The sequence below is a fragment of the Eisenbergiella tayi genome, assembly GCF_001881565.1.
Lineage (GTDB): Bacteria > Bacillota > Clostridia > Lachnospirales > Lachnospiraceae > Eisenbergiella > Eisenbergiella tayi.
The window spans coordinates 1-115,343 of record NZ_MPDJ01000010.1; the positions used below are offsets into that span (position 1 = coordinate 1).

A 115,343-nucleotide genomic window follows, 5' to 3' on the forward strand; every position below is an offset into this window, starting at 1 on the left:
ATAGGCTTTATTTTTCAGGATTACAATCTGGTGCCTTCTTTGAATGTATGGGAAAATATTGTGCTCCCTATAGGCCTGGACGGGAAAAAAGCGGATCGGGAATTCGTAACCTCAGTTATTGAGAGTATCGGTATAGCGGATAAAATAAAGGCTCTTCCCGGCACCCTGTCAGGCGGGCAGCAGCAGCGTGTTGCCATTGCCAGAGCCCTGGCTTCACGTCCTGCCATTATCCTTGCGGATGAACCTACCGGCAATCTGGATTCCAGAACGGAAATGGAGGTCATATCTCTTTTGAAATCCTGCGTGGCTGATTACTGTCAGACCCTGGTCATGATAACGCATGATGAGACTGTCGCGCAAATGGCCGACCGTATTCTCATCATTGAAGATGGAAGGGTGGTGGCAAATCAATGAATACCATTAATACCACAGCCTGGGCAAATTTGAAAAAGAATAAAGGCCGTAATATTCTTATGGGTATAGCAATACTGCTGACGACTTTTCTTATCTTTACCATTACCACATTAGGCAGCGGAATGATCCGTCTGCAGTTTGAGGCTGCCAATCAGCTTTATCCTGCCTATCATTTTATGTATCGGAGCGTCAGCGAAAAAACAGCTGAGGATTTGTCTCATCATGCGGATATTGCAGACCTGGGTCTTCGGCAGGATACGGCGGAGATAATACTGGAAAATGCCAGATGCCACCTTATTTATCTGGATAAAACCGGGATAGAGCTGGGGAAGCTTGACCTTGAAGACGGCCGTTTTCCTTCATCGGGAGATGATATGGCAATTTCGGAAGGGATGCTGCAGGAACTTGGGCTCAGCGCGAAAATAGGAGACACTGTAACTCTCAGCTTTCAGCCGTTAGAAGCCAGCGGCCTGGGGTATGAACAGCAGAAAACCTTCACTATATGCGGTATCCTTCCCACCCCTGAAGCAGAAGATGATATCGCTTACTATTCTGCTTTGGTTTCCCGGGATTTCGTGGAAGAAACTCTCAGGGAACCCGATCGTTTATACAGAACTATGATCCGGCTGCAGAATCCTGAAGATATGACAACAAATGAAATCCTTTATAAAGCAGAATCCATTGCCCGCACTTTTTCCATACCCGAAGAGAATCTTTCAGAAAATACTGCGTATCTGGTGGCCAATTATATCGACCCTGCCTTTTATACAACGCTTATTGGTATTCTCATTGTGGTAGTGCTGGCAGGAATCATTACCATTTACAGTATTTATTATGTGTCTACCATGTACAAGGTACAGGAGTACGGAAAATTAAAGGCATTGGGGGCTACACAGAGGCAGGTGCAGGCCATTGTATTCCGGGAAGGAATCTTTACGGCAGTATTCGCTGTTCCGCCGGGAATTGTCCTGGGAATGGCTGCTTCTCTGAGCGGTCTGTCCTTCCTGCTGAACAGCTTTGCCCGTGATGGTCTTTTAGGCAATACCCTGAAGGACATATACGGGAACGGGGAGATTGCTCTGTTTCAGCCCTGGATTTATATTTTTGCTATCATTATGGCATTATGTACAACGGCAATATCCCTTCTGCGCCCGGTTCATATTGCAGGCAGGATTTCCCCTGTGGAGGCCATGCGCTATGATGGTCTCGGGGTATCTCCTGGCAAGGCTAAATCCAGAAAGGGTTATGAAGATGTCAGTCTGTTCCGGCTTATGAAAGCAAACCTTTCACGCAATAAAAAACGGACTTTGATAACACTTGTATCCCTGAGTATAACAGGTATTCTTTTTCTTGGGGTTTCCACTATTTTATCCTGTGCCAATCCGGAGGAAATTGCCCATGATGAAATTCTGTATGATCTGGATCTTTCCATTTATTCTGTCAGCGGTGATCGGATGCGGCCTGAATACGACTGGAGAGCTATCCAGCAGCAGAATCCTCTGGATGACAGCCTGATGCTTCGTATTGGAAATATGCCCGGTGTCTCTTCGGTTATCAGCCATCAGAATACCAGCATACTTCTGCAGGATGTATATGATGGGGATTCACTCAGGAGAACCTCCATTTCAGGAATCCCCCGGGTACTGGCCGATACAATGGAAGCTTCTGTCATAGAGGGAAATGTTACCTATGATGAACTGCTTGAGGGGAACAAGATAATCCTGAATAAGAAGGCTTTTATATGGTCGCCGGACTGGAAGGTTGGAAGTATGATAAGGATGATTGTCCAGGACGGGGAAAAAGAAATTCCGATGGAATTCCAGGTGGCGGCAATAGCGGATCCTCCGGTCAGCCTATATCATTATTCGGCCTTCATGCTTCCTTCATCCGTACTGGAAGAAATATGCAGCAATAATCAAACCAATAGTCTCTCCATAGCGGTTGAAAAAGAAAAGCTTAACCCGGTGGAGGAGAGCCTGAGGGCAATAACAGATGAAAATCCTTTCCTGAAACTGCATACCTTTGAGGAAACGAAGAAGGAACAGGAAGAACTGACAGCTTTTTTATCTGCCGTATGTTATATTTTCCTGGCTGTTCTGGGAAGCATCTGTATTATGAATCTGATCAATACCATGGTAAACAGTGTTTATGTACGCAGACGGGAACTGGGCATGATGCAGGCTCTGGGATTGTCGGAAAAACAGCTGTTCACGCTGTTTCAGATGGAAGGCCTTTTTTATACACTTGGAACACTGCTTTTATCCCTGGTTTTTGGCAGTATTGCCGGTTTCCTGTTCTTCCGGTGGGCCAGGGACACGGGCTTCTTAAGTATTGTCAGCTTTCATTATCCCTTTGCACAAACGCTGCTTTTATTCCTCGTCATTATGATCGTACAATTTGGACTGACATGGATACTGGCCCGAAGCTTTCGGAAACAGAGTATTATCGAAAGAATAAAATTTAGTACCTGAATACAAAAAAGGGAGCTACGGCTCCCTTAATTTAACGGCTTTTGCCGCTTTCCGTTTATTTTCATCCTGCATGGCAGCATAGTGCTTTCTGGTGGTATTCACATCCTTATGGCCCAGGACATCGGCCACAAGGTAGATATCCCCTGTTTCCCTGTACAGATTCGTACCGTAAGTGCTGCGCAGCTTATGCGGGGTAATTTTTTTCATGGATGTTACTTTAGAGGCATACTTCTTAACCAGATTCTCAACGCTGCGAACGGTAAGCCTGCGGTTCTGCATGGAGAGGAAAAAAGCATTTTCATGGCCGGAGAGAGGAATAATCCGTTCCCGTTCCTCCAGATAATCCTGCAGGGCCGCGGAAACCTCCTCGCCAAAATATACGATATCCTCATACCCGCCTTTCCTGCGTACTTTCAGGCGCTGGTTGTCAAAATCAACATCCTGGATATCCAGCCCCACACATTCAGACACCCGGATACCGGTCCCCAGCAGAAGAGTGAGAAGCGCCAAATCCCTCACCCTGGTCTTATCATGATAACGCTGCTCGTTCTTGGTTAGCTTGTTTCCTTCCTCCACTTCATCCAGAAGAACCGCTACTTCGTTAGGCTCCATCCTGACGATTTCCTTTTCGTGAAGCTTGGGAAGCGGAACAAGGACTGCAGGATTGTTCTCAATTAGTTCATTCCGGAAGTAGTAATTGTAAAAGCTTCTGAGAGAGGCCAGCTTTCTCTTTTTTCCCCGTTCATCATTGGTGTATTCTACGCCGTCCTTAACATAATAGGAGAGATATTCCATATACTCCTCTATGTCCTCCCTTCCGATTTCATCCAGGATGGAAAGAGGAAAGTCTACAATATCTTTTTTGCGGTATACCCCATTGGTTTCATGGATAAACTCAAAGAAAACCTTTAAATCATAGGCGTAGGCTATCCGTGTCCGGGAGGCGGTCACATCCTCGATCCCGCGGAAAAACTGTTTGCAGAAGGGCGGGAGGCAGGCCAGCAGCTCCCGGAGCTTCAGAATATTTTTTTTATTCAGTTCATCATGGTAATTTTTGTTTTCGGCCATTTTTATTCCTCCCCGGCAAAACCGTTCCATTGAAAAGTATTATTATCTGCGCAGGGTATCCGGCGGCGGCCAGCCTGTCATATTGCCATCCTGTATTGCGGTAAACATCCGTTCCTTTACCCCCGGATTCTCCTGGTTCAGCTTTTTCAAAAGCTGTTTCACATATTCCCTTTTGGTATAGCCGTCGGCAGGGCAGGGGCTTTTAACAACAGGCACCTGGTTTTTAGTGACAAATCCGATAACATCCGCTTCATTCATATACATCAGCGGCCGTATTACCGTCAGATCCATTCTGTCCAGATAGGTTACCGGGCTGAAGGTATGGAAACGGCCTTCATAAATCAGGGACATGAGCATTGTTTCCACCACATCATCCTTATGATGAGCATATGCCACCTTATTGCAGCCTTCCTTTTTAATGGCCTCATTCAGGGCTCCCTTTCTCATTTTAGCACAAAGAGAGCAGGGATTGGATTCTTTTCGCTGTTCAAATATAATATTGGCAATATCCGTTTTTACAATGGTATAAGGGATCTGCAGTTCCTGTGAGCAAATTGCTTCTATACGGCTTAAATCGAGATTGCCGAAGCCCAGATCCACGGTTACCGCATGAATATCAAAATGTTTCGGATAAAAACGCCGCAGTGCGTGAAGCGCGTAGAGCAGTGTCAGAGAATCCTTGCCGCCGGATATCCCAACAGCAATTTTATCCCCTTCTTCAATCATGTGATAATCGTCCACCGCTTTCCGGACATAGCTTAAAACCTGTTGCAGTCTCATATGTAATCCTTTCTTCTATACAAAATTTGCTGCTTTATAAATCCTAAATAGATATTATACAATTATTTTAGAATAATTTCATTAATTTTGCTTAATTTTTTAAGTGCGGTGGTATATAATGTTCTTACTGACCTACATAAATGGAAGCAAAGCATTCCATGGAAGTATAACATTCCAAGTAAAAGGAGACCATTTTATATGAAATTCCGCTGGGACAAAAAATATCTTTATTGGGGCATCACGGCCCTCCTTGTCATAGGGGCCAGTATATGCCTCTTTTTCTTGATGTTCCGGGGCGCCAATTTCAAAGACGGCGTGGCCCAAATTATTTCTATTGCCATGCCGATTATTGATGGCCTGGTTCTGGCCTATCTGCTCACTCCGGTTCTGAACTTTATAGAAAAGCAAGCTCTCAGGCATGTTTTCAAAAAAGGACGGCAGGCCCTGACAGATAAGCAGAAAAAATATCTGCGTATGTCCGCAATAGTACTGACATTGCTGTTTGTGGTTCTTATTATTTACGCATTCAGCTCCGTAGTGCTCCCGCAGCTGTTCAAGAGCATTCAGAGTATTGTGTTCCAATTCCCCGTTTATGTAAATAACCTTACCGCATGGCTCCAGAAGGTTCTGGCGGATAATCCGGAAGTGGAATCCTACATTAATGATCTCATCAACACTTATACACCTGAACTCAGAAGCTGGATGAACGATACCCTGCTGCCTCAGATGAACGCTGTCCTCAAAGTCGTTTCCAACTATGCTTTTAACGTACTTAAGGCATTGTGGAACATGATTATCGGCCTGATCATATCCGTATATATTATGGGAAGCAAGGAGAAGTTCATCGGCCAGGCAAAAAAAGCCATTTATTCCGCCATGGATATCAAGCGTGCCAATTCCTTTATTGAAGACATTCGGTTTGTACACCGTACCTTCGGCGGATTTATCAGCGGTAAGCTTCTGGATTCCTTACTTATCGGAATCCTCTGCTTTGCCGGAACAAGTATTATGGGAACCCCTTATCCGGTGCTTATCAGTGTTATCATCGGTGTTACCAATATCGTACCTTTCTTTGGACCTTACCTGGGTGCCATTCCCAGTGCGCTCCTGATATTGATGATCGATCCCATACAGTGCCTTTATTTCCTTATTTTCATTTTGGTTCTGCAGCAGTTTGACGGAAATATACTCGGCCCTAAAATCCTGGGAGACTCCACCGGGCTTTCCAGCTTCTGGGTTATTTTTTCCATCACAATTTTCGGCGGTTTTATGGGTGTGCCGGGAATGGTAATCGGCGTACCAACCTTCGCAGTTATCTACGCTCTGTGCAGACGCTGGATTAACCGCAATCTGGCCAAGAAGAAGCTGCCTACGGAAACCGAGGAATACAAGGAACTGGGCCGAATTGATGAAACGAGCAAAGAGTTCATTCCTTGTCATCCGGCTGAGGAATCTGAAGAAAAGCAGTCCAAAGAAGACAAATAATATAGAACAGGAGAAGCAGTCCCCATGAAGTTTGTTATTCAAAGAGTCAGCCATGCAAGTGTCACTGTAGAGCAGGAAATTGTAGGATCCATTCAAAAGGGGTTTCTGGTTCTGATTGGTGTAAATAATTCGGATACGGAGGGCATTGCCGACAAAATGCTCCGTAAGCTTCTGAACCTGCGGATATTCGAGGATGAGAACGGCAAAACAAATCTGTCGTTGAAGGATGTAAACGGCGGTTTACTGCTTGTTTCCCAGTTTACCCTGTATGCGGACTGTAAAAAAGGCAACAGACCGTCTTTTGTAAAAGCAGGCTCTCCCGAACATGCCGAACAGCTGTATGAATATATGAAGCATTCCTGTAAAAAGGAAGGTTATCCTGTGGAATGCGGTATCTTCGGAGCCCATATGAAAATAGAACTTGAAAATGACGGGCCATTTACAATTGTGCTGGATTCTGATGAGCTTATGTAACAGCATTCTGAAAGCCACCCGGCATGAGCCGGACGGATGCAGGATTTATAAAAAAGGAGGCGTAAACGACAGCTTTAAAATACTGTTGTTTCGCCTCCTTTCTGTTTGGCAGCATGCTATTCAGAAGCTATTGCAGTGCCTGAAGTATCCTTCCATCTCTTTAACGTTGGCAGAAATTCCATAAGCGCAGATCTTGCTTCCTGTTCTGTTAACTGCAGCCCGACAGACTTATTCCATTCATCCAAATCCCGCAGATTCAGTTCAATCATTTCCTCCATAGTAATATCCTGAGCGAATTTTCCATGCTGATAACAAAAAGAGCAGTATTCCTCTGATTTGCTGCCATCGCATTCTGTTCCTTTATCACTGTCCTTTTCCAGAACCAGACCGCAGCTCTGGCATTGTCCTACCGTATGTCCCAGCAAATAATCTACCGACACCTCAAAGGTTTCAGCTATTAATTTGAGTGTATCTATATTAGGAATTGTGTCTCCGTTTTCCCAGCGGGAAACAGCCTGTCTGGTTACTGATAATCTCCTGGCAAACTCATCCTGGGATATATTCAGTTTTTTACGTAATTCTAAAATTGCTTCCATTGTCTCCATTCATACATTCCTCCTTTTTGTAATCTTAGCATAGAGTATAAAAGAAATACAAGCAACACGTTGTTGCCCCTCTTGACGCCTTGATAAGCTGCCGAAGGAGCTTGCGACGGCATTATATAAGGATTTTGATGAGAAAGGTGTTGCTATTTCCGGGGGAGAAGCACAGAAGATTGCGCTAGCCAGAGCTTTATATAAAGATGCGCCATTTATCATACTTGATGAGCCTACAGCGGCGCTTGATCCAATCGCGGAATTCGAAGTATACAGCAGGATGAATCAAATGATAGGAGAGAAGTCAGCCGTATTTATTTCGCACAGATTGTCTTCCTGCCGTTTCTGCCATGATATCGTTGTTTTCCACAGGGGCAGTCTGATTCAGCGCGGCAGCCATAATGTGCTGGTAAACGACAAATCTGGAATGTATTACAAGCTGTGGAATGCTCAGGCACAATATTATAAGGTGGAAGAAGAATGAGAACTGCCTGGTCTTTCATGATGAGGAAAAAGGTATTTGTTAATTTATTAACATTCGAAAGGGAAGAGTAAAGTATTTATTTTTCATGTATGTAATCTATTTATGGGTTATTATTTAAGTAAACGTGATAACTATTTCTTTTATTTGTATCGTAAAATAAGAAGGTGGTAAAATTATGATTTAGATTCTCAGTTTTATTGTTATTAGGTATAATCCAGGTATAGACTTATCAATGATTATTGGAATAAAATTTACAATATGCTGTTGTAATTCTATATGTGTAATAGCTATGACTTTTAAAGTATAAATGTAGTGCAGCCTACAATATTATCTCTGGCATTGAGAGAGCTTTATCCCCAACACAAATCTATCAGGGCTGTTATCCTGATATAATATTGAAGAATGTAAATCTATTAATATTGAGATTATGTTTGGAATGGTTAGATCTTAATATAAACGTACAGAGGAATAACTATACTAAGAGAGCCTCTACTAAGTTGTCTGACAAGACTGAGGGAATTAGATTATTTAAGAGAACGTGGCTTTAACCCTGTTTTTGACCACATCTATTCGTTAAACTTGTGTTTTGCGAATAGTCCTAAGTTTATGCTATGATGCCATTCTACCCAGTTCCTCATACAGCGCAACCAGACCCCTTACAAATCATCCCGTCATACGTCAATAGAATTAAGGTCAAAACGCTACATTAACATTGAATTTCGCTTCCTATATTCCCTCGGAGAACAGCCTTTTACCCGGTGAAACACCTTGGAAAAATAATTGGAGTCGGCAAAGCCAACTCTCAGTGCAATCTCTGTGAGACTGTCTTTGCCGTCCAATACATCAGGCAGACTCTGTTCGATCCGGTACTTCAGTATATAATCAAATAAAGATTCCTTCATATAATTCTTAAAAATTCTGCAGCATTCACTTTTACATATATGCACATGCTGTGCAATATCTTCCAGTTCCAGCTTTCTGGCATAGTTCTCCTGTATAAAAGAAAACATACAGCGGATCCGCTCGTAATTTTTTTCATCTATACTCCTGCATTCTGTTCCTTCGACACTGCAGTTCTCCAGTATAAGAAGCCATATGTGAAGAAGCTGTTCCTGAATCCGCAGTTCATAAAACGGACGGCGGCTCTCACTTTCTTCAATAATATTGCGGAGGCCTTCCACAACTTCTTCCTGCCAGATTTCAGAAGAGTCAAAATGAATGGCTGCCAATCCTCTGTGATGAAGAACCGGAGCCACATATTTTTCCTGGATAAGGCTTCCCTCGTACCCATACAGCAGCCTTGGCGCAAAGGTAATGGAAATGTATTCACAGTCCGTTTCATCCGCCATATGGCCGGAATGCAGCGTTGAGGAGTTGCCAAACAAGGCCTCCCCCTCTTTCATAAGAAAACACCGGTCATTAACCTGATAGATCATACGGCCTTCCGTGATAAGCGTAAATTCTATTTCGCTGTGCCAATGCCACAGAAAAGAACCTGTATCGTAACCGGACAGACTTTCATAGCTCACCAGAAAGGGAAAGGGATAACTGCCGTGTTCCTTAAGTTCTTTTTGAGAGGGATTCGTTATAATCTGCGTCTTTCCTGTTTTCGATGTTTTCATAATCTTCCCTCCTCTTTCTAAGTAAAGGGTATCATTTCTTAATTATAAATGCAATTCTTTTTATATGAGAAACGCAATATATTCCCTATACTGCGCATGATTATTAAGGTCTTCCCCCATAAATCAGATATAATGAATTTATCAGAGACGTCTCGGTAAACAATGAAATAAATTGAGCCTGAACAAATGAAAGGGGTAAATAATGCTTAAGATTACTGACACATTCAAACAAAGTCTTTTGGAAGTCTATGGAGAAAAGGAAAACAGCTGTGAACGTTTCATGGCGCTGACTAAGAAATACAAAGAATATTTTCATATGGAGGAACCAGAATATTTTACTTCTCCCGGCCGTATGGAACTCATCGGCAACCACACGGATCATAATGGAGGCAAGGTTTTGGCGGCAAGCATACAGATGGATACGATAGCGGCTGCAGGGCCGAACCGGACAGAAACGGTAACTATTTTAAGTGAAGGCTATGAACAGCCTTTTATGCTCAATCTGGAGAAGCTGGAGACCATTCCCGGCGATGAAGGGACTCTTTCACTGCTTGCCGGAATCTTTCAGGGATGCCGGGCCTGCGGCTTTCATGTACATGGGTTTCAGGCCTGCATTTCAACGAATGTACTCAGCGCAGCCGGCGTCAGTTCCTCCGCTTCATTTGAAATGCTGATATGTGCCATTATTAATTATTACTTCAATGAAAATAAAATGTCCTGCATTGATTATGCGCGCATAGGACGTTACGCGGAAAATCATTACTGGAATAAACAATCCGGATTGATGGATCAGCTTGCCTGTGCAGCTGGTGGCATGATTTTTCTGGATTTTTCCGACTCTGAAATCCCGAGTGTGGAAAGGATGGATCCGGAATCCATATTGGAAGGCTATGATATCATTTTGGTAAACACAGGGAAAGGACACGGAGATTTAAGCAGAGACTATTCTGAAATCCCGTCAGAAATGAAAAAGGCGGCTGCACAGATGGGAAAAACAGTGCTGTCGGAGGCGTCTCTCCCGCTTCTTCTGAAAAAGCTTCCCATGATCAGGGAAAACTGCGGTGATCGCTCCTTCCTTCGTTCTCTCCATTTTTATGAAGAAAATGATAGGGTGGATAAGGCCAAATCCGCCTTAATTAACAGAAATACGGAAGAACTGCTGGAGCTTATAAATGAATCCGGCAATTCCTCCTGGAAATACCTGCAGAACTGTCATATCCCGTCTGATACCACAGAAGAAAGCGTTTGCGTTGCCCTGGCTCTGTCGGAGCTGTTCATCCAAAATGCCGGACGGGGTGCCTGCCGTGTACATGGAGGCGGCTTTGCAGGAGTGATCCTCAGTATCATTCCGTCAGGGGCCTCACAGGACTATATCCGCTTTATGTCCGAGTATATGGGCGGAAAAAATATCTTCCGGATGTCTCTAAGAGATACAGGAGCCATACATTTGAAACAGTAATAGCCTATCAGCCCTATGAAAAAATTTCCAATTTATCACGGAGCCTGATATCTGTTTATATCCCCAGCCTGTCAAAGCATTCCTTCAAAGCCATCGCCTCTTCCATCGTGTTGTGCCAGCCATATTTTTTTAAATCCACTTTTCCGTCCTTTACTTCTACCCCTTCCCCTTCCAACAGCCATTTCTGCATGTCAGGGGTATCAAAAGCAGGGGCTCCGGTAAGGAGTCCCTGTGAATTTACCACACGATGGGCGGGCAGCTTCTCTCCTGCCAGTCCTCTGTTCAATGCATATCCTACCTGCCTGGAGTTCCTGGGCCTGCCACATAGAAGCGCCAGCTGTCCATAGGTTGCCACCTTTCCAAAAGGAATCGCTTCTCCTGCAAGGGCTAATCTTCTGTAAAAATCCATATTTTGTTATCCTTCTCTGTCAGTAAATAGTGCGAAAATACAGCAGGCTTTTTCGGAATGCATGAATCCCCAGTAAATATATCATCGTACATGCCGTACCGAGGGAGAAAAAGGTATAAAGCAGAGACTTTTGTTTCCTTGCCATGAATTACTCCTGATTGAAATTTATGGTTAATTGTCATCTGCAGTTATTGTTCCCCGGACAATAATATTCATGTTTTCTTTTAACAGCCTGTTTTTACCAGTATAGTTTACATAATATTTTTATGTAAACCTACCCGTTAATAATAAGAAAGAGAAGCTTCTCTAAGTGATCCGCTTCTCTTTCTTAAGTTCCAATTACAACACAGCAAAATTACGGCTCAGGGGTTACGCCGTTTAAAGCCTCAAAATCTTCGACCATCTGGACTATCAGTTTCACAGTGCCGTCAACACCCAGGACTGAACTGTTCAGACAGAAGTCATAGCTGTCTGCACGGCCCCACTTCTTGGAAGAATAATAATTATAGTAGCTCTGACGCTGCTTATCCTTCTTGGTTATCATTTCACGGGCTTTATCCTCAGTTAAATTGTATTTACGCATGATACGCTTGATCTTTACCTCTTCGTCACCATAGATGAAAAGATTGATGCAGTTCTTAAAATCATGAAGCGCATAATCTGCACAGCGGCCTACAATGATGCAGGGGCCTTCTTCCGCAACCTTCTTGATTGTATCAAACTGCGCAAGAAATACTTTATGGCTGATGGGCATATCCATAAAGGAAGATGCATTATAGCCGAAGGAATAGGTGTCCATGACCAGATTATAGAGGAAGGAGTTAGTAGGCCTCTCATCGTGGTTTTTAATCATCTCCTCACAAAAGCCGCTTTCCTTTGCCGCCCTAGTCAGAAGCTCCTTGTCTAAACATTTAATGCCAAAATATTCTGCTACCTTCTCGCCGATTTCCCGTCCGCCGGAACCAAACTGACGGCCTATTGTAATGATTGTATTCATACAACTACCTCCTTTTTAAAGGTAAGTAAGCTACCTTTTATAAACTTATTATATAGAAAAACTGACAAAACTTCAACGACAAAAGAAAAAATCTCCTCTGCCGGATTAACAGAGGAGCCAAATTGTGCTTTTTTTTCAGCTTTGCACGGCATTCTTTCCCTCGAAAATCTTCTGCAGAAAAGACCGCTTTTTTTCCGCAGAATGGCTGCAGACGATCTTTTGATCCTCCATGCTGGCAAGAACAAGCTGTCCCGTACAGAAGCCTCTCAACTTAAAATGATAATCTTTTTCAAAAGAATACCGTTTCACGGCTTTTATGGCATTTTTATCCGGCGGATACTGGGAAAGCAGAATAACGGTGAGAAAACTATATAAATGTTTCCTGTCAGGAATTCTTCCATCCTTTCGTACAAGCCTGGGTTCCATATAATCAGAAATAACAGTCAGGGCCTCATTCACATGATCCTGCGTTATTTTATCCGCTGTGAGGAATAAAATATGCTCATAGCCGGCAGATGCCCATAATTTCCCGTTTTTTTCAGGGTTCTGCTCTCTGATATCGGAAGTAAAATACCCGTATGCAGGATATTCCTTACCATCGATGTAGTAAGGCTTATATATATCATAGGTTTCTTCATATCTTAACAGCAATTGTTCAAGATATTCTGATGTTTCCATAGCGGCCCCTCTTCTTTTTTATTGGATACTGTCCTGAAATACACTTATCTGGGAAGTGTCTCAAGCAAATGACTGAAATAATCAGGCAAAGGAGCCGTGGTTTCCACGTATTCTCCGGAAACCGGATGGATAAAGCCAAGTGTCATGGCATGGAGTGTCTGCCCCTGCAGAACATAAGGCAGCGAATATTTCCTGTTTCCGTAAACCGTATCACCAAGCAGCGGATGCCCGATGGAGTCCATATGTACTCTGATCTGGTGGGTTCTGCCGGTTTCCAGACGGCATTCAATATAGGTATAGGCCCGAAAACGCTCCATCACCTTAATATGGGTGACTGCTTCCTTTCCATTCCTGACCCCGGCCGCCATCTTTTTCCTGTCTGTCGGATGCCTTCCCACAGGGCTGTTGATACACAGCTCCTCTTCCCTGATAACGCCATGAACTATGGCACGGTAACGCCGGACAATGGTATGATCCTTCAGCTGGGCGGCAATAGACAGATGAGCATTATCATTTTTACAGATAATCAGGCTGCCCGTGGTATCGCGGTCAATACGATGGACGATGCCGGGCCGCATGACTCCGTTGATTCCGGAAAGGCTGCCACGGCAATGATACATGACAGCATTTACCAGCGTCCCGCTGTAATGGCCTGCCGCCGGATGTACTACCATTCCCTTGGGCTTGTTAACCACCAGGACATCGTCATCCTCATACAGGATATCCAAAGGGATATTTTCCGCCTCAATATCCGGTTCTGCCGCTTCAGGAAGGGTAAAACAGATTTCATCCTCTGCCCGCAGCCTGTAATTAGCCTTAACCGGGATATTATTTACCAATACCTTCTGCTCCTTCATCATTTTCTGAATAAAGGAACGCGACAAAGAATCGATAAGTGACGCCATATACTTATCGATTCTTTCATCTTCATATTCTTCTGTCACCTGAAACCGAAATAAATCCGGCATATGCTATCCCCTACTCTTTTTCATTTTCCGGACTGTCTTCTTCCTTTGGAATACTTTGCTTCTGCTTAAATGACAGGAAACGGAAATCTTCATCCTTATATTTATTGCTGAATAAAATCAATATGGCTCCTACCACACAGGCAATGGAGACAAACATATCCGCCACATTAAAGATGGGAAAATCAATCAGACTGATATAAATGAAATCCACCACATAATCCAGTCTGATACGGTCTATCATATTTCCAACTGCCCCCACAGCCACACAGTCCAGCAAGATATGCAGGACACGGAATTTGCCGTCAGAAGGCATCTTAATCAGCGCATAGATAACTGCCGCCAGTATAACAGGCGTGATTATGAGGAAAAAGACTTTGGCTCCCTGCATCATCCCGAAAGCAGCGCCGCGGTTTTCCAGGTACCGCAGTTCCAGGACTCCTGGTATCAGGGATACAGGCTGGCTTCCCTTCAGATAAACCACCGCCAGATGTTTGGTGAACTGATCAAGCAGTATGCCCGCCAGAATCAGCAGGATATCCGGCAGCCATATGATTCTCTTTGGAATATTTTGTTTCCGGTTATTCATGTTCATCCTCTTCCGTAAAATTAATTTCGTCGATCGCCGCAAGAATTTCTTCCTCTGTTACCGTAGTATCCAGAACAGCTCTGCCGATCTTCTGAAGAAGTACGAACTTAATATGTCCTTCTTCCATTTTTTTATCCGATTTAGTCAGCGCAAGGATCTGTTCCCGATCCAAATCATCTACGGAAATAGGAAGATTGAAGGGAACAAACATATCCCTGATTTCGTAATACTCTTCCATAGAAAGAAGCTCTTTCTTCCAGGAGATAAAAGCCGCGGCCACACATCCAAGCGCAACACACTCCCCATGGGTAAGGGAAAAATCCTTGGCCTTTTCCACTGCATGGCCAATGGTATGTCCTAAATTCAGCAGGGCGCGCTCTCCTTTTTCCGTCGGATCATTTTCCACAATTTTACGTTTGATGTCACAGCTACGGCGTACCATCTCCTCCATGGCATCCGGTTCCCTGTCACAGATTTCATATAAATTGGCAACCAGCCATTCATAATACCTGGCATCACTGATAAGGGCAGATTTCATGGCTTCCGCGAACCCGCTGTAATACTGACGGGGCTCCAGAGTGGAAAGAGTGGAAAGATTCATATAAACAAGCCTGGGCATATGGAATGCTCCCACCATATTCTTGTATTGATCGAAATCAACGCCTGTTTTCCCTCCGATGCTGCTGTCCACCTGGGACAGCAATGTCGTGGGAATCTGTATAAAATCAATCCCCCGCAGATAGGTGGCGGCGGCAAAACCGGTCAGATCACCGGTCACTCCTCCTCCCAGCGCTGCAAGGCAGTCCTTCCTTGTATAGTGTTTTTCAATTAAAAAAGAATACAAAGCCTTTACCGTATCCAGGTTCTTATTCTCTTCTCCTGCTGAAAAAGTAAAGATGTCCGTATCCGCACACACAGAAGAAACTGCTTTTTCAACCTCACTTGCATAAAGCGCACCCACATTGGAATCTGTAACGATACACAGCTTCTTCTGTGCAAAATCCAACGCCTTCAGTTCTTCAGACAGCGCCTGAAAATCCCTTTCAAATATAATATCGTAGCAGGGCTTCTTCTGGTAGGAAACCGTCATTCTTTCCGACATAATGCCACCTCGTTCTATTGATATTTTTATCCTGTATCCCGCTCAAAAAGCGCCGCCTCACGACGACGCTTCTGAAAAACATCCTTCTTTGTCAGCTGGTGAATCCGGGAACATCTACCGAACCGCTGAAAATTTCCTGGAAATCTCCGGAAATATCCACACTGGCAGGTGTAATAATAAATATGTACTGGGAAATCTTCTGCAGATTCCCGCTGATTGCGAAGCAGGATCCTGAAGTAAAATCGATAATTCTCTGAGCTATATCCACATCCAGGCCTTCCAGGTTCAGCACGACCGTTCTGTTGGCAAGCAGCGTTTCCGTTATTTCTCTCGCATCCTCAATGCTTGTAGGTTTAATCACACATACCTCCATCCCGTTGCCGGCAGTCCGGCGGGGCTGTCTCATAGGAGTTACCTTGGGGGAAGCTTTCTTGGGCTTGTCTTCCTCCATAAATGGTTCCGCTTTCGCCTTAGGTGTTATTTTTGAGATTTTCTCTACCGGTTCATCATCGTCATAATAATCATCGTCGTCGTAATCATCATACTCTTCATCGCCATTCAGTTTCATATAACTCAAAAACTTGTCCATTACACCCATCGTGCCAATCTCCTTTATGATTACCTGTCAGATATCTTATTCCACCTGATAGGATCTTTCACCAAATATTCCTGTTCCCACGCGTACAAAGGAAGCTCCCTCTTCAATTGCCACCTCATAATCTCCCGTCATTCCCATCGAAAGATAATCCATACGTACATTATCAATGTTTTTGTTAGTTATGTCAACATATAACTTTTTCAATGCACTAAAAAATATTCTGTTATCCTCTGCATTTTCGACAAAAGGCGCTATCGTCATCAGCCCCCTGACCAGAATACCGGGCAGATGGGATATCTCCTGCACCAGTCCGGGTGTATCCTCAGGAGGGACGCCGAACTTGCTTTCTTCGCCAGCCACATTCACTTCTATTAAAATGTTAACAATGATACCCCGCTTTACCGCTTCCTTGCTGATTTCTTCCGCCAGACGCAAGGAATCAACACTGTGTATCATATAAACCTTGTCAACAATATATTTGACCTTGTTCCGCTGGAGATGGCCAATCATATGCCACCTGATATCGTCAGGCAGCTGTTCCGCCTTGTCAACCAGCTCCTGTACCTTATTCTCTCCGAAATCCCGTATGCCCAGTGAATATACTTCTTCAAGCATAGGCAGGGGCTTTGTTTTGCTCACTGCGATAAGTGTCACGTCACTTTCCGCTCTCCCTGACCTGCGGCAGGCTTCCTTCATATTTTCCTGTACCTGATAAAGATTTTCTTTCAGCATTTCTGACTCCTTTCGGACGCTCTATTCAAGAAATTCATTTCCTGTTACGGTTTCCGCATCCAGTACAATACGATCAAAGGCGCTTAATCCATAAGCGGTATTGGACTTGATAATCGCGTACTCATCATTCTGGGAAAGAATTTGTATTTCCTTAAAATCTGCATACCCCTTATTAATATTATAAACGCCTATGAGGGTTGCGCTTCGGGATATGGTATATTTATCTGTGGAATCCGGCCTGACCAGATTGTTCCCCAGCTCCAGCACGGAATTATCAATATAATAATCATCTTCCGTTTCAAAATATATGGAGGTTGCAATAAACTCCGTAGAAGCCTCTCCGTTTTCCGTATAGGTTTCTTTAAGAACACCGTTCTCGCTGCTGTTGCCCTTTGTCACATATTCCTTGGGAACCAGGAAAAATTCTTTTTCCGCAATGGCAGAATTCGGAACCTTAAGGCCCTGCTCGTCCTTTGTAACAAGCTCAATATCGATGTATCGGTCCGTACAGAAGGATATCATGGAATTATTGAAGTCCAGCTTTACATATGTATTCCCGTCCTCATTATTGAGTACATTCACCTTTGCCCAGGAGGTACACTGGTTTTTAAGGAACCGCACCTGGACATATTCTTCTTCCAGCAGCTCCTGTGCCCTTTCCGGATCGGACTGGATGACAATGGACCAGTTTTCATCTGTCGCGAGCTTATATAAGGTATCGCCGGAGGCTACCAGCTCATTGTTGATCAGCTGTCTTTTAGAGTAATCCTCCTTATCGAACATATCCTGGGTAATTTGATCCGCAGTAAGGTTTTCATAGCCGTCCGTAGAATAAACCACGATACCGGAAACCGGAGCGCTGCACAATGATATCAGAGATGACCCTGAACCATTCAGCGATTGCAAATCCTGAAGCACATTAATATTGGCCAGCTTCAGTGCAGTTCCTTCCAGAGAATATTTAAAATCATAGACTCCGGAGAACTGCTTTTTCTCAAATCCGCTCATATAGCCTGTAATTTCACTTTTAATATCCGCCAGATTATTATCCGACAATTGCGTATCATCCGCCTTACCGGCGTCAAACATCTCTTTCAGCTGGCCGCTTTCATCAATGCTGCATACCAGCTTTCCAAAGCCAACCCGTTCTCCTTCTCGTGCATAATAATTAATGTATCCGGAATCATTGCTGGTGACAATCGTTTCCTCTCTCAGCGCAATTCCCTGGTATACGTTCCCGATAGAAAGGGAACCATTCTTCACTTCGTAACCCATAATATGCTTTTGTGTAAAATAAAGAAAAACACAGATGACTACATATACGAAAATAACACTAAAAATAATAATCCCCAGATTAATATTCAGCGGTTTTCTGTATTGTCTGATTTTTCTATTGGAAGATCCGCTTTCTCTGCCAGCCAATCCACATACCTCCGGGTAAAACAATATCAATATTTTCTGTCTGCCGCATTAAAAAGCCCCGGAAAACATCCGGGGCCTTTTTCCTTTATTTAAAGAGATACAATAATCTTCGATTTCAAGCTTTCCGGCAACTCTTGCTCATCAAGGGAAATGCTGAGGATGAAATCTATCCGGAACATTTCACTGATTTTTTCCAATTTCGTGATAACAGGAAGGATATCACAATCTTCCAAATGGGCAACCTTCAGGAAACTGTCAAGAAACATTTTCTCAAGATCCCGGTCCTGAGATATAATACCGCAGATGAATCCCAAAAATTCAGAACTGTTTTCCACCATGAATTCACTTACATCAATCAGTCTGACCTTGTTATTCAATTCATACATGTGCTTCGCACTTTTGTCTAAATAAACAATGTTTCCGGAGACCTCTTTTACTTCGGTGTTTACTTTATCCAATAATTGTTTTGTCTTGCCTTTCCCCTTTTTGCCTACGATTAACTGAACCATTGTAATCCCTCCTAAAGTAAATTGGCGCTTATAACGCCTCTTAAATATGATATTATTATAGTTGATATCTGTTTAAAAAACAACCTTTTTAATTAATTACATTCAAAAGCTCTGTCATCTCCGTATAGAGAATTTGTTTCTCCTTGGAACGGAGAATAACGGAAATATAAGGGTTGCCGGAGGTGTCTTTACTAAGTAATATCAGGCAGTTTCCGGCAGCATTGGTGGTTCCCGTCTTTCCTCCGATAATAGTAACCTGCTCCGGAGCCTTGAAATTACCGTTCAAATACTGGTTCGTTGTTTTCAGGGACATGGATTTGGAATTTCCGTCTTTGTCCATATATACCGTTTCATAGCTTGTCATATGAATAATTTCATTAATAAGGTCCTGCTTCAAAGCCTCATTAAAGATTAAGTAAAGATCATAAGCCGTCACATAATGATTGTCCGCAGTCAGCCCGTGCGGATTCACAAAATGGCTGTTGGTGGCCCCTATAGCCAGCGCTTCCTTATTCATCATTTCTGCGAAACCTTCAATACTGCCGCCGATATGGACAGCAATGGCTGCCGCAGCGTCATTGGCTGAATGAATGAGAAGTGCGTGCAGCGCCTGATTCAGCGTCAGCTGATCACCCGGCTTTAAGCCGCACAGCACAGCTCCTGATTCCGTTATGCTGGCCTCGTCGGTAACAGTTATCATATCATCAGGATTTCCATATTTCAGCGCTACCAAAGCCGTCATAATCTTGGTGAGGCTGGCCGGCTGAAGCCGTTCATGGACGTTTTTGGCATACATCACATTATTCTTGTTAAGATCAAAAAGCCCGGCTGCCGTAGCCTCCGACATGTCCACCGCCCCATTCTCCGTACCCACATCTCCGATTACCACACAGAGATCATCAGCAAAAGAGTCTGCAACAACACTGGATACTTCATTGACTACCCGGTAGCTGGACACCTCATAATCCGGATTGTAGGCAAATGGCAGTTCTTCTTTCCCGCAGCCGGTAAGGGCTCCTGCCGGCAGTGAAGCCAACAGGCAGATAACGGCAGTCCTGGAAAGAATTTTTTTCAGCCGGGAAAACACCGGGCTTCCCTGGGCTTTCAGATTCCGTTTATTTGTACATTTCACGCCATTCCAAATCCCCTCTGTCAAGTGATTTGATTAACAGTTCTGCAGTCGCAAGATTGGTCGCCAACGGAATATTATGGATATCGCACAGACGAACCACATTATTAACATCCGGTTCATGAGACTTGGGTGTAAGCGGATCCCTGAGGAAAATGACCAAATCGATCTGATTATGCTCAATCTGGGCGCCTATCTGCTGCTCACCTCCCAGATGCCCGGCCAGGAATTTGTGGACATTCAGGTTAGTCACCTCTTCAATCAGCCTTCCTGTTGTACCCGTGGCAAAAAGTACATTTTTGGTTAAAATTCCTCTGTAAGCGATACAGAAATTCTGCATCAGCTTCTTTTTTGCGTCATGCGCAATCAATGCAATATTCATAGCAACCTTCTCCTATACTAGTATAAATTTTTTCTCTGCAATCGCACATTCAGTACAAATCCCATACCGATAAACAAACTGACAAGAGATGTCAGCCCATTGCTTACAAAGGGCAGCGGGATTCCTGTGTTCGGCATAATCATTGTGGTTACCGCAATGTTCATAAAACTCTGAAAGCCTATTACTGCGGCCATTCCGGAAGCAATTATCATTCCGGAGGTATCCTTGGCGGTTCTGGCAATGGAAATACACTCAAGGGCAATGAGCATTAACAATACAATTACCACGCAGGAACCCACAAAACCCATCTCTTCCCCGATTACGGCAAAAATAAAATCCGTTTCCGGTTCCGAGATGAAATTGCCGTTCTTTACTGACGCTATTACATTATTATTCAGGCCTTTCCCCCATAGCTGGCCTGAACCTATTGCCATCACTGAATTGAGCTGCTGGTAAGCCTCTGCATCCGCATATTTCTCCGGATTAAGCCATGCCAGAATACGGGTCAGCTGATAATTCTGAATCAGCTGCTGTCCCGGCTGCATTACCAAATAAAAAGCAACCGCCAGAGACGGAACAATAACAGCTAAAACGCCTCCTATGATCTTGTAATTCAAGCCGCCCACGAATATCAGTACACAGAATAAAATACAGTACAGAATCGTTGTGGACAGGTTCGGCTCTTTGTATACAAGAAAGATAGCCGGCAGCATCAATCCCACACAAAGGAAAAGTATTTTGAATGTATTTAACTTTTCCTTATATTTCATAATAAACTGTGCATAGAATAAAATCAATAATATTTTTGCAATTTCTGACGGTTGGAACTGAAACAGGTGGGGAATATTGATCCATCTTGTCGCACCGTTTACCTTTTCACCCCAGATTAAAACAGCAATCAGCATACCAATAGAAAAAATATAGTAAAACCAGTAAAGCCTTAGCAGCTGGGAATAGTCAATCAATGATATGATAATCATAATGACCATTCCCATTGCCACGCCGGCGATCTGTCTTTCCTGCAGAGATTCCTTGGCGCTTCCCACCGCCATGATACCTATAATGGATATGGCAAGCACCAGCAGAACCAGCTTGAAGTCGTAATTCCTTAGTTTGTATCTTTTCAGCATTTTTTCCTCCAACTGCTTTAAAGAGCAGTTTGCGCCTGAAGAGCAGTTTGCAGTATGTAAAAGTCTAATTATGAAGGTCCAGTATAGGGATATCCGCATAGAGGGTAGGATTTTTCCCCCTGCCCCTGGCCGTGGATTTACTGATCTGTATCTCCATATTGTTAGTATCTATCTTCATGTATTTGGAAATGACTTTTGCAATATCCTGCTTGATCATCTCCAGCATCTCAGGAGAACAGCCTGCCCTGTCTGATATCAGCAGTATTTTCAGCCTGTCCTTTGCAATTTCTCTGGAAGTTTTCTTTTTGAATAAATTTCTTAATCTCATGATATCCGCCCCTCCTGACTCTTATGAAAGATTCCGGTAAACCTTGCCCACAAGGAGACCGGATGTTCCAGATCCAGGAATGGCACTTCCTTTCCCAGGACTCTGAGGCAGATATTCTGATAAGCTTGTCCCGCCAGCGTGTTGTTCCCTACAAGAGGCTCTCCCTGGTTTGTGGCAATGACCACATTCTCATCATCAGGTACTATACCGATCAGTGGTATGGACAGGATGTCCACCACATCATCCGGTGTCATCATATCTCCGCGTTTTACCATATCAAAACGCATGCGGTTGATAATGAGGTCTATCTGGCTGAATTCATGAGCTTCCAGCAGACCCACAATTCGATCCGCATCACGTATGGCGGAAACCTCCGGAGTCGTGACTACCAGAGCGCGGTCCGCACCGGCTATGGCATTTTTAAACCCTTGCTCGATGCCCGCAGGACAGTCCAGTATGATATAATCAAACTGATCCTTAAGATGCTCCACTAATTTTATCATCTGGCTTTCATTTACGGCTGTTTTGTCTCTTGTTTGTGCGGAAGGGAGCAGATAAAGGCTGCTGTAACGCTTATCCTTTATCAGGGCCTGTTTCACCCTGCAGTTCCCTTCCACCACGTCTACCAGATTATATACAATCCGGTTTTCAAGTCCCATAACCACATCCAGGTTCCGAAGGCCTATATCAGTATCTATCAATACCACCTTCTTTCCCATGGCGGCGAGGCCTGTGCCCACGTTAGCAGATGTGGTGGTTTTTCCCACACCGCCTTTCCCTGATGTAACAACAATTACTTCACTCATGCAAATACCTCCGGTTAGAAATATTTGTCCCCTGAGCGTTCCTGGAGCTTACTGAACGTTCAGTAATTCATTCGTAATTGGTTTCAGGATTATGCGTTCTTTTTCCACATAAGCCGTCTGCGGCTGTATTTTGGGTGCATGGCCTGCATTTCGGTCACTTCCATGAAGACCATAAAGTCCATGGGTTCCGAAGGTCCATTTGCTTTTTTCATTGGCAATATATTTGAAATCCCCGATTTTAATTTTTTGCGGGGCCATTTCAAGCGCTGCAATATAATGTCCGGGCCGTCCGTTTCCGCCCGCGTAGGCATTCCCGCGCAGGCTTCCCAGCACAACGATATCTCCGGCGGCAATAACACTGGAACCGGGATTTACATCCCCCAGCACAATGATGCTGGATTCTGTCTCCAGGATCTGTCCCCTGCGCAGGGTACCCCGGTAGAATTGTCCCGCAGACTCTTCCTCGTACCTTTTTCGCCGGAATTCTTCCAAAGCCTTGCCGTAAATACGGTTTTTCTCTTCATCCTTTCCGACGATGCAGGTTATATTCAAATGGGAATTTATCCTTATGGTCTCTATCAGGCTGTCCTCTTCCTCAAAGGACAGCTCCCTGCCCTCAAAAGAAACCGCCACAGAGGCATCAGAGAAAAATTCTTTTGATTCCTTAAATTTGCCGGCCACCTCTTCAAGCAGCTGTCCAAAATCCAAATCGCTGTCCAGATACAGGGTAAGCCCATTCCGGAAGCTTTTAACTATTACTGCATTTTTCATATCCGCTCCTGTCCCGATAGTTTTTGGCAATTTCAGAAAAACATTAATCTTCGGTATTGACAACGGCTTCCAGCTGGCTGGCCGTACCATTTAATATATCTTCCTCTTTATCAGGATTAAAATAATACTGCAGCACTTTACAGGATATCTGCGCAGCATAGTCGGAAGCATATCCGTTGCCGATCCTGGTTGCAATGGCAATTTCCGGGTTTTCATATGGTGCATATCCCAGGAAAAGTGCATGTGCCGGCCGCAGCTTGTTTTCATCAGCCGTACCGGTTTTACCGGCCGCGGATATGCCTGCATCCACAAAGTATTTTTTTCCTTCCACCACACCCTTCATTCCGCTGTGGATAGCATCCCAGTATGCGGTAGGCATTTCTATGGTATTGCGGACCTCGGGAGTGAAATCCTCCAGAAGGTTTCCGCTTCGATCGGTTACTTTATCCAAAAGGCTTAAGTTATAGCATGTCCCGCTGTTCGCCACCGTGGCCACATATCGGGCAAGTCCTACTGTGGTATAGTTATGCTCCCCCTGTCCGATTGCAGACGCAGAAGGGTTTGCCATGGAAAACTGAGGCATGGATTCTTCTATTTCAACTCCGGACTTATCCGTAAGCCCGTAAGCATCCGCATATTCCCGCATACGGGTATTGGCGAGTTCAAAATTAGTTCCGCTTTCAGGATCGCCGGACAGGCCGAAACGGTATCCCATTTCATAGAAGAAATAGTTGCAGGAATGGGTTATCGCCTGGGAAACATTCAGATTGCCATGACCGTAGGTATTCCAGCAGCGCATGACGATATCTGAGTATCGGGTAAAACTCCCCACACAATCCACAGTGCTTCTGGTATCAATGATTCCATCCATCAGGGCCGCTGAAGCGACTACCATTTTGTAGGTAGAACCGGGAGCGCTTCTCATCTGTGTGGCATAATCCCATAAAGGCAGTGATAAATCATTCTGCAGGCTGGCATAATAATCGGCATCAATACCGTTTGCCAGCTTATTGTTGTCATAACTGGGATAGCTGACCAGGGCCAGTACCTCTCCGGTATTGGGATCCACAATTACACAGGATGCGGAAAAGGGATCCAAAGCCAGCTGGGCCGGAGTAATCTGAAGATTCTTAATCAGATTCCTCATAAATGTATAAGAAGAGATACTTCCATTCTCCAGAGCCGCCTTTTCCTCTTCGGATACGGAAACAAGCTCCTGTTCCAGCAATACCATACATATCTGTTTTCCATTGATGGAATTATCGCGGATCATATATTTATACAGCTTTTTATGAAACGCTGTTTTATCCAGTTCCAGACGGATGTAATCCACCAGTCTGTCAAAAACCTCCGAGGAATCTGCATACTGGGTATCCATATCCAGCCTGCTTACATCGACCCAGTTCCGGGAAATGGCATATTCCAGAAAATCACTTAAGGATATCGTTTCTTCCTCAGACCAGGCTTTATAGGTTTCATCCTTGCTGTCAACAGAAAGCACCTTGGTATCATTAATCAACAGATTAGTAACTATATAGCTTTCATAGCTCTGATACTCTTCCGCCAGCTGATTATATGGGGTCCTTCTGTTATAAAGCTCCTCTGTGAGCCAGCTCCAGACCTGTTCCTTCTTTTGGAGGAAAGCCGTCCGTACCGCCTGTTCATTGTCTCCCGCACCGGCAGAAGCCATATGCTCCAGGCTTATCACATTATTATTAAACAAGGCAAAATAAACATCATCTATGGGAATTTTAATTGTGGAGGCCTTTTGGTTTGCCCCCAGCTTGAATTCCTTGATATTTTCAATCTTATCAAGGAGCAGGCCTGCGATGCTCTGTTCCAGGATATTATACACAGCTTCCTGCAGATCCGCATCCAAAGTGAGGTAAACATCATTTCCGGCGACCGGATCCACCCGGCCCTCCGAATCAATTTCCTTCCCCAGGTTGTCCACGTATATGGTTTCGCTGCCTTTTTCACCCTGAAGGTATGTTTCCATAACCTTCTCTATCCCGGATTTACCCACGGTATCATTCATTTCATAACGATCCGGTTCATCCTCTCCCCTGCTGGTTTCTTCATTCAGGCTCTTGAGCTCATCCGAGGAGATTTTACCGGTATAGCCTATTATATGAGAAAAATAAGTGCCGTTGATATAACGTCTGATAGTATCCTCTGCAATATCAATTCCCAGAAGAGCATCATTGTTTTCCTTTACGGCAGCTACCGTTTTTTCACTTACATCCGTGGCAATCGTCGTGGGTATGTATTTCTGGTAGCTGTTTGCCTTCATGGCATAGCGGATAGTAATCAGCTTAAGGACTTCGGCTTTTGTATAGCCTTGTCCGGGTACAAAGGTGCTCTTGTCATCCGGATCTGTCCTTTCTCCGATACCATAGGTCTCTGCCATATAATTGATCACATCCTGGGGCGTTGCGTTTTTTTCCTTCTCTTTCAGGTTGTCAATGGAAGCATGTCCATAAATATCAGCAAGAAAACGCAGCAGCTTGGTGTCTGTTACGTTAAATGCGTATTCTCCGTTTTTATCCAGGTAGATATTAAAATCACTGATAACACTGTCGCCATTCTTTTCAATGATATGAATGGTCTCAAGAAGCGTGGCGTTCAGATTTTTGTTTTTATTCTTATCTGACTCGTATACATCTTCTATGGTAACGGAATAAGCCAGATCGTTATAAGCGAGAAGCTTCCCGTTTCTGTCAAAAATCTTTCCCCTGGAACTGGAGATAGAACGTTCCTTTTTGATCTTCAGGGAAAATTCATTCAGATAATTTTCTCCCTCCACGATCTGCAGGACGAAAACCCGGTGTATCAGGACGCCGCCCATAAGAATCACAACGAGAGTGAGCACTATCAGCCTGGAATTTATTAAGTTTAAAAAATTATCTCTGAATCTCTCAAACAATTATTCATTACTCCTTCTTTCCGCAGCTTCCAGCTTTTTATGTAATAACAGAAGCAGCGGATATACCGCAAAAGCAATCACAATCGTATATACGGCTTCCGGAAGAATAACATGGATAAAATAATACCCGATATCCAGCCGGCTCCTCAGCAGGAACAAAAGCACATAGCATACGAAATTGTAACCGATATCACTTACTAAAATCAGAATCAACGGCAGTTTAATATCCTCCGGATAAAACATCCTCTGGAATGTGCCGTTGACATAACCTACCACCATATAAAGCAGCGCATAAAATCCAATCACATCACCGCCGAAAATATCAGCCAGCAGACCGCAGAAAAATCCGATAAGAAGGCCGTTTTTTTCACCGTTCATAAAACCGCAGGATGCTATTAATATGATAAGCAGGTTCGGCATAATGCTGCTGAAGGCAGCCGCCGGCAATACACTGGTCTGCAGGATAAAGCATAATAATACCAGAAGGACCGAGATTATATTCCTTTTCATAAGGCCTTCTCCTTCCTATTCCTTATCCATGGAATGCTTCTCTTGTGTAACCTGCTGTTTTAATTCCATTATAACCAGGACCTCCTGGATATGCTGGAAATCCACTGCCGGTGTGATATAGCCGTATTTTGTCATATTGTTATAGGATGTACTAATGGAACTGATAAAACCGATAGGGATACCGGGAAGATATTTATTGCTTATATTTGAAGTGACCACCTTATCCCCTTCGGATACTTTATTTTCCTTATCATAAAGCTGTTCAAAACGGATAACGCCGTCCGACATAACAGACTGCAAATCTCCGGAAACCATCAGATTTTCTGAGGTGGAAAGGATCGTGCCGTACACATTGGCATTATCTGCAATAATGGAAACCACTCTGGCATAATTGGGGCCTACACTGACCACCCTTCCTGCCAGCCCACTGCCGGCAAGAACATTCATATCTACCTGTATGCCGTCGTCGGATCCTTTGTCTATGACAAAGGAATAAAACCAGTTGCTGGAATCGCTTGCGATCACCCTCGCCCCTGTCTTTTCATATTCCGAAGTTGCCTTATCGATCTCGTAGAGCTCCCTGAGGCTGGTAAGCTCATATTTATCCTGCTGGAGCTGTGCATTTTCCATGGTAAGGGCGTCCACCTGATCCTTCAGCGCCTGGTTCTCCGCAAGAACCTTTTTCAGCTGTCCCATTTCCTCAGCACGGTCATAAAGATAACCGCCTACGGAAGCGATTCCCTTCTGAAAGGGAACTACAACATACCCTGCAGCAGCCCGCAGCGGACCTTCAAACAAATCTGTTTTAAAGGTCACAAGCATCAGGGCGACACAGACACCTGACAAAATCAGCAGCAGGTATTTACTTGGCAGGGTGAATTTATTTCTTTTTTTCTTTATTACAGGACTCATTTACCCATCCCTTCAATCGCATAGGCAACTGATTTATAGTTTTCATCGTTGAGAACTTTGGAAAGGCCAATAACAACGCTTTCTACCGGCTTCTCCGCCACATTTACACGAAGGCCCGTATTTTTACCCAGCTTCTCCGCAAGATGGCTGATTTGGGATGCGCCGCCTGTAAGATAAATTCCATGACGGTAAATATCCGCTCCCAATTCCGGAGGCGTACGTTCCAGAATGACTTTAACACTGTCAATGATCGTATCAAAATGCTCTTCCAGACAGGATACTACAAGTTCCGTAGGGATAGTACGCTCAACAGGAAGGCCGGTAACAATATCCCTTCCGAACACTTCCGCACCGACTCCGGCTTCCTCCAGCTCGGAAAGGGACTTCTTGATCCCCTCCGCTGTTTTGCCGCCGATGAGCAGGCCGAATTCCTTACGGACCGTGCTGCGGATAGCCTCGTCAAATTTAAGGCCGCCGGTCTTGATCAGACGGCTGAGCACAATGCCTCCCAGAGACAAAATAGAAACTTCTGTGGTATCATAACCAACATTCACTACAAGAACACCCTGGGAATTCTTTACGTCGATATCCAGCCCCAGACCGTCTGCCACGGCTTTTTCCACCACCATGATCTTGCGGGCCTTCACGTTGGCGTCGCGTATCAAATCATAAAATGCACGCTTCTCCACCTCCGTGATATCCGTGGGTACCGCAATATAAAAATCTGCCGGCTTAATATTTCCGCCGGACATATCCGTTACAAAGAAACGGATCAGTGTTTCCATATTCTTGATATCCGCAATGACTCCGTTGCACAGCGGATAAGAAATATGAATGTTTCCGGGGGCTTTTTCATACATCTCATAAGCGGAATCCCCATAAGCGAAAACGTTCTTCTTGTTCTGTACGGCTATCATGTTTTTTTCAATCATGATCTTATCATCCGCCGCACTGTAAATCTTGATATTGCTCGTACCTAAATCGATTCCAAAAGCATTCGTAGACAAAATGATTTTCTCCTTCCTTATTTCAACAGGCCGGATTCCCTGAAGCTTACATAGCAGTTATCTCCCACGATGATATGATCGATCAGCGGAAGCTGCATCATGCCGCAAAGCTCAGCCAGATGTTTTGTAATTTCAATATCCTGCCTGCTGGGCGATGCGTCGCCGCTGGGATGATTGTGTATCAGCAGGATATGTACGGCATGGTACTCAAGCGCCACCCGGAAAACCTCCCGGGGTGAGACCAGAGAACAATTTACGGTCCCTTTGGATAATACCCGGTCACAGATCATACGGTTCTTATTATCGGTCATAACAAGAATCACTTCTTCTGTCTCCAGGTACCGCATCCTCTTCATGTAATAGTCTGCCACAGTTTCCGGTTTGGTAAACTGCAATCTGTCACGGGTATCCGCCATGGACAGCCTGCGTGACAGTTCTATAATGCATTTGATTTTTACTGCCTTGACCTGGCCAATGCCATTTACCCTGCATAAATCCGCAACAGATAAGTGCTGCAGCCCGAGAAGTCCCTTATCCCGGCCCTTCGGCAGGGACAGGATTTGCCCCGCAAGCTGCAGAGAGCCCATATTCCTGGTGCCGGTCCTGATAATAATGGCCAGCAGTTCTGCTTCGGAAAGAGACTCCGGCCCTGTTGCAAGAAATTTTTCATAAGGCTTCATCTCTTCATAGCATGGTTCTTTTTGGTTCTTTTGATTCATTTTTTACCCCGTTTCTTCACGTATTCCGAACGCTCCTCACGGGTACCGCCGTCTGTATGTATACTTAAAAGCCGGCTTTATACCGGCCTCACAGCTTATAGAATGCGGTAAATCAGCAAAGCAATCACTATCCCCAGTATGCTTGCGATTGTAATTTTAATTGTCAGAGCAAAGGTGATACTCAAAATTCCGAAATCCAGAATCAGCGGGTTTGTCAGCCCGAAGGTCTGCCCGAAATTCATAAAACTCGAAGGAAACAGGCTTCCGATAAAGCCGCCCAGCACGATTCCGGCCAAAACGAGCAACAAACAGGTCCATCCGTTTTTACTTTTCATTTTCTTCATTCATTCATCCTTTGTATTTGTTGACATTACCTATATTAGCATACTTCCAGATCTGTGTATAGAATCTAAAAGTAAAAAATTTCGCCCTATCCGACAGCGATCGACACCCCTTTACCGTAATCGGCAGGAGAAGATCTGTTTAATTACGGCAATTGGACGGCTTTCGCCTCCACACAATACTGCAGGGATTTCATGATGCCGAATTTTACGTGCGGCCAGGTAAGGCCCCCCTGGAAATAAGCGGTGTAGGGAGGTTTTAAAGGTCCGTCCGCGCTCAGTTCAATGGAAGAACCGGATACAAAGGCTCCCGCGGCCATAATTACCTGGCTGTCATAACCGGGCATATCCCAGGGCTCGGGCCTTACATAACTGTCCACCGGAGCTGCCGCCTGAATACCCTCACAGAATGCGATCAGCCCCTCCGGAGTGCCGAAGGTTATCGCCTGGATGATATCATGCCGACTTTCCCTGCCGTCAGGGATTACCCGGAGTCCCAGACGCTCATAAACGTTGGCGGCAAACACAGCTCCCTTCAGTGCGCTGGCCGTAACGGTAGGCGCAAGAAAAAGTCCCTGGTAGAACTGAGGCAGGATTCCAAGCGAAGCGCCCACTTCTTTTCCGAGTCCGGGGGATGTGAGCCTGCATGCGGCATTTTCCACACATTCTTTAGTCCCTGCAATATAACCGCCGATGGGGGCCAGGCCTCCTCCCGGATTCTTGATCAGAGAGCCCACGCACATATCGGCCCCCACATCAGAAGGCTCTGTACGTTCCACAAATTCTCCGTAACAGTTATCCACCATGCAGATAACATCCGGCTTCTGCTTCTTTATAAAGGCGATCAGCTCCCCTATCCGTTCCACCGATAATGTGGGCCGCGTCTGATAGCCTTTGGAACGCTGGATGGTAACCACCCGGGTACGTTCATTCAGGGCGAGAGCTATATTTTCATAATCAAATCCGCCGTCCGGCAGCAGGTCCACCTGCCGATAGCTGATCCCATACTCCTTCAGGGACCCCCTGGATGGACGGATACCGATAACCTCTTCCAGCGTATCATAGGGCTTGCCCACGGGAGACAGCAGTTCATCCCCGGGACGAAGGTTGCTCATAAGAGCAAGCGCAAGCGCATGGGTGCCGCAGGTTATCTGCGGGCGTACAAGAGCGTCCTGTGTATGAAAAACTGCGGCATAAACCGCCTCCAGCGTTTCTCTTCCCAAATCATTATAGCCATATCCGGTGGTTCCCAGCAGGCAGGCTTCGCTGACCTTGTTTTCCTGCAGGGCCTTGAGCACCTTCATCTGGTTATATTCCGCGGTTTCATCGATTTTTTTAAACCGGCCTTCCAGTTCTTCCAGTATTTGCTGTCCAAAATGGTATACCTGTCCGGAAATTCCCATTTCACGGTAAAAATCAGAAATATTGCTTTCGTTCATCTTGTCTCCCTTTGTGCTGTGTATTCCAATCCTTCCACAGACACTTTTATATTTTTAAAGGCATTTGTTTTTCCCTGCATTTTTCCAGCATAAAGAGAAGGATATCTTCTTCGGAATCAAATTCCGGTTTTTCCACCCATATCACATCCCGCTCCCTCCTGAACCAGGTAAGCTGCCTTTTGGCAAAATGGCGGGTATCTCTCTTGATCAGGTAAACAGCCCTTTCCAAATCATATTCGTCTTCCAGGAAGCCTAAAATTTCCTTATAGCCCAGTCCCTGCATGGAAACCATATCCCGGCGGCATCCGCGCTCCCTGAGCTTTTTCACTTCCTCCACAAGGCCTTCCTGAAGCATTTTATCCACTCGTTTATCGATACGGTCATATATGGCCTCTCTCTTATCATCCAGGACAAAATAGCAGGCATTATATGCGGCCTGCCTTTTGCGTTCCTGTTCGTTATGCTGGGATATTTTTTTACCTGTCTGCATATAGAATTCCAGAGCGCGGATTACCCGTTTCACATTGTTGGCATGGATCTGCTCTGCCGATTCCTTATCCACGGCAGCCAGCATTTTATGAAGATATTCCGGGCCTTTTTCATCGGCAGCCTGTTCCAGCTTTTCCCTGCAGGTGGTATCCTCCGGGTTTTCCGTAAAATCAATATCATACAGCACAGACTGGATATAAAATCCGGTTCCTCCTGTAATGATCGGGATTCTCCCTCTTTCCCTGATATCCGCAATGGCTTTCTTCGCCAGCTGCTGAAAGGTGACCACATTAAATTCTTCTTCCGGCTCCATAATATCGATCAGGTGATGGGGGATTCCCTGCATATCCCGGCTTTTAATTTTTGCGGATCCGATATCCATCTGCCGGTATACCTGCATGGAATCTGCAGAGATAATTTCCCCGTCCACCCTTTTCGCCAGCTTCAGAGAAAGGTCTGTCTTTCCTACCGCGGTAGGTCCGGTCAGAATGATGAGAGGTTCTTTCTCTTCCATTTGCCTTCTCCAATCGTACTTTTATATAATTCTTTTAAACTTCTTTTCCAGCTCATACTTACTCATTGTTATGATAGTAGGCCTTCCATGAGGGCAATGATACGGATTTTCCAGCTTCAGCAGCTGATCCAGCAAAGCCTCCATTTCCCTGAAGGACATGGTATGATTCCCCTTTACCGCGGATTTACATGCCATAGAAGCCAGCTTTTCCGCAATAACGGAAGGGGTTCCATGAGGCGGCTCTTCTTCCAGTTCATCCAGGATAGCTTCAATGAACTCCTTTTCGTAATGACCGTACAGGTCACAGGGGACCGAACGGACCGTATAGGCATTGCCGCCGAACTCATCTATCTCAAAGCCCATCTGTGCAAAATAGGACTCATAGCGCTCCAGCAGATGGGCTTCCCTGGCTGAGAGGTTCAGGACAATCGGCGGAGTGAGCATCTGGCTGTCCACTGTCCCGGTTTTCATCTTGTTGATCAGGGCTTCATACTTCACCTTTTCGTGGGCCGCATGCTGATCAATAAAAAGCAGCTTATCCTCATACTGAGCCAGCCAGTAGGTATCGAACACCTGACCGAGTATCCGGAAGCTTTGCACCGCTTCCTTTGTCAGAAGCTTTTCTTCAAAAAGCTCCATCTGTTTGACATCCTGTACCTGGTACAGGCCTTCCTCTTCCCTAAGCATCTGGCTTAAACGTCTTGTTTCAAATGGCTGCGGAGCCTCCGGCCTGATGCGGACGGACGGTGCCGGGGAGCTTTCGGGAGCTTCCGATTGAACAGAGGCTTCGGCTTTTTCCTGGTTTTCCGAATGGACAGCGACTTCGGCTTTTTCCTCGTTTTCTGGTTGGACAGAGGCTGGGAGGCTTGACAGTGATGGTTCTTCCGTCTGCTCCGGCTGAAACGATGTCTCCGGCACTTCCGGCGCAGGATTTTTTATTTCAGCCTGAATGATGGCCTCCGGTTGTTTTTCTGCCGCATGGAGCGCAGGAGCTGCCGCAGGCATTGCAGCGGCTTCTGCTTCCGTTGGATTTTGGGGGCTTTCCGAATTCACTGTTGAAGGCTGTTCAGCAACCGGCCTCATGGGCCTGGGAACATAAGCCGAAGCGGCTTCTTTATTCGGAGTCTCGTTACTTAGAGTTTCCTTATTCAGAATTTCTTTATCCAGACCTTCTTTATTCGCCGCCCCTTTATCCGGCCCCTTTTTCGTTTCCTTCCTGTCTTCCAGCGTCACATCCGGAATCATTTCCCTGCGTCTGAGTGCTTCCCGCACTTTTTCTTCCAGAAAGGCATAAAGGCCGGGCTGATCATGGAACCGGATCTCCATTTTGGAAGGATGTACATTCACATCAATCCGATCCGGATCAATTGTAAAATGAAGCAGTGCAAAGGGGAATTTATGCTGCATCAGATATGCCTTATATCCTGCCTCCAGCCCTTTGGAGAGCAAAGGGCTCTTAATATAACGTCCGTTTACAAAGAAGAACTCAAAGTTCCTGTTGGAACGCACAACAGACGGGCTTCCCAGGAAGCCTTCTATCTGCAGGCCCTCTGCCTGTGCTGAAAACGGAATCAGCTCCTTTATGATTTCCCGGCCATAGATACGGTACAGAATCTCTCTGATATCCCCGTTCCCGGAGGTATGAAAACGAACCTGCCCGTTCATCATAAACTGGAAGGCAACTTCCGGACGGGAAAGTGCCATATGCTCCATCAGGTCAGAAATATAGCTTCCTTCCGTGGCATAAGATTTCAGGAATTTTTTCCTTACGGGCGTATTGAAAAATAATTCCCTCACAATGATGGTGGTGCCCTCTGGCGCTCCCACCTCTGAAAATTCCCGTTCCTTTTCGCCCTCAAGACGGTAATGGATTCCGGTCAGTTCATCCCTGGTCTTGGTTATCAGCTCCACCATGGAAACCGCCGCTATGCTGGAAAGAGCCTCTCCCCTGAAGCCGAGGCTTTTTACCTGGTACAGATCCTCTACGGTACGGATTTTACTGGTGGCATGCCGGAAAAAAGCTTTCCGTACCTGTTCTTTTTCGATTCCGCCGCCATTATCTGTCACACGGATGAAGGAGCAGCCCCCTTCTTTTATTTCCACAGTCACCGCCCTGGCGCCTGCGTCCATGGCGTTCTCCACCAGCTCTTTTACCACGCTGGAGGGGCGCTCCACCACTTCGCCGGCGGCAATTTTGTCAATGGTACTGCTGTCAAGCAGCATGATTTCCGCCATATTATGCTTCCTTTCCTTTCAAAAGCCTTGCCTTTTTATCATTTACCATCTGTTTTTCAGTTTATTCTGCAGGCGGTACAATGTATTGAGGGCATCCAGCGGGGTCATAGTGCTTACTTCCACATTCTTCAGTTCTTCCAGCACATCCGCGTCCGTAACGGTATCAAACAGGGATATCTGATCCAGATCCAGTTCATCATAATGCTCCTGCTTTTTGGAAGGGGCATTGTTTTCCGCTATGGATATGCTCTGCACCTTTTCGGTTATGTCGTTGTCACTCAGCTGTTCCACAATTTCCTTGGCCCGGTCAATGACCAAATCCGGGACGCCTGCCAGTCTGGCCACCTGAATTCCGTAACTCTTATCCGCGCCGCCTTTGATGATTTTACGGAGGAAAACAATATCATCCCCCTTTTCCTTTACGGCGATACAATAATTGTTTACATTGCTCATTTTGCCTTCCAGCTCAGTCAGCTCGTGATAGTGGGTTGCAAACAGAGTCTTGGCACCCAGCAGCTTCCTGTTGCTGATATGCTCAATCACCGCCCACGCAATGCTGAGTCCGTCAAAGGTCGAGGTACCCCTGCCGATCTCATCAAGTATCAGAAGGCTGTTTCTGGTGGCATTACGCAGAATATTAGCCACCTCACTCATTTCCACCATAAAGGTACTCTGACCGCTTGCCAGATCATCCGATGCCCCCACACGGGTAAAAATACGATCCACGATTCCGATATCGGCCTGCCTTGCAGGAACAAAGCTTCCGATCTGCGCCATGAGCACGATAAGCGCAGTCTGCCGCATATATGTGGATTTTCCCGCCATGTTGGGGCCTGTAATAACAGCAATCTGACGGGTATTGTTGTCCAGATGAGTGTCATTGGGGATGAACATATCATGCTCAATCATTTTTTCCACCACCGGATGGCGGCCGTCTTTTATGTGTATCAGTCCCTTTTCGTTCAACTTGGGCCTGGTATACTGGTTCTGCTCCGCCACCAGGGAAAAAGAACAGAAAACATCCAGTCTTGCCACGGCCTTTGCCGTTGTCTGGATCCTTTCGATTTCACCCGCTATCTGATCTCTGATTTCACAGAACAAATCATATTCCAGGGTACAAAGCTTGTCCTCGGCATTTAAGATCGTATCCTCAAGCTCTTTAAGACGCGGGGTGGTATAACGTTCCGCATTGGTAAGAGTCTGTTTCCTGACATAATCCTCAGGGACCATGTTCAGATAGGATTTGGTCACTTCCAGATAATAGCCGAATACCTTGTTGTATTTTACCCGGAGGTTCTTGATCCCGGTTCGTTCTCTTTCTGTATTTTCCAAATCCGCAAGCCAGTTCTTTCCTTCCGTCTTGGCCCTGCGCAAGGTATCAATGTCTTCATTATACCCTTCCCGGATCATACCGCCCTCCCGGATGGTTATGGGCGGTTCCTCTTCTATGGATTCCCCTATCAGCGCAAAAAGGTCCTCGAGCCCGTCAATTTCTTCTTCTATTTTCTGGTTGGCCGCACCGGGCAGCTCCTTTAATACGGTTTTGATATGAGGCAGCATTTCCATGGAATTGCGGAAAGCGATCAAATCCCTGGGGTTAGCCGTCTTATAGCTTACCTTTCCCAACAGTCTTTCCAGGTCATAGATGGGATTCAGATATTCCCTCAGCTCATCCCTCGCAAGAGGATTATTGCAGAAGGCCTCAACTGCATCCAGCCGTTCTTCCATTTCCGTTTTATGTATCAGCGGCTGCTCCAGGAAGCTGCGCAGCATTCTTGCCCCCATGGCTGTTTTGGTTTTATCCAGTACCCAGAGAAGGGAGCCTCTCTTTTGCTTCTCCCGGAGAGTTTCGGTAAGCTCCAGATTCCTTCTGGTGGAACTGTCCAAAAGCATATAGCGGTTTGTAAGATAAGGCTCGATATGAGTAAAATGGCTTAACGGTATTTTCTGAGTATCATATAAATAGGAAAGAAGTGCTCCGGCCGCTATGACCCCATTAGGGAATTCATCCACTCCAAGCCCCGACAGGGAATTGACCCCGAAATGCTTCAGGAGGCACTTTCTGCACAAATCATCATCAAAATAATGAGGCTCCAGAGAATATATGGCAATGCCCAGCCGCTCCTTCAGATCCTCAAGCTCCACGCCGCTGACCAGAAAAGCATCATTACATATGATTTCCGAGGGCATGTATTTCATAATTTCATCCAGCAGCTTCCTGTTATCCTCAACCTCTGTCAAAAGATAATCGCCTGTGGTGACATCTGCTACAGAGATGCCGGTTTTTCCCGCAAAATAAGCGATGCACATGAGAAAATTATTTTTATTCTCTTCCAGGGACTGGATATTCAGGTTGGTGCCGGGAGTGACTATACGCACCACTTCCCGCTTGACAAGCCCCTTTGCCAGCTTCGGATCCTCCACCTGCTCACAGATGGCAACCTTATACCCCTTGCTTACAAGACGGCTCAAATAGCCCTCCACCGCATGATAAGGAACGCCGCACATGGGGGCGCGTTCTTCCATGCCGCAGTTCTTTCCGGTAAGCGTAAGTTCAAGCTCTTTGGATACCGTAAGCGCATCCTCAAAAAACATTTCGTAGAAGTCTCCGAGACGATAGAAAAGAATACAGTCTGCATACTGCCTTTTCGTCTCCATATATTGCTGCATCATCGGCGTCATTTCTGCCATGTTTTACGTTTCTCCTTTGCATTTCCCAATAAAATCCGCAAACGTACATCAATAAAATATAGCACAATTTGGCTAAAATGTAAATCGTAAGAAACGTCGTATACAGCAGTTTTCCCCGCCCGGCACCATGTATCCGCCCGCCGTCCTCAATACCTTCCCGCTGTGTGAATCCCTAAAAATGCATAATAAAAAACAGTTCTGCACAACATCGGCAAAACTGCTTTCTTACTCATTCCCTGAACCCGGAAGCTATGTGGGTTTGTTGAGAATATTTGATGCAACAGCTTGGAATAGATAATACATTTTGGGGGAATGATATCAAATAAACAATTTTTATTAATTGTTACTCCAATGTTCTCTGCACTATATTCTCAACCCACAATATGCAGCATCCCTGTATCCGGAATGCAACAAATGCATTATAACACACTTTTTGTTAAAATGGTGCACAAAAATGAATTTTATTTCATTTACTACTAAAAAGTAGTGTTCTCACGTAACGGACATATGTTTTTCTGTTACACATTGTTTCATTTTTCAGAAAAGTATGCCGACTCATTATTTTTATACGCCATACTGTTTTTTCGGATATTTATTTCCGAGATAGCGGGCGAAGGCTTTATGGAATTCTTCTTTGCGGGACCGGGAGATCGTGAGGGCTGTCCCGTCCATCAGAACAAGCAGGTTTCCCTCCACTTTTGCCACATATTTCAGGTTTACTACATAACTGTTGTGGGCATAGGCGAAATTATGCATCTCCAGGCCGGCATAAATATCGGCGAGACGGGAATTACAGTTTATGGGAGACTCGTTTTTTTCCTGATTCAGCCAAATCTGACAGCCTCTTTTTTTCAGGGAAATATAAAGGATTCTGTCGGTATCAAGCTGCATCATTTTTCCCTTATAAAAAGCCGTGAGGTACACATGCTTCTTCCGTTCCGCCGCCTTTTTCAAAATGGCGGACATATCCTCCCGTCCTTTGGAAAGCAGCTCCTGTTTCAGGAGATAACGATAGGGATAGACCTTAAACATTTCCGGCGTGGGGACAGCCACTCCGGTAACAAAAACCAATACGGCATTCCTGTTCTGGCTTCGGAAAGCGAAGGCAGTCTCCTGTCCGTCCATTCCTTCCATCTGGATATCCAGAAAGAGAATATCATGTTCTGAAAGAATATCCTCCATCAAATTCTCACCGGAAGAATATTCCTGAATATGTACAGGTATTCCCATATCATCAGCGGTCTTTTTCACAAGCTGGGACAAAATATTCCTGTCAGCCTGGGAATCATCACAAACCGCTACCTTAAGCTCCGTTTCCACATCATTTTCCCTTTCCTTTCCCTTTTCCCGATACCCATCCTCAGCCCGCCTGACGGGGCGGAACGGACAGACAGACCGTTACACAAAAGGTATTTGTATGTACATCAAAATCTATGAGGCCGTGATTGCTCTCTATCAGCTTTTTCACATGCTTCAGGCCTATCCCGTGACGCGTCCGATCCGCCTTTGCCGTAAGGAATATTCCCTGACCGCTGACCTGACCGCTGACCGCTTTGTTTATACAGCTGTTTTCCAGCCGGATAACTGCATAGCTGCGATCGGTATCCATGAACATTTTGAGTTCTATGCTCCGTTCCCCTTCCGGACATCGTTCCCCAGCCTCCAGGGAATTATCCAGCAGATTGCTCATGATACTGATAAAATCATAATCCTTTATATTTCCTGCCCGGAATCCTGGTTCAACAAAAATATCCATGGATATTCCCTTTGAATCAGCCCTTCGCTTTTTTTCATTCAGAATAAAATTCAATATGCCGTTTGCGGAATAATGGGTCTCCTCCGCCCTGGAGATATCAGCATGGATATCCCTGACAATTTCCTGGATTTTATCGTCCTGATTTTCTCCTGCCAGATAGCTGAGAGTATTCAGATATCTGTTAATATCGTGCAGCACCTGTCGGTAATTCTGGGTGACGCGTTCCAGCTGGGCATAGTTTTCTGTCTCCATGCGGTTCTTCTGCTGCAGAAGCTTCTGTTCCGTTATCTGGGTCTGCATCTGCACATTCCTGTTATAGATTTCAAGAATCACTATATTAAAGACCGCGAGCAATGCACAGATAACCGTCAGCATCAGCCTTTCCACCGCCGTAACAGCCACATCTGCATAAAGAGTCACCTGATAAACAATCCGGATCAGCAGAAGGGATAACGCCGGACACAGCAGAAACGGGAGGGGGACCGAAGCCTCTTTATTCTGCCGCCTTCCCTGCATGAGACGGATAACGGCATATACCAGCAGAATCGCAAACAGCTTGGCGGCAAGTATCACGACGAATTTTCCGGCATTCATATCCGGTATGATATATCTTCCTCCATAACCGGCACCTATTACAATATCCTCACAGAAAATAACAATAAGGATCTCAATAATATTAAAGTACAGCAGCTGTCTCCGGTTTCCTTCGAACAGATAAAGGGCTGATATCATGTATATGAAAACAGTCCCTGCCAGATTGACAGGAACATTCCCCACGCAATTGACAAGTGACATGAAAATAAGAATAACAGCTCTCATTCCAATACGCTGCGCAGTACTGTTAACCCTGTAATTGAAGAAGCTTCTCATAAACAGGTTCCATATATAGCATTCCAGAACATTGGTCAGTATAATAACGGACATTTCTTCCAGACCCATATCTAGTCCTCATTTCCTTCCTGATGTTAATATATGCAAATTTTTCCCCTAAGGCTGCATTTTTTTCCGATCGGGTTGCTTATTTCCATGAATTCTTTCATAATTCTAATATCTTATTTATGAATGACTGAGGAGGAATTATTAAAATGAAAAAACAATGGACGGTAACCGCAGCTGATGGAATGAATCATGTTATTGAATACAAGGGACGCAGCCTTCTTGTTGACGGCCAGAAGTACCCGCTGAAATCATCTAACTGGTTTATTCAGCTGATCGATTATGCCATCAATTTCGGAGAAACCCAGTGCCGTCTTGTGGTTATGGGAAATAAAGTGGACCTGGCTGTTAACGGCCGGTACCTGGGAAGCGGCGAACCTTATCAGCCTATTGCCAGCCTGCCTGTATACGTATCCGTTCTCGCAGGTATCAGCTGTGTGCTCGGCTTTTTGATGAACAGCTGGCTGGGGCTCTGCCTTGGCGTACTTATCGGAGTTATGTATTTTAACCTGGCTCTTAAGAAGAAAAATGGTATCATCGTAGTCGCTTTCATCATCGCTTCCATTCTTCAGGTTGCTTTGGGAATCGGCGTTGCTTTCCTTCTTTCCTGATCGAACATAGGAGTATGATTTAAATGGATAATTATAATTATCAGCCTGATAATAACCAAAGCTTTCAAAACGAATATCCCCAGGGGGCTCCGGTTCCCGGGCAGCCGCAGCCGGGCCAGATGCCTGGCGGGCAGAATCCTTATTACAACAATCCCCAGGGCGGCGTTTATCCCGGCCAGGGAAATAATCAGCCATATCAGGGTTATCAGGGGCCGGTGGTTATCAACCAGCTGGAACATAAAAAAGATAACCTGGCCGTATGTTCGCTCGTATTCGGTATCATGGGCGGAATATTCTGCTGGATACTCGTTATCCCTCTCGTATGCAGTATAGCAGGCCTTATAATGGGGATTATAAGCCTGATAAAAACAGGCCAGCATACGGGACTGGCACTGGGAGGCGTAATTGTTTCGGCAATCAGCCTCGTCATCAGCGTTGTTTTTACTCTGCTTTACATCGTTCTGATATAAGAAATTCATTATTCAAAGCAATATGGCCGGGAGCAAAAGCTCCCGGCTGTCTTTCTTTACCGCCATGTGTTCCAGAAGGGTTTCATAAAGGCGTAAACCGCCAGCGGAACTACTGCGGAATTTATGAGAGACATGATGATATCGCTGCCGAACAACGTAACATTCACCGCAAAGATAACCACTTCCGACAAACAAATTATATAAAAGCCTGTCTTACGACGGTTAAACAACAGGATGCTGACACCTGCAATCTGAATCAGTTCAAGGATCATGCCGGCCGCTGCTGCAGAAGCATCTGCCAGCAGGAAGGTCCTTCCATAAAACAGAAAGGTCAAGATATCCATAACCAGGACAATCCAGAGACAGATTTTCAGGCCTTTGGACATCAGCCCTCACCTCCCGCCATTTCACCAAGGAAATAAAACCCTTTATATTCCTTCAGATATACCGGCACAATTCTGCCGATTAAGGAAGCATCTCCGGGGAAATGAACCAATGTATTGTTAGAAAGTCTGCCTGTGACCAAAGCGGAATCCTGTTCGTTCTGTTCTTCCACAAGAGCCTCCATAGTCAGGCCTGAAAGCAGCCTCACACGCTCTCTTGCCGTTTCCTGAACCGTCCTTAATACCCTGTCAAAGCCTTCCTTTACCACTTCCTCCGATACCTGGTTCTCCATGGCTGCGGCCGGAGTCCCTGTCCGTTTGGAATAAATAAAAGTAAAGGCATTGTCAAACTGAACCTTTTTGATAACATCTATTGTTTCATCCACATCCTCAGGTGTTTCACCGGGAAAGCCTACGATGATATCCGTGGTCAGAGCGATATCAGGCATGGCGGTGCGGATTTTATCAACAAGCTCCAGATACTGCTCCTTGGTATACCGGCGGTTCATGGCCTGCAGGATCCTGGTGGAGCCTGACTGCAGAGGAAGGTGGAGGTGCCGGCATATCTTGGAGGAGGCGGCCATTACCTCAATCAGCTCATCTGATAGATCCTTGGGATGGGATGTCATAAAACGGATCCTCTGAAGTCCGTCTATTTTTTCCACCTCCCGGAGCAGCCCGGCAAAGCTCATGGGCTCCTCCAGATTTTTGCCGAAGGAATTCACATTCTGGCCGAGCAGCATGATTTCCACCACGCCGTCTGCCACCAGGTTTTCGATTTCCTTAATGATATCCTTCGGGCTGCGGCTTCTCTCCCGCCCTCTTACATAGGGTACAATACAATAGCTGCAGAAATTGTTGCAGCCAAACATGATATTGATTCCAGACTTAAAAGAATATTTTCTTTCTACCGGCAGATCTTCTACAATCTTATCCGTATTCTGCCAGATATCGACGATCATTCCCTGCTGTTCCCAGGAAGAAGCCAGCAGCTCGGCAAACTTATATATGTTATGGGTACCAAAAATCAAATCCACAAAGCGATAGCTTTTCCGGATTTTTTCAATGGTTCCCGGTTCCTGCATCATACAGCCGCATAAGGCGATTTTCATATGCGGATTTTTTTTCTTAAGGCCGTTCAAATGTCCAAGGCGTCCATAAACCCTCTGGTCCGCGTTGTCACGGACCGTACAGGTATTATAGATATCAAAATCAGCTTCTTCACTGTCCGTCAGCTGATAGCCCGCCTGCTCCAGAATGCCGGAAAGCTTTTCGGAATCTCTCGCGTTCATCTGACAGCCAAAGGTGGTCACACAGGCCGTCAGCTTCCTGCCAAGCCTCTTTTCCTCCTCCGACACAAAAACGCGGCATTTTTTCAGGAAGTAATATTGTCTGGCCGGCTCCTCAAGAGGCGGCTGTGAAGAAAGGTCAATGCTTTCCAGTATGTTATCTAAATTTTCGTTATTCATCCTTTGTTCCTTACTTTATTTTCTTTTCGATGCCATGCTCCGCGTACAGCGAAATAATATTCAGAATTATTTCCACGCACTTTTCCATGGATTCTATACATACATATTCATATCTTCCATGGTAATTCATTCCGCCGGTACACAGATTAGGGCAGGGAAGACCCATAAAGGAGAGCCTGGAGCCGTCCGTACCTCCCCGAATGGGGGCGATGAGCGGCGTAACACCGGCTTCTTCCATCGCTTTCACAGCGGTATCAATCAAATGGGCGTTTTCCGGATAAATCTTTTCTTTCATATTGTAGTAGCTGTCCTGCATTTCCACAGTGAAAATTTCTTTTCCATATTTCTTATTGAGGAAATCGGCGGTCTCTCTGAAATAGGCTTTTTTCTTCTCAAACAATTCTCTGGCATGATCACGGATAATATAATCTACCTGCGCACTTTCTACAGTTCCTGTCATTCTGTCCGCATGATAAAAACCTTCATAGCCTTCTGTAGCCGCCGGGGTTTCAAATACCGGCAGAAGGGACTGGAACTCCTGGGCAAGCAGGATGGCATTCAGCATTTTATTTTTAGCACTGCCCGGATGTACGCTGTATCCATTGACATGCAGCCTTGCACCGGCCGCGTTGAAGCTTTCGTATTCCAGCTCTCCCAGCGCGCCGCCGTCCACAGTATAGGCATAGTCCGCCTGAAATCCTTCCACGTCAAAATGATCCACCCCTCTTCCCACTTCTTCATCAGGAGTAAAGGCTATCCGGATGGTGCCGTGTTCCTTTTCCGGATGGGCGAGCAGCGTTTGGGCCATTGTCATGATTTCCGCAACTCCTGCTTTATCGTCTGCGCCTAAAAGAGTGGTTCCATCCGTAACAATCAGCTTTTTCCCTTCATATTCCAGAAGCTCCGGATTTTCCTCAACGGGAAGAATAATATTCAGTTCCTGATTCAGGACAATGTCCTTCCCATCATAATTTTCCACAATGCGGGGCTTGACATCCTTACCGCTTACAGCCGGGGAAGTATCCATATGGGCGATGAATCCGATAACCGGAACCTCTTTTCCTCCCTCCTTCAGAGTGGAAGGAATGGTGGCATATACATAGCCGTACTCTTCATCCATCCTCACATCAGAGGCGCCCATTTCCTTAAGTTCTCCCACCAGCAGACGGGCCAGGTCTTTTTGCTTTTCCGTACTGGGAGAGGTGGTGCTGTCCTCGTCCGACTGGGTATCGATTGTTACATATTTTAAAAATTTATCAACTACTGTGCTCATATTTAAACCTCCTGCTGCTTTCCTTCCCGCGTGCGGCGGGGTATTTGACTGTTAAGGCCGGATTTGGCCGTTTCCTCGTATTGCATATTTATAGGTAGTCAGCTCCTTCAGCCCCATAGGTCCTCTTGCATGGAGTTTCTGGGTGCTGATGCCGATCTCAGCCCCGAAGCCGAATTCAAAACCATCGGTAAAACGGGTGGAGGCGTTCACATAAACGCAGGCAGAATCGACCTCATTTAAAAACCGCTCTGCATTTTCCGCATTTTCCGTGAGAATGGAATCGGAATGCCCGGTATTATAACGGTTAATATGGGCAATTGCCTCATCCAAACTGTCCACGGTCTTTACGGAAAGGATATAATCCAGATATTCTTTTCCGAAATCCTCCTGCGCGGCAGGAACCGCTCCCGGCACACAAAGCAATGTCCGTTCGTCTCCTTTGATCTTCACGTTCGCCTGCTGAAGCGCTTCGGCAAGCGCAGGCATGATTTTTTCCCTGATTTTTTCATGTATCACAAGGGATTCACAGGCGTTGCATACCCCGATACGCTGGGTTTTGGCATTCAGTATAATGGGGATCACCTTTTCCATATCCGCGAATTCATCCACGTAAATATGGCAGTTCCCCGTACCTGTTTCAATCACCGGCACCGTACTGTTTTCCACTACGGCACGGATAAGGCCGGCACCGCCTCTGGGAATCAGCACATCCACATATTCATTTAATTTCATGAAACGGGAAGTGGTTTCCCGGTCTGTGTCTGTAATCAATTGGATGGCATCCGCACAGGCCCCGGCTTCCGTAAGGGATCTCCGGATGCTTTCCGTGATGGCTGTATTCGAGTCAATGGCATCGCTTCCGCCCTTCAGTATACAGGCGTTTCCCGCTTTAAAACAAAGCCCGAAGGCATCTCCCGTAACATTGGGACGGGATTCGTAAATAATGCCGATCACTCCCAGGGGGACGCGGCGTTTTTCGATTTCCAGCCCATTGGGACGGGTAAAATGTTCAAGCACCTCTCCCAGCGGATCCGGAAGACCGCAAATCTGAAGCAGGCCTTCCGCCATGGCTTCCATTCTGGCATCCGTCAGCCTCAGCCTGTCCACCATTCCCGGATGCATGCCGCCCCTCTCCGCTCGTTCCACATCCCGTGCATTGGCGGCAAGAATAGCGGCCTTATCACGGAGCAGCCCTTCAGCAACAGCCTTCAGAGAGGCATTCTTATCCTCAGCAGTCATTTTCTGTACTTCATATTTTGCAGCGACGGCCGCTCTTCCCATTTCAGTCAGATCCATACATTTCCCTCACCTTCCGCCTTACCGGCTGATCTAAATCCATCCCTCTTCTGTCAGAATACGGTCCGGGCGTACATCGGTTTCTTCCTCAGGCAGTTCCGGAAGCACCTGGCAGTTAAAACAGACAGCTATTTTTACCGCAGAACAGGCATTTTGGAGAAATTGATCATAAAAGCCTCCTCCGTAACCCAGCCTGCGCCGCTCCCTGTCAAAAGCGGTTCCGGGCATGAGTATCAAATCCTTCCCGGAGCTTCCTTCCCAGCTTCTTCCTTCCGTTATTCCCGGTTCCGGGATTCCCTGGTATCCTTTCACCAGTTCATCCCTGCAGAATACCCGGTAAAAGGTCATTGTTTTCTTTTTCCCGCCCGCCGTGGTTTCCGGCTCTGGGCTATCTTCTATTTTAGGACAGAAAACCTGCTTTCCGTCCCTCCAGGCCTGTTCCATGATTTCATAGGTCGGCACCTCATCCCGGTAAGAAGCATATATCAGTATCCGCTCCGCATTCCGGTAGGCCCTGTCGGCAAAAAGCAGCCCGGCGATCCGCCGGCCCGCATCGGTCCGTTCCTCCATGGTCATTCCGGACCGTCTGCACAATGCTTCTTTGCGGCATTCCTTTTTATTCAGCATTCTTTTTCCCCAGGTTGGTGATGGAGCCGTCTTCATTCTGGATATTAATGTTATTCAGCTGAGAGCGCAGATTAACTTTTACACTGTTGATATATTCCTTACGCAGCCGGGCCTGCTCATCCTTTTCTTCCGCGCTCAGGCCTTCCGCCTGGGATTTATGGTACAGTTCATTGATTCTCTTTATTTTTTCATCCATTGTCATCGGTTCTGCCATGGCAATCCACTCCCGTCGGTTTTTATTTATTCAGTTTGCTTACAAAGCCGGGAAGATCAAAATTTTCATCCCTTTTGGCAACAAACAGGGTTCCGTAATTTCTGCCGTCCATCAGCCTATGTATAATACGGATATCCCGGCTGTTGGCAATCAGCATGTCCGCTCCCGCCTTTGTGGCTATTTTGGCGGCGGTAAGCTTGGTATTCATGCCTCCGGTGCCCACATTGCTTCCTGTGCTGCCCTTACCCATATCCATATAGGTATCATTCAGTTCTTCCACGATTTCCACAAATTTGGCCTCGGGGTTCTTCCGGGGATCGTCGGTATAAAGGCCGTCGATATCGGAAAGCAGGATCAGCAGATCCGCCCCTATCAGCGCCGCAACGATGGCGGACAGTGTATCATTGTCCATTTCCAGCTCATAGGTAGCTACCGTATCATTTTCATTGACTACCGGTATCACCCCCATCTGCAGAAGCTGTGAAAAGGTATTGTGGGCGTTATAACGGTTAAGGTTATCCACGATTGTATTTTTGGTCATGAGGATCTGGGCCGTCACCTGATTATACTCGGAAAAAATACGCTGGTAGGTCATCATGAGCCGGGACTGTCCTATGGCGGCACAGGCCTGCTTCATAGCTATGCGGTTATGCTCCGTGATGTCCTCTTCCTTCAGATTCATCGCCTTTTTCCCCTGGGCGATGGCTCCTGATGTAACAAGCACCACTTCCTTACCCTGGTTTTTCAGATTGCACAGTTCTCTGACCAGGACCTCCAGTTTAATATAATCCAGCTCTCCTGTCTCAGGATGCTGGAGGGATGAAGATCCTATTTTTACGACAATTCTCTTTTTATCCTTTAGTTTTTCGCGATACTGCTCCACTTAACCGTCCTCCGTTGCGTTTATCTCAAGTCTTCCCATTATTTTATATAATTTTAAAACGTTTCGCAATAGCTTCAGCGATTTTCATGCCGTCTATGGCGGCGGATGTGATGCCGCCCGCGTAGCCGGCCCCTTCCCCGCAGGGGTACAGCCCCTTTATCGTTGACTGAAAATCATCCTGCCGTGTAATACGCACAGGCGATGATGTCCTGCTTTCCACACCGGCAAGACATACCGCATCATCCGCAAAACCGGGAATCATTCTGTCAAAGACTTCCATTCCTTCCATAAAGGCCTTTCTCAGCGGCGCGGGAAATAACGGCCGCAGATCGGCAAAGATATATTCCCCTTTCATACAGGGAAGAAAATCCGCGGGAACCCTCTGATTTTTTTGTCCCTTCGGTTTTTCGGCAAACTCTCCATATCTTTGTACCGGAATCCGCCCTCCGCCAATATTCCAGGCTTTTTCCTCGAGCATGCGCTGAAAAGCGATGCCTGCCAGCGGTCCCCCGGAAGAACCGGCATATAATTGGAAATCCTCCGGTGTGACTGTCACTATGATGGCGCTGTTGGCATTTTTCCCGTCCCGCCGGCTGTAGCTCATGCCGTTAACCGCAAGCCTTCCTTCTTCGCTGCTGGCATTGACTACATAACCTCCCGGACACATACAGAAGGAATATACGCCCCTGCCCTCTTCTGTCTTTGCCGTCAGTTTATAGGAGGCAGGAGGAAGCTGCTCCGGCCACTCGTCCGCATACTGCGACAGATTGATCAGCGCCTGTGGATGCTCCACACGCAGGCCTACGGCAAAAGATTTTGCCTCCATGGGAATTTGCTTTTGTTCCAGCATTTCAAAGGTATCTCTGGCACTATGGCCAATGGCAAGAATCACTGCTTCCGAAAGGAATTCCCGCCCGTCGGCGCACGTTACCCCGATTATCTCATCCTTTTCCAGAAGGAGCTGATCCACACGTGCATTAAAATAGACTTCTCCGCCCCAGGACAGGATTTGCTCACGCATGTTCTTCACTACTTCAGAAAGGATATCCGTTCCGATATGAGGCTTGTTTTCATACAGGATCCGGGATGGAGCCCCATGCTCTACCAGGATGCGGAGCACTTCGCCGCTTCTTCCTTCTTTATCTTTAATCAGCGTATTCAGTTTCCCATCGGAAAAGGTTCCCGCTCCGCCTTCCCCGAACTGCACGTTGGAATCAGGCAGACAGGGGCCTCCTCCCCAGAAATTCTCCACATCCCTGGTTCTGGACTGCACATCCTTTCCCCGTTCCAGCAGGATGGGGCGGTATCCGGCCCTTGCCAGCAGATATCCGCAGAAAAGCCCCGCGGGTCCCATCCCGATAATGACCGGGCGGTGCCTTGCGCTTTGCGTTCCAGGTTCCGGGAAGCGGTAAACGACAGGCTTCACCAGGGAAACACTATTATTGCGGCACCTTCGAATCACATTTTCCTCACTGCCATTTTTCAGCGTTACGTCCACTACATAGGAAAACCATATCTCCGGCTTCTTTCTGGCATCTATGGACTGCTTCACCACATTGCAGGAAGCGATCTGTTCCGGGGCAAGACGCAGGATTTTGGCGGCTTTTTCTTCCACCGCCTCCGGCGTATGGCCCGGTTTCAGTTTCATCTGCTGTATCCTAATCATATTTTTTCCTCTCAGTCCTGATTGAAAGCGCTGCCGCCTGTCCCGCAAGATACCCGCTTGTCCAGGCCCACTGGAGATTATAACCGCCGCATCTGCCGTCCACATCCAGCAGCTCTCCTGCAAGATATAAGCCCGGGCAGCAGCGGGATTCCATCTGAGAATCCACTTCCGTAAGTGGCACGCCTCCGGCACACACCTGGGCATTGGCAAAGGGATTGGAAGCGGTCACCGTCACCTCAAAATTCCGCAGCATGAAAAAAACTTTTTCCACGGCAGGAAATGTCTCGGACGAGACAGTATCTTCACCATGCAGCCCGTTCAGCTTCCACATTGTCTGGATTATTTTTTTATTTACCAGACCGTTAAACAGCACTTCCATGTTTCTTTGGCGGCAATCCCTGCATTTTTTCTTTATGAGGGCCTGCCAGTCATCGTCTTTGTCCCGGAAGCCAGGCAGAAAATCAATGGTGGCTTTCACCTTACGCCCCTGGGAAAGCGCCGCTGATGCGAATCTGCTCAGCTGGAATACCGGAATTCCTGAAATCCCGTAATCCGTCAGCTGAAGCTCTCCCTGTTCTTCATATTCTTCTTTCTTTCCTTTTCCTTCTATGGTAAGAAGGATACCGGCCTCTGTCCGCACACCGGCAAGCCCTTTCCAGAAGTTTCCGGCACAGCGCAGCTGTACCAGAGCCGGGAGCGGAGTTATCAGAGTATGTCCGAAGCCTTTGGCAAGCTCGTAGCCTCCCAAATCGGCATTTTTTTCGCCTGCCGCACTTCCACAGGAAAGAATAAGCCGCCTGCAAAAATAGCTCTCATCGGGAGTCTGCACATAAAAACCAGCATTACGTCCTTCCCTTCGGTACGCTGCCCGCTCCACCCTGCATTCCGTAACTGTATGTACTTTCCGTTCCTCCAGTGCAAAACGCAGGGTGTCCAGCACTGTTGCCGCCTGGCCTGAAAGAGGATATACATAGCCGTTTCTGTCCGTTACCAGCATTCCCAGCCGTTCGAATTGCTTAAGAGTATCCTCCGCGCCGAACCGGGCAAAAAAAGAAGCCAGCAGCTCCGGGTTCCGGCTTCTGTAAAAAAGCCCGGGTTTTTCCACGGAAAAAGACAGGTTGGTTAAATTACATTTCCCATTCCCTGTCGCCAGCAGTTTTTTTCCCACTCTATCCTTTTTTTCGAAAATTATGATTTCACAGGGCCGCCCCTTCACACTGTCAGCCGCCGCGACAGCCGCCATCAGGCCGGACGCGCCGCCGCCTATAATACCAATATCTATTCTCTGCATGGATACCGATTCCTGTCCTCAAATTATTCCCATTATAATACTAACTGGAATAAGACTCAAGGAAATTATACAGTTCGGCCTCACTTCCCACATATTTGAACTGAAGTATTTCCTTCGCCAATTCAGCGGAAAGACTCTGCAGCGGGATTCCTGTAGACATATACTTTGTCTTTTTATCCGCTTCATAAACCACTACATAGTTATTTTCCACGGCCAGGTAGAACTCGGTACATTTCTTTTTGCTTTCATAATTTTTCTGGATAACCACTTCCTGTGCGGAAAACTTCTGAACATCCAGCGAAAGGAAACCCTTATTCAGGTCATTCAAAGATGGCGATTCCGAATAACTGTTCATCGCCGAAAGAAATTCGTCTCTGTCCATTCCGATATACTGCTCCGGTATCGGACTTTCCTCCTCTTCCCTGCTGGAATCAGTCAGATCCAGGCTTTTTACGACAAAACGGGTATCGCATGTAATCACCGCCCCGCCGGTACCCAGCGCCTCCATACTTTCCTGGTTTTCCGCCGTGTCCCCGTTTCCGCCATCCTGCACATACTGCTGTTCCTGTTTGGCATTCTGGCTTGGATAAAAGAAATCATGAAGCTTTACAGAGGCCAGAAAGCCTACAGCAAGCATCAGAATAGGATAAATAATATATATGCTGATTTTTTTCCACAAACGCATAAGAACCTCCTGCTCTTACTGTCCCTTTTGTATCAAGTATCAGCATTTTTTTAATTATTTATACAAAAGACAGCCGCAAACAGCGGCTGTCCCTCAAATTTCCCGTCCATTCCGGCTACATCAGCCGGAAAGCTTTTCCCAAAAAGATAATAATTTCGCCTCCGGGAATTTCCTTTAATTCCCTCTCCGATATTCCATGGAGCGCTAAAATCAAAGCAATATAAATAAGTGTTCCCACAAGGAAGCAAATCCATGACATAACGCCGCTGGATATTTTTTCCGTAAGCAGTCTGTTAATCAGGAAAATAACCACTCCGGATACTCCGGCGGAAATGACAGGGATTCCGATCATACGCCCCCAGTCAATACGCAGAGCCAGCCTTCTCTGTATCGAAACGAGATTGAGGATAAACAGCAGTGCAAAAAGTACTATCACAGCCACCACCACACCCGTTATATCCATTTTCACCTTGCCAATAAGCACATAAAGGGTAATTACATGGACGCAGAAAGAAATAAAAGAATTTATCAGCACATTCCGTTCCCTTTCCAGTCCCTGAAGCACACCGGAAAGAGCCATGGACAGCGCCTGGAAGACTATGGCAATGCTTCCGATCCGAAGAAGCTTTGCCGCCAGCTCCATTTCCCCTACCTTAAACAGGGCGGGAATTAACGTATCCGCCATTACGGCAAAAAACACGGCGGCAGGAAGCGCGAGCAGAACCGACAAACGAATCAGCATCTGCGCCTTGTCCTTCAGCCTTCCGATGTTCATACTTGCATTGGAAACAGAAATAGCCGGTACAAGGGATGCGCATACGGCGGTAATCACAACCCCCGGCATATTTGCCAGGATCCTGTATTTACCGGAAAAAACCCCCCATTGTGTTATGGTATCCCGGCTTGTCGGGCTCAGCTTGAGGAACATAATCTGATCCACAATTACACTTCCCTGTGTAACCAGGGCTATCAATACAACCGGCAGGGTGGAAAGAACCAGGATTCGTACAATCCTGCGGTAACTTTCTGTGCCCTTTCCCATGTCCTTACGTTCCTTCTTCCGGAAACTGCTCTGGAACATGGCGAAAACCACCAGTAAAAACAGAAGCGGCACTGCGCTTCCTATCGTAAGGCCAAGAACTCCTCCGGCCGCGCCGAAAGCCTGTTCATAATTCCTGTTCTGAAGCAGGGCGCCTACCTTGGCCCCATATTCTCCCATATTGCCGGCAGCAATGAGCATCACTGCAAGACAGAGCACCTCCTCCAGGAACCGGGATACGGATGTAGGTACCATTGTACCCATTCCCTGGAAAAATCCCCTGTACAGGCCCAATACGGAAGCCAATACAATATTTATGGAAAGAATCTTCATGGCAACAGCGCTCAGGGGTTCTCCGTAAATGCTTCCTGCGAGGAAATCAGAAAGAAACAGCATTAAAAGGGTACATAACAGTCCGCCTCCCAGAGTAAGGGCCATTGATACATTCCATACCCGGCGGGTATTCCGGAACTGTCCTTTTGAGCATCTGGCCGAAGTCATTTTTGCTACTACTGCAGGTGCGGCATAGCCGCAGAATAAAAAGAAAAATGTATAGGTATCGAAAGCCATGCTGAAATAAGCATTTCCATTATCTCCGATGATATTGGTAAGAGGAATCCTCTTTATCATGGAGAGCAGGCCTGCCAGGGCTCCGCAGCACGCAAAAAAAGCGCCGTTTCCCCCGATACCTTCCTGTTTTCTCCTTTTTCTTTTTTTCTTATGGTTATCCATAGCCACTCTCATTCGTATTGTAATCCATTCTTTAAGTCATTATGTCAATCACTGATATCTCTGGTAATTCCCAGCCTGTCCAGAACATGGTTCTGTTTTTCTTCCATAACAGATGCCTCATCGGGTTCCATATGGTCATAGCCGCACAGATGAAGCATGCTGTGGGCTATTAAAAAAGCATATTCTCTGCGGATACTGTGGCCAAAGCTTTCCGCCTGTTCCAGAATCCTGTCACAGGAAAGAATAATATCCCCAAGAATCAGCTCCCCGCTGTCCGGCTGGAAGCAGTCGGCCTCCATTTCCTCCGCCACCGAAAAATCGGAGGGAAGCTCAAACGGGACATTGGGAAAAGACAAGACATCCGTCTCCCTGTCGATATTCCGGTATTCCCGGTTATACATCCGGATTCCTTCATTGTCCGTAATAAGGATATTTATTTCTGTCTCATAGGGGCAGTTTTCCTCTTCAAGAACCTCTCCCGCCACTAGGGAAGCGGTTTCAATGGGATCAAAGGGAAAGATATAGTCTGTTTCATTTTCAACAAAAATGGTCATCTGTTAAATCGTCCTTTTCCTTTTCTGGCATAGGAATTATCTTTTGTGTCCCGCTGCTGGGGCCTTGTCCGTTCTCTGGACAGTTCTTTATTTTCGTAGGCCTCATAAGCCTTGACAATCTTCTGTACCAGCGGATGTCTGACAACATCCCTGCTTGTCAGGGTACAGAAAGCTATGTCATCGATCTTGTGCAGCACCTTAGCGGCCACATCCAGCCCCGAATTCACGCCGGGCATCAGATCCTTCTGGGATGCATCCCCTGTTACAATCACCTTGGAGCCAAAGCCGATCCTTGTCAGGAACATCTTCATCTGCGCCGGTGTGGTGTTCTGCGCTTCATCAAGAATAATATATGCGTTATCCAGGGTACGTCCGCGCATATAAGCAAGAGGGGCGACCTCAATCAGCCCCTTTTCCATATTTTTCACAAAGCTCTCCGCTCCCATAATCTGGTAGAGCGCATCATACAGAGGCCTCAGATAAGGATCTACCTTACTCTGTAAGTCACCGGGCAGGAATCCCAGCTTCTCTCCCGCTTCAATAGCCGGCCGGGTAAGTATGATCCTCTCCACCTCATTATTTTTAAACGCGGTAATGGCCATTGCCATTGCCAGATATGTTTTTCCGGTTCCCGCAGGCCCCATGCCGAATACAATCATATTGTTCCGGATGGCATCCACATATTGTTTCTGCCCCAGTGTCTTCGGCTTAATGGGCTTGCCGCTCACCGTATGGCAGATCAGATCCCCGTCTATTTCCAAAAGTGCATCATTATTGCTTTCCATGCTCATCTCGATTGCATAATCCACATTCTGTTCCTGAATCTGGTTTCCCCTTTTCGATAATTCCAGAAGCTGCCTTAAGATAGCCTCCGCCTGCTCCACATGCTTTCGTGAACCGCTTATCCGCACGCCGCCGTCCCTGTCAACGATGGTAACATCCAGATATTTTTCCAGCTTCTTCACGTATTTATCATACTCGCCGAACACATTCAGGATATGTGCGGCATCCATTTCCACGATCGTTTCAAATTGCTCCATAAAATTTACTGACTGCTCCCGGATTCTGTCTCATTCTCAGCAACAGGCTGTTCGGCTTCAATACGCTGTGCTTTTCCGTCATTTCCCTGCACCGTCATATATCCATCCATAACCAGCGTATTGCCTGCTGTTTCTATTTTAACATCTTTTTCTATTATTTGTACCCCTTTTTCTTCTAAACTTACTATATTTTTTGAAAGCTTCTCATTCAGGAGCGCTTCTGCCTTGTTTTCCTGGTATACGGCCTCTACAGGAAGATATTCCCTGTGTACCTCAAAGCCGTAATAGAACGGCAGATAAATCTGGTTCAAAATGCAGAGCTGCCGGGTGTCCAGAACAGTGTCATATTTTAAAAATCCGCAGTCTCCCAGCTTTAAAACATATCTTTTATGGCCAAGGGAAAAGAAAACATCCTTTTTTTCCCGGTTGGTGTAATTCTTGTATTCGTACATGAGCGGCTGTTCCTCATGCACGGGAATCTCATATACCAGAGATACATCCGCGTCCGCATGGCAGAACTGATACTCCCTGACCGTTCCGTCATCCGCCATGACAGGCACTGCCCCGGATACGAGAACATCCCCTTTCTGAACCGGGGTACCCTCCGTAACAAGGGGAACTCCCTGTCGCGTCAATATGGAAACCACAATACCATCCTGCGTGGCGATAAGGTTGCTTCCCGGCCAGTTCTCTTTCTCATCCGGAGCTTCATCCGGCGCCAAATCATTTTCTTTTATTTTTACAATAAACCGGGTGCCTTCTATTCTGGCGGAGGTCCAGGTGACAATATCGAAATTTTCTCGCAGGCTGGCCTCCAAGGCTTCAATATCGATTTTATTTTTTGCCACCCCATAATCAATTCCCTTTTCCGCCAGGAAATCCATGAGTACATCGTCTGTAATGGAAACATTCCCTTCGAAATCTATGGCCCATACAAACTGGGACATGGCTATGAGAAAGGCCAGGCAGCAGGGAAGTCCAAGCGCAAAGATCTTCCTTTTTCTCATTTTCCGTATAAAAAAAGGCAGTCCGTATCGTTCCAGAACGGCTGCCCTTGTTCCGGTCTTTCTCACTATCGGCCGCAGCTTGTAGAAACCGGACAGGCTGATATACATGGTATAGCAATCCTCCTGCCTTGCAATATCCCACAACAGGATATGGTGATTGCTGCACAGGTTCATAAACCGTTCAGGAGAATATCCCCATACTTTTATCTTCAGATATCCTTGCAGATACCGGAAAAATTCTCTCATGATTATTTCCTCCTCAATTTAAAGATACCGGATACACTGGATCGTTCCGATTATCTTCATATCCTCGTTGGTATAATAATCAATGACAAGCCCGCATCCGCAGATGGAGATCTGTCCGGTCTTGGCCTGCAGGATTATAGATTCTCTGGTATATTCAATAATCCCCTTGTAATTTTCCACCCATAGCTCATGATTCCCGGTCATGGTCAGGATGGAAGCGCCCAAAAGCATATCTTTCGGAAGTTTCAGGGTATCGACAAGCTGCTCTTTCGGGCTCTTTTCCATTATTTTTTTCTTTTTGGAAGCACTGATTTTTCTACTCATACTGCATTATATGAGCGTTTTTACCTCTTCATAACCGGATTCTTTCCAGATCCATCGGTACGTAAACCGTGCCATGGAATGAAAGGGCTGCTTCCCGGCTGTAGGTTTCCTTTCTTTTCTCCAGACAGGTATCCTCCGTATGGTACAGCACAAGATTGGATACATGCAGTTCCTCCGCCAGCCTTCCGGCATCCAGAGCCGTACTGTGATGCTTTTCATAAGGATGGAATATCTCTTTATCCCTGTCCAGACAGAAGGCCTCGCTCAAAAGCCAGTCACAGCCTTCCACATAAGGTCTGGTTACCTCCCTGTAGGGTTCATCCCCCAGACAGGAAAGCACCATACCGTCTTCGAAGCGGGCCTGAAAACCAAACTGCTTTGTTTTTGTGGAATGGATATCAAAAAAGGTGAGCTTCATTCCCGCCGCCTTCTTTTCTCCTCCGTCCTTTACCTTTTTAATCAGTATCCTGTCTCCCAGAAAGACAGTGAATTTTTTTACCAGAGTAAGCGTACACAGCTGCATAATGGTATCGGCAAGATCCTCATGGCAGTATATTTTAAAATTGCCTTCGTAAGCGCCGCTGCGCATCATAGTGGCTACCTTCCGTATCACCCACACAACTCCCAGCACATGATCGGTATGGGCATGGGTAACAAACATGTAATGGATTTTATCCACAGGGATCTCTGCTTCTTCCATACGGCCCAGAATCCCGTTTCCGCCTCCGGCATCCACAAGAAGATATTCCTCTCCGTTCTGAATGGCAAAGCAGGTATTATAGCATTTCGTTACCATAGCATTTCCTGTACCAAGCATTATCAAATTCCGTTCCATCTTTTGTGCTCCTTTTATTTTCTTTAAAAATTCTTACCAATAACAATTTCGTCGTTCTTCCAGTTCAACCAGTGCATTTAACAATTGTTCCTGCAATTCCGTTTTAGACAGTCCTTTTACATACTTCTTAAGATCATCATAATGCTGCTTCTCCCGCTCAGCCTCCTCGGCCTCCCATTGTTCCACCTTTTTGAGAAAATCTTTTGCAGCCTGGGGTTCTGCCGTAAAATACAGAGCAATCATATGCTTGCAAACTACACGTCTGCCTTCCGCAAAGGGACAATTACAAGTGGATTTTCTTGGATGTGCCTTATCAATATGTACAAAATATTTGTTATTCCCACTTCCGGAAACTTTACCATCATAAGTATCAGTCCCTGACTTCTCCCAAGCAATAACTTTTTTGTTTTTGTAGTAATCCATTCCCCGCCAGACGGAATTTCCACTTGCCATTTCAATTAATCCCATACCATATCTCCCCTTAGAATTCTGCTGTTAATCGCCCGCTATTTATTATAGTTAATTTATGTTTAATAATCAAAGTATTTTTTAATAATATATGATCCTGAAATAAGTTATTATATTTTCATCACTATAGTGGTATTGATCCACTTCTTGACTTACATCTCCTTTGTGCTATAATCTATTGAGTAAGTCATAACTAATCATAATTCAGAAACGGTTGGCTACATAAAATGATTATACCTATTCTGCAGATGTATTTTCATAATGTAATGCAGGCATTTATCACGATGAAATAACAGATATTCATATTGCTGATTTCCGGCGTCCAGGCCGGGCGTAACCGCACAGTCTGCTGATATACTGAAATCCCACAGAAACTGCGGAAGGTATCTCTCCATGGCAGTTTCTGTGGGATATTTTTTCTTTTCCGCTATTTTCTGACATATTCTCACTCTATAAAGCCGCTCTGCCCTTTTACATTCCTTATCAGAAATCAGAACGTTGAAAAACACGCTTATATTTGCAGTAATTCCGTGACAGTACCGCAGTACGTCAAACTCAATTTATGCATGGCTCTGGTACAGGCAATATACAGCAGATTTCTGTCAAATTCGGTTTGATAAGAGCCCGCATTCACAAAAGGAATGAGCACTTCATCAAATTCCAGCCCCTTAGAAAGAGGGATCGAAGTAATGTGAATCCCATTTTCAAAATGAGTACTCTCATAATTCAAAAGATGAACCGGATACTGTTTTGACAGGTATTCATAAAGGAGATTTGCCTGCCGGAAATCTTTGCAAAGTATTCCCATCGTCGCATAGGAGCTTTTTAAAAACGCTTCAGCCTTTCGGCGGATGATTGTTAATTCCTGTTCAGGATCCGCACAGCAGACTGCTTCCGGTGTCTCTCCGTGGCGTTCAACCGGCTGAATTCGCTGATCACTCTTGATAGATCTTGCAAATTCAATGATTTCACAGGTAGAGCGATAGCTTTTAGTAAGACTGACAAACGTTGCTTTTCCGAATATCTGCCGGAAAATTTCGGGAGAACAGCTGTTATAGGGGGTAATGGACTGTCCGACATCTCCGAGAATGGTTTTCCTGCAGCGGAACAGTTTGTTTATGACGGCGTACTGAATCGGTGTATAGTCCTGCATTTCATCAATAACAAGATGCTGAATGGCACTTTCTTCACCATTCCCCTCCACAGCCAGGTACATATAAAGATATGGGTAGACATCCGGCCATTCCAGAGTGTTCCCGGCGGCAAGTTCAAACAGCTCCGTTGTTCCCTGACGGGAGTAAAAATCACGGTAAAGCTCCAGCGTTCCGTCCATTTTAAACATAGAACGCAGTTTCCTGACAATCTCTCCTTTGGGAGGCAATTTTGTTTCCGAAAAGGTATTCCTCCTTTTCAGCATTTCCAGAATATCATCTGCCATTTTAGGAAACCGCCGCATGATTGGATAACTGCGATAAGAATTATAGAGTTTTTGTATAAAATCAGCGGGAACAGCCGTGCATCCGATTGTACAGTCACAGGGGATAAAATATCGCTTTTCCGCATCTATAAGATAGTCATCTGTCTGCCGTACAAAATCTGCAGATGATTTGTATTCCAGCTTCTTCATCCACTCCTGGGAGCGATCCTCCGCGTGAACAGCATACTTTTCAAAGAATATCTTATTTCCAAGAATCATTTTTGCAATCTCTTCGAAACTGAGCTCTGAAATCGGCTCTTCTCCCAGTTCCGGAAGAACGTTTGAAATGTAGTCTGCAAAAACCTTGTTCGGAGAAATAATCGCGACATTCTGAGCTCTCAGACGCTCCTTTTGACGATAGAGCAGAAAAGCTATCCGGTGCAGCGCTATAGAAGTTTTTCCTGATCCGGCCACGCCTTGTATAATTAAGATTTCGTCATTCACATTACGTATAATCCGGTTTTGTTCCTTCTGAATAGTGGCGATAATATTCTTCATTTTTTCATCTGAGGTGGAGCTTAATTCCTTACGAAGAATATCATCATCAATATTCATGGTGTTTTCCAGGACATAAACCAGATTACCTTTTTCTATCTTAAGCTGCCGCTTACGTACGATTTCCCCCTGAATTCTGCCTGCCGGAGCTTCATAAGTCGCAGGCCCTGTCTGATATTCATAATACATGCCGGAAATAGGGGCTCTCCAGTCATAAATAAGCGTACGTCCATGGTCATCTGTAAACCCAAAGAGGCCAATGTAGATCTCTTCGGCGTTTGTATCGCCGTCAAATTGAAAATCTATATGTGCAAAATACGGAGACTCTCTGAGTTTTTTTACCCTGTTATACGAGGCAAGTGTATGATTGCCGGTAGCTTCTATACAGCTTATAGATCTCTCATTGGAAAAGCGTTCCATGGGATCCATCTCATTCCAGCAGCCTGTCAGATATCGCCTCGCTTTGTTATAATCCTCTTCATACCCGGCTGCCGATTTGTCGTATTTATCCAGAGCAGCCTCCAGCTGCTCTTTTACCATATCCAGATATTCAGCTTCCTCAAGAAACATATTTTCCATGAAATTACCTCCTCTTTACCACACTTGAATGGAATACCGATATAGTATAAACCATCCGAAAAGGCTGGTGGTAAAGTGGAGGCTTTGTTTCCCGGAGCCTTTTATAAAACGGACATGCTCTCGGCTTTATTTATGATACGGTTCCCCGGCATTAATCCGAAAACCTCTGTAAACCTGTTCCAGCAGGATCACCCGCATCAGCTGATGAGGAAAGGTCATATCGGAAAAACTCAGCTTTTCATCCGATTTCTGCAGGACAGACGGATGAAGTCCCAGAGAACCGCCGATCAGAAACTGTATATGGCTGACGCCTTTTACTCCCAATCCTCCGATTTTTGATGCGAACCTTTCAGAATCCATCTTTTTCCCTTCAATGGCCAGAGCAATCTTGTACGCATCATCCCTGATATAGCGGTTCATACGCTCTCCCTCTTTCTTCAGGATCTGCTCCTTCATAACATCACTCGGCCGGTCGGGCGTCTTTTCATCTTCCACTTCCAGTATTTCCAGTTTACAGTATCTGGAAAGCCTTTTTGCATACTCTGCAATCGCTTCCCTGTAAAAGTTTTCTTTGACCTTTCCCACACATATTACTGATATTTTCATATATTTATCCCTGATACGCTTCAACAGCCCCTGAATAATATTCAGAGGCTGCTGTCCGCTCCTTTTATTCCGCGCATCGCCTGACTCCTGACGACTCAAACGAAAGGTTATTCCCGCGGTTTTTTATTCATCTTCTTTGTCATCACCGAAAATATCCGGGTAAATTTCATCCACAAAATTTTCAAGATAACCGGACTCCAAATTCAGAAAATTTTTGGAAATCATACTGCGGATTTGCTCCGTACGCTTAAAATATCGTAATTCTTCCTCTTCCGGAAGATCCGGTATCGAGGAATCCACCTTTGATGAGGTAAGATTTTCGTCACACCATCTGCGGAGTTCTTCCTTCAATGCAGATTCTTCCTTTGCCTTTCCTTCAAATTTTCTTGAAGATTTCAGGGAAAGGATACCCATAACAATAAATAACAGGAAAAGAGCTCCCATTACACCGCCGGTAAGATATCGCGCACTGCCGTAGAATCGGATGGGCAAAACTTCTGCATAAACACATACAAGAAGTATCATCCCGGCAATTCCCGCCACAAGAAGGGTATACGCTCCCGAACGGAAATTTTCCGCCTTCTGGGAAGCCGCTTCGTAAAGCGGTTCCGATACAACGGCTTCCGCTTCTTTTTCTTCTTCCACATCCAAAAGAGCTTCCGTTTCAGCCGCCGTCTCTTCTTCAGAAAGTTGAACGCCTTCTTCACCGGCCTTTTCCTTCCGCTCCTTCAGATTTTTTTCCTTCTGGAAAACCTGAAGGTAACGGGAAGCCCTGACCTTCTCTTCCGAGGCTATGAACAATTCATACAAATCCTCTGTCTCATCGAAACGGATTTCTCCGCTTTTCAGTCCGTTGCAGGAGAAGAAGGCGAGCAATTCCTCCATCTCCTCCTCACTCCCGAAAATGAGTCCCTCTTTCTCAAGTTCATCCAAAGAATCTATTAATTCACAGCCACAGTCCGTACAGGTTTTCACGCCTTCCACATATTCGTTCTTACATTTTGGGCACCAGGGCATAGCGTTACCTCCTTGTTTTTTTCCTTTTTACAGGCTTTCGTAGTCAAAACAAGCCCTGTTACAGGTCACTTCTTTAATATAGGCTCCCGCCTTCACATGATCCGGATGGATCTGATAGGCATTCAGAGCCTCAACCGACTCAAAAGAGGAAAGCAGGGCAATATCCTTATTACTGGATGTCAGTTCATTGACACGAACCTCCAGGCTGATAACGCCCTGTGCCTTTTCTTTAATGGCCTCCAGGCTTTCCTTGATTCTCCTGCCAGCTTCCGCTTTCTGCTCTTCGGTCAGCGTTTCATTAAAATTCCATAATACAATATGGTTTACCATAGTAAACTCCCTTATTCGGATAAATACTCATCGATTCCCTTAGCGCCAGCTTTTCCAGCCCCCATTGCAGGCAATGGTATTACTTGGATAAATACTCATCGATTCCTTTAGCGCCAGCCTTGCCAGCCCCCATTGCCAGGATTACTGTGGCGGCTCCGGTTACGGCATCACCGCCGGCGTAAACACCTTCCTTGGAGGTCTTGCCGAACTCTTCATCTGCAACGATACATTTCCACTTGTTGGTTTCCAGCCCTTTGGTAGTGGCGGAAATAAGCGGGTTCGGAGAAGTTCCCAGGGACATGATAACTGTGTCACAGTCAATTACATATTCGGAATCCGGAATTTCCACAGGACGTCTTCTGCCGGAAGCATCAGGCTCACCCAGCTCCATCTTCACACATTTCATGCCGCATACCCAGTTGTTTTCATCCTCAAGGATTTCCACAGGATTCGTGAGAAGATCAAAGATAATTCCTTCCTGCTTCGCATGATGGACTTCTTCCACACGGGCAGGGAGCTCTTCTTCACTTCTTCTGTATACGATATGTACCTCAGCGCCAAGGCGGAGCGCTGTTCTGGCAGCATCCATCGCCACGTTTCCGCCGCCTACTACGGCAACCTTTTTCCCGCGCATGATAGGCGTTTCGGAATCTTCGCGGAAAGCCTTCATCAGGTTGCTTCTTGTCAGATATTCATTGGCGGAAAATACACCGTTGGCATTTTCTCCGGGAATTCCCATGAATTTGGGAAGTCCTGCTCCGGAACCGATAAATACTGCGGAAAATCCTTCTTCCGTAAGAAGTTCGTCAATAGTTACCGATTTTCCAACAATAACGTTTGTCTCAATAGTAACTCCCAGAGATTTTACGTTCTCGATTTCCTTCTGAACCACATTCTCCTTGGGAAGACGGAACTCGGGAATACCATAAACCAAAACACCGCCGGGCTCATGAAGGGCTTCAAAAATAGTAACCTCATAACCCATTTTTGCAAGATCACCCGCACAGGTAAGGCCTGCAGGGCCGGATCCTATAACGGCAACTTTTTTTCCTTTTTTCTCTTTTGCGCCTTCAGGCTTAATGTTATTTTCTGTTGCCCAGTCGGCTACAAAGCGTTCCAGCTTACCGATGGAGATAGGCTCTCCCTTAATTCCCCTGATACATTTTCCCTCACACTGGCTTTCCTGAGGGCATACACGGCCGCACACCGCGGGAAGGGCTGAGGATTCGCTGATCACCTGATAAGCAGCCTCGATATCCCCTTCCTTTACCTTTTCGATAAAACCGGGAATATTGATAGATACGGGACAGCCCTTAATACACTGCGCATTCTTGCAGTTAATACATCTGACAGCCTCCTCCATCGCCTCTTCTTTATTGTAACCCAGGCACACCTCTTCAAAGTTGGCAGCCCTGACCTTTGCATCCTGTTCCCTTACAGGTACTTTATTTAAAACGTCCATAATCATCCTCCATTTTGTCAATCAACTCGTAATTGCATTGCATTTCATTCAGCCTGCACAATTTCCGCATCCGCCGTGATGGGTTGCTCCTTCTTTGGCTTTCAGGAAAGCCCTGCCTTCTTCTGTCTTATAAATCTGCTGGCGTTTCATGGCTTCATCAAAATTGACTTTATGTCCGTCAAATTCAGGGCCGTCCACACAGGCAAATTTCACTTCACCGCCTACTGTTACACGACAGGCGCCGCACATACCCGTACCGTCCACCATAATGGGGTTCAGACTGACAACTGTGGGGATATTCAGTGTTTCAGTCATTTTACAGGTAAATTTCATCATGATCATGGGACCGATGGCAATACATACATCATAGGTTTTGCCTTCCTTTTCCACGAGATCCTGGATTGTCTGGGTAACCATACCGCTTCTTCCATAGGATCCGTCGTCCGTGGTCACATAAAGATTACCAGCTACGGCCTTCATTTCCTCTTCCAGTATAAGAAGATCCTTTGTTTTGGCGCCTACGATAACATCCGCTGCGATTCCGTGCTCATGCAGCCATTTTACCTGGGGATATACGGGAGCCGTACCCACACCGCCTGCTACAAAGAGGATCTTTTTACGGGACAGTGTTTCCAAATCCTCTTCCACAAGTTCAGAAGGACGTCCCAAAGGACCTACCACATCATGGAAAGCATCCCCAGCCTTCAGGGAGGACATTTCAAGGGTTCCTGCTCCAACAATCTGGAAAACGATAGTAATCGTTCCCGCTTCTCTGTCATAATCGCAGATTGTAAGCGGAATTCTTTCCGCATCCGCATCCTTTCTTACGATTACAAACTGTCCTGGTTCACAGGATTTTGCAACCCTTTTCGCTTCCACTACCATCAGAAAAATGTTCGTGGTCAGTTCTCTTGCCTGTAAAATCTGATACATTTTTTCCCTCCATCTGCATTTGTTTATTTATGCCTTATAATAGTTACTCCTCCGGAAGGTTTGTTCCGGAATTTATATCTTGCAGCGTCAATGTGGGCCAAGGTTCCTTGCGCGTTTCCTGTCCCTCATCACCTCCGGAATCAGGCAGAGTCTGTGAATCGTCTGCCTTAATACCTGACGCCGAAGCTTCTTTAACAGCCTGTACAGCTTTATAACACAACCCATCCATGATGCTCACCACATAATCTGTGCCGGTACCGGCACGGTTTCCCGCATCATCTTCGTAATATTCCCGGTAAAGATAATAATCCGTTCCGTCGATGGTCACCGCGTATTTATAACCGTAAACATTGTGACCGGTTCCCGTCTTTACGCTTCCGCCCATATTCTGGATAATTCCCGCATTTACTAATTCAAAAAGAAGCTTGTTCCTTGCAGCTTCTATGCTCAGAGACGCATGCAGGTTCAGCGAATATTTCACCTGTGTTTCTTCTCCCGCCACCCCTGAAGCACTGTAGCAGACAAAACGGAAGGTGTTTACACCCACGGGCATGGGAAACGGCCCGGTATACTGCGTGCTGTCCGCCGTAGGAAGCGTTCCGTCTGTAGTATAGTAAACTGTATAATCCTCCTGGGCTTCCACCGTTATTAAGGCAGGACGGGTATATTCCCCTTCCTCCGGGGCAACAAGAGGAGCCTCCGGTACGGTCACATCCACATAATAATATTCACTGGCTTCCTCGCTCTTTACATCATAAGCGTTGATGAATACCGCCCGGATATCATACTGCCCGGATTCCAGGAAAATAGGGGAGGAATATACCAGGCTGTTTTCATCCGGCACACTCCCATCCGTTGTATAATAAATGGTTCCCTTCGTATTGGCAATAATTTTCACGGACAGCGTTTCATTATAAACACCGCCTTTATAAGAAAACTCAGGGGGCTTGGCTATATAAGCCGGATACTGATTTACAATCTGTTCATTTCCGCAGGAAAGAAGCAGTTCATTAATTATATCATATTCTTTTCTGCTCTCATATATGGATATCAGCCGTTTATAGGCCGCCTCGTTACTGTTATCCATCTCAATTATTGTATAGCAGAGAGATATGGTATCCTCTTCATTTCCGGCCGCATAAGTACAGCCGGCCAGCCGAAGCAGATAATCCACATTGTCCGGTTCCAGTTCCACCGCTCTTTGTGCATAGGCACAGGCCTTCACGTAATCTTTTTTATCTATGTATTCCATCGCCTTATTATACTGATAATCTGCGCTGAAATGCCTGACCCCCGCCACCGCAGAGCCTCCGGCCCCAAAGACCAGCAGCAGAAGGATGATTACCGTAACAATTCTCCGCTGTATAGACAAAGACAGAAAACGCTTTTTTATACGCCGGATTTTTCCTTTCAGGAAGGGTTCTGTCCCGGGAGCCTTCATGGAACCTCCGGCATCCTTGGGCCGCGCGGATTCCATCCTGTCGGACAGAATTTCATCCATGGGAAAATCCTCTTCCACGGAGAAGGTTTCCGTGGAAAAGGTTTCCATGTTCATCTCCATTTCCGGTTCAAAATCCTGAACAATCCGGATTTCTTCCCCGCAATGTTCGCAGAACAGCATTCCGTCCTTAAGTTCATTTCCACATCTGGGACATTTCATATAAAACCCTTCCTGTTACTTTCCCTGCAGTTTTACGGATTCCAGACAATTATGCATCAGCATGGCAATTGTCATAGGGCCCACACCGCCGGGTACCGGGGTGATGGCTCCCGCCACCTGAGATACATCTTCAAAATCCACATCCCCGCAAAGCTTATTATTTTCGTCTCGATCCATGCCCACATCAATTACCGCCGCGCCGGGCTTTACATACTCACTGGTGATCATCTTCGCTTTTCCCACAGCAACAACAAGGATATCGGCTCTTTTAGCCACCGCTTTCAAATCCTGTGTCCGGGAATGCGCTATCGTAACGGTGCCGTTCTCCCGCAGAAGAAGGATGCCCATAGGCTTGCCCACAATATTGCTGCGGCCGATAACCACACATTCCTTCCCGGCAATTTCAATATCCGAACGCTTCAGAAGCTCGATGATCCCTGCGGGCGTACAGGATACAAATCCGGGCTGGCCGATGCACAGCGCACCCACGCTTTGGGGATGGAATCCGTCCACATCCTTCTGCGGGGAAATCGTGCGTATAACCGCGTCTTCATCCATATGGGAAGGAAGCGGAAGCTGAACCAGAATACCATTTACATCCTCTCTGGCATTGAGCTCCTCAACCAGGTCAAGAAGCTCCTCCTGTGTGGTTTCCTCCGGCAGTTCATATGCCAGGGAACGGATTCCCGTATACTCACAGGCTTTCTTTTTATTATTCACATATACGGTGGATGCCTGGTTATTTCCCACCTGAATCACCGCCAGGGTAACCGTAATTCCCTTTGCCCGCAATTCCTCCACCTTCTGCTTTACTTCATCTTTGATCGCTTTGGAAACGGCCTTGCCGTCTATTATCTTTGCCATAAAGCATCGCCTCCTGCCTGTCAGACTGTGACTGTTTTTGGGGTCCATACCACAAATACTGTTTATTATCTCAGAAAAGACCGGTTATACGTCCTTCCTCATTCACATCAATATTAAATGCAGCAGGCGTCTTGGGCAGGCCCGGCATTGTCATGACCGCTCCGGTCAGCACCACCACAAACCCTGCTCCTGCAGATACATAAGCCTCCCTTACGCTCATTTCAAAGCCCTCAGGCCTTCCGAGCAGATCGGGATTATCAGAAAGAGAATACTGAGTCTTTGCCATACATACGGGCAGGCCGCCGAATCCCAGCTCTGTAAGCTTTTTCAGCTGCTTCTGCGCCGCAGGGGAATATACCACGCCATCCGCTCCGTAAATTTCCCGGGATACCGCATTAATCTTTTCCTCAAGACTAAGCTCGTCTGCGTACAAAACATGGAAATGGCTTTCCTTCTTTTCCAGAGTATCCAGAACCTTTTCAGCAAGGGCGATTCCGCCTTCCCCTCCCTTTTCCCATACCTGGGAAATAGCGAACTCACAGCCCCGTTCCTCACAGAAGCTCTTTACATACGCGATTTCCGCTTCCGTATCAGATACAAAAGAATTTAAGGTGACTACCACAGGCACATCATATTTCTGCAGATTTTCAATATGCTTCTCCAGGTTCACAATTCCTTTTTCCAGCGCCTCAAGATTTTCCGTTCCCAGATCCGCTTTGGCTGCCCCTCCGTTATATTTCAATGCCCTGACCGTAGCCACAAGGACTACTGCGTCGGGTTTCAGCCCGGACATCCTGCATTTGATGTCAAAAAACTTTTCAGCTCCCAGATCGGCGCCGAATCCGGCCTCCGTAATTACATAATCAGCCATTTTAAGGGCCGCTTTCGTAGCCCTGACCGAATTACAGCCATGTGCAATATTGGCAAAAGGGCCTCCATGCACTATGGCAGGGGTATGCTCCAGCGTCTGGATCAGGTTGGGCTTCAGGGCATCCTTAAGCAGGGCTGCCATAGAACCTACGGCATGGATATCTCCAGCAGTAACCGGTCTTCCGTCAAAGGTATAGGCAACTACCATACGGGAAAGACGTTCCTTCAGATCATCCATATCTTCCGCCAGACACAGAACGGCCATAATTTCTGTAGCTACCGTAATGACAAAATGATCCTCTCTCACCGTGCCGTCCATTTTGCTGCCCAGGCCGACCACAACATTACGCAGAACCCTGTCATTCATATCCAGGCATCTTTTCCAGACAACCTGTCTGGTGTCAATTCCTAATTCGTTTCCCTGTTGAATATGATTATCAAGAAGCGCCGCGCATAAATTATTGGCAGAAGTGATTGCATGGAAATCCCCGGTAAAATGAAGATTCAGATCCTCCATAGGAACTACCTGGGCGTATCCGCCGCCCGCAGCTCCTCCCTTAATCCCAAAGCAAGGGCCTAAAGACGGCTCACGCAGAGCTATCACGGCTTTTTTTCCCAATTTCCCGAAGGCCTCGCCCAGCCCTACGCTGGTAGTCGTTTTTCCTTCCCCTGCAGGAGTGGGGTTAATCGCAGTTACAAGAACCAGCTTGCCATTCGGCCTGTCCTGTATACTGTCTATGAATTCATCGGAAATCTTGGCCTTATACTTTCCGTAGAGTTCCAGATCATCCTCCTTTATCCCCAGCTTTTCCGCAACCCGCACTATGGGCTCCATAACCGCTTCCTGTGCAATTTCAATATCCGTCTTCATTCGTTTCCTCCTAAGCTTAAAGAGATTCCTCTATGTATTGTTCAAACTGCTCCGGACTCATCAATACTTTTCTGGGCTTGGTGCCTTCCTCTTCTCCTACCACACCGGCTTCCGCCAGCTGGTCCATGATGCGCGCCGCACGGTTAAACCCGATTTTAAAAACTCTCTGCAGCATCCCGATAGAAGCCTTGTCCTTGTCGATAATAAACTTCCCGGCTTCTTCAAAGTAGGCATCCCTTTCCGGTCCGCCTCCTCCGGAAACACCGCCGACGCCTCCGCCTGCGGATTCCATGGTTTTCACCTTCTCCACGATCTGATCATCATAGACATTCCCGATAACCTGGTTTTTCAGGAAATCAACCACATCGGAGACTTCCCCGTCCGAAACAAAAGCTCCCTGTATTCTTGCGGGTTTGGAATAACCCTGGGGATAAAAGAGCATATCACCCTTTCCCAAAAGCTTTTCAGCACCGTTCATATCCAATATGGTCCTGGAATCCACGCCGCTGGATACGGCAAACGCCACACGGCTCGGCATATTGGCCTTAATCAGGCCTGTAATAACATCCACCGACGGACGCTGCGTTGCTATGATCAGATGGATTCCGGCAGCTCTTGCAAGCTGTGCCAGACGGCAGATGGATTCCTCCACCTCTCCAGGGGAAACCATCATCAAATCAGCCAGCTCGTCCACAATAATAACGATCTGCGGAAGCTTGTCAGGCGCCGTCGGATCCCCTTTCGCCCTCTGTTCTTCCACCTTTTTATTGTAGCCCTTCAAATCTCTGACGTTGTGATCCGCAAACTTCTGATAGCGATCCGTCATTTCGGCCACACCCCAGTGCAGAGCGGCCGACGCCTGCTTGGGATCCGTAACCACCGGAATCAGCAGATGGGGAATACCGTTATAAACACTCAGCTCCACCACCTTCGGGTCAACCAGGATCAGCTTTACCTCATCGGGCCTGGCTTTATATAAAATACTCATAATCAGGGTATTGATACATACAGATTTACCGGAACCGGTAGAACCGGCTATCAGCATATGGGGCATTTTGGCAATATCCGATACCACTACCTTTCCTCCGATATCCTTGCCCACTGCAAAAGACAGCTTGGAAGGGAAATCACGGAACTCCTTGCTCTCCATCAGCTCCCTGAGGGCTACCATGGTGTTTTCCTTGTTGGGAACTTCAATGCCGATTGCTGCTTTCCCGGGAATAGGGGCTTCAATACGAATATCCATAGCGGCAAGATTCAGCTTGATATCATCTGCGAGTCCTAATATCTTGCTCACCTTTACACCCTGTTCCGGCTGCAGCTCATACCGGGTGACCGAAGGACCCTGGCTGATATCCGTAATCATCACCTTTACGCCAAAGGTAGCTAGTGTCTGCTGCAGCTTAGCCGCCGTATTTTTTAATTCCTTTACACCGTCTCCCGTATTTTTGCTTCCCGGTTTTTGAAGAAGGCTGAGGGGAGGGAAATGATAGGGCCTTTCCTTTTTAGGAGCCTCCGTATGAGTAACTGCGGCGGCGCCTTCCTTGCGCATTTCATCCATTTCCGCCTGCCCTGCAGGCTTACCGGTATCATACGCACCCGGAGCTTTCCCCCCTGCAAAACGATCTCTTCCTTCCGGCAGACTTGCTTTGGGCCGTTCCATACCGGCGGCAGGCGCCATGGCTTCCTGCAGAAGAGGTTCCCCGGAATCCGGTTCTTCCCAGGGAAGGATTTCCTGCTCCGGAACCTGATCATACAATTCCCCGCCGGAAGGTTCTTCTTTGTCAGGCAACGGCGCGTCAAAAATCGTACTGCGCGCCTCACCCGCAGGCTTGACGGTTATATGTATGGGTGAAACCTCCTTCATATCGCTGAACACATCAGAATTCCGATAGGTCTGCGCGAGAGGATCCGGATCCGGCGCTGTTTCCGCCGGCATACCTTCTCCGAATTTATCATTTTCCTCCAGAGTCATCTGTGAAGCCGTATGTATCTGTATCCGGTCAAAATCGATGATATTGTCTGCCTTGGGAGCCACTTTGACAGCTTCCTTCTTTTCCGCAGCCAAATCCTCTACTGTAATCTCATGAATATCATTTCTCGTACGCGCCGGCAATTCTTCCGCCTGGCCGCCGCTCTGTCCTGCCAGTGTGGTATCTATCATGACACCGGAAACCCTCTTGTCCATCCGAAGGATTTTTTCCGCGTCTTTCCTGGCTTTTTCTTCTTCTCTGAGCCGGTATTCCTCTTCCCTTCTGGCTTCCAGCTCTTCTTTCCTTTTCTGTGCCCTTTCCTTCCGGACTCTCGTTTCTTCCCGGGCTGATTCGTAAACCTTGCGCCCGCCGACCTTGACTCCGCTTACAAAGGATTTTTCCGTTATAACTACCAGGCAAATGATTGCCAGCACAATAACAAGGAGCACCGCGCCCACCATTCCCATGAAATGATTGAGCAGATAAGCGAGAGACCCGGCCAGAACACCGCCGCCCGCCTTGGAATCCGCGCTTACGGTATACAAAAGCTCCACGGAATATTTTTCCATGGAGGGAACCTGTCCGCCAATAAGCTCCAGAACCACACCGATTAAAAGTATCAAAAGAACAGCCGCCGCAATTTTAAATGCAGCGAACATATTCCCCTTATTGGAAATTCCAAAAGCAATACCGAGAAAAATAAGAACGGGGACCACATAAGCCATCATGCCGAAAATACCGAACATCACATGGCTGACGGCGTTGCCGACGGGACCGATAATACCAAAATTACATAAAAAGAGCAGAATACTTAACGCAAATACACCAATCAGAATAATCTCATTGGTGATTGCGCTTTCTTCTTCTGTTCGTATTGTCTGCTGACTTCTGCTCTTTGAATTTGTCTTACTGGTTTTGCTCTTATTATTGGAACTGCTTCTCGTTCTGGAAGAAGATGAAGTATTCTTTTTACCTGCGCCTGACCTGCTTCCTGAAGTTGATGCCATTTTAAACCGCCTCCAAAATCTGTAAAACTACAGACTAAATCTAAATTAGTATACCACGAAATAGTTCCCTTGTCATCCTTAAATATTTCAGCCCTCCGCCAGTTCGTGGAGTTTGGCGATTGCTTCCTTAATACCTCCCACCTCATTGATTATGCCTGTTTTCACAGCTTCTTCCCCTACCAGAATCGTTCCCAGATCCTTGGTGAGCACTCCGGTTTCCATCATCAGCTCTTCCATCCGCTCTCTTGTGATATCACAGTGGGAACATACAAAGCCGGTTATCCTGTCCTGTATCTGCTTAAAATAATCGAAGGTCTGCGGAGCCCCGATAACCGTACCGTTCATACGCACCGGATGTATCACCATGGTTCCTGACGGAACGATAAAAGAATAATCCGCGCTTACTGCAATCGGCACGCCGATGGAATGGCCGCCTCCCAGAACCAGGGATACGGTGGGCTTGCTCAGGGATGCAATCATTTCAGCGATCGCAAGCCCCGCTTCCACATCACCGCCCATGGTATTCAGAAGTACCAGCAGGCCCTCTATCTGGCTGCTGTCCTCAATGGCTGCCAGCTGGGGAAGGATATGCTCATATTTGGTCGTTTTTGAGGAACTTCCCAAATTGTCATGGCCTTCAATCTCACCGATAATGGTTATCATATGAATGGCTTTTTCATCTTCACCGTGCTTTTCCAGGGTAAGCTGGCCTGTCTGCTCGATTCTCTCATCTCTCTGCTTTTCTTCTTCTGCTTTTTTGCTGCTCATAATATCTGCTCCTGTCCTGCGGAAACAATGGATTCTGCCTGTTTCAGGCCATCCAGCTGTTTATTTATGGAGAAATACTGTCCGCATGTTTTTTGATATTGTCTGCAAAGGGAACAGATTTTATTCTGAAAAATGATGCCGCCATGCGCCGGCTGAAGGCAAAAAAGCGGCAGGAATTGCTTCCTGCCGGATATTTTATCCTGTTGCTGCCGTATTTAAAGCAGATCGAAATCATCCTTCTCATCCAGATTTTCTATATCAAAACACATCTCCTGCTCATCCGGTTCGAAGGCATAATCCATTTCTCTGGGAACATGTTTTTTGGGGCCGGGAAGAGGATTTGGGATCGGTTCTCCCGGCTGAGGCACAGGCATCGGCACTGTTTCAGCAGCTTCCTCCTGCCGCACATGCTCCTGCGGTATCATGTCTGCAGCATTTACTTTTTGTTTTTTCTTTTTTTCTTCATTAAAACAGCACATACTATGAACTCCCATTCCTGCAAATACCCCCCAGAAAAGGAGGGTTATTGTCTGTTTTTCCATCGAGGTCCCAAACAGCAGATCACTCACCAGAAGAAAGACAAAAGGTATGATCCAGATAATTCCCAGGTTTCCCTTTTGTTCAAAAAAACCAAACACGTAAAAGAAAGCAAAAAACAGCAGCGGCAGGAAATAAAACAGCTCTTCCTGATTCGCAAAGCTTCCCCATCCTATGTACTGGGAAACCATGTTTCTTGAAAACCAGTCCTGCAGAAGCGTTCCGGCCTCTCCGCCGAACAAAAAGAGCTGAAGACCCATTGCCGCTCCAAAGCCGCATGCGCCCGCCGCCAAAAATACTGCCGCTTCCCGCACCGCCGTTCCTCTGCGTGATGACCTGCGTTCCAGATACAGGATACCCAGAAATCCCAGAAAAAACAGGCTCAGGAAAAAATAATCCATAAAAGATAAAAATCCTGCCGCAATTCCTGTCAGAAAAACAAAAAGCCCGGAAGAAGCCGATTTTTTACCGCTTTTTCTCAATTTACGAAGCAGCAGCCCTATTAACAGCAGGGCGAGGGCAAAAAAAAGCATCCGCAGGCTTTCAGGAGTCGCCGCCAGACAATATTCCACATAAACAGGAAGCAATGCGGCGGCCGTAACTGCGGCAACTGCCACAATTCTGCCTGCGATCATGCGTATCGCGGGATATAAGACTGCAATAGCAGCTATCTGGAGTCCGATCTGAAGAAGAATACAGGTATTTTCCCATACTCCCAGCCGGGAAAACAATCCGGTAAGCAGATACAGAAAAACAGCCCGGAAATTGATTCCTTCCAAACCATTATGTCCGCCGGCAGCAGTAGCCGCGATTTCATAAAGAGATTTGTCACCAAACAGCTCCGCTCCGCCTGCCGATGCCATCCAGAGCCTGAGAGCCAGTGCTGCCGCTATCGCAAAGATAAGAAACAGGCATTCCCAAAGCTGGGCATGCCGTGCCCCTTCCTGAACATAAGAACGGCGCGGAGAGCGCGGCATACATTGTTTTTCCCGGTTTTTCATCCCGGCCAGCGTACGTATGGGCAGATATACCAGAAGAATGAGCAGAAACGCACAGCCTGCCGTGCCGAGGAAATAGAACATCCAGCCAAGGCCCAGCATGGAGCAGACAAGCGAAGTCTGTACGGTAAAATATATACAGATAACAAGGCCGTATACCGCCCACAATATATAATTAACTCTGTATCTGCTATACCTCATCATACCCCCATATATCCGGCCTTCAGATAGCAGCCAGCGCCTGTTCCAAATCCGCTATGATATCATCCGCATTTTCAATTCCCACGGAAAAACGAATGAGATCCGGGTTCACACCCGCTTCCCTGAGCTGTTCATCATTCATCTGTCTGTGGGTATGGCTTGCCGGATGAAGCACACAGGTCCTTGCATCCGCCACATGAGTCACGATGGCGGCAAGCTCCAGCTTATCCATCATCACCTCCGCGGCATTCCTTCCGCCCTTTAAACCAAAGGAAATGACCCCGCAGGTACCATTAGGCATGATTCTCTGTGCCAGTTCATAATATTTACTGCTCTTTAAGCCGGGATAATTTACCCACGCAACCTTATCATGATTTTCCAGATAGGTCGCAACTTTCAAAGCGTTCTCACAATGCCGGGGCATCCTTAAATGAAGGGTTTCCAGTCCCACGTTCAGCAAAAATGCATTCTGGGGAGATTGGATGGAACCCAGATCCCTCATCAGCTGTGCCGTAGCCTTGGTGATATAAGCTTTTTTACCGAATCTTTCCGTGTATACTACGCCATGATAGGAATCATCCGGCTGACATAATCCGGGGTATTTATCGGGATACAGGCTCCAGTCAAAATTACCGGAATCCACGATAGCACCTCCCACACACATGGCATGGCCGTCCATATACTTCGTAGTGGAGTGCGTGACAATGTCTGCTCCCCACTGAAAAGGATTGCAGTTAATAGGGGTGGCAAAGGTATTGTCCACAATGAGGGGCACCTGATGAGCATGGGCCGCCTTCGCAAATTTTTCGATATCCAGCACCACCAGGGCCGGATTGGCTATCGTTTCCGCCAGAACACATTTGGTATTATCCTGAAACGCTTCGCACAGAGTATCGTAATCTGAATCCGGATCCACTATGGTACAGGAAATGCCCATTTTTTTCATGGTCACTGCGATGAGGTTAAAGGTTCCTCCATACACAGTCGAAGAAAGGACAATATGATCCCCCGCCTCACAGATATTAAATACGGCATAATAGTTAGCCGCCTGTCCGGATGAGGTGAGCATGGCAGCCACCCCGCCCTCCAGTTCACAGATCTTCTGGGCGACACAGTCGTTGGTGGGATTCTGAAGCCTTGTGTAGAAATAGCCTTCTTCTTCCAGATCAAACAGACGCCCCATCTGCTCGGAGGTTTCATATTTGTAAGTGGTGCTCTGATAAATAGGCAGAACACGAGGTTCTCCATTACCCGGCTTCCAGCCGGACTGGATGCATATTGTTTCTTTGGTATAAGGTTTTTTCATTTGCCGCTCCCTTGGGGAATTATTCATCCCAGTTATGATATACTGCCTGTACGTCATCGTCATCATCCAGCAAATCCAGCGTACGGTTCAGATTCTTAATTGCTGTTTCATCAGTAAGCTCCACATAATTCTGGGGAATCATGGTCACCTCTGCACTTGCCATTGCGATTCCCGCTTCCTCCAGCGCTTTCTGCACAGTCTCCAGATCATCGGACGCCGTCAGGATTTCAAAGCTGTCCTCCTCTTCCGAAAAATCTTCTGCCCCGGCATCCAGCGCAGTCATCATCAGGTCATCAGCTTCCATATCGCATTCTTCTTTGTCAATAATAATCTGTCCTCTTTTGTCAAACATGAAGGATACACAGCCCGGAGTTCCTATGCTTCCGTTTCCTTTGGTAAACGCGCTTCTCACATTGGCGGCGGTACGGTTTTTATTATCCGTAAGAGCGTCAACGATAATCGCGATACCATTGGGGCCGTAGCCTTCATAGGTTACATATTCGTAATTCACATTTCCCATATCCCCGGCGGCCTTTTTAATGCCGCGGTCAATGGTATCATTGGGCATATTGTTGGCCTTCGCCTTTGCGATTACCTGGGCAAGCTTGAAATTATTGCTCGGATCCGGTCCGCCTTCCTTTACGGCAACTGCAATTTCCCTGCCGAGAATGGTGAAAATCTTTCCCTTAGCCGCATCATTTCTCTCTTTTTTGTGTTTAATATTAGCAAATTTTGAATGTCCTGACATCTTTTCTTTCTCCTTTTATCTGCTTGGTTCCATTAACTTTACCACATGCTGCTTTTCAGCCGGCCGTTTCCTGGCCGGAAGAATACATCTCATCTTCACTGCCGGATACAGACCTGCCGTTTTCGTCAAAAGATTCTTCTTCCGGAAGTTTTTTGACCAGAACAGTCTTAATCATCTTATTCTCTACGGAAAGTACCCGGAATTCATAACCACCTAAACGGATATCAAATTTTTCATCCGGTTCCGGAATGTGTTCCATTTTGGCTATAATAAATCCGTTCAATGTCTCGAATTCGCTCTCATCAAAGGAAATGTCCAAAAGTTCCTCCAAATCATCCAGAGGCGTTTTGCCTTCGATAATATATTCGTCCTTGCACTTTTCGCGGATATAGGACTCATCCACGTCATATTCATCCAGAATATTGCCTACAATTTCTTCCAGTATATCTTCCATCGCTATCATGCCTGCGGTCTGTCCATATTCGTCCAGTACGATAACCATCTGGCATTTGGTGGACTGCATGGTCTTGAAAAGCGCATCCACCTTCCGGGTTTCCGGTATGAACCTGGCTTCACGCAAAAGCCCGGGAATGTCCCTTATTTTCATTTCCGGATCGGTTTGCGCCTGTCTGCGCAGAGCATCCTTCATATGAAGAATGCCGATAATATGATCGATATTCTCTTCATATACAGGATATCTGCTGTTGCGGCCGTTAAGCATGAATTCCACCGCATCGCGGAAGGTACTCTCACAGTCAATCGCCACGATATTCGTACGGTTGGTCATGATATCCTCCGCACGTTTATCCCCGAACTCAAAAATATTGGTTATCATCTCCGCTTCACTGGCCTGGATCACACCCTGCTCATGCCCCTCATTTACCATGGATATGATCTCTTCTTCCGTTACATCCATGCTGTCCTCGTCCGGATGCATGCCAAACAACTTCAGGATTCCATGGGCCGTTACGGCAAAAAGCCCTGTGAGGGGAATAAAAAGCGATATGACTGCGGAAACCGGCCTGACCATACAGTAGGCCCATTTTTCCGGTGACCGGGCAGCCATCTTTTTAGGTATGAGTATCCCCAATACCAGCAATATGTAAAGCAGAAGAATCATCGTGAGGATGAGGGATGCCACTGTGATAAGCCCTCCGGCAAAAGGCGAAAGGCCGCCCTCCCTGCCCGCAAGCTGCTGAAGCATCCTGCGTATATGCACGCTCCAAACCCGCAGATATACGCCGCCCATACAAAGATTCAGAAACGTAACCACAAGCTGGACCGTATTTACATACCGGTTCGGATTTTCCAGAATCCTGCTTAAAAGAAGGGATTTCTTATCCCCCTCCTCAATCGCTTTTCTTTCTACTTCTTTTTCATTCAGTCCATGAATTGCAGCGCCAAAGCCATAGCATAAGGCTTCTATGAGCAAAAGCGCCAAAAATAAAGGTATACTGGCAGTAGGCCCACCATCGTCCATTCTATCAACTCCTTTTTCAAGGCGGTGCACACACTGACGTGCGTACACCGCCTTACTCTCCTTAATATATCATCTCGGTAAAAAAACGTCAAGAAACCACGCTTAGCTTATGTATTTAATTCCAGACTGACCTTCAATGCCTGGTTTACTCTGGCCATGGTGGGTTCATCCAAATGACAGACTCTGTCCTTCAGCCTCTGCTTATCAATTGTCCTCAGCTGTTCCAGCAGGATGACAGAATCCTTTACAATATCATACTGTCCCGCACGCAGTTCTATATGGGTCGGAAGCTTCGCTTTATTCATTTTTGAAGTGATTGCCGCGCAAATCACAGTAGGGCTGTGTTTGTTTCCCACATCGTTCTGTATAATCAATACCGGCCTGATCCCACCCTGCTCCGAACCAATCACCGGCCTTAAATCTGCGTAATAAATATCTCCGCGTCTCATTTTCCTGACACTCCTTCTTCTTTCCTTATGGCAGCATCTGCAATTCACTGCCTTGCAATATTATTGCCCTTTTTTCGGAAGGTATTCAGGTTAAGTGATTTTCAGCGGAAATCCCGGAAGGAATCCTTACTATATACGACTTTACCGTCCCTCGTATAAATTCTGGGTACTCTCTTGTTCAGACAGCAGGCCAGCTCATAATTAAAACGGCCGGAAAGCTCTCCCAGTTCTTCCATGGTTATGCTTTCATCCCCGTCCCGGCCGATAAGCGTTACCTCATCACCCTGCACGGCTTCCGGTATCAGGGATACATCGACCATAAACTGATCCATACATACCCTGCCTAGGATCGGCGCCTTTTTGCCATGAATCAGCACATAGCCTTTATTGGAAAGGCTTCTGGGATAACCATCCCCATACCCCACCGGTATGGTGGCTACCTGCATGGTCTCTTTGGCGACAAACGTTCCCCCATAGCTGACTTCCATGCCGGCCTCCAGCTTTTTTATGTATACGATACGGCTTTTCAGGGACAGAACCGGCTGAAGGAAAATAATATCCCTTTTCACCTCATCGGAGGGCCACAGTCCGTACAGTGTGATTCCCGCCCTGACAGCATCCAGATTTGCTTCCTTTAATTCCACAATTCCCGCGCTGTTGGAACAGTGCCGTACCGGAATGCGGATTCCCAGCTGATCATGAATCTGCCCTGTAAAGGCAAGAAAACTTTCCAGCTGTTTTTTTGCCGAAGTTTTATCTTTTTCATCCGCTTTAGCAAAATGGGTGAATATCCCCTCAATTTCCACTCCGGGAGTTTCCGCACATTTTTTTACAAAAGCAAGGCCGCTTTCATCCGGACGGATTCCGATGCGGCTCATGCCGGTATCCACTTTTATATGTATTTTGACAGGCCTGCCGCATGCCTGGCCTGCCTTTCCCATTTCTTCCAGCATATCCTCCCGGAATACTGTGGGCCGGATTTCTTCCCGGGCCATCTTCTCGTAGCAATATGGAAAAGTGTAGCCAAGCACCAGCACCGGCTTGCGTATTCCGCTTCCCTTAAGAATCAGGGCCTCTTCCACGGTAGCAACGGCAAAACCGTGAAGGAAAGGCATATCCTCGATTTCATGGGCAATAGGAACCGCGCCGTGGCCATAGCCATCCGTTTTCACTACAGCCATAATCTTGGAATCTTCCCTGATATTATTTTTCATTTGTACCATATTATACTTCACTGCATCCAAATCTACAGTTGCCCATACCCTGTCATAGTTTTTCATAATTCAGCTCCCTCTGCATATTATTCTGCATCCCTATAAACCGCGAAACAGCAAATTCTTCTGCTGTATCTCATTCACTCCTCTTCGGCATGAGATGATCCAGTTCGTCTATCAGCGCACCCGCCGTCACACCATACTCGCTTTTCTTATGTGCCGCACAGTCCCCGGCACAGCCATGCAGATAAACACCGGTGCATGCCGCCGAAAAAGCATCCATTCCCTGAGCCAGCAATCCTGCCAGTATTCCCGTCAGTACATCACCGCTGCCTGCCGTCGCCATACCGCTGTTGCCGGTCATGTTCAGATAAAGCTTCCCGTCCGGGCTTCCCACAAGAGTTCTGGCTCCCTTGCAGATCATGGCAGCCTGCAGTTTTTCCGCCCATTCCCGGGTCAGGGGTATGGCGTCTTTCTGTATTTCAGGGATCTTTTTCCCCGCCAGCCGGCCGAATTCCCCGGGATGCGGGGTCAGAATCAGCTCCCTCCGCCTTTCGGGATCCTGCTGCATTTCCATAAGCTTTTCCAGCAGCTCTTTCTGTCCGGCCAGAATATTAAGGGCATCCGCATCCATCACAATCGGCCCTCTTGAATGTTCCACCACCATTTCCAGCAGCTTCAGCGCCATATTGCTTTGGCCAAGTCCGGGGCCGACGGCTGTTATATCCGCCCAGGAAAAAACATGCAGAAGCTCTTTTTCAAAGGCTTCCGACCATTGTTCATAGGCGGTTATCATAGCCTCCGGCAATGCAGTCTGCAAAATAACCCGATTGCCTTCGTCCGTTACCACCCGTACCATCCCTGCCCCTGTATGTAATACTGCCGACGCAGAAAGCTGACAGGCCCCGGCCATTCCCCGGCTGCCTGCAAGCAGAGCCACCTTTCCGAAGGCACCTTTATTTCCGTCCTCCGGCCTCGGCGGCAGCAAGGCAGATTCTCCTTTCGGCAGGGTAAATACCCGGGGATAATCCCCCAGAAAGCTCTCCCCCGTAATCCCGATATCTGCGCATACCACTTTCCCTGCATACCGTGCGCCCGGATAAAAAACAAGTCCCAGCTTCCTGTATGCAAAAGTCACCGTTATATCCGCCTGCACCGCACAGCCCATAACCGCCCCTGTGTCACTGTTTATACCGGACGGGATATCTACGGAAAGGACATAAGCGTCCTGTCGGTTAATAAAATCCACCGCATCCGCAAATTTCCCTTCCACCGGTCTGGTAAGCCCGATTCCGAAAAGAGCGTCTATGATTATATCATATTCCTTTTCCGGAAGTTTGCGCATGACCCGTTGCCCGTAACGTTCCAGGATTGCCTGCTGTGCTGAGGTCTCCTCCGTGAGATGCATTTCTTCCTCATTTCCAATCAGACAGTAATCCACAGAAAAACCGGCCTGATACAGAAGCCTTCCGACAGCCAGTCCATCTCCCCCATTATTTCCTGTTCCCGAAACCACCAGCGTCCTTCTGCCCGGATGCACCGGACCGAAAGGACGTAGTGCCTCCTGCAGCTGTCTGTCCCTCTCCTTCAGTTCCTGTACGCAGGCCAGAGCCGCCCGTTCCATCAATACCATGGAAGACATGCCAAAATGCTTTATTGTATTCCCGTCGCATCTTTTCATTTCCGCAGCTGTCACCAGATATTCCATTTTCGCTTCCTTTCCTGCTGGACAGTTCCTGAAAACCTTTACAAGTAACACCGTTTTCAGGCGCCGCATTTCCTTTCGCGCAAAAATGCGTCAGGAGTGAAATACTCTGACGCATTTTACAGCCTTTATTCTTCCTCATCTATATCATGTTCTTTTTCATACTGGTTAATCATGTAAGACAGCTTAATCAGGCTGTCCGACAGATGTACATTTTCCACCTGAACACTGTCCGGCACGTCCAAATCCACATGGGCAAAATTCCATATAGCCTTGATTCCCATACCTACCAGCTTTTCCGCAGTAGCCACCGCACTTTCCTTAGGTATGGTAAGAACGGCAATATCGATATTATTGTCCTTGACAAATTCCTGCATTTCCTCCATCGGACGAACCTTCATCCCCCGGATCATTTTACCATGAAGCTTTTCATTAATATCAAAGATTCCTGTAAAAATAAATCCCCTGCGTTCAAAATTCATATAATTTGCCAGAGCCTGTCCCAGGTTGCCCGCTCCGATAATTATCAAGTGATGTTTTTTATCCAGTCCGAGTATCTTGCCGATTTCCGAGTACAGATACTCCACATTATAGCCATAGCCCTGCTGTCCGAAGCCGCCGAAATTATTAAAGTCCTGACGTATCTGGGATGCGGTCACGTGCATGAGCCTGCTCAGCTCCTGAGAGGAAATACGCTCCACACCGCTGTCCTTCAATTCACCAAGGTACCTGAAATATCTGGGAAGACGTGCTATTACTGCCTGAGAAATTTCTTTATCCAATACTTTACGCCTCCAATAATAAAATCAAATCGTTTACCTGTTTTATTATAGACGTATGTTAAAAAAATGTCAATGAATTAGTTCACTTGAGGGTGCAGATAAAAAAACCGGGTGAGAGCCGCCGTGTCCCCAGCCCCGCCGTCCGCCCGTGCGTGCCGTGGTCCTGCAAGGTTCCTTACTGGGGACGCTTTCGCTCGGATAAGCACGCAGCGGTACTAAGGCTGCAAAAGACGCAGCCTAAGGACCGGCGCGCTTATGACGCCCCGTACAGGAATCCTTGCAGGACCACGGCACGCACGGGCGGACGGCAGGGGCTGGGGACACGGCGGCTCTCACCCGGTATTTTTATCTGCACCCTTTACTTGACAGTGTGTTATTTCAACGGTAAACTTGTAAATGTTCAGACGAGAATAATAAGTTAAAGAGGTGTTTCGATGATACTATCCTGTCAGAATATAAATAAGGCATTTCATGAAAAGCAGGTTTTCAAAAACTGCTCCTTTCATATAGAAGATCACGAGAAAGCTGCTATTGTAGGAATTAACGGCGCTGGAAAGACCACCCTTCTCCGCATTATTGTCGGCGAGTTGGAGGCTGACAGCGGGCAGGTTGTTTTCGGGAAGGACACTTCCTATGGTTATCTCGCCCAGAATGCGGAGACGGACGGTGAGAATACGATATATGATGAACTGCTGGAAGTAAAAAAGGACGTCATCCTACTGGAAGAAAAAATCCGCAGCTGTGAACTGGAAATGAAGCATGTGGAGGGCGATGCCCTCACCGCCCTCATGGAACAATACGCGCTTTATACCCATCAGTTTGAGCAGGCGGACGGCTACAGCTATAAAAGTGAAATCACCGGAGTATTAAAAGGACTGGGATTTACCGAGGAAGAATTTTCCAAACAGGCCTCCACTCTTTCCGGAGGACAGAAAACCCGTGTCGCCCTGGGAAAGCTTCTGCTTCGCAAACCCGATCTGATAATACTGGATGAGCCTACCAACCATCTGGACATGTCTTCCATCGCCTGGCTGGAAAACTATCTGCTGAATTATAAGGGGGCTGTGCTCATCGTTTCCCATGACCGGTATTTTCTGGATAAAATAGCCTCTAAGATCATTGAAATAGACGGCACGGAGGTATCTGTCTTCTCCGGTAACTATTCCGACTATGCGGTTAAAAAAGAACAGCTGCGTGCCGCCAGATGGAACGCCTATATGAATCAGCAGCAGGAAATAAAGCATCAGGAAGCGGTTATAGAAAAATTACGTTCCTTTAACCGGGAAAAATCCATCCGGCGGGCCGAAAGCCGGGAAAAAATGCTGCAGAAAATAGACGTACTGGAAAAGCCCACGGAAACCAGGGCGGATATGCGAATGGAACTCACTCCGCGTATTATGAGCGGCAATGATGTCATGCAGGTGGAAGGCCTGGCAAAAGCCTTCGGATCTGAAAAACTGTTCGACAATCTTTCCTTTGCCTTAAAGCGCGGTGAACATGTGGCAATCATCGGTGATAACGGTACCGGGAAAACCACTATTTTAAAGATCATTAACGGCCTTGTGGAACAGGATGCCGGTGAAATCAAGCTGGGTTCCAAGGTACATATCGGTTATTATGATCAGGAGCATCATGTGCTTCACCCGGACAAGACCTTATTTGAAGAAATATCGGACGAATATCCGACTCTCACGAATACGGAAATCCGAAATGTACTCGCTGCCTTCCTCTTTACCGGTGATGATGTATTCAAACAGATAAAAATGCTCTCCGGCGGGGAACGGGGACGTGTTTCCCTGGCAAAGCTGATGCTTTCAGAAGCCAATTTCCTTATCCTGGACGAGCCTACCAACCATCTTGATATCATGAGCAAGGAAATCCTGGAGGATGCCATCAACAGCTACAGCGGCACTGTCCTCTATGTTTCCCATGACCGCTATTTTATCAACCGCACCGCATCCCGGATTCTGGAGCTGGAAAACGGTTCTTTTACCGGATATCTTGGCAATTATGATTATTATCTGGAAAAGAAGGCGGAAAATACTCTCTCTGTTCCGGAAACAGACGGAGCGTTTCCTCCGGCTGCCGGAGGAAGCAGGGAAGGCAATCCCTCCTCCTCTGCCGCTTCAAGCCTGAAACAGGACTGGCAGTCCCAAAAAGAGGCGCTTGCCGCGCAGCGCAAAAAGGAAAATGCCCTGAAACGCTGTGAATCAGAGATCGAACGTCTGGAAAAACGCAGTATGGAAATTGATGAAGAAATGACGCGTCCCGACGTATGCACTAATGTTGCAAAACTGCAGGAATTAGCCAGAGAGAAAGAACAAATCGAAGAAAATCTTCTGCTTCAGATGGAAGAATGGGAAAGCCTGTCGGATTAATTCCGGCAGGCTTCATTAATTTCTGTATTCATGTACAATCTGGAACTCACCCGTTATTTTCAGGCTTTTTCTCAATAAATATCTTTCTGGTAATAAAATTATAAACCATGACAACTGCTGTCGCCGCAATTTTAACCAGCATGTAGGAGCGTTCCATATACTGATCCAACCAGGAGGTTCCTCCCCACATAATTACCTGGTTGATGCCAAGGCCGATAATACTGAGGATAAGGAATATGACAAATTGCTTCGCCTTATTCGCTTCCTTGTCTGCATCGAATACAACGGTAATGCTCAGGATATAATTCACAATCACCGAAACGGAGAAGGAAATTCCGCTGGAAATAACAGAGGATATCCCGCATAGTTCTGTCAGCGCAACCATGATGCCATAATCGATAAAAAAGCACAAAAATCCTACTACTCCAAATTTTAATATCTGTTGTATCAGTTTTTTCATTTTTCTTCTGCCCCTTACTTAGTGTTCTAAAGTACCAGCACGTAATACTGTAACACCTTTTTCGTAAGGAATCAAGCCGTTGTTTTTATCGAAATGCTTCATCTGCTGCGATTCCGTCCGTAATTCCGAATTTAGACATTTGTGATATCAGCCTTTTATAGGCAGACTACAGGATAGCTTCCAGCTGTTTGCGGATGGCTCCGATAAAGTCATGACTGTTCAGTACAGTAACATCCTTCAGAGTTGTAATCTGAGCCAAATCCTTAGTCATTACACCATTTTCAATCGTAGCAAGCGTTGCCTTCTCCAGTTTATCTGCAAACTTCTCCAATTCCGGAATGGCATCCAGTTCGCCGCGCTTTCTCAGAGCACCCGTCCAGGCAAAAATAGTAGCAACAGGATTAGTAGAGGTTTCCTCCCCTTTCAGATATTTGTAATAATGTCTCTGAACGGTTCCATGAGCTGCCTCATATTCATAAATTCCTTCCGGTGAAACCAGTACGGAGGTCATCATGGCCAAAGAACCAAAGGCAGATGAAACCATATCGCTCATTACATCTCCGTCATAATTCTTGCATGCCCATATAAACCCGCCTTTAGCCTTCATTATACGGGCAACTATATCGTCAATAAGGCTATAGAAATATTCCAGCCCCAGTTCATCAAATTTTTCTTTATATTCCTGTTCATATACTTCCTGGAAAATATCCTTGAAGGTATGATCGTATTTTTTGGAGATAGTATCCTTGGTACCGAACCACAGATCCTGCTTTGTACTCACTGCATACTGGAAACATGCCCGTGCAAAACTGGTGATAGATGCTTTGGTATTATGTACACCCTGAATAATGCCTGCGTCCTTGAAGTCATGAATAGTTTCTCTGAATACATTCCCGTCTTTATCAGTAAATACAAGTTCTGCTTTACCGGCTCCCTCTATTTTCATTTCCACGTTCTTATATACATCACCGTAGGCATGACGCGCAATTGTGATAGGCTTTTCCCAGTTCCTGACACAAGGCTCAATCCCTTTCACCACAATAGGAGCACGGAATACCGTACCATCAAGAATGGAGCGGATCGTTCCGTTAGGGCTCTTCCACATTTCCTTCAGGTTATATTCACTCATACGGGCGCCGTTGGGAGTGATGGTGGCACACTTTACGGCAACGCCGTATTTTTTGGTAGCTTCTGCAGAATCGACAGTAACCTGGTCATTTGTTTCATTCCTGTGTTCCAGCCCGAGATCATAATATTCTGTCTTCAGATCCACAAAGGGAAGCAGCAGCTCGTCTTTGATCATTTTCCACAGAATCCGGGTCATTTCATCCCCGTCCATCTCTACCAAAGGTGTGTTCATCGCAATTTTATTCATTCTTTACATCTCCTGTTCCGCCCGGGTCTCATCCCCGGACTCATTTTCTTCATAAGCCTCGTAGAGTCCGCTTTTAACCATGTTCTGGTAAGCCTTGCGGATATGGGCATTCGCGAGCTGTTCGGCCAGATCCGCATCACGCAGCTTAATCGCCTCCATAATCTGACGGTGTTCAGCATTGGACTGTACGCCCCGGGCATCATCCGATAATGTTTTTTTCCTGACACGCAGTACATATTCATGGAATTCCCTCAGCACATGCTCCAGCATTTTGCTGTTGGATGCTTCGTACAGAATGTCATGAAAACGGTTATCCAGCTCCGCCAGCTGCTCGGCATGGCCTTTTCCGGCATGGAATTCGGATAAATAGATGTTCTCTTCCATCTCCTCCATCTGTTCCCTGCTGATGTTCTCTGTGGCCCATCTGGCGCAGAGTCCCTCCAGCAGAGAGCGGATGGCATAAATATCCTCTACATCCTTTACCGTAATACCGGTAACATAGGCTCCCTTGTTCGGAACTATCTGAAGCAGCCCTTCCAACTCCAGCTGACGGAAGGCTTCCCGCACCGGTGTACGGCTTACGCCTAATTCATCGCCGATCGCAGCTTCCCGCAGTTCCTCGTTTTCCTTGTATTTCCCGCTCAGGATATCCTCCCTGAGCTTATGAAAGACACGGCCCCGAAGGGAATACTTATCCGTGACTTCATTTTGAACAGAAGGATGGCCCGCGGAGCGCGGCATCCTTTGTTTTGCATCTTTGTCACCCATATTTTACCTGTCCAGCTTTCCTGCCGCGTTTTTTTGGCTGCCGCCCAAGCTTATGCCAAGTTTTTCGCAGGCGTTATCAATTACTTTAATCAATTCCTCATCCGTCAGTACAGTTACACGTCCGCCGGCATATTCTTCGTCCACCCAGTCCTTTACCTCATGCACCAGTTCTGAGGTTTTGCTTACCTGATCTTCTTCCTTCAGACGGTAATAGGTATTGATCCAGTGGGCGATACCCGCAAGTCCGGATGTATTGGATACCGCACAGATAACAGGCCTGTTTAAAAACTTCTCCGTATCAAATATATTATAAATCTCTTCATTTTTCAAGAGGCCATCCGCATGGATCCCCGCTCTTGTCACATTGAAATTCTTTCCTACAAAGGGGGTTCTCTCCGGAATATGGTATCCGATTTCTTTTTCGTAATACTCCGCCAGCTCCGTGATAACCGTAGTATCCATTCCGTTCAAGTCCCCTTTAAGCTGTGCATATTCAAATACCATGGCTTCCAGAGGCGTATTTCCGGTACGTTCCCCTATGCCGAACAGAGACGCATTGACACCGGAGCATCCATACAGCCAGGCCGTGGTGGAATTGGATACCGCTTTATAAAAATCATTATGGCCGTGCCACTCAATCAGGGCGTGGGGAACACCGGCATGGGTATGAATCGCATAAATAATGCCCGGCACGCTTCTGGGAATAACGGCTCCCGGATAATTTACCCCATATCCCATGGTATCGCAGGCACGGATCTTAATCGGAATCTTATATTCCTTCATGAGCTTCATCAGTTCGAGACAGAAGGGAACCACATAGCCGTAAATATCCGCCCGGGTGATATCCTCCAGATGGCATCTGGGGCTGATTCCTTCCTCAAGGCATTCCCGGATCACACTCAGATAATGTTCCATGGCCTGCCGTCTGGTCATTTTCAGCTTCATGAAAATATGATAATCGGAACAGCTTACCAGAATACCTGTTTCTTTCATGCCAATTTCCTTAACCAGCTTGAAATCCTCTTTGCTGGCACGGATCCAACTGGTCACTTCAGGGAACTGGTAGCCTCTTTCCATACATTTATAGACAGCATCCCTGTCCTTTTTGCTGTAAAGGAAAAACTCACAGGCCCGTATCATTCCATTAGGGCCCCCAAGCCGGTGCATATAATCATAAATATCCACAATCTGTTCCGTGGTATAGGGAGCGCGGGACTGCTGGCCGTCGCGGAAGGTAGTATCGGTAATCCAGATATCCTTAGGCATATTGTGAGGCACAATCCTGTCATTAAAAGGAATCTTCGGAATCTCCGAATAAGGAAACATATTTCTGAAAACATTGGGTTTCTCGACATCATCCAGTATGTACATATGCTCTTCTATTTCCAGAAGATTATTTTTGTCATTCATGCTTACCGGACGGTTTGAAAAAGTTTCATTCGAATTCATGGCACCTCTCCATTTCTCAGGCCCTCAGAAGAAACAGTCATGGACTTCCGCTTCTCTTTCGGATACCTACTTATAGTTTATCCTTTAATCCATGTATAATTGTATACAATTATACATGTCCTGTCAATAATTTTTTAATATGGCTGTTCCGAAAATCCTTATATTCAAGAAAAAACGGATGCCCGTGTTCAGCATCCGCTATTTCCTGATTTAGAGATTTATTATAAAATATAGTTTCCATAGTCAAGGGTAACATTTCCGTTTGCGTCTTTCTGTGTAAAACGCAAAGAATGATATCTCTCAAAAAAACAGTATGTATTTTCACCAGTGATATCGTTACGAAAACTGTTAAAACCATCCTCATCCAGTTTCTTGCATACTTCTCCATGGGCATCGCCATAAATCTCGCCGTTTTCTTCTTTGCCGCACACCCAACCCACTCCAATATTGCTTTCAGGGAGGTCTATGGAGGCATACCCCTCGGGTACCGCAGCATCAGCAGGGAAAAACAGGCCGATCCAATATGTGAAACCTGTCATATCTCCGTGCATAGTCATCAACCCGATGGGAGATTCATCAAATGGTGCGGATAAAATGGCAGCTTTTAATTTGGAAAACCTGTCATTATTCATCCATTCGTCCCATTGCTTACCAAAGCCGCCCGCAGAATCTCTGTCTTCGTTTGTATAGCAAGTACCAATAAACCGCAATGCAGGGAAATGTTCCTTGTAGACTTTTGTTATCTCGATTGACATATTTTTCCTCCAGTTCAAATCTCATCAGCCATGCACTTCACAAAGCTGCTATACATATATTTTTTAAATCGCAGTTCCCTTTTTGGGGACAAAAAGGGAGGACATATCCACTCCTTCCAGCTTGAGCAGCTGTATTTTTTTATCTATTCCCGCCGCATAACCGGTCAGGCTTCCGTTGGAACCAACAACACGATGACAGGGAATGATGATGGAAATGGGATTATGCCCTACCGCACCTCCTACAGCCTGTCCCGACATACCCGGCCTGTTCCTTTTTTCTGCAATCAGCTTTGCGATATCGCCATAGGTAATCACGCTGCCATAGGGAATTTGGCAGAGGATTTTCCATACCTCCTGCCTGAATTCTCCTCCGGCAGGAGCAAGCGGGATTTCCGAAACAGCTGGTTTTCCGCCTGCAAAATAGTTATCCAGCCACTTCCTTGTCCGTTCAAAAACAGGAATTTCCTTATTTTCCACCATCTCTCCCGCCATGGTATTTCCATGGTATTTTTGTCCTTCTATCCATAATCCGGTGAGGTTATTGCCGTCAGAAGCCAGTGTAAGCATGCCGACAGGCGATGAACAGATTGTTGAATAATACATAGCAAACCTCCTTTTTTACAATAAATTGCAAGTATAATGATTATATCACAAAACACTGCAGCAAAAAAGGAACCGGCTATTTGTTTTATCCGGTCCCTTTCTGTATTTCTGTTATATCATGCTGTTTTCACCTGAGTGACCGTGCCACATTCAGCATACCCCAGCCCTGCTTGCTCCAGGATTCTCCCAAATCGGATGCAGACCACAGAATCCTCCGTTTCAGCTGTTCATTGGAGTATTCCGGATATTTCTGAAGGCACAGCGCGGCTGCTCCTGCCACCAGCGGCGTGGACATGGATGTACCGTTTTTTACAATATAGGCATCTCTGCAGCCTCTTACGGTCTGGCGGAAGCCTGCGGAACAGGACATGATGTCCGTCCCCGGTGCGACAATATCCGGCTTTTTCAATTCCGCGCAGGTGGGGCCTCTGCCGGAATAGGATTCACAGGAATTCTGCCTGCCATGGAAGGAATTCCCGTCATGACAGCCTACTGTCACCACCTTCCTGCTGGCTCCCAAAGGAGAAATACTGCCGGCGGCAGGTCCTTTATTGCCTGCTGCCACTACCACAAAAATACCGGCATCCCATACCTTCTCCAGGCAGGACACCAGATACTGCATCATTCTTACATGATCGGTTTCTCCCATGCTCACTGAAATATTTAATATCTTTATTTGATAAAGCTCCCGGCTGTCAAGAACCCATTCAATACCGGCAGCCATATTGGAAATAGTGCCATCTCCCTTATCATCCAGGACTTTCCCCGACAGGATCCTGCATCCGGGTGCAACTCCGGCGTACAGGCCGCCCGAACAGGCTCCGTTTCCGCACAGACATCCGGCCACATGAGTACCATGACCGCAGTCATCATAGGGCATGCGGCTGGTTCCCACAAAATCACGGAAGCCGATAACTCTGTCTGCAAAATCCGGATGCATGGCTATGCCGGTATCCAGAATTGCAACAGTGACGCCGGAGCCGGTGTAGGGAAATACCTCTTCTTCTTCCGCATGTATCAGTTTTTTAACCCGGTCCATTGCTTTGTATGTTTCTTTCTTTTTCTATTAAAGTATGTTTGGGGCAGGTGGTGGGTGAATGGAGAACCCTGGAAGGAAGACTCAGTTATTCCATAAAACGAAAGCTGTTTTCCCATACCAGAATCAATAATTAAAAAAATTTTTATTATCATTGGAAACACTGACATGCTGTACGGCATAGTATAAACCATAAAAACCAATTTGGAGGCAAATAAACATGAGTGATTTAACAGCAAGCGGCTGCGGATGCGGCAGCAATACCGGTTGTGGCCCCAGCAACACCGGCTGTGGTTGTACAACTAACTGTGGCGGGAGCTGCGGATGCGGCGGAAATTCCGGCACTGGAAGCTGGATTTGGATTCTGATCCTGCTTTGCTGCTGCGGCGGCGGAAATAGCTTTGGCGGCGGAAGCGGATGCGGATGCGGAGATTCCAACGGCTGCGGCGGAAACTCCGGCTGCGGAAACATGATGTGGATTCTGATTCTGCTTTGCTGCTGTGGCGGCGGAAACGGCTTCTGCTAATGTAACTGCGCCCATATTGGGCACATACATGAAAATAGGCTCTGTTACAGAGCCTATTTTTATGTTCTTATGTTTCCGGCGCCGACATAGTATTTCTATGAAAGGGAAAAGGACCGGGATATGGAGAAGAATGATAAAGATTATCTACAGACCTTTGATGCTCTGTATACAACCAACCAAATACAAATAATGAAAATCCTGCTGCCCTACTGCAGTCCCGACAGCCGCAGAGGGCTGGCTGTCATGATTAAATTCATGGAATTTGACTACACTCTCCGTCTTACCCGTTCACATCCTGAAAGTTTTCGGGATGAGGCAATCCCTTTTTCCTTAAGTGACATCTGTGACAAAATAAAAAATTACTGTCCTCCCCAGGTACGTTCCATGCTCGAACAGTTCCAGTCCATACAGAATGCCATGCAGATGTATGAGGAAATGAAACAGTATATGGATCTATTTCAGGGAATGAGTACAAATGAGGCAGATGGTACTGCAGCTGCGGACAGCGGCAGCGGCCCTGTTCCGGAAGCCGGACAGGACAATAAAGAAAAAACAGGCGGCAATCCCTTCGGCATGAATCCAATGGATATGGTGATGGGTATGCTGTCACCCGAGCAGCAGTCCATGTTTCAAATGTTCCAGTCAGATTTTAACACAGAAGCGGCTTCCACAGATAATACGATTGCGCGGGACAGCCCGCCGGAAGGAGAACAATAATTATGGCAGATTATACGGGTGCAAATAATTCCTCTGAAAAACCCAAATGGATGCAGGAGCCTTCTTTGAAGGGCATTTCCATGGAGAAGCTGGATTTTTTACAAAAGATGGTTTTTGAAAGCAGCAGTCTTTCCCAGAAAGAGCTCATGCCCTTTCTTATGGCTCTTGCCCAGAAAAGCCGGGCGGCGAACATTACTTTTACCCAGGAGGAAATGACGGCCATCATTGAGGCTATAAAGAAATACAGCACTCCCGAGGAACTGATGAAAATGAATCAGATAATGAAACTCATGCAGCAGCGTAAGAAATAATATGGCAGGGGCAGGAATCTACCTGACAAAATATAAGGGACACTCCCAAATGCTGACTCAGCGCATCGGGCGGTGTCCCTTACATATGACATACTTCTGATTTTATCCGGTTTATTCCACAGCGGCCACTTTATCCGAAAGTTCCTTCAGGCTTTCCTCGGAAGGGACATACTGTATTTTTACAGGATCCATAAGAATATTAAATTTGCATGCCTCCAGCTCCGCATTTACCAGACCCGCGCTCTGTCCGCCCCAGCCATAGGAACCAAACGCAAAAGCTTTTTTATTCTTCGGGGCCAGGCCTTTCATATAACAAAGGAAAGAGGCTACGGTAGGCAGCATCTGGTTGTTCATTGTAGGCGATCCCACAGCGATATACTCCGCCTTCAAAACATCCGTCATGATATCGGATATATGATCCACCTTCAAATCATAGAGTTTGACAGGGACACCCTTCATGGCAAAGCCTTCCACAACAGCCCTTGCCATCCTTTCCGTGGAATGCCACATGGAATCAAATACCACCACCGCCTTTTTATCGGGTGATTCATCGCAGTAATGCTTATAGGCCTTTATGATATCTCCAATGTGGCTCCTCCACATAACGCCATGGCTTGGCGCGATCAGGCTGATATCCAGGCCTTCAATTACCGGTATGGTCTTCTTCATCTGCATACCGTAAGGCATCAGTATATTGGCATAGTACTTCTCCGCTTCCGCCATAACCTCCGCCAAATCCACCTCATCATCATAACGTTTACTGCTGGAGTAATGCTGGCCGAACGCATCGTTTGAAAAAAGGATTTTCTCCTCCGGACAGTATGTAACCATATTATCCGGCCAGTGAAGCATCGGAGTCGGTACAAACTGTAACGTATGGCGGCCCAGGCTCAGGGAATCCCCCGCTTTGACCGGCATATATTCATAGCTGTCGCCATAATGCATTTTAAGGCCGTTCAGCCCGCTGGGCGAGCTGGTAACAATAACAGCGCCCGGAGCCGCCTCCATCACTGCGGGTATAGCGCCGGAATGATCCATTTCCACATGATTGGAAACCAGATAATCAATCCGGGCGGGATCTATAATTTCACGGACACGCTCCAGAAGCTCCGCGGCAAAAGGTGCTTTTACGGTATCGATCAATGCAATTTTCTCATCTACAATCAGGTAGGCATTATAGGTAGCCCCTCTGTTAGTTGTGTAACCATGAAAGCTGCGTACATTCCAGTCAACAACACCGACCGCATAAATACCGGGTCTTAATTCTGTGGTATTCATTACTTATCCTCCTGTTTTTCATTTCGATCTTTCCGATACTTTTTTTATATCCGGATCTGTTTAAATCGAGTACATTATAACTCAGTTTTTTCTTCTTGTATACTTTTCCCGGATAAGTATTCTTTTTAATACAAAAACAGGCCCTCTATTCTGTTTCCTGCGTGTTCGCTGTGTCTGCTGCTGTTTCTTCCGTATCCTCCGCAGATGTTGTCTCTTCCTCAGTTTCTTCTATGAATTCCTCAGGTTCCTTATCAAAAGCTGTCACCACATAGGAACTGATTCCATACACCCGGTCATCTCCCTCCAGGCGTATATAATAATCTCCTGTCAGATCATTCTGGTTCCCCACATATATAATTATGCTGGAACCGTTCTCCAGCGTTGCCTTAATGGTCCGTACCGGATTATCCAGGCCATACTCAGAAAGGTCCTCCGGCTGCTCCACAACGGATTCCGTGGTAATACCGGCAATATTATTCACAAGGGAACTGACCAGGGTTTGATTCAAAGGCATTTCCCTGTCATCCGTATTTACCCATTTATCTTCCTCTTTTGCAAAATTCAGCCTGTGATCACCGCTTACGGAAAGTGAAGTGACATCCTTAGATGCAAAATCCGTCACCGTAACCTCCTCCGCAGCAGTATCTTTCTCCGAAAAGTCCATACTTTTGAATATCAGGTAAGCTGCCGCACAGAGAAGGCACAATATGAGCAGTATTATCAGCTGTATTCTCTTTTTCTTCATCAGCGTTTCCTCCTTTCCATCCAGACAAGGATCCCGGCTATGAGCAGGCCTAACGGAAGAAGCAGCATAAACAGGGCGCCCAGTGTAAAGGCGGTACCGTCATTGATCGTAATCATGGAAGCCTCATAAGATTTCACAGGCACTGAAACACTCTCTTTACTGTCGGACATGGAAGCCACCGTATTGGTAAACAGCGTAAGGTTGGCGTCCGCAACCATGGAATTGGCGTTATCCGTAAACAGATTTTCCGAAGTGAACAATGTCAGTCCGGCCGTTCCTTCTTCCAGCTTCTTTTCTGCATGTATACCCACATCAAAAGGCCCTTCTGCATCTCCGTCTTCCTTTTCATAGTTCTGAGCCTGATTCATATTGAGTTTGGAATAAGAAGCTTCCGAACTCGTAAGCAGAGGCGTCAGGGTCACATCCTCCTTTTCCTCTGAGCGGATTCCCTGTGCATAAGGCATAAATATATATTTTTCCCCTGATATGCCCTTCGTCAGCGTATCATAGGCCACATCGGGCAGCAGATAAGCGGGCTGCTGGTAATACATGGAAGAGTCTCCTTCAATTACAAGCCCTTTTTCAATGGTCAGGCCGAAATAATCAAGTACCTTCTGCAGATTGGGCATTTCCTCCGCGAAATCTTCCATATAGGCGGTCGTCATGAGAATTTTACCGCCCTTATCCAGATAGGCAATGAGTTTATCCGCGTCATCCGCAGAAATATCCGTGACAGGCGCCATGATCAGAACTCCCTGCGCATCCTCCGGTACGCTTTCCTGTGTAAGCAGATTGATGGACTGCAGCTGCGCATTCTGTTTTTCCAGTCCATTCTGAAAAGCCGTGGAAAGCCCAAGTTCATCCTGGCCCTCAAGGGTGTAGAACACCGGCATATCCTCACTGGTTACATATGCCAGTGCGCTTGTTATCTGACCTTCTCCGTCATAGCCTGTCACATTGCTGCTGTAGGTGGTATAATCCACCTCTGTTTCGTAAATATCATTATAATCGATGACTTTGAAACGTTTGCCGCTCACCACTATCAGGGAATTCATTCCGATATTTCCGTCGCTGTAATCCTTATAAAAATTCGGATTTACAACAGGATCCTTATACTCCGCGTGAATATGCCCGGAAAGATCCGTATAACGGTCCAGCGTCTGCTTCAGCGTGGTATCCTGCTTTTCTTCCGACTGAAGCACATAGACAGTGATGTCCTCCGTCAGATTTTTAACCAGCTCCTGCGATGTCTCCGTCAGCGAGTAAAGCTTCTGTGATGTCATATCAAATGTGGTAAAGCGGGACGGCAGTTCGGCTGCCGCCAGATTCAGAAATACCGCCGCAGCCACGGCCACTGCTATCATTCCCGTACTGTAGGCTCCCATCTGCAGGCTCTTCACAGACACCTGGTATCTTCTCTTTTGAACCGACTGTACGGTAAAAAACAGAAATACAAGAATATATGTAAGGAAATACAATACAGATTTCAATTCCATGGAGCCCTGCATCATATCTTCCAGGCGGCTTGTCATATCATAAACATTCAAAATCCGGGTAAACAGATTTCCCGTGGAAGAAATCAGTCCGGTTATACTGCCCATCATATATCCCAGAAAAAGAGCTCCGAAGCTCAGCACCGCAGCGATTACCTGGCTTTCTGTCACGGAAGAAATAAACAGTCCGATGGCAATACAGGTCAGGCCATATAAATAATAAGCCAGCAGAGCCGTATAGCTTTCTCCCATGGATACGGCGCCGAATCGGGACAGGATGAGAGGATAAGCCGCTATCACCAGTGTGGAAAGGGTAAAAATGGTGGCCGCCGCCAGATATTTGCCCAATACTACCCTGCCGACGGATACCGGGGAGGTCAGGATCAGCTGATCTGTCTTCTGCCTCCTTTCCTCCGACATCATACGCATTGTCAAAATAGGAATGGTAATCAGCAGCAGAAATAAAATGTTATAAATCGTATTGGCCAGGCTGGAATACCCAAACCGAAGATTCAGTGCAAAGAAATACAGGCCTGACAGAAATATATTCGCAGCAAGGAAAAGCCACCCTGTCATAGAATGAAAATAGGCTTTCAGTTCTCTTTTATAAATTGCTTTCATTATCCGTTTCCTCCTGCTCTATTTTCTTTTCCTCCTTTTTTCCGGAAAAATGGATTCTTTTCTTTGTATGTACCTCTTCCTCTTCTTCATTCGCCGCATTCATTTTTTCAGAGTCCGTAAGCTCCAGGAAAATATCCTCCAGCGATTTGGTGCTGATATGCATATCCAGCAAAGGCAGCTTTTCTTCCGCTAAAAGATAGAAAAGAGGTTCCCTGATATCCACATCCTCTCCGGTTTTTATGTTCGCTTTTGTCTGGTCTTCAGATACTGTCTCCAGCCTGCTCTCCTCTATTTCCCCGATTTTCTCCAGAACCGCCAGCAGCTTCTCCTGTGTTCCCTTTACGGTAATTTCCAGCTCCGCTTCGCCTGTCATCAGCCTTGTCAGCCCCTCCGGCGTGTCACAGGCCACCAGTTTTCCTTTGGAAATAATCAGGATCTTATCACAGACGGCGCTTACCTCCGAAAGGATATGGGAGCTCAGGATTATGGTATGCTTATTTTTCAGGCTCTTTATCAAATCCCGGATTTCTATAATCTGCTTGGGATCCAGTCCGACCGTTGGTTCATCCAGTATCAGAACCTCCGGAGAGCCTAACAGGGCCTGGGCCAGCCCGACTCTCTGCTTGTACCCTTTGGAAAGATTGCGGATCAGCCTGCCCCTCATATCCAGGACGCGGGTCATCTTCATGGCCTCTTCCATACGGTCTTCCCGTTCTTTGGAAGGAATTCCTTTAAGCTCCGCTGCAAAACGAAGGTATTCCTGTACTGTCATATCTGGATAAACTGGAGGCATTTCCGGGAGATAGCCGATACAGCGCTTGGCCTCCTCCGGTTCCTTCATAATGTCATGTCCGTCTACCTTCACTTCTCCGGCGGTGGGCGCCAGATAGCCGGTAATGATATTCATCGTTGTGGACTTTCCTGCGCCGTTCGGTCCGAGGAATCCATAGATCTGTCCCTTCTCCACCTGAAAAGAAAGATCATTCACAGCATAATGGCTGCCATATTTTTTTATCAGATGATTCACCTCTATCATCTTCTATCCTCCTTGCAACATTTTTAAGCCGACTCTACTGATAAACTGTTATAAATGTATTCCATTTTTGTGTAAAAATGTTGGAAAATATGTGATTTTTCTGTGAAACCGGGTTTCCTCCTATAGCAGTGCAGCAAAAAATTAATAACTGGGCACACCAGCAAAAAAAGCCCATCGGAGTTGTTCCTCCGACAGGCTTTTCATAACCTCTATACCATGGGTTTAAGGTTTTGCAACAATATTAATAATTTTACCGGGAACATAAATTTCCTTAACCACTGTCCCGCTCAGCTTGCCGGCATCTTCCAGAGCCTTCCGGCCTGCCGCTATCGCATCCTCCTTGCTGATATCAATCGGTACGGTCACAACCAGCTTTGTCTTGCCGTTAACCTGTACGGCAACTTCCTTTTCATCGTCCGCCATAGCTTCCTTATCCGCTGCCGGCCATACTGCATGGAATACGGAATCTGTTTCTCCCAGCTGCCGCCACAGCTCTTCACCGATATGGGGAGCGAAGGGAGAAAGCATAACAACCGCCGTTTTCAGGGTTTCTTTATCAATGCCGCCGTTTCTCGCCATATCAATCATCTTGTTAGTGTATTCCATAAAGCCGGAAACTACAGTATTCAGACTGAAGTTTTCCAGTCTGGTCGTGATTTCATGGATCATCCGGTTACGTACCTTGAGCATTTCCTTGTCAGCCTGTACGCCGCTGTCCTTATTATCCATAGCCAGATTCCAGAAACGGTTCAGGAAACGGTTCACACCGTCAATACCCCTGTCATCCCATTCGCTGTCCAGTTCCGGAGGACCTACGAAAAGCTCATACATACGCAGGGAATCACAGCCGTAATCCCTTACCAAATCATCCGGAGAAACTACATTTCCTTTGGATTTACTCATTTTAATACCATTCTTACCGGTAATCATACCCTGGTTGAACAGCTTGATGAAAGGTTCATCAAAATCAACCACGCCGGAATCATACAGGAATTTGGTATAAAAACGGGAATAAAGCAGATGCAGTACCGCATGCTCCACGCCGCCGATATACATATCTACAGGAAGATACTTATCCGCCTTTTCTCTGCTCACCAGTTCCTTATCATTTTTGTTGTCCACATAACGAAGGAAATACCAGGAAGAACCGGCCCACTGAGGCATGGTATTAGTCTCTCTCTTGGCAGGAGCGCCGCAGACAGGACAAGTGGTGTTCACCCACCAGTCAATATCCGCCAGCGGAGATTCACCTGTTCCGGTAGGCTGATAGGACTCCACTTCAGGAAGCAGCAAAGGAAGCTGATCCTCCGGTACAGGCACACAGCCGCACTCCGGACAATGAACAATCGGAATAGGCTCTCCCCAATAACGCTGACGGGAGAATACCCAGTCACGGAGTTTGTAATTCACCGTTTTATGGCCGATTCCCATCTTTTCAATCATTATCGGAGCTTCCTTTTTCAGCACGGCGCTCTCCATGCCGTTCCATTCTCCGGAATTGATCATGGTTCCGCTTGCTTCCGTATAAGCCTCCGTCATATTTTCAATTTCTTTCCCATCTTTGGCGATAACCTGGATGATTGGAATATCAAATTTCTTCGCAAACTCAAAGTCCCTGTCGTCATGGGCGGGCACGCACATGATGGCTCCCGTACCGTAATCTGCCAGTACATAATCAGACAGCCAGATGGGCACCTTGGCTCCGTTTAAAGGATTGATGGCATAGGTTCCTGTGAAAACGCCGGTCTTTTCCTTATCCTGAAGCCTGTCCACGTTGGATTTCATGGAAGCATCGTAAATATATTTCTCTACTGCGCTTTTATTTTCCGGCGTGGCAAGGCTGGCAGCCAGGCTGTGCTCCGGAGCCAATACCATAAAGGTCGCTCCATGAAGGGTGTCAGGCCTTGTGGTATAGACAGTGATCTTTTCATCCCTGCCGTCAACCGGGAAATCAACTTCCGCACCGTAGGACTTGCCAATCCAGTCGGTCTGCATCTTCTTTACTTTTTCCGGCCAGTCCAGCTTATCAAGATCATTCAGGAGACGATCCGCATAAGCGGTAATTTTCAGCATCCACTGCTTCAGGTTTTTCTTGGTAACGTCAGCTCCACAGCGCTCACACTTACCGTTTACCACCTCTTCATTAGCCAGGCCTGTTTTACAGGAAGGACACCAGTTAATAGGCATTTCCTTCTCATAAGCAAGCCCTGCCTTGAACATCTTTACAAAGATCCACTGGGTCCATTTATAAAAGGAAGGATCCGTAGTGTTCACTTCCATATCCCAGTCATACAAAGCCGCGATCTGTTTGATCTGGCTTTTAATTTTTGACACATTATCTGCCGTGGAAATTGCAGGATGCACTCCCATTTTAATGGCATAGTTTTCTGCCGGAAGGCCGAACGCATCCCATCCCATGGGATGAATAATGTAATGGCCGCCGTTGAGCATTTTGTAACGGCTCCACACATCAGAAATAACATATCCTCTCCAGTGTCCTACATGAAGTCCGTTTCCGGAAGGATAGGGGAACATGTCCAGACAATAATACTTGGGCTTCTTTCCGTCATTGACGTTTACAGGGTTAGTTTCCCATTCTTTCCGCCATTTCTCTTCAATCTCTCTGTGATTGTATGGTGCTGCCATAGCTTCCTCCTTTTTTACTGCTCATATATTTTTCCTCTTATAGGGATAACAAAAGCCCTTTCTTCTGCTTAGAGACGAAAGGGCTTCTTTTCCGTGGTACCACTCTAATTCGCGTCATTGTGCCCGGGAGAACGAATCCTTTCTCCGCAGCCTGACGCGCACTTAAATTTCTGTAACGGGAACTCCCGCTCCGGACTACTTCCTTTTTCAAGTGGTTCCCCCGGAGGACTCCAAGGCGAGTTGGGGATTTATCCTTACCGCCTCACACCACCCGGCGGCTCTCTTAAAAGGACAGAATCCTTACTATTCCTCTTCCATGTCTTTGTCTTATTGCTATTTTGCCGGGAAATGCAGAAAATATGCCATTTTCCCGGAAACTAGGGATAATTTTATCCTTTTTCCCGGCTTTTGTCAATAGTGCCTTTCTTCTAATTCAGCTCCTGTACCGGATTCAGGCCGCCTTCATCGAGATATTTGATGGTAATCCGGTCACCTGCTTTGAAACGGACGATTCCGATAAGCTTATCATCCGATAAATCCACATCAAAAATATTTTCATTTCCTTCAATACAGATATAATAATGAGTGGTTCCTTCCAGAACTATGGGTGAAATGGATTCAATCCTGCCGGAAGCTTCCTGATAGGCATCCGTGTTCTGGCTCACAATTCCGTTTGTACTCAGCAGCTCATTATAGCTCTTCTCACATTGCTGAATGGTATCCCCGATTGCCACCCACTGGTATTTCTGCACATTTACCATGGCATATTTCTTAACGAGGCCCGCCGCATCCTTCAGCGCCATAAAATAGGTCGGCTCATCCGCAATATTTAAAAGCAGGGGGAAGGAAGATTTATACCCCAGATTCTGTACCTGCCCTTCCGCCGAAGACATGGCCGACATCTCCGTAGCGCCTTCCACCTTATAAAAACGGGTTTCCATCGTTCTCTGGTTCATCAGTACAAAGCCTACATTGGACTGATCCCCGTTAACGGAGGTAATACCGGTATATACCCAGACATCATCATCCAGAGCGATATAGTTATATCCATTGGTGGTCACCAGACAGTCCTTCTGTCCTAAAACGCTGTTAAAAAATCCATGCTGGTATATTCCATGATAATCATACAGCTGCATCAGCATCTCTGCGGAATACACCTTGTCTATCCACTGGGGAACATCCTGTATGTCATAATCCGTACATTCTCCGGTAATAGCATTACAGAGAACAACACGCCCTATGGTAACGCCTCCGAAAAGCCCGATATTAAATTTCTTTACAGGACATACCCAGTAGGGAACACCTTCATCATCGATTTCAAAGAAAAGCTGATCCCCGAAAATATAGGTGGGGAACTGAAAACGCAGATGACGGTACAGATTGCGGTTAAAATATTCGGATTTGGAATATTTGATTCCCTCCTCCAGCATCACACATTCCGTATCCTGTGTTGTCATATCAATGCGGATATACGCCGGAATACCATTTTTCTGATTGGTCAGCCACTTGACAGGACTCGCATATACAAGCGGGGTAACTCTTACCGGCACCCCATTGTAATTAAGCTGGGTATAATCATCCGCCACCTCAAACTGGGAAACGATATCTACCAGGCTGCCCATCTTACGATCGCCCAGCAGCGCTGCGGAGTCCTTATCCAGAAGCGGTATCGTCCGATAATCCACTTCCTTAATGTCATCTGTAAAATTCCTGTTTTCCAGCGCCAGCAGCTGCTGGTATTTCTTTGCATTTATGATGGGTGACGACAATATGCTTCCGATAATATATGCAGCCAATATCAGCAGCAGCAGAATCCCCATCCACTTCAAGGGTTTATATTCCTTCAGGCTGAGCTTCAAGGCTACGGTTCCTGAGCCCGCCATGTCTTTTCCCGCCTTGCGGATGACATACAGGACTATCACCACGACAATCGCTGCCATGATAAAAAACCAGAAACCACTGGAATGAATATTAATGGCCGGCAGCGTAACATAATAATAGATAAACGCAACAACTGCGGCCAGAACACCCAAAATTGTGTATAATACACCTTTTTTCATATAAAATAATACTCCTCCCTGCCGGTCTTCCATTCCGGCAATCCCTTTCGTCAGCCTGTCCCAGCCTTTGAAACCGGACTGCTAACAAATTAATTCATTGTACCACATTATCCCATCTATAGCAATGCCTGGTCTGCGCCCGGAGCGCAGGACAAATGGGGCTGCAGCCAGGTACTTTGCCCTTGTTTCTCCTCTTTGCGCATGATAAAATATATAGGAACAAATCACAAAAGAAGGGCAGATAATTCGATTGAATAATCCTTTAGTTTCTATTATTATTCCCATATATAACAGGGAACAGACGCTGGAGCGTTGTCTTTGCAGTATCATCAGGCAAACCTATCCCAATCTGGAAATTATCGCTGTCGATGACGGCAGCACAGATCACAGCCGCGTTATCCTTGAACGTTATGAAAGGAAAGATCCCCGTCTGCATGTTATTTACAAAAAAAATTCCGGCGTGTCGGAAAGCCGGAATTTAGGACTGCAGATGGCTAAAGGGGATTTCGTTCAATTTGTAGATGCGGATGACTGGCTTACCCAGGACGCCACTTCTCTTTTGCTGCAGGCAATGGAACCGGACACACAGCTCGTTATTTCTGATTATTACCGGGTTATAGGCAGACGAATCTGGATTAAGGGCCATATTCCCACATCCAGCTCTATGAGCAGGGCTGAATTCGCCAAATATATGATGAAATCTCCCGCCAATTTCTATTATGGGGTAATCTGGAATAAATTTTACCGGATGGATATCATCAAAGAAAATCAATTGTACTTTTCACATGACTTGGACTGGTGTGAGGATTTTAAATTTAACCTGGAATACCTGAAGTATACTTCCAATGTCCAAGTTCTGACTACGCCTTTTTATTATTATGTAAAAACAAAGGGAAGCCTAGTTGACAGCAAAATTGATCTCAAGGAGACTATACGCACCAAAAAGATTCTGTTCGGATACTACAAGGAACTGTATCAGATCCTGGATATGTATGAAGAAAACAAATTGAAAATACAAAGCTTCTATCTGGAATTTGCCCGGGACAAAGTCAAAGCTCCCGTATTGCCGGAAGTTCCTGTTTTGCCCCGTGCTGGAAAGTACAGGCATAAGGAAAAGTAACTGTTAATCCTGCTTTTCGTAAAGGAACCGTTCCGGCAGCTGCAGATGGAAGGATACCGCCAGATCACGGAAATTATCCGGTGTAATTGTCTGAAGCTTATCCGGTTTCATGGAAAGAACTTTAATCAGAATCTCCGCCGATTTTTCAATGGTATGCATCAGCCCGAAGGTCAAGTCAAAATTTTCACCGGAGCAGAACATGCCATGATGAGCCCAGATGACCGCATCATATTTCTCCATTAATTTTCCGGTTTCCAGTGCGATTTCCCTTCCTCCGGGAACCATCCATCCAATAACGCCGACACCATCCGGAAAAACCACAGGGCATTCCGTAGCCATCTCCCACAGCTCTCTTGTGAAAATTTCATCCTTCAGGGGCAGAACGAAGGTGAGCGCAATCACATTCGTAGTATGCGCATGATATATGACTCTGTGTGTTCCGCTGCTCACTCTCTTCTTTACTTCATGGTTCATTAAATGGGTAGGCAGCTCACTGGTCGGCCCGCCGCCTTCCACCAGTCCCCAGCGGATACAATAATTTTCCCCTTTTTCGTCTATCTCTATTATCGCAATGCAGGCTTCCGGATCCACAATGATATTACGGAAATACTTGCCCGTTCCCGTCACAAGGAAAAACTCCCCGGCAAGGTCAGGAACCTGGACTCCAATAGGCGTCCATACACTATGATCATTCAGGCGGTTCCTGATGCTCTCCACCTCTCCCGGCTTGATCCGATAGGATAAATTGCCGCCGTTTCGTTCATGCCAGCCTTCCCGGTATCCATCATCCGCCATCTTAATAAAATCCTTCACAAATTTAGATTCCAAAACCTTCATAACAGTCTCCTTTCCTGCTTCCCGAATATTGCTTTCTTTTCACTCTTTTTCTGTAAGCATCCTTATCATACACCCAAATCATTTATAAAACAACATATATTATGTTGTTTTTATTGTTTTTATCAAAATATTATATTGTTTTTGTGATGCATTTCTTTTTTTGACAAAAAAAACCTGCAAACCCGTGCAGGAAAAGTTCTTATAATAAAAAGGGCGCCGAAGATATCCCCCAACATCTTCGGCACCCTTACCCCAATTTTGCTTTTCTTCTCTAAAAAAGACTTTATTCTTCGCTTCCTTCTGCTACTTTTGCCGCTCTCGCCGCAACTTCCTTCTCCTGAATATCGGAAGGAGCCTGCTCATAACGGGCAAATGCAAAAGAATAATCACCTCTGCCTCCGGTCATGGAGCGCAGATCCGTACAATATCCATACAGATCCGTCATAGGCACATCGGCCTCCACGATCTGTTTTCCGCCCGCGATAGGAGTCATTCCCAACACACGGCCCCGGCGTTTGTTCAAATCTCCCATAACATCACCGGTATACTGATCCGGTACCGTTACCTTAAGGGATGCAATCGGCTCCAGAAGAACCGGTCCGGCATCCATAAAGCCCTTCTTGAAAGCCTGGATGGTTGCCATCTTGAATGCCATTTCCGAAGAATCTACAGGGTGATAGGATCCATCATACAGAATCGCTTTCACGCCGACTACCGGATAAGCCGCCAACGGCCCCTTCTGAACAGATTCCTGAATTCCCTTTTCCACTGCAGGATAATAATTCTTCGGCACAGCGCCGCCCACAACCTCCTGAGCAAATTCATAAGGCTTCTCAAGATCACCTGAAGGTTCAAATTTCATCTTGACATGGCCATACTGTCCATGGCCGCCGGTCTGTTTTTTGTACTTGTATTCCACATCTGATTTCTTGCGGATGGTTTCACGGAAGGCAACCTTGGGCTGGCTCAGTTCAATCTCCACCTTATATTCATTAAGCAGCCTGCTTACCACAATGTCCAGATGCTGGTCACCCATGCCATACAGCAGTGACTGATGGTTTTCCGAATCATTAACCACTCTCAGGGTTAAATCTTCATGAGTCATCTTTGTAAGGGACTGTGAAATCTTATCAATATCCCCTTTGTTCTTGGCTTTATATCTCTTGGAAGTATAAGGAACAGAAATTTCCGTCTTGCCGTATTCAATGGGTGTGCTCTTGGTAGACAGGGTATTTCCTGTTCTCGCGCCGGTAAGCTTGGCCAGAGCACCGATATCTCCGGCATGAAGCTCACTCACCTCAATCGGCTTGCTTCCCTGCATCACATAAAGCTTTCCGATTTTTTCTTCAATATCCTTATCATAATTAAGCATCTGATCGTCTGTTTTCAGGACACCGGAACAAACTTTAATCAGAGAATACTTGCCGATAAAAGGATCCACAATAGTCTTGAAGATAAAAGCACTCTTCGCCTTTGCAAAATCAAAATTCGCCTGGAAAATTTCCTTTGTTTTCATATTGATACCGGCATATTCCCGTCCCTCCGGACTGGGGAGATATTTAACGATATCGTCAAGCAGGGTATAAATACCCTGTCCCAGAATATTGGATCCCATGGACATGGGAACAATGGTTCCGTCATCAATATTGGTACGCAGGGCGGCTCTGATCTCCGCTTCGGAGAAGGATTCGCCGCTGAAATATCTTTCCATGAACTCTTCACTTGTTTCGGCAACTGCTTCCATCAAGGTGTCACGGCAAATCTGAAGGTTCGGTTTGTTATATTCGGGGATCTCACATTCCACGACTTCCTTGCCCTGCCATCTGTAGCCGGTCTCGGAAATAACATTGACATAGCCCACAAACTTCTCATTTTCACGGATGGGCAGATGGAAGGGAGCGATTTTCTTGCCGTAAAGGCTGGTCATGTCTTCCACTATCTGACGATAGGAAGCATTATCAATATCCATATCGGTTACGAATACCATGCGGGGAAGCTTATATCTGTCACACAGCTCCCAGGCTTTCTGGGTGCCGACTTCCACACCGGCCTTACCGGAAATAACAATGATGGCGGCATCCGCAGCGCTGACCGCTTCTTCCACTTCACCTACAAAGTCAAAAAAACCGGGAGTATCCAATATATTGATCTTCACACCTTCCCATTCAATCGGGACAACAGATGTGCTGATTGAAAATTTTCTCTTCTGCTCTTCCTTACCAAAATCGCTGACTGTATTTCCGTCAGTTACCTTACCCATCCTGGATGTAATTCCGGACAAATACGCCATTGCTTCTACTAAACTAGTCTTGCCTGATCCGCCATGTCCCAGAAGAACAACGTTACGAATCTTGTCTGTTGTGTAAATGTTCATACTGAATTCCTCCGTATTATGCGATTTCCGGGTTTTCTGTAAAAGTCCCCAATCCACTCAAAATCTCTTCCAGAACCCCATGGGTATATTTTACTAAATGTCGAAAATTTTTACAAGCAATTTTCAACATTTTATACAAGTTATTTTTTATCATCTTTTTCCAGTGGCTGCATCCAAGTCAGACAAACCTCTGAAAGCCCCGGAAATCAAGGAATTTTAGCCAAATCAAAGAGGAAAGGTCCGTCTGTCCGGGCGCAGATAAAAAAACTGAGTGAGCGGCTCCGTCTGCCCTGGCTCCCCCTCCGGTTCTTCCAGACGTCCTGCGGCTCGGTAAGGTTCCTTACAGGGCAAACGACTTTTAGTCGTTTTTGCTCCCGCTCGGACAAACACGCAGCGGTACTAAGGTTGCAAAATACGCAACCTAAGGACCGGCGTGTTTATACGGCCCTTACAGGAATCCTTACCGAGCCGCAGGACGTCTGGAAGAACCGGAGGGGGAGCCAGGGCAGACGGAGCCGCTCACTCAGTTTTTTTATCTGCTTCGTTCCGATTGACTTTCGCGCTTTAAAGTGCTATATTAATATCTGCATCAGGAATACGTAAAAGGAAAGGAACGAACCAATGATTATTGTAATGAAACCACAGGCCGCTGAATCCAGCATCACGGCGATAAAGGAATATATTGAAAGCAGTGGGCTGAATGCCCATCTTTCCCAGGGTACCGAGGTTACCATCATCGGCGTCGTAGGGGACAAAAGCCGCCTGTCTACTGAAAATCTGATAAGCTTCAAGGATGTTGACCGCATTGTTCCCGTGACGGAAACCTACAAACTTGCAAACCGCAAGTTCCATCCCGATCCCACTACGGTCAAGGCAGGCCCTGCCTCCATCGGGCCTGACAATATGACCATTATGGCAGGCCCCTGCGCTGTGGAAACCGAGGATCAGCTGATGCTTATTGCGAAGGCAGTCAAGGCATCGGGAGCCACGATACTGCGCGGCGGAGCCTACAAGCCCAGAACCTCTCCCTACTCTTTCCAGGGGCTGGAGGAAGAAGGGCTCCGTTATATGCAGGAGGCCGGAAAGGAAACCGGTCTGGCTACCATCTGCGAGGTAGTGAGCCGGGAAGCCATTGAAGCCGCCGTAAAATATGTGGATATGATACAGATCGGCGCACGGAACATGCAGAATTTCATTCTTCTTAAGGAAGCGGGACGTTCCGGCCTTCCCGTACTGCTGAAAAGAGGGCTCAGCGCAACGATCGAGGAATGGCTGAACGCGGCCGAGTACATCATTGCCGAAGGCAATCCCAATGTGGTATTATGTGAACGAGGGATACGTACCTTTGAAACCTCCACCCGCAATACCCTGGATTTAAGCGCCGTTCCGGTATTAAAGGAAAGAACCCATCTTCCTGTCATAGTGGATCCGTCCCATGCCACCGGTGTTTACAAATATGTGGCCCCTCTGGCCAAGGCTGCTGTGGCCTGCGGCGCAGACGGACTGATGATAGAGGTACATAACGACCCGGCCCATGCCCTTTCCGACGGCCCGCAGTCTCTCACCTTTGAAAAATTCGAAAAGCTGACCGGGGAGCTTGCCCCTTATATCAGTCTCGCCGGCCGCAGTTTCAAATAAAAGGAGCAACCTATGGAACAACTTACTTTTTCCTTTTTCGGGCTTGGGCTGATCGGCGGTTCCATTGCCAGAGCCATCAGGGCTTCCCATCCGGACTGTTTTATCCGCGCCTGTGATACGGACAGTTCAACGCTCAGGCTCGCTTTAGAGGAAGGCGTCATTGATGAAGCGTCGGAACGTATCGATGAAGAAAACGGAATGACCTTTACGGATTGTGACTTTCTATTCTTATGTGCCCCGGTCTCCCAGAATGACAGCAATCTGCGTCTGATACGTAAATTTCTGTTATCGGAAGGGCGCACTCATTCCAACTGCATCCTCACAGATGTGGGCAGTGTAAAGAGCACTATCCATGCCAGTATAGAAGAACTGGGGCTGACCTCCTGTTTTATCGGCGGACATCCCATGGCCGGGAGCGAACGGATCGGGTTCCAGAATTCCAAGGCATCTTTATTGGAAAACGCCTATTATATCCTTACCCCCACTCCGGATGTTTCCGGGGAACAGGCGGAACGGTATGCCGCGCTGGTAAAGGCGATGGGGGCAATCCCCCTGATCCTGGACTATCGGCAGCATGATTATGTGACCGCCGCCATAAGCCATCTGCCCCATGTCATTGCCTCCTCCCTTGTGAATCTGGTAAAGGCCAGCGATAATGAGGACGGCATCATGAAGCTGGTGGCTGCAGGAGGATTTAAGGATATTACCCGGATCGCCTCTTCTTCCACCGTCATGTGGCAGCAGATCTGCCTGACGAATAAAGAGAACATTTCACAGCTTCTGGAACGCTATATCAGTTCTCTCGAAAAGGTTAAGGATGAAATCGACAGAAGCGATGCGGCGCAGCTGTACCATTTTTTTGATACCGCAAGAAGCTATCGGGATTCCTTCATTGATGCTTCCAGCGGTCCTATCAAGAGGGTCTACACCATCAATGTGGAAATTCCGGACGAAGCCGGCTCCCTGGCTTCCGTGGCCACTTTGCTGGCGCTGAATCATATCAGCATTAAAAATATCGGAATTGTCCATAACAGGGAATCGGAAGACGGTGTTCTGCGCATCGAATTTTATGAGGAAGCCTCAATTGAAAAAGCGGAAAAGCTGCTGGGCAGCAGAGGCTATATGGTTTTCCTGAAAAAATAATACTGCCTTTCATAAAAAGTGCCGGCTTTTGAATGAGCCGGCGCTTTTTATTATATATGGGTGATAATAAACTCCCCTTCTCCTTCAAGAAGGAATTTCTGTCCTCCGGCAGGGGTAAAAATACTGTCCCCGGCCTTTATATCCATTCTTTCCGTTCCTTCCTGGTTTTTCAGCACGGCATTTCCCCCTACACACAATAAGGAATAGAAGGAATTCCCGTCTTCCTCCAGGGAATAGGTGCCATGAAGCGTACAGCTGACACATTCAAAATATTTACACCTGCTCAGGATGCGAAGGAGCACATCCTCCGTTTCTATCGTTTCACTGTCAAACCGCTGTACTTCGTAACGGCTGTAATCCATGACCGCCAGAGCTTTCTCCATATGAAGCTCCCGATAATTTCCATACTTATCCTTACGGTTATAATCATATAACCGGTACGTACAGTTGGAGCTTTGCTGGATTTCACAGATCAGGCTGCCTTTCCCGATCGCATGAACCGTGCCGGCCGGAATGAAAAAGGCATCTCCCTGCTTAATGGGGATACGGTTGAGCAGGGAAAGAATGGTATTCTCTTCCACCGCCTTCTCTACCTCTTCCCTGGTCACATCCCGCTTAAAGCCACAGTATATACAGGAATCCGGATCACACTGCAGAATATACCACATCTCATTTTTTCCGTACTCATTCTCCTTTTCCAGGGCGTACGAATCATCCGGATGCACCTGGACAGACAGATTTTCTTTTGCATCAATTAGCTTGACCAGAAGCGGAAAACGCTCCAGCGGCTGACATTTCCAGCCCCATTTCTCTTTTCCGATCCGATCCAGATATTCGGAGAAAAGAAGTCCCTTGTGCCGTCCGGAAGCCACGATGCTCTGTCCCTCCTTATGCGCAGACAGCTCCCAGCTCTCAGCAATGATTTCATAATCACATTTTTTGCCGTATATATCACGAAGCCTGGTGCCGCCCCAGAGATAGTCCTTAAAAGCAGGCAGCAGACGGACAAAAGGCTCGACCTGATAACCAAGCTCCGCTTCCGATAAGTCCCGGCTGCGTATGGAAATCAAATCCCTTTCCTCTACCATCGTACCTGTGGAAATCTCCATAAAAACAAGAGGCTCATTCCCGATATTAGAAATCTGGTGGGCGGTATTTTCAGGCACCTCAATGCTGTCATTTGCCCCATACTCCCTTTCGCTTCCTTTCAGGATTATTCTGGCTCTGCCGCATACAATAATCCAGTGCTCGGTACGGTGTGCATGCTGATGGGCATAAATAGTCTTTCCCTCCGTAACCACCACCTTACGGACAACATATCTGGGATTTACATTCAGGAGCTCATAAGTCCCCCACGGCTTATAAATAATCCTTCCCTGATCAAAGTAATGCTGTTCCTCCGGATTTTCCTTCATAATACCCTTAAGCTTCTCAGACTCCCCCGTCCTGCCTACATAAACGGCGTCCTCTGTATTGATTATCGTGATATTCTCCAGATTATTGGCCACCACAAGCTGACGGTCACTCTGATTCAGCACAGTGGTATTGGTGCTTTCATACACGATCTGATTCCGTTCATCCCTCTGAATCCCTGTCATGGACAGATCCTCCAGACTGCCGATATCCTGCCACCGGAAGGAGCTGTGAATCACCTTTCCCCTGCCTGTCTTTTCAAACACACTTTTTTCTATGGGAACTGCCTGGATCCCCTCAAGGACCTCCGAAGGATAATACGTGTGCCTGCCTTTTACCTTACGCATATAAAAAGCGGCTTCACAGGAATTATAAAGCCATGGATAAAATTTCCTGATTTCCTGTACGAGAGTCCCTACCCGAAATAGAAACATTCCGCTGTTGATCAGATAATCCCCCGCCTCAAAATAAGAGGCTGCCGTGGCCGCGTCCGGCTTCTCTATAAAAGAAAGTACCTCCTCATCATGGCACCGGATATACCCGAACCGGGTTTCGGGTTTGCGGATATCCATCCCGAAGGTGACAAGCCAGCCGTCCCTTGCCAGCTCTGCCGCACGTGTGACATCGTCTTTATAGGTAGGCCCTTCAATCAGATGATCGCTTGCAACAACAAACATCAGCTCAGACAAAGGGAACTGAAGACAGGAAAGCACGATGGCCGCCGTAGTTTTTCTCCCGACCTCCTCCAGCACAAGCCTGTAGGTAATACCCTGGAAGGCCTTCATCTGGTTTTCCACGATAAACTGATATTCTTTATTAGTAACTATGATAAACTCATCGCAATAGGGAATATTCCTGGCAATCGTCTCCTGAAAAATGGAATGATCCTTCTGGATGCTGATAAACTGCTTCGGATAATTTTTCCTGGACAACGGCCAAAGCCTGTCGCCTCTTCCTCCTGCCAGTACAAGACATTTCATATGCACCTTGCTCCTGTATCTTCTTTATAAAAATATGCGTTAAAATCCCTGTGAAATAGTTTGTCCGCATATCTAATACTATAGCCGAAACCGGAGGATTTCACAAGAAAAAAGAACGGTACATGCCGTTCTTTTTTACGCGTGCCCAACGGGCACTCATTCCATCTTCAGTTGTCTTTTCCTATCCGTTTTTCTTTGTGGCTCCCAGCTTACGGGACTTGTCAGCGCCAAGGTAGTCTTTTTCTTTTGAACGTCCCAACAGATAATCCGCTGATACATTATAGTAGTCACAAAGCAACGGGATAAACCTAACCGGCATCGCATTCTGCCCTCGTTCATATCTGGAATAGACTCTCTGGTCAATATTCAGGTATTCGGCCACCTCCCTCTGCTTTACATCGTTGTCCTCTCTTAAGCCACGCATAATAACTACATAATCCATCATCATTTGCACCTTACTTCCAAAATTTACCAAACTTCGTTTTTTTCAGTTTAGCATATTCCATAAGCAAGAATTGCTTTTTCCACTGAACTGTAGTAGTATTTTAGCGTACTTTTTCCATGATGACTAGAAACGATAGGATTGGATATATTGAATAGCAAAAGATGTGCCATATATGGCACATCCGACAATACCCACCGGGTCAATCCGTTAATCTGCACAAAAAAAATGAATATCCATTACTGTATAAACCTTAATCCAAATAGGCAAGGGTTAAAATACCTTTTCTCCTATTCCCCGAAAAATCGGTATATTCCTAAATAACCAGATAATTCTACGATTAAATCATTTTTTCTTATCTTTTCTCATTCGCTCCGATTACAGACCTCCGGCCCGAAATTAGTACTATTATATCGATAACTTAAAGGAATGAAAGCTTCCCTTTTTCCGCAAAAAAATGCCCGGTTTCCGATGTTCAGGAATCCGGGCATTTTGAAACCACACAAGTCGATTTTAGAAAATAATTTTAGTGCTTGTCCAGAACTATCAGGTTCTGGGAGATGTTGTTGCCGGAACATCTTCCATATGAGCTCCTTTGGCTACAACAAAAGTTACATTTACAGCGCCGCCGAATGCAGGAAGTGCAACAGCAACCGCACCGTTCTTAATAACAACGGGTACGGCAACCCATGTACCATCTGCTCTCTGGTATAATGCCTGAAGAGTTTCCCCTTCACCCAGAGCAGCTGCTCCGAGAATATCTGACAGCGCAAACGCTGCAGATACGGAACCATTCTGTGCAACAGCTTCGCCGGAAGCGGTCTGCAGGCCAATTACCATGTTGTTAACAACATTCAAATTGCCATTAGCGTCTGTCAGAGACAGTCCGCTTCTTCCGGTAAAGTTAACTACCTGCATTTTGCTGGAAGCCAGTGCTGCTGCTAAAGATGCTGCAGAAGCCTGTGCCTGTTCAGCGGAAGCAGGTGCGATAACCATTGCTACAGCAGACGGATCCACAACCTGACCGCTTGCGGTCTTGAATGTGGTTCCGGGAAGGACTGCAGACTTATCGCTGGAAACACTTACAGCCTGTGTGGTAACAGTATTATTGGTACCAACAGAAGGGCTTACAACGACCTGTGCTACAGGCTCCTTCTGGATGGACGGACTGGGAGCCGCCATCGCAGTCATGCCCATAGAGCATGCGAGAATTGCTGAAAGAACAATTGCCATTTTCTTTTTCATGTCAATCATCCCCCTTTCTTATAGTGTGTGTGGCTTCTTTATATCAACGGCCGGTTGCCCGTCCGCTAATACCATATTCAGGCTGTCAAAAACAGCGTTATGGCGTTACTTCATCATAAAAGACCTGAAGTATCAATTCGTACAGAGCCGTGTCATCCTGGTAAAATTCCTCAAAAATTTCTCCCATCTCCACGTGCCCTTCCATCGTATATATGTCATTCTGGTCAAAACTATAGGATAAAGCCTGTCCTGCCAGATAAACTGCTTCGTCTGCGGATATATCCGTTACCATATAAGGAGAAACCTGTGTGTACAGCTTCAGCGGCAGAGTCATATCCTGCTTCATCGCTGTCTTTGCCTGCCCGATAAATCCCTGCAGATATTCTTTCTGACGGGACAGACGGGCTTCCGCACTCTGCGCCTCCCTGGTATCACGGTATTTTATGTATACATAGGCTTCTTCACCCTCCAAATGGACACGGTCTCCCGGCTTCCATTCGGAACCATACCACCTGCCGCCAATCTTCATACCTCCCTTGGCCACAGATTCCGGTATTGTGACTTCCACCCCGCCTACCGCATCATTGATTGTGCTTATGATACTCATATTCAGCGCGCAATAGCCATGAATGGGCAGGCCATAGAATAAATTGGAAACAGCCTCCACCGTATTCTCACAGCTTTCTTCCAGCCCTTCCCCATAAGCGTGGGCAAGCGCTATCTGCGCGACCTCTTTCCCCGCATAAAGCCCGTTGGGGTCATAGGTTTTAATTTCTGTCATCGTATCCCGGTTAATACCGATTACGCTGATTTTTTTATCCTCCGGATCCAATACGGCCAGGAACAGGGCATCAGCCTGACCGCCTCTGTATAAATCAGAAGAGGCCTTCACCTCTCCGGTTTTATCAATTCCCATACATAAAAAGGTCAGAATATCCTTTTTATAGGCATATGTCTTCCCATTATAGCGAAGCGTACCCGCTTCCAATGCTTTTCCTGCATCATTCTCCGATACGGAAAAATCCTGCATCTGTTCCGGGACAGCCTCCTGTTTTTGAGCGAAGGCGCTCCGGCCATGACTGTCCATCCAAAAATACCCGATTACCAGCAAAAGAAGAAATAAAAGTATCACCGACAGCAGAACCGCTGAAAATATCCCAAGTTTTTGAGCCGCAGACCGCCTTTTCTTCTTCCTTCTCCTCTTTCTCTTCTGTTCCATCCATCATCCGCCTTTCAGGGCCTATTCTGACACAAGCACAGCCTGTACCAGATAACGCTTATCATCTTCTCCTGTCACCCCTGTGGATAAGGTAATGATCTTATCCTCCGCCGTTACTTCCACGGAATCATCTATAAAAGCATCCATCGCCCGGATTGCAAAAATATCCTCCAGATATGTGGAATAAATCGTTTTATCCCAGAAATCATAGGTTGCAATCAAATGACGGTCATCGTAGGTGTATGCCGCAAATATCTGATAAATAAACACCTTGTCTTCCGTACTGATCTTTACTTCCCTGTGGGAATCAAAAAAATCCCTGTCCTTATATTGATGAAGCCTGCCGAACCGCTCTTCCCTGTTGCGTCCGTAAATTACGGTATTGGGATCTCCAAAATCCTTATTGTTGTAATATTCCGTATAAATGCAGCCATTCTCATCCTCATCCCCATATATGTTATGGCTCAGATAAAAGTACTCGTCCTCTGCAGGCTGCAGGATGGGAAAGCTGATATCCGTACCGGTAATTTCAAGCCATGCATAGGCTTCTGCGTTTATCGCCTGAAGCGCCTGAATATCCGCCGTGCCGTCTTCCTTAAGGAATTCTGCTGCTGATGGTTCCGTCTGTTCTTCTGCCTGTACATCAGACTGTGTCTCCCCCTGCTCTTCCCCTTTGCTGCCGCAGCCAATCAGAAGAATGGCGAACATAAGCAAAATATAAAGTGAGGAACTGTGAAGCAGGGATTTATGTTTTTTTTGTTTCATTTTCTTTTCCTTCTGTTGATTTTCATAGTTTGGCATAACCTGTCCGGAACATGCCGGCCCCGGGAAGCATACAGAGCACATAAAGATAACACTTTTGATGCGAAACGCTTTACGCCGGCTGCTGCAGAATCCCTCCGGCCCATAACCGGAAACGGAACCTGCCTGTATATGGAAACAGGCTGCCTCCCCTCTTAATGATTCTTGTATGACTTCCCTTATTAACGCCAGAGGCGGTAACAGCTACTGTTGTACTTCTTCATAGAAAATATCTATAACCATCTGATGAAGGGCATCTTCATCCGGATAAAATTCCTCATACACATCACCCATCTTCGTCTCTCCATCCAGCAGATAGATCTCTCCGCTGAATTCATAAGACGCCGCGGTTGTAGCCAGATAAGTAACCTCATCCGCCTTTATATCCGTAGTCATATAAGGACTTAATTTTTGGAAAAGTGTGAGCGGCAGCGTAACATCTTTCCTGAAAGCAGCTCTGGCCTGCTCGATAAAGCCCTGAAGATACTGCGCCTGCCGTTCCAGCCTGTGCCTGTTGCTTTCAAATACATTGGTGTCCCGGTACTTCACATACC

At 46.5% G+C, this 115,343-nt stretch carries 105 protein-coding genes, 1 pseudogene and 1 other annotated feature (1 of these 107 running past the window's edge); of the genes and pseudogenes, 16 read left to right on the plus strand and 90 right to left on the minus strand.

Annotation, left to right across the window (positions count from 1 at the left end):
* Nucleotides 1–414, plus strand: a 414-nt coding sequence (locus BLA28_RS27200) for an ABC transporter ATP-binding protein (RefSeq protein ID WP_141703002.1), incomplete at its 5' end; no start/stop codon positions are given.
* Entirely contained in the window at nt 411–2,885 is a 2,475-nt protein-coding gene (locus tag BLA28_RS27205; RefSeq protein WP_069159442.1) for an ABC transporter permease, read from the plus strand. The genes BLA28_RS27200 and BLA28_RS27205, both read left to right, overlap by 4 nt.
* 15 nt (nt 2,886–2,900) lie before the next feature.
* On the opposite strand, the gene BLA28_RS27210 is transcribed toward BLA28_RS27205, so the two are convergent.
* Together BLA28_RS27210 and BLA28_RS27215 are read right to left on the minus strand one after the other, a co-directional pair.
* Nucleotides 2,901–3,953, minus strand: a complete 1,053-nt coding sequence (locus tag BLA28_RS27210) for a tyrosine-type recombinase/integrase (RefSeq protein WP_069159443.1) — start codon at nt 3,951–3,953, stop codon at nt 2,901–2,903.
* Nucleotides 3,954–3,995: 42 nt separating this feature from the next.
* Nucleotides 3,996–4,733 (minus strand): tRNA lysidine(34) synthetase, encoded by a 738-nt coding sequence (locus BLA28_RS27215; protein WP_069159444.1) that lies wholly within the window; start codon nt 4,731–4,733, stop codon nt 3,996–3,998.
* A gap of 198 nt (nt 4,734–4,931) precedes the next feature.
* Between BLA28_RS27215 and BLA28_RS27220 the strand changes: the two genes are divergently transcribed.
* Together BLA28_RS27220 and dtd are read left to right on the plus strand one after the other, a co-directional pair.
* A complete protein-coding gene (locus BLA28_RS27220) occupies nt 4,932–6,218 on the plus strand; it encodes an AI-2E family transporter (protein ID WP_044971771.1) in 1,287 nt (428 codons plus the stop codon).
* Between the two features lie 24 nt (nt 6,219–6,242).
* Nucleotides 6,243–6,692 (plus strand): D-aminoacyl-tRNA deacylase, encoded by a 450-nt coding sequence (gene dtd / locus BLA28_RS27225; protein WP_069159445.1) that lies wholly within the window; start codon nt 6,243–6,245, stop codon nt 6,690–6,692.
* A 116-nt stretch (nt 6,693–6,808) separates the two neighbouring features.
* Here the strand turns inward: dtd and BLA28_RS27230 are convergent, their stop codons facing one another.
* Entirely contained in the window at nt 6,809–7,297 is a 489-nt protein-coding gene (locus BLA28_RS27230; protein WP_069152430.1) for a zinc ribbon domain-containing protein, read from the minus strand.
* Between the two features lie 88 nt (nt 7,298–7,385).
* Between BLA28_RS27230 and BLA28_RS34730 the strand changes: the two are divergent.
* Both BLA28_RS34730 and BLA28_RS34585 read left to right on the plus strand, forming a co-directional pair.
* Nucleotides 7,386–7,517, plus strand: a pseudogene (locus BLA28_RS34730) (ATP-binding cassette domain-containing protein); the annotation flags it as partial.
* Between the two features lie 60 nt (nt 7,518–7,577).
* Nucleotides 7,578–7,772 (plus strand): hypothetical protein, encoded by a 195-nt coding sequence (locus BLA28_RS34585; RefSeq protein ID WP_069159446.1) that lies wholly within the window; start codon nt 7,578–7,580, stop codon nt 7,770–7,772.
* A 701-nt stretch (nt 7,773–8,473) separates the two neighbouring features.
* Here the strand turns inward: BLA28_RS34585 and BLA28_RS27240 are convergent.
* On the minus strand, nt 8,474–9,394 hold the full coding sequence (locus BLA28_RS27240; RefSeq protein WP_069159447.1) for a helix-turn-helix transcriptional regulator: 921 nt from the start codon (nt 9,392–9,394) through the stop codon (nt 8,474–8,476).
* A 202-nt stretch (nt 9,395–9,596) separates the two neighbouring features.
* Here BLA28_RS27240 and BLA28_RS27245 point away from each other — a divergent pair, with 202 nt between their 5' ends.
* Entirely contained in the window at nt 9,597–10,853 is a 1,257-nt protein-coding gene (locus BLA28_RS27245; RefSeq protein WP_069159448.1) for a galactokinase, read from the plus strand.
* A 55-nt stretch (nt 10,854–10,908) separates the two neighbouring features.
* Here the strand turns inward: BLA28_RS27245 and BLA28_RS27250 are convergent, their stop codons facing one another.
* From BLA28_RS27250 to BLA28_RS27385, 29 genes are all read right to left on the minus strand, one after another.
* On the minus strand, nt 10,909–11,262 hold the full coding sequence (locus BLA28_RS27250; RefSeq protein WP_069159449.1) for an MGMT family protein: 354 nt from the start codon (nt 11,260–11,262) through the stop codon (nt 10,909–10,911).
* A gap of 19 nt (nt 11,263–11,281) precedes the next feature.
* Nucleotides 11,282–11,407 (minus strand): hypothetical protein, encoded by a 126-nt coding sequence (locus tag BLA28_RS34465; RefSeq protein ID WP_009252752.1) that lies wholly within the window; start codon nt 11,405–11,407, stop codon nt 11,282–11,284.
* A 210-nt stretch (nt 11,408–11,617) separates the two neighbouring features.
* Nucleotides 11,618–12,259, minus strand: coding sequence for a cytidylate kinase-like family protein (locus BLA28_RS27255; protein WP_009252753.1), 642 nt, complete (start codon nt 12,257–12,259; stop codon nt 11,618–11,620).
* A 135-nt stretch (nt 12,260–12,394) separates the two neighbouring features.
* On the minus strand, nt 12,395–12,937 hold the full coding sequence (locus tag BLA28_RS27260) for a hypothetical protein (RefSeq protein ID WP_071699665.1): 543 nt from the start codon (nt 12,935–12,937) through the stop codon (nt 12,395–12,397).
* A 44-nt stretch (nt 12,938–12,981) separates the two neighbouring features.
* Nucleotides 12,982–13,905, minus strand: a complete 924-nt coding sequence (locus BLA28_RS27265; protein WP_069159451.1) for an RluA family pseudouridine synthase — start codon at nt 13,903–13,905, stop codon at nt 12,982–12,984.
* 10 nt (nt 13,906–13,915) lie between these two features.
* Nucleotides 13,916–14,491 carry a signal peptidase II gene (gene lspA, locus BLA28_RS27270; RefSeq protein WP_009252756.1) on the minus strand — a complete coding sequence of 192 codons (576 nt, stop codon included), beginning with the start codon at nt 14,489–14,491 and terminating at the stop codon, nt 13,916–13,918.
* The gene (gene aroB, locus BLA28_RS27275; protein ID WP_069152422.1) at nt 14,484–15,593 is read right to left on the minus strand and encodes a 3-dehydroquinate synthase; all 1,110 of its coding nucleotides are present in this window, start codon (nt 15,591–15,593) and stop codon (nt 14,484–14,486) included. The genes lspA and aroB overlap by 8 nt, the downstream gene beginning before the upstream one ends.
* 91 nt (nt 15,594–15,684) lie before the next feature.
* The gene (locus tag BLA28_RS27280) at nt 15,685–16,191 is read right to left on the minus strand and encodes a cell division protein SepF (RefSeq protein WP_009252760.1); all 507 of its coding nucleotides are present in this window, start codon (nt 16,189–16,191) and stop codon (nt 15,685–15,687) included.
* A gap of 36 nt (nt 16,192–16,227) precedes the next feature.
* Nucleotides 16,228–16,923 (minus strand): YggS family pyridoxal phosphate-dependent enzyme, encoded by a 696-nt coding sequence (locus BLA28_RS27285; protein WP_069159452.1) that lies wholly within the window; start codon nt 16,921–16,923, stop codon nt 16,228–16,230.
* Between the two features lie 21 nt (nt 16,924–16,944).
* Nucleotides 16,945–18,345, minus strand: coding sequence for an HlyD family efflux transporter periplasmic adaptor subunit (locus BLA28_RS27290; RefSeq protein WP_081330234.1), 1,401 nt, complete (start codon nt 18,343–18,345; stop codon nt 16,945–16,947).
* 89 nt (nt 18,346–18,434) lie between these two features.
* Complete coding sequence (locus BLA28_RS27295; protein ID WP_009252763.1) at nt 18,435–18,854, minus strand: hypothetical protein; 420 nt, start codon at nt 18,852–18,854, stop codon at nt 18,435–18,437.
* Between the two features lie 88 nt (nt 18,855–18,942).
* A complete protein-coding gene (locus BLA28_RS27300) occupies nt 18,943–19,986 on the minus strand; it encodes a D-alanyl-D-alanine carboxypeptidase family protein (RefSeq protein WP_009252764.1) in 1,044 nt (347 codons plus the stop codon).
* Nucleotides 19,970–20,365, minus strand: a complete 396-nt coding sequence (locus BLA28_RS27305) for a methylglyoxal synthase (RefSeq protein WP_009252765.1) — start codon at nt 20,363–20,365, stop codon at nt 19,970–19,972. The genes BLA28_RS27300 and BLA28_RS27305 overlap by 17 nt, the downstream gene beginning before the upstream one ends.
* A gap of 17 nt (nt 20,366–20,382) precedes the next feature.
* Nucleotides 20,383–21,495, minus strand: a complete 1,113-nt coding sequence (locus tag BLA28_RS27310; RefSeq protein WP_009252766.1) for an FtsW/RodA/SpoVE family cell cycle protein — start codon at nt 21,493–21,495, stop codon at nt 20,383–20,385.
* 64 nt (nt 21,496–21,559) lie between these two features.
* Nucleotides 21,560–21,823, minus strand: coding sequence for a cell division topological specificity factor MinE (gene minE / locus BLA28_RS27315; RefSeq protein ID WP_009252767.1), 264 nt, complete (start codon nt 21,821–21,823; stop codon nt 21,560–21,562).
* Nucleotides 21,820–22,629, minus strand: coding sequence for a septum site-determining protein MinD (minD, locus tag BLA28_RS27320; RefSeq protein WP_044971750.1), 810 nt, complete (start codon nt 22,627–22,629; stop codon nt 21,820–21,822). The genes minE and minD overlap by 4 nt, the downstream gene beginning before the upstream one ends.
* A 48-nt stretch (nt 22,630–22,677) precedes the next feature.
* Complete coding sequence (locus BLA28_RS27325; RefSeq protein WP_044971794.1) at nt 22,678–23,400, minus strand: septum site-determining protein MinC; 723 nt, start codon at nt 23,398–23,400, stop codon at nt 22,678–22,680.
* Between the two features lie 43 nt (nt 23,401–23,443).
* Complete coding sequence (locus BLA28_RS27330; RefSeq protein WP_069159453.1) at nt 23,444–26,326, minus strand: penicillin-binding transpeptidase domain-containing protein; 2,883 nt, start codon at nt 26,324–26,326, stop codon at nt 23,444–23,446.
* A complete protein-coding gene (gene mreD, locus BLA28_RS27335) occupies nt 26,327–26,836 on the minus strand; it encodes a rod shape-determining protein MreD (protein ID WP_069159454.1) in 510 nt (169 codons plus the stop codon).
* 15 nt (nt 26,837–26,851) lie between these two features.
* Complete coding sequence (gene mreC / locus BLA28_RS27340) at nt 26,852–27,748, minus strand: rod shape-determining protein MreC (RefSeq protein WP_069159455.1); 897 nt, start codon at nt 27,746–27,748, stop codon at nt 26,852–26,854.
* Nucleotides 27,745–28,755 (minus strand): rod shape-determining protein, encoded by a 1,011-nt coding sequence (gene mreB / locus BLA28_RS27345; protein WP_009252773.1) that lies wholly within the window; start codon nt 28,753–28,755, stop codon nt 27,745–27,747. The genes mreC and mreB overlap by 4 nt, the downstream gene beginning before the upstream one ends.
* Nucleotides 28,756–28,772: 17 nt before the next feature.
* Complete coding sequence (radC, locus tag BLA28_RS27350) at nt 28,773–29,474, minus strand: RadC family protein (protein WP_025484043.1); 702 nt, start codon at nt 29,472–29,474, stop codon at nt 28,773–28,775.
* Nucleotides 29,475–29,569: 95 nt separating this feature from the next.
* Nucleotides 29,570–29,809 (minus strand): DUF4321 domain-containing protein, encoded by a 240-nt coding sequence (locus BLA28_RS27355; RefSeq protein WP_025484042.1) that lies wholly within the window; start codon nt 29,807–29,809, stop codon nt 29,570–29,572.
* A 152-nt stretch (nt 29,810–29,961) separates the two neighbouring features.
* Nucleotides 29,962–31,254, minus strand: a complete 1,293-nt coding sequence (locus tag BLA28_RS27360; protein ID WP_069159456.1) for a methionine gamma-lyase family protein — start codon at nt 31,252–31,254, stop codon at nt 29,962–29,964.
* A 46-nt stretch (nt 31,255–31,300) separates the two neighbouring features.
* Nucleotides 31,301–32,257 carry a tRNA (adenosine(37)-N6)-dimethylallyltransferase MiaA gene (gene miaA / locus BLA28_RS27365; protein WP_069159457.1) on the minus strand — a complete coding sequence of 319 codons (957 nt, stop codon included), beginning with the start codon at nt 32,255–32,257 and terminating at the stop codon, nt 31,301–31,303.
* Between the two features lie 21 nt (nt 32,258–32,278).
* Nucleotides 32,279–34,492 (minus strand): DNA mismatch repair endonuclease MutL, encoded by a 2,214-nt coding sequence (gene mutL, locus BLA28_RS27370; RefSeq protein ID WP_069159458.1) that lies wholly within the window; start codon nt 34,490–34,492, stop codon nt 32,279–32,281.
* Nucleotides 34,493–34,534: 42 nt separating this feature from the next.
* Nucleotides 34,535–37,183 (minus strand): DNA mismatch repair protein MutS, encoded by a 2,649-nt coding sequence (gene mutS / locus BLA28_RS27375; protein ID WP_069159459.1) that lies wholly within the window; start codon nt 37,181–37,183, stop codon nt 34,535–34,537.
* 564 nt (nt 37,184–37,747) lie between these two features.
* Nucleotides 37,748–38,503: a LytR/AlgR family response regulator transcription factor gene (locus tag BLA28_RS27380; protein WP_069159460.1), complete on the minus strand. Its 756-nt coding sequence runs from the start codon at nt 38,501–38,503 to the stop codon at nt 37,748–37,750.
* A 40-nt stretch (nt 38,504–38,543) separates the two neighbouring features.
* Nucleotides 38,544–39,878: a sensor histidine kinase gene (locus BLA28_RS27385; RefSeq protein WP_069159461.1), complete on the minus strand. Its 1,335-nt coding sequence runs from the start codon at nt 39,876–39,878 to the stop codon at nt 38,544–38,546.
* A 146-nt stretch (nt 39,879–40,024) separates the two neighbouring features.
* Between BLA28_RS27385 and BLA28_RS27390 the strand changes: the two genes are divergently transcribed.
* Together BLA28_RS27390 and BLA28_RS33255 are read left to right on the plus strand one after the other, a co-directional pair.
* Nucleotides 40,025–40,486: a hypothetical protein gene (locus BLA28_RS27390; protein ID WP_009252782.1), complete on the plus strand. Its 462-nt coding sequence runs from the start codon at nt 40,025–40,027 to the stop codon at nt 40,484–40,486.
* A gap of 23 nt (nt 40,487–40,509) precedes the next feature.
* Entirely contained in the window at nt 40,510–40,956 is a 447-nt protein-coding gene (locus BLA28_RS33255; RefSeq protein WP_081330235.1) for a DUF4190 domain-containing protein, read from the plus strand.
* Between the two features lie 56 nt (nt 40,957–41,012).
* Here the strand turns inward: BLA28_RS33255 and BLA28_RS27400 are convergent, their stop codons facing one another.
* From BLA28_RS27400 to BLA28_RS27580, 36 genes are all read right to left on the minus strand, one after another.
* Nucleotides 41,013–41,342: a hypothetical protein gene (locus BLA28_RS27400; RefSeq protein ID WP_009252784.1), complete on the minus strand. Its 330-nt coding sequence runs from the start codon at nt 41,340–41,342 to the stop codon at nt 41,013–41,015.
* Nucleotides 41,342–42,808 (minus strand): tRNA (N6-isopentenyl adenosine(37)-C2)-methylthiotransferase MiaB, encoded by a 1,467-nt coding sequence (miaB, locus tag BLA28_RS27405; RefSeq protein WP_069159462.1) that lies wholly within the window; start codon nt 42,806–42,808, stop codon nt 41,342–41,344. Before miaB ends, BLA28_RS27400 begins: the two co-directional genes overlap by 1 nt.
* Before the next feature lie 10 nt (nt 42,809–42,818).
* Nucleotides 42,819–44,081, minus strand: coding sequence for a peptidase T (gene pepT / locus BLA28_RS27410; RefSeq protein ID WP_069159463.1), 1,263 nt, complete (start codon nt 44,079–44,081; stop codon nt 42,819–42,821).
* A gap of 51 nt (nt 44,082–44,132) precedes the next feature.
* Nucleotides 44,133–45,377: a glutamate-5-semialdehyde dehydrogenase gene (locus BLA28_RS27415; protein WP_069159464.1), complete on the minus strand. Its 1,245-nt coding sequence runs from the start codon at nt 45,375–45,377 to the stop codon at nt 44,133–44,135.
* 33 nt (nt 45,378–45,410) lie between these two features.
* Nucleotides 45,411–46,004 carry a 5-formyltetrahydrofolate cyclo-ligase gene (locus tag BLA28_RS27420; protein ID WP_069159465.1) on the minus strand — a complete coding sequence of 198 codons (594 nt, stop codon included), beginning with the start codon at nt 46,002–46,004 and terminating at the stop codon, nt 45,411–45,413.
* Nucleotides 45,994–46,218, minus strand: a complete 225-nt coding sequence (locus BLA28_RS27425; protein WP_330385355.1) for a DUF896 domain-containing protein — start codon at nt 46,216–46,218, stop codon at nt 45,994–45,996. The genes BLA28_RS27420 and BLA28_RS27425 overlap by 11 nt, the downstream gene beginning before the upstream one ends.
* 22 nt (nt 46,219–46,240) lie before the next feature.
* On the minus strand, nt 46,241–47,101 hold the full coding sequence (gene proB, locus BLA28_RS27430; RefSeq protein WP_044969053.1) for a glutamate 5-kinase: 861 nt from the start codon (nt 47,099–47,101) through the stop codon (nt 46,241–46,243).
* A gap of 43 nt (nt 47,102–47,144) precedes the next feature.
* Nucleotides 47,145–48,767 (minus strand): NAD(P)/FAD-dependent oxidoreductase, encoded by a 1,623-nt coding sequence (locus BLA28_RS27435; protein WP_069159466.1) that lies wholly within the window; start codon nt 48,765–48,767, stop codon nt 47,145–47,147.
* Complete coding sequence (locus BLA28_RS27440) at nt 48,760–50,058, minus strand: aminoacetone oxidase family FAD-binding enzyme (protein WP_069159467.1); 1,299 nt, start codon at nt 50,056–50,058, stop codon at nt 48,760–48,762. The genes BLA28_RS27435 and BLA28_RS27440 overlap by 8 nt, the downstream gene beginning before the upstream one ends.
* A 40-nt stretch (nt 50,059–50,098) precedes the next feature.
* Nucleotides 50,099–50,743, minus strand: a complete 645-nt coding sequence (locus BLA28_RS27445) for a hypothetical protein (protein WP_050018747.1) — start codon at nt 50,741–50,743, stop codon at nt 50,099–50,101.
* Between the two features lie 115 nt (nt 50,744–50,858).
* Nucleotides 50,859–52,514, minus strand: a complete 1,656-nt coding sequence (locus BLA28_RS27450) for an oligosaccharide flippase family protein (RefSeq protein WP_069159468.1) — start codon at nt 52,512–52,514, stop codon at nt 50,859–50,861.
* 44 nt (nt 52,515–52,558) lie between these two features.
* Nucleotides 52,559–53,068, minus strand: coding sequence for an rRNA maturation RNase YbeY (ybeY, locus tag BLA28_RS27455; RefSeq protein WP_044969062.1), 510 nt, complete (start codon nt 53,066–53,068; stop codon nt 52,559–52,561).
* Nucleotides 53,065–54,108 carry a PhoH family protein gene (locus BLA28_RS27460; protein WP_069159469.1) on the minus strand — a complete coding sequence of 348 codons (1,044 nt, stop codon included), beginning with the start codon at nt 54,106–54,108 and terminating at the stop codon, nt 53,065–53,067. Before BLA28_RS27460 ends, ybeY begins: the two co-directional genes overlap by 4 nt.
* 5 nt (nt 54,109–54,113) lie before the next feature.
* A complete protein-coding gene (locus BLA28_RS27465; RefSeq protein WP_016359718.1) occupies nt 54,114–55,361 on the minus strand; it encodes a sporulation protein YqfD in 1,248 nt (415 codons plus the stop codon).
* Nucleotides 55,362–55,379: 18 nt separating this feature from the next.
* On the minus strand, nt 55,380–55,646 hold the full coding sequence (locus BLA28_RS27470) for a YabP/YqfC family sporulation protein (protein ID WP_044969125.1): 267 nt from the start codon (nt 55,644–55,646) through the stop codon (nt 55,380–55,382).
* Between the two features lie 67 nt (nt 55,647–55,713).
* Entirely contained in the window at nt 55,714–56,520 is an 807-nt protein-coding gene (locus BLA28_RS27475; protein ID WP_069159470.1) for an MBL fold metallo-hydrolase, read from the minus strand.
* Nucleotides 56,521–56,553: 33 nt separating this feature from the next.
* Nucleotides 56,554–56,988, minus strand: coding sequence for an SWIM zinc finger family protein (locus BLA28_RS27480; RefSeq protein WP_044969067.1), 435 nt, complete (start codon nt 56,986–56,988; stop codon nt 56,554–56,556).
* 511 nt (nt 56,989–57,499) lie between these two features.
* Nucleotides 57,500–59,539 (minus strand): HelD family protein, encoded by a 2,040-nt coding sequence (locus tag BLA28_RS27490; protein ID WP_069159472.1) that lies wholly within the window; start codon nt 59,537–59,539, stop codon nt 57,500–57,502.
* Between the two features lie 126 nt (nt 59,540–59,665).
* Nucleotides 59,666–60,145, minus strand: a complete 480-nt coding sequence (gene rlmH / locus BLA28_RS27495) for a 23S rRNA (pseudouridine(1915)-N(3))-methyltransferase RlmH (RefSeq protein ID WP_044969127.1) — start codon at nt 60,143–60,145, stop codon at nt 59,666–59,668.
* A gap of 123 nt (nt 60,146–60,268) precedes the next feature.
* Nucleotides 60,269–61,162, minus strand: a complete 894-nt coding sequence (locus BLA28_RS27500) for a hypothetical protein (protein ID WP_069159473.1) — start codon at nt 61,160–61,162, stop codon at nt 60,269–60,271.
* 27 nt (nt 61,163–61,189) lie between these two features.
* A complete protein-coding gene (locus tag BLA28_RS27505; RefSeq protein WP_044969076.1) occupies nt 61,190–61,492 on the minus strand; it encodes a Dabb family protein in 303 nt (100 codons plus the stop codon).
* Nucleotides 61,493–61,571: 79 nt separating this feature from the next.
* Entirely contained in the window at nt 61,572–62,954 is a 1,383-nt protein-coding gene (gene gltA / locus BLA28_RS27510) for an NADPH-dependent glutamate synthase (protein WP_120094562.1), read from the minus strand.
* A 48-nt stretch (nt 62,955–63,002) separates the two neighbouring features.
* Nucleotides 63,003–63,887, minus strand: coding sequence for a sulfide/dihydroorotate dehydrogenase-like FAD/NAD-binding protein (locus BLA28_RS27515; protein WP_009252825.1), 885 nt, complete (start codon nt 63,885–63,887; stop codon nt 63,003–63,005).
* Between the two features lie 43 nt (nt 63,888–63,930).
* Complete coding sequence (locus BLA28_RS27520; RefSeq protein ID WP_069159474.1) at nt 63,931–65,547, minus strand: chitobiase/beta-hexosaminidase C-terminal domain-containing protein; 1,617 nt, start codon at nt 65,545–65,547, stop codon at nt 63,931–63,933.
* 15 nt (nt 65,548–65,562) lie between these two features.
* Nucleotides 65,563–66,411 carry a bifunctional methylenetetrahydrofolate dehydrogenase/methenyltetrahydrofolate cyclohydrolase FolD gene (gene folD, locus BLA28_RS27525; protein ID WP_069159475.1) on the minus strand — a complete coding sequence of 283 codons (849 nt, stop codon included), beginning with the start codon at nt 66,409–66,411 and terminating at the stop codon, nt 65,563–65,565.
* Nucleotides 66,412–66,481: 70 nt separating this feature from the next.
* Nucleotides 66,482–68,152 (minus strand): formate--tetrahydrofolate ligase, encoded by a 1,671-nt coding sequence (locus BLA28_RS27530; protein WP_009252828.1) that lies wholly within the window; start codon nt 68,150–68,152, stop codon nt 66,482–66,484.
* A gap of 16 nt (nt 68,153–68,168) precedes the next feature.
* Nucleotides 68,169–71,132: an FtsK/SpoIIIE family DNA translocase gene (locus BLA28_RS27535; RefSeq protein WP_071699666.1), complete on the minus strand. Its 2,964-nt coding sequence runs from the start codon at nt 71,130–71,132 to the stop codon at nt 68,169–68,171.
* Nucleotides 71,133–71,219: 87 nt separating this feature from the next.
* Complete coding sequence (locus tag BLA28_RS27540) at nt 71,220–71,900, minus strand: ClpP family protease (RefSeq protein WP_009252830.1); 681 nt, start codon at nt 71,898–71,900, stop codon at nt 71,220–71,222.
* Nucleotides 71,901–72,115: 215 nt separating this feature from the next.
* Nucleotides 72,116–73,639 (minus strand): hypothetical protein, encoded by a 1,524-nt coding sequence (locus tag BLA28_RS27545; protein ID WP_069159477.1) that lies wholly within the window; start codon nt 73,637–73,639, stop codon nt 72,116–72,118.
* 19 nt (nt 73,640–73,658) lie between these two features.
* Complete coding sequence (locus BLA28_RS27550) at nt 73,659–74,942, minus strand: O-acetylhomoserine aminocarboxypropyltransferase/cysteine synthase family protein (RefSeq protein ID WP_009252832.1); 1,284 nt, start codon at nt 74,940–74,942, stop codon at nt 73,659–73,661.
* A gap of 19 nt (nt 74,943–74,961) precedes the next feature.
* The gene (locus BLA28_RS27555) at nt 74,962–75,690 is read right to left on the minus strand and encodes a YebC/PmpR family DNA-binding transcriptional regulator (RefSeq protein WP_069159478.1); all 729 of its coding nucleotides are present in this window, start codon (nt 75,688–75,690) and stop codon (nt 74,962–74,964) included.
* Between the two features lie 55 nt (nt 75,691–75,745).
* The gene (locus BLA28_RS27560; protein WP_069159479.1) at nt 75,746–77,170 is read right to left on the minus strand and encodes a hemolysin family protein; all 1,425 of its coding nucleotides are present in this window, start codon (nt 77,168–77,170) and stop codon (nt 75,746–75,748) included.
* A gap of 107 nt (nt 77,171–77,277) precedes the next feature.
* The gene (locus BLA28_RS27565) at nt 77,278–77,619 is read right to left on the minus strand and encodes a type II toxin-antitoxin system PemK/MazF family toxin (RefSeq protein WP_009252835.1); all 342 of its coding nucleotides are present in this window, start codon (nt 77,617–77,619) and stop codon (nt 77,278–77,280) included.
* A gap of 101 nt (nt 77,620–77,720) precedes the next feature.
* Nucleotides 77,721–78,899, minus strand: coding sequence for an alanine racemase (gene alr / locus BLA28_RS27570; protein WP_069159480.1), 1,179 nt, complete (start codon nt 78,897–78,899; stop codon nt 77,721–77,723).
* A gap of 70 nt (nt 78,900–78,969) precedes the next feature.
* The gene (locus BLA28_RS27575; RefSeq protein WP_069159490.1) at nt 78,970–80,541 is read right to left on the minus strand and encodes an NAD(P)H-hydrate dehydratase; all 1,572 of its coding nucleotides are present in this window, start codon (nt 80,539–80,541) and stop codon (nt 78,970–78,972) included.
* A 125-nt stretch (nt 80,542–80,666) separates the two neighbouring features.
* The gene (locus BLA28_RS27580) at nt 80,667–81,320 is read right to left on the minus strand and encodes a redox-sensing transcriptional repressor Rex (RefSeq protein ID WP_069159481.1); all 654 of its coding nucleotides are present in this window, start codon (nt 81,318–81,320) and stop codon (nt 80,667–80,669) included.
* A gap of 434 nt (nt 81,321–81,754) precedes the next feature.
* On the opposite strand from BLA28_RS27580, the gene abc-f reads away from it, so the two are divergent.
* Nucleotides 81,755–83,698, plus strand: a complete 1,944-nt coding sequence (gene abc-f, locus BLA28_RS27585; RefSeq protein ID WP_069159482.1) for a ribosomal protection-like ABC-F family protein — start codon at nt 81,755–81,757, stop codon at nt 83,696–83,698.
* A gap of 46 nt (nt 83,699–83,744) precedes the next feature.
* Here abc-f and BLA28_RS27590 read toward each other — a convergent pair whose 3' ends face one another.
* From BLA28_RS27590 to BLA28_RS27620, 7 genes are all read right to left on the minus strand, one after another.
* A complete protein-coding gene (locus BLA28_RS27590) occupies nt 83,745–84,158 on the minus strand; it encodes a GtrA family protein (protein ID WP_009252841.1) in 414 nt (137 codons plus the stop codon).
* Between the two features lie 166 nt (nt 84,159–84,324).
* On the minus strand, nt 84,325–85,533 hold the full coding sequence (locus tag BLA28_RS27595; protein ID WP_069159483.1) for an NADP-dependent isocitrate dehydrogenase: 1,209 nt from the start codon (nt 85,531–85,533) through the stop codon (nt 84,325–84,327).
* 3 nt (nt 85,534–85,536) lie between these two features.
* A complete protein-coding gene (locus tag BLA28_RS27600) occupies nt 85,537–86,301 on the minus strand; it encodes a GntR family transcriptional regulator (protein WP_063923891.1) in 765 nt (254 codons plus the stop codon).
* 3 nt (nt 86,302–86,304) lie between these two features.
* Nucleotides 86,305–87,750, minus strand: a complete 1,446-nt coding sequence (locus BLA28_RS27605; RefSeq protein WP_009252844.1) for a 2-isopropylmalate synthase — start codon at nt 87,748–87,750, stop codon at nt 86,305–86,307.
* 221 nt (nt 87,751–87,971) lie between these two features.
* A complete protein-coding gene (locus BLA28_RS27610; RefSeq protein WP_069152385.1) occupies nt 87,972–88,505 on the minus strand; it encodes a hypothetical protein in 534 nt (177 codons plus the stop codon).
* A gap of 63 nt (nt 88,506–88,568) precedes the next feature.
* Nucleotides 88,569–89,108 (minus strand): methylated-DNA--[protein]-cysteine S-methyltransferase, encoded by a 540-nt coding sequence (locus tag BLA28_RS27615; protein WP_069159581.1) that lies wholly within the window; start codon nt 89,106–89,108, stop codon nt 88,569–88,571.
* Between the two features lie 127 nt (nt 89,109–89,235).
* Entirely contained in the window at nt 89,236–90,147 is a 912-nt protein-coding gene (locus BLA28_RS27620; protein WP_016359712.1) for a S8 family peptidase, read from the minus strand.
* Between the two features lie 217 nt (nt 90,148–90,364).
* On the opposite strand from BLA28_RS27620, the gene BLA28_RS27625 reads away from it, so the two are divergent.
* From BLA28_RS27625 to BLA28_RS27635, 3 genes are all read left to right on the plus strand, one after another.
* Nucleotides 90,365–90,670: a keratin associated protein 6-2-like protein gene (locus tag BLA28_RS27625; RefSeq protein ID WP_069159580.1), complete on the plus strand. Its 306-nt coding sequence runs from the start codon at nt 90,365–90,367 to the stop codon at nt 90,668–90,670.
* 120 nt (nt 90,671–90,790) lie between these two features.
* Nucleotides 90,791–91,387: a hypothetical protein gene (locus BLA28_RS27630; RefSeq protein ID WP_009252851.1), complete on the plus strand. Its 597-nt coding sequence runs from the start codon at nt 90,791–90,793 to the stop codon at nt 91,385–91,387.
* Nucleotides 91,388–91,389: 2 nt separating this feature from the next.
* Entirely contained in the window at nt 91,390–91,698 is a 309-nt protein-coding gene (locus tag BLA28_RS27635) for a hypothetical protein (protein ID WP_009252852.1), read from the plus strand.
* Nucleotides 91,699–91,809: 111 nt separating this feature from the next.
* On the opposite strand, the gene BLA28_RS27640 is transcribed toward BLA28_RS27635, so the two are convergent.
* From BLA28_RS27640 to BLA28_RS27665, 6 genes are all read right to left on the minus strand, one after another.
* Entirely contained in the window at nt 91,810–92,976 is a 1,167-nt protein-coding gene (locus BLA28_RS27640; RefSeq protein ID WP_069159579.1) for an FprA family A-type flavoprotein, read from the minus strand.
* A 145-nt stretch (nt 92,977–93,121) separates the two neighbouring features.
* Nucleotides 93,122–93,721: a DUF4340 domain-containing protein gene (locus BLA28_RS27645; protein ID WP_069159578.1), complete on the minus strand. Its 600-nt coding sequence runs from the start codon at nt 93,719–93,721 to the stop codon at nt 93,122–93,124.
* Nucleotides 93,721–95,835, minus strand: a complete 2,115-nt coding sequence (locus BLA28_RS27650) for a Gldg family protein (protein ID WP_069159577.1) — start codon at nt 95,833–95,835, stop codon at nt 93,721–93,723. Before BLA28_RS27650 ends, BLA28_RS27645 begins: the two co-directional genes overlap by 1 nt.
* The gene (locus BLA28_RS27655) at nt 95,819–96,871 is read right to left on the minus strand and encodes an ABC transporter ATP-binding protein (RefSeq protein WP_069159576.1); all 1,053 of its coding nucleotides are present in this window, start codon (nt 96,869–96,871) and stop codon (nt 95,819–95,821) included. The genes BLA28_RS27650 and BLA28_RS27655 overlap by 17 nt, the downstream gene beginning before the upstream one ends.
* A gap of 222 nt (nt 96,872–97,093) precedes the next feature.
* On the minus strand, nt 97,094–99,517 hold the full coding sequence (gene leuS / locus BLA28_RS27660; RefSeq protein WP_069159575.1) for a leucine--tRNA ligase: 2,424 nt from the start codon (nt 99,515–99,517) through the stop codon (nt 97,094–97,096).
* A gap of 67 nt (nt 99,518–99,584) precedes the next feature.
* Nucleotides 99,585–99,843: a binding site (T-box leader), on the minus strand.
* A gap of 102 nt (nt 99,844–99,945) precedes the next feature.
* A complete protein-coding gene (locus BLA28_RS27665) occupies nt 99,946–101,577 on the minus strand; it encodes a hypothetical protein (protein WP_044969136.1) in 1,632 nt (543 codons plus the stop codon).
* A 250-nt stretch (nt 101,578–101,827) separates the two neighbouring features.
* Here BLA28_RS27665 and BLA28_RS27670 point away from each other — a divergent pair, with 250 nt between their 5' ends.
* On the plus strand, nt 101,828–102,697 hold the full coding sequence (locus tag BLA28_RS27670; protein WP_069159574.1) for a glycosyltransferase family 2 protein: 870 nt from the start codon (nt 101,828–101,830) through the stop codon (nt 102,695–102,697).
* 3 nt (nt 102,698–102,700) lie between these two features.
* On the opposite strand, the gene rhaD is transcribed toward BLA28_RS27670, so the two are convergent.
* Together rhaD and BLA28_RS27680 are read right to left on the minus strand one after the other, a co-directional pair.
* Nucleotides 102,701–103,534, minus strand: coding sequence for a rhamnulose-1-phosphate aldolase (gene rhaD, locus BLA28_RS27675; RefSeq protein ID WP_044969117.1), 834 nt, complete (start codon nt 103,532–103,534; stop codon nt 102,701–102,703).
* 283 nt (nt 103,535–103,817) lie between these two features.
* The gene (locus BLA28_RS27680; RefSeq protein ID WP_009252862.1) at nt 103,818–105,908 is read right to left on the minus strand and encodes an elongation factor G; all 2,091 of its coding nucleotides are present in this window, start codon (nt 105,906–105,908) and stop codon (nt 103,818–103,820) included.
* Between the two features lie 621 nt (nt 105,909–106,529).
* Between BLA28_RS27680 and aroF the strand changes: the two genes are divergently transcribed.
* Complete coding sequence (aroF, locus tag BLA28_RS27685) at nt 106,530–107,546, plus strand: 3-deoxy-7-phosphoheptulonate synthase (RefSeq protein ID WP_009252864.1); 1,017 nt, start codon at nt 106,530–106,532, stop codon at nt 107,544–107,546.
* Nucleotides 107,547–107,558: 12 nt separating this feature from the next.
* Entirely contained in the window at nt 107,559–108,689 is a 1,131-nt protein-coding gene (locus BLA28_RS27690) for a prephenate dehydrogenase (RefSeq protein ID WP_044969119.1), read from the plus strand.
* A 50-nt stretch (nt 108,690–108,739) separates the two neighbouring features.
* Here BLA28_RS27690 and BLA28_RS27695 read toward each other — a convergent pair whose 3' ends face one another.
* The 6 genes from BLA28_RS27695 to BLA28_RS27720 form a co-directional block, all read right to left on the minus strand.
* Complete coding sequence (locus BLA28_RS27695; RefSeq protein WP_069159573.1) at nt 108,740–111,082, minus strand: type I phosphomannose isomerase catalytic subunit; 2,343 nt, start codon at nt 111,080–111,082, stop codon at nt 108,740–108,742.
* Nucleotides 111,083–111,263: 181 nt separating this feature from the next.
* The gene (locus BLA28_RS27700; protein ID WP_308623979.1) at nt 111,264–111,530 is read right to left on the minus strand and encodes a helix-turn-helix domain-containing protein; all 267 of its coding nucleotides are present in this window, start codon (nt 111,528–111,530) and stop codon (nt 111,264–111,266) included.
* 540 nt (nt 111,531–112,070) lie between these two features.
* The gene (locus BLA28_RS27705; RefSeq protein ID WP_069159572.1) at nt 112,071–112,769 is read right to left on the minus strand and encodes a hypothetical protein; all 699 of its coding nucleotides are present in this window, start codon (nt 112,767–112,769) and stop codon (nt 112,071–112,073) included.
* 97 nt (nt 112,770–112,866) lie between these two features.
* Entirely contained in the window at nt 112,867–113,988 is a 1,122-nt protein-coding gene (locus tag BLA28_RS27710) for an LCP family protein (protein WP_044969914.1), read from the minus strand.
* A gap of 21 nt (nt 113,989–114,009) precedes the next feature.
* Nucleotides 114,010–114,753, minus strand: a complete 744-nt coding sequence (locus BLA28_RS27715) for a class B sortase (protein WP_044969941.1) — start codon at nt 114,751–114,753, stop codon at nt 114,010–114,012.
* A 240-nt stretch (nt 114,754–114,993) separates the two neighbouring features.
* Nucleotides 114,994–115,343 carry the final stretch of an LCP family protein gene (locus BLA28_RS27720; RefSeq protein WP_050018784.1) on the minus strand. The gene runs 763 nt beyond the window's last position, so 350 of the gene's 1,113 nt are visible here — the last part of the coding sequence; its start codon lies beyond the right edge, outside the window; it ends in the stop codon at nt 114,994–114,996.

Coding starts and splice junctions, on each gene's coding strand:
- BLA28_RS27205 (WP_069159442.1), top strand. CDS start 411: ATGAATACCATTAATACCACAGCCTGGGCAAATTTGAAAAAGAATAAA.
- BLA28_RS27210 (WP_069159443.1), bottom strand. CDS start 3,953: ATGGCCGAAAACAAAAATTACCATGATGAACTGAATAAAAAAAATATT.
- BLA28_RS27215 (WP_069159444.1), bottom strand. CDS start 4,733: ATGAGACTGCAACAGGTTTTAAGCTATGTCCGGAAAGCGGTGGACGAT.
- BLA28_RS27220 (WP_044971771.1), top strand. CDS start 4,932: ATGAAATTCCGCTGGGACAAAAAATATCTTTATTGGGGCATCACGGCC.
- dtd (WP_069159445.1), top strand. CDS start 6,243: ATGAAGTTTGTTATTCAAAGAGTCAGCCATGCAAGTGTCACTGTAGAG.
- BLA28_RS27230 (WP_069152430.1), bottom strand. CDS start 7,297: ATGGAGACAATGGAAGCAATTTTAGAATTACGTAAAAAACTGAATATA.
- BLA28_RS34585 (WP_069159446.1), top strand. CDS start 7,578: ATGATAGGAGAGAAGTCAGCCGTATTTATTTCGCACAGATTGTCTTCC.
- BLA28_RS27240 (WP_069159447.1), bottom strand. CDS start 9,394: ATGAAAACATCGAAAACAGGAAAGACGCAGATTATAACGAATCCCTCT.
- BLA28_RS27245 (WP_069159448.1), top strand. CDS start 9,597: ATGCTTAAGATTACTGACACATTCAAACAAAGTCTTTTGGAAGTCTAT.
- BLA28_RS27250 (WP_069159449.1), bottom strand. CDS start 11,262: ATGGATTTTTACAGAAGATTAGCCCTTGCAGGAGAAGCGATTCCTTTT.
- BLA28_RS34465 (WP_009252752.1), bottom strand. CDS start 11,407: ATGGCAAGGAAACAAAAGTCTCTGCTTTATACCTTTTTCTCCCTCGGT.
- BLA28_RS27255 (WP_009252753.1), bottom strand. CDS start 12,259: ATGAATACAATCATTACAATAGGCCGTCAGTTTGGTTCCGGCGGACGG.
- BLA28_RS27260 (WP_071699665.1), bottom strand. CDS start 12,937: ATGGAAACATCAGAATATCTTGAACAATTGCTGTTAAGATATGAAGAA.
- BLA28_RS27265 (WP_069159451.1), bottom strand. CDS start 13,905: ATGCCGGATTTATTTCGGTTTCAGGTGACAGAAGAATATGAAGATGAA.
- lspA (WP_009252756.1), bottom strand. CDS start 14,491: ATGAATAACCGGAAACAAAATATTCCAAAGAGAATCATATGGCTGCCG.
- aroB (WP_069152422.1), bottom strand. CDS start 15,593: ATGTCGGAAAGAATGACGGTTTCCTACCAGAAGAAGCCCTGCTACGAT.
- BLA28_RS27280 (WP_009252760.1), bottom strand. CDS start 16,191: ATGGGTGTAATGGACAAGTTTTTGAGTTATATGAAACTGAATGGCGAT.
- BLA28_RS27285 (WP_069159452.1), bottom strand. CDS start 16,923: ATGCTGAAAGAAAATCTTTATCAGGTACAGGAAAATATGAAGGAAGCC.
- BLA28_RS27295 (WP_009252763.1), bottom strand. CDS start 18,854: ATGGTTCAGTTAATCGTAGGCAAAAAGGGGAAAGGCAAGACAAAACAA.
- BLA28_RS27305 (WP_009252765.1), bottom strand. CDS start 20,365: ATGAATATTGCATTGATTGCGCATGACGCAAAAAAGAAGCTGATGCAG.
- BLA28_RS27310 (WP_009252766.1), bottom strand. CDS start 21,495: ATGCTGAAAAGATACAAACTAAGGAATTACGACTTCAAGCTGGTTCTG.
- minE (WP_009252767.1), bottom strand. CDS start 21,823: ATGAGATTAAGAAATTTATTCAAAAAGAAAACTTCCAGAGAAATTGCA.
- minD (WP_044971750.1), bottom strand. CDS start 22,629: ATGAGTGAAGTAATTGTTGTTACATCAGGGAAAGGCGGTGTGGGAAAA.
- BLA28_RS27325 (WP_044971794.1), bottom strand. CDS start 23,400: ATGAAAAATGCAGTAATAGTTAAAAGCTTCCGGAATGGGCTTACCCTG.
- mreD (WP_069159454.1), bottom strand. CDS start 26,836: ATGAAAAGGAATATAATCTCGGTCCTTCTGGTATTATTATGCTTTATC.
- mreC (WP_069159455.1), bottom strand. CDS start 27,748: ATGAGTCCTGTAATAAAGAAAAAAAGAAATAAATTCACCCTGCCAAGT.
- radC (WP_025484043.1), bottom strand. CDS start 29,474: ATGAATCAAAAGAACCAAAAAGAACCATGCTATGAAGAGATGAAGCCT.
- BLA28_RS27355 (WP_025484042.1), bottom strand. CDS start 29,809: ATGAAAAGTAAAAACGGATGGACCTGTTTGTTGCTCGTTTTGGCCGGA.
- BLA28_RS27360 (WP_069159456.1), bottom strand. CDS start 31,254: ATGAACGAAAGCAATATTTCTGATTTTTACCGTGAAATGGGAATTTCC.
- miaA (WP_069159457.1), bottom strand. CDS start 32,257: ATGGAAGAGAAAGAACCTCTCATCATTCTGACCGGACCTACCGCGGTA.
- mutL (WP_069159458.1), bottom strand. CDS start 34,492: ATGGCGGAAATCATGCTGCTTGACAGCAGTACCATTGACAAAATTGCC.
- mutS (WP_069159459.1), bottom strand. CDS start 37,183: ATGGCAGAAATGACGCCGATGATGCAGCAATATATGGAGACGAAAAGG.
- BLA28_RS27385 (WP_069159461.1), bottom strand. CDS start 39,878: ATGGGTCTGGAAGAAATGTCCGTTATTATACTGACCAATGTTCTGGAA.
- BLA28_RS27390 (WP_009252782.1), top strand. CDS start 40,025: ATGAAAAAACAATGGACGGTAACCGCAGCTGATGGAATGAATCATGTT.
- BLA28_RS33255 (WP_081330235.1), top strand. CDS start 40,510: ATGGATAATTATAATTATCAGCCTGATAATAACCAAAGCTTTCAAAAC.
- BLA28_RS27400 (WP_009252784.1), bottom strand. CDS start 41,342: ATGTCCAAAGGCCTGAAAATCTGTCTCTGGATTGTCCTGGTTATGGAT.
- miaB (WP_069159462.1), bottom strand. CDS start 42,808: ATGAATAACGAAAATTTAGATAACATACTGGAAAGCATTGACCTTTCT.
- pepT (WP_069159463.1), bottom strand. CDS start 44,081: ATGAGCACAGTAGTTGATAAATTTTTAAAATATGTAACAATCGATACC.
- BLA28_RS27415 (WP_069159464.1), bottom strand. CDS start 45,377: ATGGATCTGACTGAAATGGGAAGAGCGGCCGTCGCTGCAAAATATGAA.
- BLA28_RS27420 (WP_069159465.1), bottom strand. CDS start 46,004: ATGCTGAATAAAAAGGAATGCCGCAAAGAAGCATTGTGCAGACGGTCC.
- BLA28_RS27425 (WP_330385355.1), bottom strand. CDS start 46,218: ATGGCAGAACCGATGACAATGGATGAAAAAATAAAGAGAATCAATGAA.
- BLA28_RS27435 (WP_069159466.1), bottom strand. CDS start 48,767: ATGATTAGGATACAGCAGATGAAACTGAAACCGGGCCATACGCCGGAG.
- BLA28_RS27440 (WP_069159467.1), bottom strand. CDS start 50,058: ATGCAGAGAATAGATATTGGTATTATAGGCGGCGGCGCGTCCGGCCTG.
- BLA28_RS27445 (WP_050018747.1), bottom strand. CDS start 50,743: ATGCGTTTGTGGAAAAAAATCAGCATATATATTATTTATCCTATTCTG.
- BLA28_RS27450 (WP_069159468.1), bottom strand. CDS start 52,514: ATGGATAACCATAAGAAAAAAAGAAAAAGGAGAAAACAGGAAGGTATC.
- ybeY (WP_044969062.1), bottom strand. CDS start 53,068: ATGACCATTTTTGTTGAAAATGAAACAGACTATATCTTTCCCTTTGAT.
- BLA28_RS27460 (WP_069159469.1), bottom strand. CDS start 54,108: ATGGAGCAATTTGAAACGATCGTGGAAATGGATGCCGCACATATCCTG.
- BLA28_RS27465 (WP_016359718.1), bottom strand. CDS start 55,361: ATGAGAGAATTTTTCCGGTATCTGCAAGGATATCTGAAGATAAAAGTA.
- BLA28_RS27470 (WP_044969125.1), bottom strand. CDS start 55,646: ATGGAAAAGAGCCCGAAAGAGCAGCTTGTCGATACCCTGAAACTTCCG.
- BLA28_RS27475 (WP_069159470.1), bottom strand. CDS start 56,520: ATGGAACGGAATTTGATAATGCTTGGTACAGGAAATGCTATGGTAACG.
- BLA28_RS27480 (WP_044969067.1), bottom strand. CDS start 56,988: ATGGGATTAATTGAAATGGCAAGTGGAAATTCCGTCTGGCGGGGAATG.
- BLA28_RS27490 (WP_069159472.1), bottom strand. CDS start 59,539: ATGGAAAATATGTTTCTTGAGGAAGCTGAATATCTGGATATGGTAAAA.
- rlmH (WP_044969127.1), bottom strand. CDS start 60,145: ATGAAAATATCAGTAATATGTGTGGGAAAGGTCAAAGAAAACTTTTAC.
- BLA28_RS27500 (WP_069159473.1), bottom strand. CDS start 61,162: ATGCCCTGGTGCCCAAAATGTAAGAACGAATATGTGGAAGGCGTGAAA.
- BLA28_RS27505 (WP_044969076.1), bottom strand. CDS start 61,492: ATGGTAAACCATATTGTATTATGGAATTTTAATGAAACGCTGACCGAA.
- gltA (WP_120094562.1), bottom strand. CDS start 62,954: ATGGACGTTTTAAATAAAGTACCTGTAAGGGAACAGGATGCAAAGGTC.
- BLA28_RS27515 (WP_009252825.1), bottom strand. CDS start 63,887: ATGTATCAGATTTTACAGGCAAGAGAACTGACCACGAACATTTTTCTG.
- BLA28_RS27520 (WP_069159474.1), bottom strand. CDS start 65,547: ATGAAATGTCCCAGATGTGGAAATGAACTTAAGGACGGAATGCTGTTC.
- folD (WP_069159475.1), bottom strand. CDS start 66,411: ATGGCAAAGATAATAGACGGCAAGGCCGTTTCCAAAGCGATCAAAGAT.
- BLA28_RS27530 (WP_009252828.1), bottom strand. CDS start 68,152: ATGAAGACGGATATTGAAATTGCACAGGAAGCGGTTATGGAGCCCATA.
- BLA28_RS27535 (WP_071699666.1), bottom strand. CDS start 71,132: ATGGCATCAACTTCAGGAAGCAGGTCAGGCGCAGGTAAAAAGAATACT.
- BLA28_RS27540 (WP_009252830.1), bottom strand. CDS start 71,900: ATGAGCAGCAAAAAAGCAGAAGAAGAAAAGCAGAGAGATGAGAGAATC.
- BLA28_RS27545 (WP_069159477.1), bottom strand. CDS start 73,639: ATGATGAGGTATAGCAGATACAGAGTTAATTATATATTGTGGGCGGTA.
- BLA28_RS27550 (WP_009252832.1), bottom strand. CDS start 74,942: ATGAAAAAACCTTATACCAAAGAAACAATATGCATCCAGTCCGGCTGG.
- BLA28_RS27555 (WP_069159478.1), bottom strand. CDS start 75,690: ATGTCAGGACATTCAAAATTTGCTAATATTAAACACAAAAAAGAGAGA.
- BLA28_RS27560 (WP_069159479.1), bottom strand. CDS start 77,170: ATGGACGATGGTGGGCCTACTGCCAGTATACCTTTATTTTTGGCGCTT.
- BLA28_RS27565 (WP_009252835.1), bottom strand. CDS start 77,619: ATGAGACGCGGAGATATTTATTACGCAGATTTAAGGCCGGTGATTGGT.
- alr (WP_069159480.1), bottom strand. CDS start 78,899: ATGAAAAACTATGACAGGGTATGGGCAACTGTAGATTTGGATGCAGTG.
- BLA28_RS27575 (WP_069159490.1), bottom strand. CDS start 80,541: ATGGAATATCTGGTGACAGCTGCGGAAATGAAAAGATGCGACGGGAAT.
- abc-f (WP_069159482.1), top strand. CDS start 81,755: ATGATACTATCCTGTCAGAATATAAATAAGGCATTTCATGAAAAGCAG.
- BLA28_RS27590 (WP_009252841.1), bottom strand. CDS start 84,158: ATGAAAAAACTGATACAACAGATATTAAAATTTGGAGTAGTAGGATTT.
- BLA28_RS27595 (WP_069159483.1), bottom strand. CDS start 85,533: ATGAATAAAATTGCGATGAACACACCTTTGGTAGAGATGGACGGGGAT.
- BLA28_RS27600 (WP_063923891.1), bottom strand. CDS start 86,301: ATGGGTGACAAAGATGCAAAACAAAGGATGCCGCGCTCCGCGGGCCAT.
- BLA28_RS27605 (WP_009252844.1), bottom strand. CDS start 87,750: ATGAATTCGAATGAAACTTTTTCAAACCGTCCGGTAAGCATGAATGAC.
- BLA28_RS27610 (WP_069152385.1), bottom strand. CDS start 88,505: ATGTCAATCGAGATAACAAAAGTCTACAAGGAACATTTCCCTGCATTG.
- BLA28_RS27615 (WP_069159581.1), bottom strand. CDS start 89,108: ATGTATTATTCAACAATCTGTTCATCGCCTGTCGGCATGCTTACACTG.
- BLA28_RS27620 (WP_016359712.1), bottom strand. CDS start 90,147: ATGGACCGGGTTAAAAAACTGATACATGCGGAAGAAGAAGAGGTATTT.
- BLA28_RS27625 (WP_069159580.1), top strand. CDS start 90,365: ATGAGTGATTTAACAGCAAGCGGCTGCGGATGCGGCAGCAATACCGGT.
- BLA28_RS27630 (WP_009252851.1), top strand. CDS start 90,791: ATGGAGAAGAATGATAAAGATTATCTACAGACCTTTGATGCTCTGTAT.
- BLA28_RS27635 (WP_009252852.1), top strand. CDS start 91,390: ATGGCAGATTATACGGGTGCAAATAATTCCTCTGAAAAACCCAAATGG.
- BLA28_RS27640 (WP_069159579.1), bottom strand. CDS start 92,976: ATGAATACCACAGAATTAAGACCCGGTATTTATGCGGTCGGTGTTGTT.
- BLA28_RS27645 (WP_069159578.1), bottom strand. CDS start 93,721: ATGAAGAAAAAGAGAATACAGCTGATAATACTGCTCATATTGTGCCTT.
- BLA28_RS27650 (WP_069159577.1), bottom strand. CDS start 95,835: ATGAAAGCAATTTATAAAAGAGAACTGAAAGCCTATTTTCATTCTATG.
- BLA28_RS27655 (WP_069159576.1), bottom strand. CDS start 96,871: ATGATAGAGGTGAATCATCTGATAAAAAAATATGGCAGCCATTATGCT.
- leuS (WP_069159575.1), bottom strand. CDS start 99,517: ATGGCAGCACCATACAATCACAGAGAGATTGAAGAGAAATGGCGGAAA.
- BLA28_RS27665 (WP_044969136.1), bottom strand. CDS start 101,577: ATGAAAAAAGGTGTATTATACACAATTTTGGGTGTTCTGGCCGCAGTT.
- rhaD (WP_044969117.1), bottom strand. CDS start 103,534: ATGAAGGTTTTGGAATCTAAATTTGTGAAGGATTTTATTAAGATGGCG.
- BLA28_RS27680 (WP_009252862.1), bottom strand. CDS start 105,908: ATGAACATTTACACAACAGACAAGATTCGTAACGTTGTTCTTCTGGGA.
- aroF (WP_009252864.1), top strand. CDS start 106,530: ATGATTATTGTAATGAAACCACAGGCCGCTGAATCCAGCATCACGGCG.
- BLA28_RS27690 (WP_044969119.1), top strand. CDS start 107,559: ATGGAACAACTTACTTTTTCCTTTTTCGGGCTTGGGCTGATCGGCGGT.
- BLA28_RS27695 (WP_069159573.1), bottom strand. CDS start 111,082: ATGAAATGTCTTGTACTGGCAGGAGGAAGAGGCGACAGGCTTTGGCCG.
- BLA28_RS27700 (WP_308623979.1), bottom strand. CDS start 111,530: ATGATGATGGATTATGTAGTTATTATGCGTGGCTTAAGAGAGGACAAC.
- BLA28_RS27705 (WP_069159572.1), bottom strand. CDS start 112,769: ATGAAAAAGAAAATGGCAATTGTTCTTTCAGCAATTCTCGCATGCTCT.
- BLA28_RS27710 (WP_044969914.1), bottom strand. CDS start 113,988: ATGGAACAGAAGAGAAAGAGGAGAAGGAAGAAGAAAAGGCGGTCTGCG.
- BLA28_RS27715 (WP_044969941.1), bottom strand. CDS start 114,753: ATGAAACAAAAAAAACATAAATCCCTGCTTCACAGTTCCTCACTTTAT.